Annotated in this window: 52 protein-coding genes, 1 riboswitch and 1 other annotated feature; of the genes, 43 read left to right on the forward strand and 9 right to left on the reverse strand. The window is 36.6% G+C overall.

The features are described from left to right. Window positions 1-39 precede the first annotated feature (39 nt). From FC45_RS01020 to holA, 3 genes are read left to right on the forward strand one after another with little or no spacing between them, the layout of a single operon-like run. Window positions 40-690 carry a helix-hairpin-helix domain-containing protein gene (locus FC45_RS01020; protein WP_021351249.1) on the forward strand — a complete coding sequence of 217 codons (651 nt, stop codon included), beginning with the start codon at window positions 40-42 and terminating at the stop codon, window positions 688-690. Continuing rightward, window positions 659-2,911 carry a DNA internalization-related competence protein ComEC/Rec2 gene (locus FC45_RS01025; protein WP_034538746.1) on the forward strand — a complete coding sequence of 751 codons (2,253 nt, stop codon included), beginning with the start codon at window positions 659-661 and terminating at the stop codon, window positions 2,909-2,911. Before FC45_RS01020 ends, FC45_RS01025 begins: the two co-directional genes overlap by 32 nt. A 13-nt stretch (window positions 2,912-2,924) precedes the next feature. Beyond that, window positions 2,925-3,911 (forward strand): DNA polymerase III subunit delta, encoded by a 987-nt coding sequence (gene holA / locus FC45_RS01030; protein ID WP_006584552.1) that lies wholly within the window; start codon window positions 2,925-2,927, stop codon window positions 3,909-3,911. A 53-nt stretch (window positions 3,912-3,964) separates the two neighbouring features. On the opposite strand, the gene rpsT is transcribed toward holA, so the two are convergent. After that, window positions 3,965-4,216, reverse strand: a complete 252-nt coding sequence (gene rpsT / locus FC45_RS01035; RefSeq protein ID WP_006584553.1) for a 30S ribosomal protein S20 — start codon at window positions 4,214-4,216, stop codon at window positions 3,965-3,967. A gap of 206 nt (window positions 4,217-4,422) precedes the next feature. Here rpsT and rpsO point away from each other — a divergent pair, with 206 nt between their 5' ends. The 7 genes from rpsO (at window position 4,423) to yihA (ending at window position 12,246) form a co-directional block, all read left to right on the forward strand. Next, window positions 4,423-4,692 carry a 30S ribosomal protein S15 gene (gene rpsO / locus FC45_RS01040; RefSeq protein ID WP_006586592.1) on the forward strand — a complete coding sequence of 90 codons (270 nt, stop codon included), beginning with the start codon at window positions 4,423-4,425 and terminating at the stop codon, window positions 4,690-4,692. 144 nt (window positions 4,693-4,836) lie between these two features. Continuing rightward, on the forward strand, window positions 4,837-6,576 hold the full coding sequence (locus FC45_RS01045) for a ribonuclease J (RefSeq protein ID WP_006588075.1): 1,740 nt from the start codon (window positions 4,837-4,839) through the stop codon (window positions 6,574-6,576). Then, window positions 6,569-7,402, forward strand: a complete 834-nt coding sequence (locus FC45_RS01050; RefSeq protein ID WP_057706309.1) for a hypothetical protein — start codon at window positions 6,569-6,571, stop codon at window positions 7,400-7,402. Before FC45_RS01045 ends, FC45_RS01050 begins: the two co-directional genes overlap by 8 nt. Window positions 7,403-7,576: 174 nt before the next feature. Then, entirely contained in the window at window positions 7,577-8,767 is a 1,191-nt protein-coding gene (gene tuf / locus FC45_RS01055; protein WP_006584557.1) for an elongation factor Tu, read from the forward strand. Window positions 8,768-8,963: 196 nt separating this feature from the next. Beyond that, window positions 8,964-10,277 carry a trigger factor gene (gene tig, locus FC45_RS01060; RefSeq protein ID WP_006584558.1) on the forward strand — a complete coding sequence of 438 codons (1,314 nt, stop codon included), beginning with the start codon at window positions 8,964-8,966 and terminating at the stop codon, window positions 10,275-10,277. 114 nt (window positions 10,278-10,391) lie between these two features. Next, window positions 10,392-11,675 carry an ATP-dependent Clp protease ATP-binding subunit ClpX gene (gene clpX, locus FC45_RS01065; RefSeq protein WP_006584559.1) on the forward strand — a complete coding sequence of 428 codons (1,284 nt, stop codon included), beginning with the start codon at window positions 10,392-10,394 and terminating at the stop codon, window positions 11,673-11,675. Further along, window positions 11,659-12,246 carry a ribosome biogenesis GTP-binding protein YihA/YsxC gene (yihA, locus tag FC45_RS01070; RefSeq protein WP_006584560.1) on the forward strand — a complete coding sequence of 196 codons (588 nt, stop codon included), beginning with the start codon at window positions 11,659-11,661 and terminating at the stop codon, window positions 12,244-12,246. Before clpX ends, yihA begins: the two co-directional genes overlap by 17 nt. 19 nt (window positions 12,247-12,265) lie before the next feature. On the opposite strand, the gene FC45_RS07825 is transcribed toward yihA, so the two are convergent. After that, window positions 12,266-12,406: an SPJ_0845 family protein gene (locus tag FC45_RS07825; protein ID WP_006588072.1), complete on the reverse strand. Its 141-nt coding sequence runs from the start codon at window positions 12,404-12,406 to the stop codon at window positions 12,266-12,268. Window positions 12,407-12,487: 81 nt separating this feature from the next. Here FC45_RS07825 and FC45_RS01075 point away from each other — a divergent pair, with 81 nt between their 5' ends. From FC45_RS01075 to FC45_RS01090, 4 genes are all read left to right on the forward strand, one after another. Then, complete coding sequence (locus FC45_RS01075) at window positions 12,488-13,141, forward strand: nitroreductase (RefSeq protein WP_081036989.1); 654 nt, start codon at window positions 12,488-12,490, stop codon at window positions 13,139-13,141. 403 nt (window positions 13,142-13,544) lie between these two features. Further along, complete coding sequence (locus tag FC45_RS01080) at window positions 13,545-13,733, forward strand: hypothetical protein (RefSeq protein WP_006584561.1); 189 nt, start codon at window positions 13,545-13,547, stop codon at window positions 13,731-13,733. A 140-nt stretch (window positions 13,734-13,873) separates the two neighbouring features. Next, window positions 13,874-14,107, forward strand: a binding site (T-box leader). Window positions 14,108-14,166: 59 nt separating this feature from the next. Then, window positions 14,167-15,174, forward strand: a complete 1,008-nt coding sequence (asnA, locus tag FC45_RS01085; protein ID WP_006584562.1) for an aspartate--ammonia ligase — start codon at window positions 14,167-14,169, stop codon at window positions 15,172-15,174. Between the two features lie 31 nt (window positions 15,175-15,205). Continuing rightward, window positions 15,206-17,632, forward strand: a complete 2,427-nt coding sequence (locus tag FC45_RS01090) for a cation-translocating P-type ATPase (RefSeq protein ID WP_006584563.1) — start codon at window positions 15,206-15,208, stop codon at window positions 17,630-17,632. Between the two features lie 109 nt (window positions 17,633-17,741). On the opposite strand, the gene FC45_RS01095 is transcribed toward FC45_RS01090, so the two are convergent. The 3 genes from FC45_RS01095 to FC45_RS07635 are packed head-to-tail and all read right to left on the reverse strand — an operon-like array spanning window position 17,742 to window position 20,222. Continuing rightward, entirely contained in the window at window positions 17,742-18,557 is an 816-nt protein-coding gene (locus tag FC45_RS01095; protein ID WP_186433327.1) for a PTS system mannose/fructose/sorbose family transporter subunit IID, read from the reverse strand. Next, window positions 18,532-19,314 (reverse strand): PTS mannose/fructose/sorbose/N-acetylgalactosamine transporter subunit IIC, encoded by a 783-nt coding sequence (locus FC45_RS01100; RefSeq protein ID WP_006584564.1) that lies wholly within the window; start codon window positions 19,312-19,314, stop codon window positions 18,532-18,534. Before FC45_RS01100 ends, FC45_RS01095 begins: the two co-directional genes overlap by 26 nt. Continuing rightward, on the reverse strand, window positions 19,314-20,222 hold the full coding sequence (locus FC45_RS07635) for a PTS sugar transporter subunit IIAB (protein ID WP_006584565.1): 909 nt from the start codon (window positions 20,220-20,222) through the stop codon (window positions 19,314-19,316). Before FC45_RS07635 ends, FC45_RS01100 begins: the two co-directional genes overlap by 1 nt. A 297-nt stretch (window positions 20,223-20,519) precedes the next feature. Between FC45_RS07635 and FC45_RS01110 the strand changes: the two genes are divergently transcribed. After that, the gene (locus FC45_RS01110) at window positions 20,520-21,329 is read left to right on the forward strand and encodes an AAC(3) family N-acetyltransferase (RefSeq protein WP_006584566.1); all 810 of its coding nucleotides are present in this window, start codon (window positions 20,520-20,522) and stop codon (window positions 21,327-21,329) included. Window positions 21,330-21,535: 206 nt separating this feature from the next. Here the strand turns inward: FC45_RS01110 and FC45_RS01115 are convergent, their stop codons facing one another. The 3 genes from FC45_RS01115 to FC45_RS01125 all read right to left on the reverse strand — a co-directional run bounded on the left by FC45_RS01115 (window position 21,536) and on the right by FC45_RS01125 (window position 24,664). Further along, the gene (locus tag FC45_RS01115) at window positions 21,536-22,474 is read right to left on the reverse strand and encodes a nucleoside hydrolase (RefSeq protein WP_006584567.1); all 939 of its coding nucleotides are present in this window, start codon (window positions 22,472-22,474) and stop codon (window positions 21,536-21,538) included. 69 nt (window positions 22,475-22,543) lie between these two features. After that, window positions 22,544-23,923 carry an APC family permease gene (locus FC45_RS01120; RefSeq protein WP_006584568.1) on the reverse strand — a complete coding sequence of 460 codons (1,380 nt, stop codon included), beginning with the start codon at window positions 23,921-23,923 and terminating at the stop codon, window positions 22,544-22,546. Between the two features lie 123 nt (window positions 23,924-24,046). Then, entirely contained in the window at window positions 24,047-24,664 is a 618-nt protein-coding gene (locus FC45_RS01125) for a DedA family protein (protein ID WP_006588067.1), read from the reverse strand. Window positions 24,665-24,783: 119 nt separating this feature from the next. Between FC45_RS01125 and uvrC the strand changes: the two genes are divergently transcribed. The 10 genes from uvrC (at window position 24,784) to FC45_RS01175 (ending at window position 34,567) form a co-directional block, all read left to right on the forward strand. After that, window positions 24,784-26,586 (forward strand): excinuclease ABC subunit UvrC, encoded by a 1,803-nt coding sequence (gene uvrC / locus FC45_RS01130; RefSeq protein WP_006588066.1) that lies wholly within the window; start codon window positions 24,784-24,786, stop codon window positions 26,584-26,586. A gap of 84 nt (window positions 26,587-26,670) precedes the next feature. Continuing rightward, window positions 26,671-27,969 (forward strand): GTPase ObgE, encoded by a 1,299-nt coding sequence (obgE, locus tag FC45_RS01135; RefSeq protein WP_006584570.1) that lies wholly within the window; start codon window positions 26,671-26,673, stop codon window positions 27,967-27,969. A gap of 18 nt (window positions 27,970-27,987) precedes the next feature. After that, window positions 27,988-29,904, forward strand: a complete 1,917-nt coding sequence (locus FC45_RS01140) for an acyltransferase family protein (protein WP_006584571.1) — start codon at window positions 27,988-27,990, stop codon at window positions 29,902-29,904. A gap of 15 nt (window positions 29,905-29,919) precedes the next feature. Next, complete coding sequence (rnz, locus tag FC45_RS01145; RefSeq protein ID WP_006584572.1) at window positions 29,920-30,849, forward strand: ribonuclease Z; 930 nt, start codon at window positions 29,920-29,922, stop codon at window positions 30,847-30,849. A gap of 3 nt (window positions 30,850-30,852) precedes the next feature. Then, complete coding sequence (locus FC45_RS01150; protein WP_006584573.1) at window positions 30,853-31,647, forward strand: SDR family NAD(P)-dependent oxidoreductase; 795 nt, start codon at window positions 30,853-30,855, stop codon at window positions 31,645-31,647. A 5-nt stretch (window positions 31,648-31,652) separates the two neighbouring features. After that, complete coding sequence (locus FC45_RS01155; RefSeq protein ID WP_006588065.1) at window positions 31,653-31,907, forward strand: LapA family protein; 255 nt, start codon at window positions 31,653-31,655, stop codon at window positions 31,905-31,907. A 108-nt stretch (window positions 31,908-32,015) separates the two neighbouring features. Beyond that, entirely contained in the window at window positions 32,016-32,201 is a 186-nt protein-coding gene (gene rpmF / locus FC45_RS01160; protein ID WP_006584575.1) for a 50S ribosomal protein L32, read from the forward strand. A 69-nt stretch (window positions 32,202-32,270) separates the two neighbouring features. After that, a complete protein-coding gene (locus tag FC45_RS01165; RefSeq protein ID WP_006584576.1) occupies window positions 32,271-33,836 on the forward strand; it encodes a bifunctional metallophosphatase/5'-nucleotidase in 1,566 nt (521 codons plus the stop codon). 102 nt (window positions 33,837-33,938) lie between these two features. After that, window positions 33,939-34,271 carry a hypothetical protein gene (locus tag FC45_RS01170; RefSeq protein ID WP_006584577.1) on the forward strand — a complete coding sequence of 111 codons (333 nt, stop codon included), beginning with the start codon at window positions 33,939-33,941 and terminating at the stop codon, window positions 34,269-34,271. 8 nt (window positions 34,272-34,279) lie between these two features. Beyond that, a complete protein-coding gene (locus FC45_RS01175; RefSeq protein WP_006584578.1) occupies window positions 34,280-34,567 on the forward strand; it encodes a hypothetical protein in 288 nt (95 codons plus the stop codon). Between the two features lie 148 nt (window positions 34,568-34,715). Here FC45_RS01175 and FC45_RS01180 read toward each other — a convergent pair whose 3' ends face one another. Then, the gene (locus FC45_RS01180) at window positions 34,716-34,919 is read right to left on the reverse strand and encodes a YjzD family protein (protein ID WP_006584579.1); all 204 of its coding nucleotides are present in this window, start codon (window positions 34,917-34,919) and stop codon (window positions 34,716-34,718) included. A gap of 111 nt (window positions 34,920-35,030) precedes the next feature. On the opposite strand from FC45_RS01180, the gene FC45_RS01185 reads away from it, so the two are divergent. From FC45_RS01185 to FC45_RS07850, 18 genes are all read left to right on the forward strand, one after another. After that, window positions 35,031-38,150, forward strand: coding sequence for a DNA polymerase III subunit alpha (locus FC45_RS01185; RefSeq protein WP_006588064.1), 3,120 nt, complete (start codon window positions 35,031-35,033; stop codon window positions 38,148-38,150). A gap of 168 nt (window positions 38,151-38,318) precedes the next feature. Further along, window positions 38,319-39,278 carry a 6-phosphofructokinase gene (gene pfkA, locus FC45_RS01190; protein ID WP_006584580.1) on the forward strand — a complete coding sequence of 320 codons (960 nt, stop codon included), beginning with the start codon at window positions 38,319-38,321 and terminating at the stop codon, window positions 39,276-39,278. 31 nt (window positions 39,279-39,309) lie between these two features. Next, entirely contained in the window at window positions 39,310-41,079 is a 1,770-nt protein-coding gene (pyk, locus tag FC45_RS01195; protein WP_006584581.1) for a pyruvate kinase, read from the forward strand. 126 nt (window positions 41,080-41,205) lie between these two features. Continuing rightward, window positions 41,206-42,084 (forward strand): CvfB family protein, encoded by an 879-nt coding sequence (locus FC45_RS01200; protein ID WP_006584582.1) that lies wholly within the window; start codon window positions 41,206-41,208, stop codon window positions 42,082-42,084. Then, window positions 42,071-42,973 (forward strand): site-specific tyrosine recombinase XerD, encoded by a 903-nt coding sequence (xerD, locus tag FC45_RS01205; protein ID WP_006584583.1) that lies wholly within the window; start codon window positions 42,071-42,073, stop codon window positions 42,971-42,973. Before FC45_RS01200 ends, xerD begins: the two co-directional genes overlap by 14 nt. A gap of 2 nt (window positions 42,974-42,975) precedes the next feature. After that, window positions 42,976-43,317: a hypothetical protein gene (locus FC45_RS01210; protein ID WP_006584584.1), complete on the forward strand. Its 342-nt coding sequence runs from the start codon at window positions 42,976-42,978 to the stop codon at window positions 43,315-43,317. A gap of 2 nt (window positions 43,318-43,319) precedes the next feature. After that, the gene (locus FC45_RS01215; protein ID WP_006584585.1) at window positions 43,320-44,048 is read left to right on the forward strand and encodes a segregation and condensation protein A; all 729 of its coding nucleotides are present in this window, start codon (window positions 43,320-43,322) and stop codon (window positions 44,046-44,048) included. Window positions 44,049-44,051: 3 nt separating this feature from the next. Next, window positions 44,052-44,642, forward strand: a complete 591-nt coding sequence (scpB, locus tag FC45_RS01220) for an SMC-Scp complex subunit ScpB (RefSeq protein WP_006584586.1) — start codon at window positions 44,052-44,054, stop codon at window positions 44,640-44,642. Window positions 44,643-44,652: 10 nt separating this feature from the next. Continuing rightward, complete coding sequence (locus FC45_RS01225; protein ID WP_006584587.1) at window positions 44,653-45,366, forward strand: pseudouridine synthase; 714 nt, start codon at window positions 44,653-44,655, stop codon at window positions 45,364-45,366. Window positions 45,367-45,391: 25 nt separating this feature from the next. Next, window positions 45,392-45,503: riboswitch (FMN riboswitch) on the forward strand. Window positions 45,504-45,576: 73 nt separating this feature from the next. Next, window positions 45,577-46,149 (forward strand): ECF transporter S component, encoded by a 573-nt coding sequence (locus FC45_RS01230; protein WP_006584588.1) that lies wholly within the window; start codon window positions 45,577-45,579, stop codon window positions 46,147-46,149. Window positions 46,150-46,241: 92 nt separating this feature from the next. Continuing rightward, window positions 46,242-46,760 (forward strand): LysM peptidoglycan-binding domain-containing protein, encoded by a 519-nt coding sequence (locus tag FC45_RS01235; protein WP_006588063.1) that lies wholly within the window; start codon window positions 46,242-46,244, stop codon window positions 46,758-46,760. 44 nt (window positions 46,761-46,804) lie between these two features. Further along, window positions 46,805-47,470: a (d)CMP kinase gene (gene cmk, locus FC45_RS01240; protein WP_057706311.1), complete on the forward strand. Its 666-nt coding sequence runs from the start codon at window positions 46,805-46,807 to the stop codon at window positions 47,468-47,470. Window positions 47,471-47,564: 94 nt separating this feature from the next. Beyond that, a complete protein-coding gene (gene rpsA, locus FC45_RS01245; protein WP_006584591.1) occupies window positions 47,565-48,773 on the forward strand; it encodes a 30S ribosomal protein S1 in 1,209 nt (402 codons plus the stop codon). Window positions 48,774-48,850: 77 nt separating this feature from the next. Then, window positions 48,851-50,161: a ribosome biogenesis GTPase Der gene (gene der / locus FC45_RS01250; protein WP_006584592.1), complete on the forward strand. Its 1,311-nt coding sequence runs from the start codon at window positions 48,851-48,853 to the stop codon at window positions 50,159-50,161. 219 nt (window positions 50,162-50,380) lie between these two features. Further along, window positions 50,381-50,656, forward strand: coding sequence for an HU family DNA-binding protein (locus tag FC45_RS01255; protein ID WP_006584593.1), 276 nt, complete (start codon window positions 50,381-50,383; stop codon window positions 50,654-50,656). 113 nt (window positions 50,657-50,769) lie between these two features. Then, the gene (locus FC45_RS01260) at window positions 50,770-52,020 is read left to right on the forward strand and encodes a tetratricopeptide repeat protein (RefSeq protein ID WP_006584594.1); all 1,251 of its coding nucleotides are present in this window, start codon (window positions 50,770-50,772) and stop codon (window positions 52,018-52,020) included. Between the two features lie 227 nt (window positions 52,021-52,247). Further along, window positions 52,248-58,028: a mucin-binding protein gene (locus FC45_RS07845; RefSeq protein ID WP_236694505.1), complete on the forward strand. Its 5,781-nt coding sequence runs from the start codon at window positions 52,248-52,250 to the stop codon at window positions 58,026-58,028. Between the two features lie 268 nt (window positions 58,029-58,296). Next, on the forward strand, window positions 58,297-82,235 hold a 23,939-nt coding region (locus FC45_RS07850; RefSeq protein WP_236694506.1), incomplete at its 3' end, for a mucin-binding protein.

An 82,235-nucleotide genomic window follows, 5' to 3' on the forward strand; every position in this document is an offset into this window, starting at 1 on the left:
ATTTTAGAAAAGAATTTTTAATAAGTTTGAGGTAAAATGATGAATTTTGAAAAAATAAAAGATTGGTTGATTCAGTATAAAGTATGTGTAATTGCGGCTCTTGTAGGAGTTATTGTATTATTTTGCTTAAAAGTTAATACAAATTCTCAAGATGAGTTAATTTCAATGAATACAGCTTCAAGTAGTTCCGCTAGTCAGAGTAGTTTGCAAGCTTCTTCAGTAGCTATAAGTGCTAGTAATTTAAAGACTAATAAAGTAACTTGTGACATTTCTGGAGCAGTCAAAAATGGTGGAATTTATACTTTGAAGGCGGGAGCTAGAGTTGCTGATCTGATTCGAGCAGCAGGTGGCGAAACTGCTGAAGCAGACTTAAGTTCCATTAATCGGGCTATTCTTTTGAAAGATCAAGATAAAGTTTATATACCTGTTAAAGGGGAAAGCATTTCTGCTAATACAGCCTCTAACCAAGGATCATCATCAGTAAGTAATAGTGGTGGAGAAAAGATTCATTTAAATTCCGCAACCGTAGCTGATTTACAAAAATTAAATGGAGTTGGTCAGAAAAAGGCAGAACAAATTGTAGCTTATCGTGAACAAAATGGACCATTTAAAAGTGTTGAAGACTTAACAAAAGTTTCTGGAATTGGAGAAAAGACACTTGCCGGCTTTAAAGATCAACTTGAATTATAGTAAAAAACCAGGATTTTATTTACTAGTTGCTTTTCTTTTAATTAGTATTAGTTTTTTATTTTTCGAAGCAAAGTCTTATTGGCATGTTGGTGTAATAGGTATTTTTTGTTTATTTTTCTCTTTTTTATTAATCAAAAAGTTTAAGCATACTAAGTTACTTTTATTAGTTTTTATAATTATTTTTAGTATACGTTTATTTCAAAGCATACCACTTTACTCATATCAAGGACAGGTCATTACAATTTATCCAGATCAAGTGAAATTAATCCCAGATTATGTTTCTGGAATTGGAAAATTTAAAAATGGAAAGATCACACTTGGGTTTAAACCTACTTCGGCGATAAGAAATGCACTAAGTCAAGGAGAAAAAGTTTTATTATTTAATATCAAGTATGAAGTTAGTGAAATTGAGCAAGCTCATAATTTTGGTGAGATAAATTATCGGCATTATTATGCTAGTAAAGGAATTAAAGAACTGGTTAATATTCAAAATTATCAGTTTATTAGTAGTAGCTATAGTCTAATTGATTTTTATCATTATTTGCGATTTAAATTGGAAAGATATTTTACTACTTTTCCAAGGCTACTTAGTTTCTTTGCGGGTGAATTGATTTTAGGAGAAAACATTAATGATGATACTCAACAAATATTAGATAATTATCGAAATTTAGGTGTAATTCACCTTTTGAGTATTTCAGGTCTTCATGTTGGGATATACACTTTTGTTATTTCTGTGATTTGTTATTTTTTCAAAATAACTGAAGATGAGAGTTTTGTTATTATTAGTTTTTGCTTGTTATTGGGAATATTGCTTTGCGCTGGACAAGCGGGATTTGTTAGAAGCTGTTTAACCTACTTTTTAGGTGGATTACTAAAAAAGAAGGCTTTTAATCTTAATAATTCGGACTTACTAGGTTTAACAGCAATTGTTCACCTATTAATCAATCCACGGTTATTTATGAATATTGGGGCCATTTTGAGTTATATATTGGTCTTAGGATTAAAGGTTATTAAGAGTGAGAGTAGTTTTAAGCAAGGGATGTTATTAAATTTACTATTAACACCACTTCTTTTATTTAATTTCTATCAAGTAAATATATTTACCGTCTTCTTTAATATTTTGATTGTTCCTTATTTTAATTTTGTTGTGATGCCTTTGACCTTCATTAATATCTTTTTATTTAATAAATTTTTATTTATCTCTGATATTTTTGAAAAAATTTTAGAATTTGGTGAAGCAACTATAAATAGTTTTGCAAGAACAAATATCGGAATGATAATATTTGGAAAAATAACATGGTGGCAGGTTTTATTTTTACTAATAGTAAGTTTTTGTTACTTAATTTTTAGATTAGAAAGTCGCAAATTAAAATTATCGATAGTTACTTTGATAAGTGCATATTCTTTAATTTTTATTAGCATTCATTTTCCATTGCAAGGTCAGGTAACTTTTATTGATGTTGGACAAGGCGATAGTATCTTGATTACTACTCCTCTTTTTAGAAAAAGTTATTTGATTGATACAGGAGGTAAAGTTTCATTTGCTAGCTCTAAACGGCCTAAAAGACCTCAAATAGAGCAAATAACGTTGCCTTTTTTAAAAGCACAAGGAATTGATCATTTAGATGGAATTTTTCTTTCTCATCAAGATGCCGACCATGTTGGAGATCTAGGACCATTGTTAGATAAAATTAAGGTAAATAAGTTATATATGGCTCGAGGTCTATTAAAGAATCAAGCTTTTTTGAAAAGAATTGCTGGAAAAGTTCATAAATCACAAATTAAGGAATTGCTGGCTGGGGATAGAGTGAATGAAGGAATAAAGTTTGATATTGTCTATCCATATCAAGCTGGATTAGGTAAAAATGAAGATTCACTATCGGTGACTTTTAAAGTTAATAACAAGCGCTGGCTTTTTACTGGAGACTTAGACCAGGCTGGTGAAGAAGTAATAGGTCAGAAAACTCCAATGAAAGTTAATTACTTTAAGTTAGGACATCATGGAAGTAAGACATCGTCATCTGAACATTTTTTACAAATTATTCAACCTGATTTGGTTTTTATTTCTGCAGGGCGAAATAATCGCTACCATCATCCTAATCAGGAGACGTTAGCAAAGTTAGATAAATTGGCAATACCATATCTTAGTACTCAAAGATATGGTAGTATTAGTTATCGATATGGTTTTGGAAGAGACCACTTTGAAACTTTTTTGAAATAAATTTGAGGTAAGAATGTTAATTTCATTGTTTAAAAATTCAAATGTTCAAAATAAAAATTTGCTAATATATGGTGAAGATGCTTTCTTAAATGATTATTTAATTAGAGATTATTTGAATAATTCAGAGTTTAAGGGATTAGATTTGCAAAGAATCGACTGTGAAAATGATGGGTTAGATGAGTTATTAGCTTCATTAACAGAAGCAAGTTTATTTTCACAACAAAAAATAATTTGGGTGAAAAATCCTATTTTCTTGACAGGAAAATCACCTAAAAAACTTCAAGCAAATATTGCAAAACTAGAAAAAGTCTTTGCCAATTTAACTTTGTCTGATGATATTGTGATTATGCAAGCTAATTATGCTAATTTAGACAAACGAAAAAAAATAACCAAATTAAGTTTGTCAGCTTTTAATTCGGTTGAAGTACAATTTAAACCATATGAAGTTAGTGGAGTGATAAAAGCAATTATTAAGGATGAAGGCTACTCTATTGCTCAAAACACTTTACACTTGCTTCTTGAGAGAAGCGATCAAGTAATGGATACAGCATTATCCAATTATTTAAAACTTAAACTGATAGCTGATGATAATAAAAAGATTACTTTAGAATCAGTTCAAAATAATGTAGATTTATCTCTTGCCCAAAATATTTTCGAAATATTGTCTTCCGCCTTCAAGAAAAATTATCAAGAATCATTAGAAAGACTAGAAGATCAGCTAAGAGAAGGCCAAAATCCAGTTCGTATTTTGTCAGTTTTTGAAAATCAACTAGAAGTGATCTTATCTGCCAAAATTTTATTAGCAAGAAAGCGTAGCGAAATGGATATTGGTAAAGAACTAGGAATTCATCCGTACCGTGTTAAGCTTGCTAAACAAACACAAGTATCTGTCTCTAAGTTAAAGAGATTGTTACTTGAAGCAATAAAATTAGATCAAGGCTATAAAAATGGGACCTATCAAGGCGATGAATTTATTAAGATGTTTTTATTGGCTATTTAAAAGTATAAAAAAAGACCAGGAAATTAATCCTGGTCTTTATTGTTTGCTAGAAATTACTTAGCAAGCTTAGCTAAACGACTCTTGTCACGGTTAGCCTTGTTCTTGTGGATTAAACCTTTAGATGCGGCCTTGTCCAAAGCACGAGCAGCTGCCTTGTGTAAGTCGGAGGCGTTTTCTGCACCAGCAGCTTGAGCAACCTTAAACTTCTTAACAGCAGTTCTCAATTCGCTCAATTGTGCAGCACGACGCTTGTTAGCGTTAGCTTGAGTCTTAACACGCTTGATAGCTGATTTGATTTGTGGCATGAAATTCACCTCCAATATTTATCTAAAATCACATAAATTGATTATACTTAAGAAAAACTATCCTTGCAAGGTAAATTATACTTGCTTTTTGAAAAAAATATCGTTATTATTAATTTTGTTGTGAACCATTAACGCTGTTTGCACGTTTCACCAGCGGCTTACGTTGTTAATGGCGATTATTTTATTTATAGAAAGGTGTTATTGAAATGTCAATTTCAAAAGCAAGAAAAAACGAATTAATTAAAGAATACGCAACTCATGAAGGTGATACTGGTTCTGTTGAAGTTCAAGTTGCAGTTTTAACTGAAGATATTAACAACTTGAATGCCCACTTAAAGGCCCACAAGCAAGACCACCACTCATACGTTGGTTTGCTTAAGAAGATTGGTCACCGTCGTAACTTACTTCGTTACTTAGCAGAAAACGATATTGAACGTTACCGTACTTTAATCAAGAAGTTAGGTTTACGTCGTTAATCTATTCTTTAATGAGAGTCAGCATTTGCTGACTCTTTTTTTCTGCTGTCAAAATTACCGTTCTATGCTAAAATTAAAAAAGACTAGCACGTTTTGATCAAATGATCCTAAATAAAAATTGTAATTATAGAGAAGGAAATATTAATGGCAGATTTTGATATAAAGATTATGGTTGTCAGCGGTGTCCGTGAACAAGGAAAGGACATGTTCGCTGTTCAAGTTAATGATGAAATTTTTGTTCTTGATGCAGGGTTAAAATATCCTGATAGTTCTTTATTTGGAATTGATGTTGTGATTCCAGATATGGAATTTTTTGACAAATATAGTGATAAAATTGCGGGAATCTTTTTGACTCATGGTCATGCAGATTCAATTGGTGCTTTGCCATATATCTTAAGAGGGCATGATATAGATATTTTTGGCTCTGAATTAACAATTGAATTAGCAAAGTTGGAAGTGCAACGTGAAAATCATCGTCGAAAGAATCATCTTTTCCACGTGATTGATGCGGAAACAGAAATTGATTTTAGAAATGCTAGCGTTTCATTCTTTCACACCACCCACTCAATTCCAGATTCATTAGGAATTGTTGTCCATACACCAGCAGGTGGAATTGTTTATACTGGTGATTTTAAATTTGATCCTTCTGCTAGTGAGCATTATCGGACAGATATGGATCGATTAGCCGAAATTGCTACTAAAGGTGTTTTGGCGCTTTTAAGTGATTCTTCTAATGCTGAAGCAGATTTTCCTAATGCTTCAGAAAAAGAAATTGGCGATTACGTTAGTGAAGTGTTTTCTAATGCTCCAGGTAGAATTATTGTTGCAGCTAAAGCTTCCAACTTTACAAGATTGCAACAAGTCTTTGATGCAGCAAAGAAGAATAATAGAAAAGTCTTGTTAACAGGTCGAGGAGTAAATAAGATTGTCCAAATTGCTTTAAAGCTTGGCTATTTACAAGCTGACTCTAGACTTTTTATTCATTCTAAAGAATTGAAGAATTATAAAGATGATCAGTTGGTAGTATTAGAGACTGGTAGAATGGGTGAACCATTGCAGTCACTTCAAAAAATGGCAACTAACCGTCATAGAATGGTTTCTATTCACCCAGGGGACTTAGTATTTATTGCTACTACGCCTTCACATGCGGTAGAAACAATGGTTGCTCAAACTAGTGATATGGTTTATCGCGCTGGTGGTACTGTAACGCAATTAGCTTATGCTAAGCACACTAGTGGTCACGCCACTGGTAGAGATTTACAACTACTTATTTCAACATTAAAGCCTAAGTTTTTAATTCCTGTAATTGGTGAATATCGCTTACTTGAAATTCATCGCAACTTGGCTATAGCGACAGGAATGAAAACTAAAGATATTTATATAACTAAAAATGGTGATTGCTTAAGCTTACAAAAAGGTCGCTTTTACTTAACTGATCCAGTTCCTGGTGAAGATACAATGATTGACGGTAGTGGTATTGGTGATGTAGGAAATATTGTTTTGCGTGATAGAGAAATTTTATCTGATGATGGAATTTTTATTGCAGTTGCTACTATTGACCGTAAAAAGAAAAAGATTATTGCTGAACCTAGGGTAAGTAGTCGTGGTTTCGTTTATATTAAGGCTAACAAAGAATTAATGAATGAATCGCGTGAAGTTATCAAAAAAGCAATACTAACTAATTTTGAACATAAAAAGTTTGACTGGTCTGAATTAAAAACGGACGTACGTAACAGTTTGGAGAAGTTTTTATACAAGCAAACTAACCGGCGGCCAGTTGTTTTGCCAGTGATTATGGAAGTAAATCAAAATAGACATCGGGCAATGGCTCGAAAGAAATCCGAACACGAACTTAGAAATAAAAAGGCAGAAAATAATGACTAATTTAAGTCAAAAAAATTTAATTAATTTAGCTAATGAAAGTATTGAGAATAAAGATTTAACTCAAGCTGAAGAATATTTGGAAGAGGCTTTGAATTTATCTTATGATGAAAATATTTCAAAAAGCTTAGTTAAGGTCTATTTATCGGATAACAAAGAAGATCAGGCGTATGATTTAGTGAAAGAAGAGCCTGATCTTTTTTCTGATTCTGAAATTTTTTCTTTATACTTGGAAACGTTAGCCAGGAATAATTACTTCATAGAATTTTTACAATTAAAAAAATTATTGGATAATCCCAAAATAAAAGAAGTTGTCCCTGAAAAGCTAGAAAAGCAGATGAAAATTATGCAAGCTTTTAAAAAGAAAAGCGTAATAAGGCAAAAGGATTATCAAAGTTTATTTAAATTAAATTTGACGAATTTTGTTAACTTTAGCAAAAGTATTTTAATAGATCCTAGCCAGTCATTTGCATTACGTTTAGCTATTTGTGAGGACTTGGTAAAGCTTAAAATGGATGAAAATATTCCAATAATAGTTTTAGATCAAATGACTGCTTTCAATCCATCATTAACACCATTATTAGCTAAGAATACAGTGTATCAAGAAATTATCAGTTCAATCGGTGATCGATTAAGTAAAAATCCATCGATTTTGCCAACTGTTTTAAGTGAAACTAATTTGCTATTAGGAACAATCTATCCAAAAATAGATGATTTTGTAAATGAACCTGATTCATTTAGTAAAGATCTTGTCAACTTTGTATTAGAAAGAAATGGGGGCGAACATCAAGAGATACTAACTAAAATCTATCAAAATATAAGTCGTTAAAGATTTTAAACAAAATGGTTTACATTTTCTTGTAATCAGGTATAATCATATAAGGATATTTTCATTGGCAAGAGACTAGTCGAATGCGAATGAAAGTAGTACAATATTCAACAGAGAATTATCCGTTAACTTATCTCAACGGACTTCTTGCAAATTTACAGGAGGGTCATTTTAATGGCAGAAAAAGAACATTACGAAAGAACCAAGCCGCACGTTAACATTGGTACTATCGGACACGTTGACCACGGTAAGACCACTTTAACTGCAGCTATTACTACTGTTTTGGCAAAGCAAGGCTTAGCACAAGCTTCTGATTACTCACAAATCGATGCTGCGCCAGAAGAAAAAGAACGTGGTATCACTATCAACACTGCCCACGTTGAATACGAAACTGAAAACCGTCACTACGCACACATGGATGCTCCAGGCCACGCCGACTACATCAAGAACATGATTACCGGTGCTGCTCAAATGGATGGTGCTATCTTAGTTGTTGCTGCAACTGATGGTCCTATGCCACAAACTCGTGAACACATCTTACTTGCTCGTCAGGTTGGTGTTGAATACATCGTTGTATTCTTGAACAAGTGTGACTTAGTTGACGATCCAGAATTGATCGACTTAGTTGAAATGGAAGTTCGTGACTTGTTATCAGAATACGATTACCCTGGTGACGATGTTCCAGTTATCCGTGGTTCAGCATTGAAGGCTTTACAAGGTGACCCAGAACAAGAAAAGGTTATCTTGGAACTTATGAAGACTGTTGACGAATACATCCCAACTCCAGAACGTCAAACTGACAAGCCATTCTTGATGCCAGTTGAAGACGTATTTACTATCACTGGTCGTGGTACTGTTGCTTCAGGCCGTATCGACCGTGGTCAAGTTAAGGTCGGCGATGAAGTTGAAATCGTTGGTTTAACTGATGACGTTAAGAAGTCAGTTGTTACTGGTTTGGAAATGTTCCACAAGACTTTGGACTTAGGTGAAGCCGGCGATAACGTTGGTGTATTGCTTCGTGGTGTTGACCGTGATGAAGTTGTTCGTGGTCAAGTTTTAGCACAACCAGGTTCAATCCAAACCCACAAGAAGTTTAAGGGTCAAGTTTATGTCTTGAAGAAGGACGAAGGTGGTCGTCACACTCCATTCTTCTCAGACTACCGTCCTCAATTCTACTTCCACACTACTGACGTAACTGGTGCTATTGAATTACCAGAAGGTACTGAAATGGTTATGCCTGGTGACAACACTGAATTTACTGTTGAATTAATCAAGCCAGTTGCCGTAGAAAAGGGTACTAAGTTCACTATTCGTGAAGGTGGACGTACTGTTGGTGCCGGCCAAGTTACTGAAATTCTTGACTAATCCAACTTTAAAAAAATGTACTTGCTCTTGCAAGTACATTTTTTTTATCTAAAATTTGATTTGTGTTTTAGGCTATGTAATACTCAATAAGTTTTTAAGAAAATTCCTCTTAAATTTGAGTTTTATCGTTATTTAGGGTAAGATAGTTGAGTGTGCAATAGCAAACCCAAATTTGACATCGGAGGTATTGAATTAAATGTCTGCAAAATGGGAAAAGACCGGTAAAACTACTGGTGAATTAACTTTTGAAATTTCACAAGAAGAAATTAAATTAGGTTTAGATCAAGCTTTCAACCGTATTAAGAAAAACTTGCGTGTACCTGGTTTTAGAAAGGGCCATGTAAGTCGTGTTATTTTCAACCAATACTATGGTGAAGAAGCACTTTATGAAGACGCTTTGAACTTAGTATTGCCTAACGCTTATACTGCTGCTGTTAAGGAAGCAAAAATTGACGCAGTAGGTCAACCAAAGATTGAACCAGTTTCAATGGACAAGGATAAGGCTTGGACTATGAAGGCTACAGTTTCTGTTAAGCCTGAAGTAGAACTTGGCGAATACAAGGGCATTGAAGTTCCAAAGCAAAACACTCGTGTTTACCAAAAGGACATTGACGCTGAATTAGATAAGAAGCGTGAACAAAACGCTGAACTTGTTTTAAAGGATGACAAGGCAGCTAAGGGTGACACTGTTACTATTGACTACAAGGGTACAATTGATGGCAAGGCCTTTGATGGTGGTAGCGCAGAAAACTACTCACTTGAACTTGGCTCAAATACTTTCATTCCTGGCTTTGAAGATCAACTTGAAGGTCATAAAGCAGGAGATGAAGTTGACGTTGTTGTAACCTTCCCAGAAGATTACGGTGCAAAGGACTTAGCTGGTAAGGAAGCACACTTTGCAACTAAGTTACACGAAGTTAAGTCAAAAGAACTTCCTAAGTTAGATGACGAGTTTGCTAAAGACGTTGATGATTCAGTTGAAACTCTTGATGAATTAAAAGAAAAGATCAAGAAGCAATTGAAAGAAGATAAGGAAGCTGCAGCACAAGACGCAATCCAAGAAGCAGCAATTACTACTGCAGTTAAGAATGCCAAGATTGACGAAATTCCTGATGCTATGATTCAAGAAGATGTTGATACTCAACTTAACCAATACTTGGGTAACATGCAACGTCAAGGTATTGACCCACAAACTTACTTCAAGTTAACTAATACTACTGAGCAACAATTACGTGCACAACTTTCTACTGATGCTGCTGAAAGAGTTAAGACTAACTTAGTTCTTGAAGCAATTGTTGCTAAGGAAGACTTGAAGGCTGACAAGAAAGAAATTGAACAAGAAATTAAAGATCTTGCAGCTGAATACAACATGGATGAAAAGACTGTTCGTAACACTTTGTCTGATGACATGCTTTCACATGATATTGCTGTACGTAAGGCAATGGATCTTATTACTGACAGTGCAAAACAAGTTGGTAAAGCACAACTTGAAAAGGACTCTGACAAGTAATTTTTATTTCTTAAAAAGAGCGGCTTTTAGCCGCTTTTTTTCTTGAGAGCAAATTTTAGCCTTTAATTGAACTTTTATGCTAATCTTAGTGTTAACTATAAGAGGAGGAAAAAGATGGCTACAAAGTATTCTGATGGAGTTGACGAAATCACCTGTTCTTTTTGTGGTAAGACTCAAGCTCAAGTAAAGAAGATGATAGCAGGTAATGGAGTTTATATTTGTAATGAATGTGTTGCTCTATCAAAAGAGATTATTGATGATGAATTGAAGGCCGATTCATTAAAAGAAACCAAAGATTTGCCAAAGCCTGTAGAAATTAAGAATCAGTTAGATGAATACGTCGTTGGACAAGATCGAGCAAAAAAAGTTCTGAGTGTTGCTGTTTATAACCACTATAAACGAATCAATCAAATGGACATTGATGATAGTACAGAACTACAAAAATCCAATATTGCCTTGATTGGACCAACTGGTTCTGGTAAAACTTATTTAGCCCAGACTTTAGCTAAAATTCTGAATGTTCCTTTTGCAATTGCTGATGCAACCACCTTGACTGAAGCAGGGTATGTTGGTGAAGACGTTGAAAATATTTTACTAAAATTAATTCAAAATGCTGATTATGATATTGAAAGAGCTCAGAGAGGGATTATTTACATTGACGAAATTGATAAAATCTCTAAAAAAGCTGAAAATGTTTCAATTACTCGTGATGTGTCTGGTGAAGGTGTTCAACAAGCCCTGTTAAAAATCCTTGAGGGAACAATTGCTTCGGTACCACCTCAGGGTGGCCGTAAGCATCCACAACAGGAATTAATTAAGATTGATACTAAGAATATCTTATTTATCGTTGGTGGGGCTTTTGACGGCATAGAAAGCATTGTAAAGTCCCGATTAGGGAAAAAGACAATTGGTTTTGGTGCAGAGAGTAAATTTGACGACGTTGACCAAGATGCTGATAGTTGGAATAAATATTTAACAACTGGTGATTTAGTTAAATTTGGTTTAATCCCTGAATTTATAGGACGTATTCCGGTTATATCAACTTTGGATAAATTACAAAAGGCTGATTTAATCAGAATTTTAACGGAACCAAAGAATGCTTTAGTAAAGCAATATCAGAAATTATTTAGTATTGATAAAGTTGACCTGCATTTTAGTGATGGCGCCTTGGAAGCAATTAGTGAACAGGCACTTGAACGTAATATGGGAGCGCGTGGTCTTAGAACTATCATTGAAAATGCAATGATGGACACGATGTATACTATTCCAAGTGAACAGGATGTTGCAAAAGTTGAAATAACTCGTGACGTAATTACTAAGCATGCTTCGCCAAGAATTACTCGCAAAGAAGTTAATAAAGATGTAGAAATGGACGATACAAATGAAGATAACAAGTAGCGAATATAGTGTAAGTGCTGTTCGTGAAGATCAGTATCCTCGTGACGTCCTTCCTGAAATAGCTCTTGCAGGCCGTTCTAATGTTGGAAAGTCTAGTTTGATAAACAGCTTTCTTAATCGAAAAAATCTAGCTAGAACGTCCTCTCAGCCTGGTAAGACGCAAACACTTAACTTCTATAAAGTAAATGATAGCTTTTATTTAGTTGATGTTCCTGGATATGGATATGCGAAAGTATCAAAAAAGCAACGGGAACAATTTGGTGAAATGATTCAAGATTATCTTGAAACAAGAGCAAATCTTGAAGGCTTAATTATTATCATTGATGCGCGTCATGAACCAACTACAGATGATATAGCAATGTATAATTACGCTTTATTATTAGATTTACCAATTTTAGTTGTTACAACTAAAATGGATAAGTTAAAAAAGTCTCAATATAATAAAGTTCAAAGTAATTTACGTAAGCATTTAGATTTAAATCATGATAATGTGACAGTATTGACTTATAGTTCAGAAACCAAGTTGCATCTTGCAGAATTAAATAAGTGGATAGAAGATAAAATTTCTTAGTAAAAAAAGAGTAGCTTAGCTACTCTTTTTCATTATCAGGTTTTTGTTTACTATTATTTTTACCTTTTTGTTTAGCTGTCTTTTTTGGATCATCTGGGAAAACAGCGAATTGATTAAGCATTTTTTCTAATTCATCTTCTCTTTTAAATGTTAAACCCATTAGTATCGCTCCTTTGTTTTAGCTGTCTTTATAGTATAAAATAAACCTAGAGTTTGTAAAGCAAAAAGAAAAGAGAGGATTATGGAAACAAAACAAGCAATTGAAGATAGACATAGTGTTCGAGTATTTACCAATAAAGATGTTGAAGTTAATAAGTTAAAGGGGTTAGTCAAACTAGCTCAAAAAGCTCCATCATGGGTTGATAGTCAGCCCTGGAAAATTTACCTTGTAAGAGGTAAAAGTTTGGCAAAGTTAAAAGAGTTGCACTTAAAAAATAGTAAGACTGATAGATCTGCTGCACCTGAATGGCCAACGATGCATCGAGTTAACTGGGATGAATTTCCAAGAGACAACATGGCAAAACTTAATTTACATCGAACAAACTATTTGACTAAAGATGAATTAGATTCAGGCTGGGCAGAGGCTCAACAGAATTTATATTATGCTCCAGCAGTATTTTATCTAACTATCCCCCAAAATAGCAGTAACTGGTCAATTTACGATTTAGGTGCTTTTGCACAAACATTGATGCTTGCAGCAACAGATATGGGACTTGGAAGTATGGTTGCTTATGAATTTGTAAAGTATCCTGATGAAATTAGACAAATATTACCTATTCCGGAAAAAGAGGCAATTGCAGTAGGAATAGCTGTAGGATATGAAGCAGAAGATCATATTAATAATTTTAGATCTGAGCGTCTTTCTTTAGATAATGTGCTACAAATTTTTGACTAAAAATTAATTTTTCTATTTTAAATAAAAAAAGGTAATTATAGTATATTAATACGTTTTTTATATTGAACTAAATTATATAAAAGAGTAGTATTATATACGGCCTTAAGGCCAGATTATATCAAATATTCCTATTGTTTTGATTATAATCACTCCTGAAACTTTTTTATTTTAAAAAGTTAAAACTCTTTTTTCATGTGTTTGTTCATAATAAATTGTAGAAAGATATATTCGCCTAGAATATATCTTTTTTATTATATATTTAAGATTTTATAAAACTTTAAATATCCAATGCTGAAAGCGCTTTTTGTTATATAATGAATATATAAATAGACAAATCTCTTTAGGATTTGCTGATAGTTTTGGGAAAAGTTACTATTCATTTCATTATTTTGGAGGATAAAAAATGGCAACATCTGAAGCACAGAAACGTGCCAACCAGAAGTGGCGCTCGCAACATAAAGATAAGCAACAAATTTATAATCACCGATCTACTGCTAAACGTTTTATCAAATTATATGCAAATTTACATGATTTAGATGTTTTAGCTGACATGATAAAAGAACGACGTAGTGAATTGAAGAAGTTAGGTTAGTCCCTAACTTCTTTTTTATGTAAGAAATTAGAAATTTAGAATAATTGATATCTTGCTAAAATCAAGAAAAAAAGTAAAATTTAATACTTGCATTTCAAATTAATACATGATTAAATATTTGATAAATAAATGAGTAATAACTAAAGGCAAAAAGACGAGTAGATTAATTCATTCTCACAGTGAGCTAACAATTAGTGGGAAGTTAGCAGACCCTGAATTTTTTGAAAAACACTTTTTAATGCTGCGAGGTCGAAATGAGTAGGCTGAGACGTAATCCCCAACGTTACCTCGGGACAGATGTGATTGCATCTGATTAGAGTGGTCAGTATTTGACAAGTTGGGTGGTACCGCGGAAAGAGCCTTTCGTCCCTTAAGAAAATTGGGGATGAAAGGCTCTTTTTCATTCTAAATTTATATTTTAGGAGAAAGAATTATGAAGGTATTTGTTCCAGCAGGTTATAAGACAAAGCGTAGTTTAAGAGAAACAGAAGAAGCAATTCGTGATATTCGAGATATCTTTCAGATTGAATTGGCAGAAAAGTTGAACCTACTTCGGGTTACTGCTCCTTTATTTGTTAAAAAATCATCTGGTTTCAACGATAATTTGAATGGAGTTGAAAGACCAGTTGCGTTTGAAACTAAAGAAGAACCTGATGAAGATTTGCAAATTGTTCATTCACTTGCTAAATGGAAAAGATTCGCCTTGAAGCGATATGGCTTTAAAATGGGCGAAGGTCTTTTCACTAACATGAATGCAATTCGTCGAGATGAGGATACAGATAATCTACATTCGATTTATGTTGATCAATGGGATTGGGAAAAAATTATTTCTAAAGAAGATCGGACAACTGAGTTCTTGAAGAAGACTGTTAAAGATATTTATTCGGCAATGAAAATAACTGGTAAGAGGGTTGCTAAAAAATATGGAGATATTTTTGAATTTCCGGAAGATATTTATTTTGTAACTAGTGAAGAATTAGAAGCTCGTTGGCCTGAACTTACTGCTAAAGAACGCGAAGATAGAATTTGTGAAGAACATAAAGCTGTGTTTGTTATGCATATTGGTGGTAAGTTACCGTTGACTGGTAAACCACATGACCTTCGAGCACCAGACTATGATGATTGGAAATTAAATGGTGATTTGTTATTTTGGAACCCGGTTCTAAAATGCGCATTTGAAGTTTCTTCAATGGGAATTAGAGTTGATGAAGAAGCTCTGAAACGTCAGCTTACTCTAACTGATACTTTAGACAGATTAGAATTACCATTCCATAAAATGTTAGTGAATGGTGAATTGCCTTACACAATTGGTGGAGGAATTGGTCAATCTAGATTTTGTATGCTTTTACTGAAAAAAGCTCATATTGGTGAGGTACAAGTTAGTGTGTGGCCTGAAGAAACTGTAAAAGAGTGTGAAGCAGGAGGCATTCAACTACTTTAATCTTTGGAACATGATATAATTATTTAAAATCATGTTTAAGGAGAACAAGATGGCAATAAAGCAAGATGTAGATTTGGATATTGGGTTAACTACTCCTGAAGTTAGTAAGAGAATAAAGCAAGGATTAGTTAATGAGGCAACTGATAATCAGTTTAAGTCTAATTGGCAAATTATTGCCGAAAACACTTTTACTTATTTTAATTTGATTTTTGCGATTTTGGCTGGATTGTTAATAGTAGTTGGCTCTTATCGTGATTTGTCTTTTTTACCTGTTATCATTGCTAATACGATTATTGGGATAGTTCAAGAAATACGTGCCAAGCATGTTCTGTCTAAATTGACAGTAATGAATGAAGCAGAAGTTCTTGTTATCCGTGATGGAAAAAAGATACAGCAACCAATTGAAAAATTAGTACAAGATGATGTTGTCATTTTAAAAACTGGAGACCAGGTTCCAGCTGATGGTCGCGTTTTAGCTGGTGAAGCGAGAGTAAATGAAGCTTTGCTTACAGGTGAGGCAGATGAAATTAAGAAAACTATCGGATCAGAGTTAATGTCTGGTAGCTTCTTAGTTTCAGGAGAGATTTATATGCAACTAGAAAAAGTTGGTAATGAATCTTATATCGCCAAGCTAATGCTTGAGGCTAAAGCCATGAAATCAGTTGAACAAAGCGAAATGGTTCGCTCCATTAACAAAATTATCAAATGGGTTGGTATCATCATTATTCCTTTGGGGATAGCATTGTTTTCTCAGAGCTATTTTATAAATCAAGCAGGTTTAGCAGATAGCATTACTTCTATGGAAGCTGCAATTATTGGGATGATTCCAGAGGGGTTATACTTATTAACTACTATTGCATTAGCAATGGCAGCGACAAGACTGGCTCGTAGACAGGTAATGCTTCATAATATGAAGAGTGTAGAAACCTTAGCACGGGTAAACGTTCTTTGTGTAGATAAAACTGGGACAATTACTGAACCGGTTATGTCAGTACAAAAAGCAATTACTAGTAGTAATGTAACAAGTAGTGATTTAAATAAATACTTAGCTGACTTTTCTGGTAATATGCCAGTTGATAATGAAACGATGAAGGCAGTAAGTGAAAAATTTAAGACGCGCTTATTTCAAAAAGCAAAGCAGATTATTCCATTTACTTCTGTGAATAAATATTCCGCAGCTGTTTTTGAAGGCTATAGTTTAGTATTGGGCGCTCCAGAAATGGTTCTAAGAACTGAATTTGAAAAATATCTTCCAGAATTTCAATCATATGTTGAATCAGGATATCGAGTAGTTGTTTTTGGCAAATATCCAAAAGAGCTTTCTGAAAGTACGCCTTTAACTGAAGCTGTAGCTGTACTAGGTTATATTTTGATAAACAACCCAATAAGAAAGGAAGCACCAGCAACCTTTAAATATTTTGCTAAGCAAGGTGTTGATATCAAGGTAATCTCAGGGGATAATCCAGTAACAGTATCAAGAGTTGCAAAAGAAGCAGGGATTAGCAATTCTGAGAAATATGTTGATTTATCAAAGTTTGATGGTGAATATAAAGATGCAGTAAAAGAATATACTGTGTTTGGAAGAGTGAAGCCAGACCAGAAGAAGAAGTTAATTTTAGCGCTTAAAGAAGTTGGTAAAACAGTCGCAATGACCGGTGATGGGGTTAATGATATTTTGGCAATGAAAGAAGCAGATTGTTCTATTGCTATGGCTTCTGGAAATTCAGCGGCGGTACAAGCTTCACAAGTAGTTCTACTTGACTCAAATTTTGCTAAAATGCCAGATGTAGTTAATGAAGGGCGTAGAGTTGTTAATAACATTGAACGAAGTGCCAGTCTTTTCTTGGTTAAGAATATCTTTTCATTTTTGATGTCAATAATTTCATTAATGTTGACTGTAAATTATCCTTTGCGTCCATCACAAATAACACTGATTAGTGCTTTTACGATTGGTTTACCATCATTTTTACTAGCATTGGAAAGTAACCATAATATTATTCGTGGTAATTTTATTGCAAATGTTTTATCTAAATCGATTCCTGGTGGGTTAACGGATATGCTAGCGGTTTGGGTATTGATTGCAGCTAATATGGCGTTAGATTTAGGTCATCGAGATTTATCTACTACAGCTACCATGGTATTGATTGCGGTAGGTATGATGGTTCTATACCATATTTCTGAACCGTTAAATCAGTTTAGGCTGGGAGTTATGGTAATATCCTTCCTTACAATTCTTGTATCAATTGCCTTTTTCCATCATTTCTTTGCGCTAACTATGATTTCGGGAAGATCAATTTTCTTATTAGTTGTTTTGTTCTTTGCAGAAGTGTCAATCTTTAGGTGGTTATCAGCAATCGCAGATGGGATGGCTGAAGTTGGTGCGACATTGGTACAAAATGGTCGTGATACTACTTTTGCTCAAGTAAAAGCGGCTTATAAGCGTGGGAAAAACGAATAGCAAAAGTACAGTAAGTATTAGAAAAAGCTACTGATAAATCGTATCGGTAATATCGGACGATATCAGTAGCTTTTTTATTTTGAAAATTATTTTATTAATCTTATTTTCATTAGGCCCCTAAAATATGGAAATAACTTAAAGCAATTCCTAAAAACAGTACAAATAAAATTACTTTAGTAGAGGTCATCTTTTTTCTACCTAATAGCCAGTAAACAAATGCTACAAGCAATACTGGTATTAGAGATGGCATAATTTGGTTTAAAACAGTCTGTAATTTTAGAGTTACTTTACCTGCAGAAAAGACGAATGGAACGTTTGCTTTAATTACGGTTGGGATTAAGGCACCAACCACAGTTACACCAAGCAAAATCGCTGAGTCAGTAACTGCATTTAGCTTTCCTTCAGCAGAATTGATTAACTTTTCTCCTTGATAATAACCCATTGGTAAAATTGCAAATCTGGCAAATAAAATAAAGATATTTACTAATAACCAAATAATGGCACCTAGGGCATTTCCTTTTAAGCCCATGTATGCTCCAATTGATCCACAAATAGTTGGAATAATTACTCCAAAAATGGTATCTCCAACACCTGCAAGTGGGCCCATTAAACCAGTTTTAATACCTGCAATAGTTTCTTTTGCTTTGTAGCCTTGATGTTCTTCAATTGCTAAGTCCATTCCAATGATGAATGGACCTGTAAATGCATTTGTATTGAAAAATTGCGAATGCATTTTCATCATATCTACAAGTTCATCATTTTTATAAAACTTTTTCAAAAATGGTAGAACGGTATAAAAGTATCCTGGTGCCATCATTTTTTCGTAGTTCCAAGATAGCTGACTAGCCCAAAGCCAGCGCCAGTTTGCTCTGAATAAATCTTTTTTAGTTAATTTGGTATTAGTCTTCATATTCACCCTCCGCATTTTCATAACTCTTGGTATTTACTTGCATTGTAGGTGTGTTTTCGCGTTTATAATTTAAAATAGCTAGTGCCGCACCAAGTAAAGCAACTCCTAACATTGGCATCTTTAAGTAAGCGGCGGCTAAGAAACCAATTATTAGATATGAAATAAACTTTTTAGTTGGCAAATAACGTAATAAAATTGCAATACCAACAACTGGTAAAATTCCACCTGCAACTTTAAGTCCATCAGTTAACCAGGTTGGAACAATCCGCAAAATGGTTTTAACGATATCATTACCGATTACCAATAAGATAAAAACTGGAATAGCTCTTGATAACCCCCAAGTAAGAAAACCTAAATATGCATTACGACTAGCAATTTTTGTATTGCCAGCTTTGATTGCTTGATCCATCTTATGTTGAAAAATAGTATTAAAGAATCTTGCTAAAACATCGAGTTGGACCATCAATAAACCAACGGGTACAGCTAGTCCAATTGCAAATTGAGTTCCTTTATTGGTTAGTACAGCATAGACTGTTCCTACAATAGCTCCTGTCATAAAGTCAGGCATGCTTGCACCACCGTATGTTGAAACACCCAAAACCATTAATTGTAGAGTAGAGCCGACAATTAGACCTGTTTTGATATCCCCCATAATAATTCCAGAAATCATTCCAATTAAGAGAGGGGAATTAATTGTTACTAAAGTAAGTTGATCTAGAATCATCCAAAAAGCTAAGGCTGTTAATAGAATAATTTGCCACCATGCAATCATTAATTTTGTCCTCCATTAGTCTTAAGTAAATTTATAAAGTCTTCACGTGCCTCACTAGGAATCATTTGATGATAAATTGTCAGGCCTTTTTTAGCTAAATATTTAAAGTCATTAATATCATCTTTAGTTACAGCGACACTTTTAGCAACTTGATGTGATCCCTCTTTAGTTGACATATTACCAACATTAATTTCAGGTAATTTAACTCCTAAATCAACTAATTGTTTCAGAATTGAAGGCTTCTTTACTAGAATTAAAACTGTTTGTCCAATATATTGATTATTATTAATTCTCTTAGCAGCTCCTGCAGCGGTTAAGATACTTAAATGAATTCCGTTGGGGCAGGCAGTTTTAAGAGCTGTTTTTTGGATAGAGCTTTTGACGATTTGGTCATCAATAACCATTAGTCTGGTTAGTTTTAAAGCGTTTGTCCACATAGTAGCAACTTGTCCATGAATTAGACGTTCATCAATTCGAACAAACATTGCAGTTTTTCGAGGAGAATTTTTAGTTGAAACATTCGTCTTTATTTTTTCTTCTGTTTTCTGTTCACCCAATAAACCACTTGTTTGCGCTACTTGTTTATAAGCTTCGGAAAAAGGAGTTCCGCTGGCAACAGCAAGAAGTAATGAGAATGATAACCCCGTATATATTTTTACTTCAGGATGCTTTGCTTGAAATCTTATTGCGGTATTTGCTGGAGTTCCACCTGTAAAATCAACAAGGATTGCATCTAATTTGGTGAATGTTTTCGCAATAGCTTCAATTTCTTCAAGTAAATCATCTTGATTCATGGTTTGCTTAAATTCAATTGCTTTTACATTATTTAACTTGCCAAGAATCATTTCACAACTATTTAAAGTTGCCTTGGCATAACTTCCATGACTAATTAGTAATAAATTAGGCATTTTTTCGCCTCCAAAATCAATCTGCTACTGATTATATACTAATAGTTAGAAAAAGCTAACCAATTTTGCAATTATTGTCTTAAACCTAGCATTAAATTAGTGAAAATTACATCTATACCAATTTTGAAAGCCTTGAAGTACAAAGGATGTAATCGCTTTATACTAAAAAACGGTTGAGCGAGAAAAATGATCTTTGGTACAAACCACTTTTTAGTCTTTTTATTGCTAGACTGGTAAAATGAAAATAGCTAATTTTTAAAATTTCAATAATAGACTTTTACAAGCAGAGGAATAGATATGGGAGAAGATAGAGACTTAGTTTATTCTGATAAAGATTTAGTCCAATTTTTAAGTGAAATGGGAATATGTTCGACAGACACTTTGCTAGTAAATTTAAAATTATCAGCTTTAGGAATTTTCCCAGGAAAAGAGCAGGCACTTTTTTCAGCATTAAAACTACTAGTTAAAGATGGTAATATTGTCTTACCAAGCTTTAGCTTGCATTTGAAAGAGCCACGATTTAAATCAGACCTAAAAGACAAAATTATGAAGAAGATGCCAGCATTTAATGAGGAAGCAACTCCTGTTTCAGGGTTAGATCCATTTTCAGAATATTTCCGAATGCAAAAAAATGTTTTACGTGATAATCACCCAATTTATTCTTTTGCTGCATGGGGAAAAGATAAGGAAGAAATTGTAAAGCCCCATACTTTTGATTTACCTTTTGGAAAGCAGGGAGTTTTGGGGAGGTTGGAAAAATTAAATGCGAAAGTGGTTTGTCTTGGTACTAATTTTGAAACTTGCTTAGCTCCGTATCTGGCAGAATCTGAAATATCGCGTCCACTAATTCAGGAAAAGGCACCAGTATTAATTGCGGGTGAAAAGATTTGGATTAGTTTTAATAATGTGGAGTTAAATAAATATCATGATTATGAAGATTTAGGAACTCAATTTTTGCAAAAATATCCAGTAAAAATTGCCAATTTACCTGCCGGGCAGATTTTAGTTTTTAATTTGCAAGAGTTTGTATGTTTTGCGCGTGATTGGTATCAAGAAAAGGATTGCGTCCATTTACTTAATGCTGGATGGGATGGACCAGAAGTTTGATAAAGTGAGCGTATCTTTGGACAGTGAAAACGAAAACATGATAGAATAATGATAGATATATAAAAGGGTGGGCTGCTTATGACAATTATTTTAACTTCTATTTTTGTTATTTTCGTTTTAGTTTGTGCATACATCTTTTCACATCACATTATTATTCAAGATAATGAATAAAAAAATATGATTGGTTAAAAACCAATCATATTTTTTTATTTAAAATTAGCACTTAGCGCTAATTCATCAAATTTTTTGAAAAAGGCATCTTTATCAGCTTTAGTAACTAATGTCATTGGGCGGCCTTTTTCTGATTCGACTAAACGTCCGGCTGCAGCACCTTCTGTTAGTACATATGATTTTGCCTTGCGAGTTTCAACTAAATCAGGATAAAGGGCTGATAAAGTAGTTAAAACATCCCATAAGTAATACTGATTGCCAGGCTGAGAAGAAATAATCAAGCTATAACCTAAGCCAATTAAGTCCATTGCTGGATAGCGTCGTAAACTAGCAAAGTGTTGCTTAAGTTCATCATTTAGTGGAATTTCTTCAGTGCTTTCAAGGCCTACCATTTGAATATCAATATCTGAATTCCAGACCCGTTCGACTGCTTCGGGATCCCAAAAAGCATTCCATTCTTGAGTCGTATCATAGTAGGGAACAAATACATTACCATGACCATCTAAAGAACCACCCATCCAATATAATTTGTCAATTTTATTTGCAAGCTTTGGTTCATAGTCAAGTGCTCGAGCTAAATCTGTAATAGGTCCGGTCATAATTACAGTTGTCCTTTCATCTTGAGCCATAATTTTTTTAGCCATATCAATATGGGCGGGATTTTTGGCAGCTGGAGTATTAATCTTGCCATGTTCATTCAAAATTGGAAAACTGTTAAAGGTAAAGGTGCTTTGTCGCCATTCTTCAGGAAATTGGTGGTGGGCCCGGGAATTAGACATAGCTACTTCAAGTTTGTGGTTGAATGTATTAAAACGGTCAATGATTTTTCGACTTGCTTCGCATGAGGCAACTACATCACCGTCACCATCAATCGCACTGACTCCAATTAAATTAATGTCAGGTGCTTGTAAAAGTAAAAGTAAAGAAACTAAATCATCTGTATTTCCATCATGGTTAAAGTAAATGTTCTTCATTTTGGTAACCTTTCATAAAAAAACTACTATCATTATACATGATAGTAGTTAAAATAAGAACGCTTTTTGCTATTTTTTATTTAATGAACTGTGTTTATAGCCGTATAAGAAATAGATTATTATTCCTAAACTAAACCAAATTATTGCCATAATATAAACATCTTCATTAAGTTGGGTTAATAAGTACAAACAAATTAGTCCAGAAAGAATTGGTAAAACAGGATATCCTGGCATTTTGTATCCGTTATTTGGTAAATCTTTTCTCTTTCTAAGCGGCAAAATACCAAATGAAACAAATGTAAATGCTAATAAAGTTCCAAAGTTTACTAGACTGGTTAATTGATCGACAGAAAATACACCAGCACCTAAACTAATAATTATTGCCACTACCCACAAACTAATTTGTGGGATTTTATTTTTAGATGATAGTTTAGCTAAAGATTGTGGTAAAAGGCCATCACGAGCCATTGCATAAACCAATCTTGAACTTGCATAAATCATAGTTAGCATCATAGTGGCCATTCCAACTAATGCTCCAAAAGAAAGAAGCTGTGCAATCCAGTCTTGATGAGCGAATTGCAATGCAAATGCTACTGGATTGGCTACATCTAGTGACTTGTAATGAACCATTCCTGTAAGAACAATTGAAACTCCCATGTAAAATAGAGTCGCAATTAATAATGTTCCAATAATCCCAAGTGGCATATTCTTTTGAGGATTTTTAACTTCAGCAGCTGAACTTGATACACAGTCGAAACCTAAAAAGGCAAAAAATACAGTAGTTGCGCCTTTTATTACCCCTGAGAAATGATATGGAAGAAAAGGTTGATAATTAGTTAGTTTAATAAAGTTTGCACCAACGATAATAAATAAAATAATAATAGCAATTTTTACAATAACTGCAAAATTATTAATCTTTGCGGAATCTTTCATACCATGAGAAAGTAAAAAAGTAATTAATAAAACAACTATAATTGCAATTATATCAATGTAGGTTCCTTTGCTAGGGTTAAAAGAACTAACAAAAGCAGCAGGAAGTTTAATATTAAATGGTGCTAAAAAGGACTGAAAATAGCTTGACCAACCGGCTGCAACTGCGGCAACAGCCAACATATATTCTAAAATTAAGGCCCAACCTAAGATCCAACCAATAATTTCACCATAAATAATATTTCCATATGAGTATGCACTCCCAGCAACCGGCATAGTAGAACTAAATTCTGCATATGACATTGCACTAAGAACACAGACTAATGCAGCAAGTAAGAATGACAGGGTCACACCTGGCCCAGCATAATTAGCAGCAACAGTTCCAGGCAGAATAAAAATTCCAGTCCCGATAACTGCACCAACACCTAAAGAAATTAAATCCTTAGCTGTTAATGTTTTACTAAATTTATGATCTTGGGCTAGGTATTTATTAATGCTTTCTTTTCTAAAAATATTCATTGATAAACCTCACCTCTGTTGAATTTATAAAAGTTATCTTCACATTATAACCTTTAATATTTTTTTAAGCAATATAATATGTAGATAAAAAAGGATAAACCAGACATTTATCCTTTTACTAATCTAATTTCTTGCTTTTATTCTTTTTTTATACCAATATATGCAAGCAATTCCAAATGCTATAACTAGTAATCCTGCACATAAAATTGCGTAGTCATCAATTATTTTAACAACTATATCCCATTTAGAACCAAAGTAAAAACCAAGAGAGGCTAAAACTGTATTCCATATTAATGAGCCCAAGAAAGTTAAACTAACAAATAAAGATAACTTAACTTGTGCAATTCCAGCAGGAATCGAAATTAAACTTCTGATGATTGGTACAAACCTACCATAAAAGATAGCTCCTTTTCCGTGCTTATTGAACCAAGCTATTGTTTTGCTAACGTCATCTTCTTTAAAACCAAGTATCTTGATAAATTTATTATTTACCAGTTTCTTTAATCTTGCTTCAGTAAAAAGTGAACCTACATAATATAATATTAACGCTCCTAGAACACTTCCGATTGTTGAAGCGAGAACAATTTCCCACAATGCAATTTTTGTATGCAATGTTAAAAATCCCCCAAAGGAAAGAATTACTTCAGAAGGGATTGGGGGAAAGATGTTTTCGAGTGCGATTAAAAATAAGATTGCCCAAAAACCAAACTGATTGATTAAGTTAATCATCCATTCAGTCATAAATTTTCTCCTTTTTCTATATCTTTCTTTTAATTATAGGGAAGTGAAACATAAAAAGCCAATTTAAAGCAGTTTCATGCTAGACTAGAAAAGGTAAAATGTATAAGGGAGTGAATTTTTTGGCGAATCAACTTATTGAGAATAAATTAAAATTATTACCTGAACAACCAGGTTGCTATTTAATGAAGAATATTAATGGCACTGTAATTTATGTTGGTAAGTCTAAAAATTTAAAAAATCGTGTTCGATCATATTTTAAAAGTAAGCAAGTTGGTCGAAGGGCTGAATTAGTTAAAGAGATTGCAGATTTTGATATAATTACGGTAACTTCTGACAAAGAATCCTTTTTACTGGAAATAACCCTAATAAAAAAATATCAACCATATTATAATGTTCAATTAAAACAAGGTACTGGTTATCCTTATATTGAAATAACTAATGAGAAAGATCCCCAAACACGGCTAACTTCAATTGTACATAAAGATAATGGCTATTATTTTGGTCCGTATCCAAATGTGTATGCGGCCCAAGCAACGCTACGTTTTATTCAAAAGGTTTGGCCACTTAGACGCTGCAGTGGTCATCAAGGCAGGCCTTGTTTGTATTATCATATGGGACAATGTTTGGGTGCATGTTTTCAGGAAGTTCCACGTAGTAAATATGAAGCTCAAATAGCTAAAATTAAACGTTTTTTAAATGGTGATATTGGTCAAGTAAAACAAGAGTTGACCGAAAAGATGCAACTTGCAAGTAGTAATTTGGAATTTGAAAGAGCTGCTGAAATAAGAGATCAGTTGAGATATATTGAGCAAACCGTTGAAAAGCAAAAAATCATTTCAAATGATCACACGCAACGTGATATTTTTAACTTTTATGTTGATAAGAGCTGGATTTCAGTACAAATTTTCTTCTTAAGACAAGCTAAGCTTTTGCGTAGAGAAACTAAAATGTTTCCTTTGATGGATTTATCAGAACCTAAAGATGAATTTATGTCATTTATTGTCCAATTCTATAATCAAAAAAATCGTATTTTACCTAAAGAAATTCTTGTTCCTAAAGGATTAGATAATGATAATTTGAGTGAAGTGCTTGGCGTAAAGGTTAGAACTCCTCAGCGTGGGACAAAACGCGATTTGCTTAAAATGGCTAAAGATAATGCTAAACTAAAATTAGATGAAAAGTTTCGACTACTTGAACTAGGGAATCGCAAGACCAAAGGAGCACAGGCAGAAATTTTTAAGGCGTTGGGATTACCATATGGCTCGATTATTGAAAGTTTTGACCATTCTCATATCCAAGGAACAGATCCAGTTTCAGCCTGTGTTGTTTTTAAAGATGGTGAACCATTCAAAACGGCTTATCGTAAATATAAGTTAAAAGGTGAAGTGGAGCATCAAAATGGTGCTGATGAAGTAGGAAATACTCGTGAAGTAGTTAGACGTCGTTATAGCAGAATGTTAAAAGAGCATACTCGCTTACCTGATCTAATTTTAATGGATGGTGGTCAAATACAAGTAGATGCGTGTTTGGATGTTTTACGTAATGAACTAAATTGTGATATTCCAGTAGCAGGGATGGTTAAAGATAATCATCACCATACTAATCATTTGATTTTCGGTGATCCAATTAATGGCAAGCCTTTAGAATTGATTCCGATGAATCCAAAATCAGAGGGCTTTTACTTAATGACAAGAATTCAGGACGAGGTTCACAGATTTGCAATTACTTTTCATAGACAAACCCATGCTAAAAATTCACTTTCAAGTAAGTTGGATGGAATTAAAGGTATTGGCCCTAAGAGTCGTAATAAGCTTCTTAAAAAATTTGGCTCCCTAAAAAAGATTAAAGATGCCTCTATCGAAGAGTTACAAGACGCAGGCCTAACCTTGCCACAAGCGCAATCTGTGAAATTAACTTTGTAGTTTTTTTAGAAGATTTTATTTAATTTATTTTGTCAATATGGTATGTTTAATTAGTTGAAATTGATTTTAGAAAGAAGGGAAATTATGCCAACTTTTGTTGATCAAACTAAAATTGAAGTTCAAGCTGGTAAAGGTGGCGATGGCATGGTTGCTTTTCGCCATGAAAAATATGTCCCCAATGGTGGACCCGCTGGTGGTGATGGTGGCCGAGGCGGAAGTATAATTTTCGTTGCAGACAGTGGACTTAGAACCTTAATGGATTTTCGTTATCGGAGAAAGTTTAAAGCTGATAATGGAGAAAATGGCCGTATTAAATCTCAATATGGTCGTGGAGCTAAAGATTTGTACTTAAAGGTTCCAGTTGGTACGGTTGTAAGTGACTTCTTTACTGGTGAAGTTATTGGTGATATGACCAAAAAAGGACAAGAATTAGTAGTTGCTAAAGGTGGTCGAGGAGGCCGTGGAAATATTCACTTCGCAACCAGTGTTAATACTGCTCCTGAAATTGCTGAAAATGGTGAACCTGGTGAATTTAGAACTCTAAAACTTGAGCTTAAAGTTTTAGCTGATGTTGGTTTAGTAGGCTTCCCATCTGTAGGTAAGTCAACCCTTCTTTCAGTTGTTACTAAGGCTAAACCTAAGATTGCTGCTTATGAATTTACAACTTTAACACCTAATTTGGGAATGGTTGTATTAAATGATGGTCGTGACTTTTCAATGGCTGACCTTCCTGGCTTAATTGAAGGGGCTAGTCAAGGTGTCGGTTTAGGGATTCAGTTCTTGCGTCATGTTGAAAGAACTAAAGTTATTTTACATTTAGTTTCAATGGATCCTAATAATGGTCGTGACGCAGTTGAAGATTATAAGATTATTCGCAAAGAGTTAAGCAATTATACAGCTGATTTAACTAAAAAGCGTGAAATCATTGTAGCTTCACAAATGGATATTCCTGGTAGTGAAGAAAAGTTTACTGAATTTAAACAAGGACTAGAAGATTTGCAAGTTGATGAACCAATTTTCAAAATTTCTAGTGTAACTCATCAAGGTCTTGAACCTTTAATGAATAAGGCAGCTGATTTAGTGGCTGAAGTTGAAGCTAGTCAAGAAGTAGAAGAAGTAACTACTGAAGAAAAGAACTACATGTTTAAGGCAGACACTAATGACAGCTTTAAGGTCGAACGTATCGGTGAGCATGAATTTGTTGTTACTGGTGCAAAGATTGAACGCTTAGTTCAAAGGACAAATATTGAGCATCAAGACGGTATCATGCTTTTAGCAAGAAAGCTTAAAAATATGGGTGTTGATGATGCACTTAGAGCTAAAGGTGCAGTCGATGGGGATGACGTAACAATCGGCGACATTTCCTTTGAATTTGTCCAATAAAAAAGGAGATTGGAAAGGATGCAGCGAAAAAATCGCTTTATTAAGGGGTATTCAGGCCTTCGGGCATTAGCAGTTATTGGGGTTATTTTGTATCATTTTGATCCTAATACCTTTATTGGTGGATATCTTGGTGTACCGATTTTTTTCGTATTATCCGGATATTTGGTAACTGACCATATTTTAGCTAGTTACGAGGAAACAGGTTATTACGATAATAAACGTTTTTACTTATCTAGATTAAAAAGACTATATCCGCAATTAGTTACCGTACTGTGGGCAAGTGGTGCTTATATGCTAATGTTTCAGCAACAAACTCTTGCCAAGTTCAATCAAATCGTCACTACAAATTTATTTAATGTCTATAATTTTTGGCAGATTGCCAATGGACAAAGTTACTTTGAACGATTTGCAGGGAACGTTTCTCCATTTACTCATCTTTGGACAATGTCAATTGAAGGGCAATTTTATATATTTTGGCCATTAATAATGATGGTGCTAATCAAGTTTTGTAAAACTAGATATCGTGCATTTTGGATTATTATTGGCTTTAGTATTTTATCTGCCTTGGAAATGGCAATCTTATATCAACCAAATGTTGATACAAGTAGAATTTACTATGGAACAGATACAAGATTTTTTGCCCTGGGATTAGGTGCTGCCTTAGCCTTTGTTTGGCCAATTAAGCATCTTAAGCGTGAAATTAATAAAACTGATTGGATAATTCTTGATATTACGGGTACAGTATCTTTAATTGGAATGCTTTGGCTTTTTTTATCAAGAATTATGGATCCACAAGCCGCTTTTGCCTATCGCGGTGGGATGTTTTTATTTAGTTTATTTACTACAATTTTTGTTGCGATTATCGCTCATCCAGCAAGTCACTGGAATCAGATTTTTACTAATCGAATTTTTGATTGGATAGGTAGTAGAAGCTATGCAATATACTTGTACCAATTTCCTGTTATGATCTTTTTTGAAGCAAAATTTACAGATATGGCTAATCATGCCTTTTTGTATCACTTAATTGAACTTATTTTGATTTTGGGCTTAGCAGAGTTGACTTATCACTTTATTGAGAAACCTTTTTCTAAGATTAGTTTTGAAAGTATTCGGGTCTTTATAGCTCACTTTAAAGATTCAGAAAAGAATGGTCATTTAAGAATCGCTAGTGGAGTTTCTGTTTTAATTTTAATATTAGGTACAATTGCAGTGATAAAAGCACCAGATGTTAAAGGGGTAAATGCAAATAAATCACAACTTGCCGAAAGAATTAAGAAGAACAGGGCAAGCCAGAAAAAATCTAATAAGCAACTGATTGATAAGTTCAAAAAGACAAAGAAAAAAGAAAACAAGTCAAAAGCATTTATTGAAGCGCAACAGTCGGCAAAAAATAAACCAGTCAATAAGGACTTTGAAAAATATGGGATCAGTCAAATTGACTTGCAACTGGCACAAAAGATTCACGTTACAGCAATTGGTGATTCAGTAATGGCAGGGGCAAGTGATATGTTAAAAAAGTTAATGCCTAACGCTTTAATTGATGCTGCCGTTTCTAGACAACTAGTCCCAACTATTGGCTTGTTCAATCAATATAAAAATCAAGGAGCTCTTGCTGAAAATGTCTTAATTGGACTCGGAACTAATGGTCCATTCTCAATGGATGATATTAATCATTTAATGGAGATAATTGGCCCTAATCGTCAAGTCTTTTGGATTAGTGTCCATGTTCCAAGTAGACAATGGCAGGGCCAAGTTAATGAACTAATTTTAAGAGCTAGTCAAAAATATAAAAATCTATCAGTAATTGATTGGTATAGTTATAGTGCAAATCATAATAACTGGTTTTATGGCGATCAAACGCACCCTAATGTTGAAGGATCGAAATACTATAGTACTTATATAACAAAAGAAATATTGAAAAAGGCGAAGTTTTAGATAGGGGAATGATTAATGGAAATTCAATTTTTAGGAACTGGAGCTGGGCAGCCTTCAAAGCAGCGAAATGTTTCTAGTTTAGCTTTGAAGTTACTTGATGAGCTGAATGAAATTTGGTTATTTGATGTTGGAGAAGCAACACAGCATCAAATTTTACGGACCAATATCCGGCCAAGAAAAATTACTAAAATTTTTATTTCCCATAATCATGGTGATCACATTTTTGGCTTACCTGGTTTACTATCAACAAGATCTTTTCAAGGGGAGGTGGGGCCTTTAACAATTTATGGCCCTGCAGGCCTTGAACAGTTTGTAACAACCGCTTTACGCATATCTAAAACTAAAGTTAGTTATCCAATTCATTTTGTAGAATTGAAAGATGACCAAAAGATTTTTGAAAATTCAGAGTTTTCCGTATATTGTAAAAAATTAGACCACCGCGTTGCTAGTTTTGGCTTTCGTGTGGTAGAAAAATCACATCCTGGTGTATTATTAATGGATAAATTGGCTCCTTATCATCTACCTAATGGTCCAATTTTGGGACAATTAAAAGCTGGAAAAGTGGTAGAGTTAGAAGATGGAAGGGTCTTAAATGGGAAAGACTTTTTGGGACCTGAAAAAAAGGGTAGAATTGTTACAATTATTTACGATACACGTATTACCCCTTCGATTGCTGAATTAGCGCAGGATGCTGATGTTTTAGTTCATGAATCGACTTTTGCCGGACCAGAAGGGAAAATGGCTAAAGCATATTATCATTCGACAGCTACGCAAGCTGCTGAAATAGCAAAAAAAGCCAATGTTAAGCGTTTGTTCTTGACGCATGTGTCAGCACGTTATTTGGGAGCTAAGGCGCACATTTTGGAAAAGCAAGCTCAGAAAGTATTCCCTAATACTGTGTTAGTAAATGATTTAGATGTTTTTGATATTCCAATGAGAGGATAAATCATGAGTAATTCATTACGCAATAAAGTTGTTGTTATTACTGGAGCATCAAGTGGATTGGGACGCTCAATTGCTTTGCAATCTGCTGAAAGAGGAGCTAATTTAATTTTAATTGCTCGTCGTGAAGAAAAATTATTAGAAGTAGCGGCTGAAGCTAAAGAATTATCAGGAGCTGAAGTTTGGGTTTATCCAACTGATATGGGAAAAGCCAATCAAATTGAAGATACTTTCAAAAAAATTATCGTCGCAGTTAAGCATATTGATTTTTTGGTAAATGCAGCTGGTTTTGGTGATTTTGATGATTTCTTTGACCAAAATCCGCAACTTATAACTAATATGTTCCAAGTGAATGTTTTAGGGTTAATTTACTTTACAAGATTAATCGCTCGAGTAATGATTGATCAAAAATCAGGTCAGGTAATTAATTTTGGTTCAATGGCTGGTAAAATTCCTACAACAAAATCTGCAGTTTATAGTTCTACTAAGGCTGCGGTTATTCAATTCTCAAACGTTTTAAGATTAGAACTTAAACCATTTGGCGTAAAAGTAATGACTGTAAATCCAGGTCCTGTTTATACTAATTTCTTTAATCGGGCAGATCATACTGGTGATTATGTTCATAATGTACAATCATTTATGTTAGATCCTGATGATGTTGCTTGGCAGGTTATTCACTATTTCGGTAGTGATAAACGAGAACTTAACCTTCCATTATCGTTAGCAGTAATGGCAAAGCTTTATAATTTATTCCCAGCTGCTGGCGATTATTTATCATTGATTTTGGGATCTAGAAAGTAGTAAGTATGAATAAACAAAAGAATTTAGTTATTGGATTAGCAGTAAGTTTATTATTAATTATTTTCGTTTTATTAAATACAGAACCAGTTACCATTAATTTCTTAGTTGTTAAGCCGAAACTGCCATTAATTGTGGTTTTAGTTATTATGGCTTTTCTAGGTGCTTTAGTATCTTGGTTAATGGGAGAAAAGAGCCATGAAGAACAAAAGCGTTCTTGGGGGCTTTTTAAGAAAAAAACCAACAAGAAGATTAATGAATAAACTTGATTTATACGTCATCTAATAGTATTATTGAAATACGTGAGTAACGAAGTCTGATTTTTAATTGGACTTTTTCAGTCTCAAACTACAAAAAAGGAGATTTAACGAATGGCAGTTCCTGCAAGAAAAACTTCAAAACAAAAGAAACGTTCACGTCGTGGTCATATTAAGTTAACTGTACCTGCAATGCACTATGATGCAACTACAGGTGAATACCGCTTAAGCCACCGTGTTTCACCAAACGGTTACTACAAGGGTCGTCAAGTTGTTAAAAAAGCTAACAACAACGACTAACTAATAGACACCTAATTTGCGGTGTCTTTTTTTTTTACAAAAAAACATAGAGGAAAGTATTTTTGAAAAATGAAACTAGTTTTTTTACATACTAGCGATACGCATGGATTTTTATTACCAACAGATTATCAAGATAAGCATGATTATGAAGCGCCAATTAGCTTAAGTAGAGTTTCAACAGCGATTAAAGCGCAACGAGAAAAATGGGGTGCTGATAAAGTAGTAGTTACCGATGCAGGTGATTGCTTGCAAGGTTCTCCATTGGCCAGTTTTTGTCATAAAGATGAAAGTTACGAGCGGCTTGATAATTTTACTGCAGCTTATAATGAAATTGGTTATGATGGACGCTGTTTGGGAAATCATGATTTCAACTTTGGTCAAGATTATTTGAAGCACTATATTAAGAAGAATACTGCTAGTTTTGTCAATGACAATATTCTTGATGAAAAGACAGATAATCCAGCTTTTGGTCAAGAATACAAAATTATTGAACGCCAAGATATCAAAATTGGCTTATTAGGAATAACAACGCAATATGTTCCTCACTGGGAACCAGAGGAACACATTCGTGGTCTAAAATTTGTTTCTGCTTTTGATCAAATAAAGAAGTTAGCGCCTAAATTGAAAAAAGATGTCGACATTTTAGCTGTAATGTATCATGGTGGTTTTGAAAGTGACCCAGTTACTGGAGTAGCTACTGAACCGCATAATGGCGAAAATGAAGGCTATAAAATCTTAAAGGAAATTCCAGAAGTTGATGTATTTTTGACTGGGCACCAACATCGTCGATTAAACTTAGTTGTTGATAATACTGCGATTGTTCAACCAGGTTATCGTGGTGAATGTGTTGCTCAGGTAGTAATCGACTTAGATAAAACTAGTGATGGTATTAAAATTAATAGTTTAGAAACTAGTTTGATTGAAACTAAGGATTACGAACCAGATCCAGCCATTGTAAAAGATATAACGGATGTTGATCGACAAGCACAAGCTTGGCTTGACCAGCCAATTGCCCATTTATCTGAACCTGCACCAATTAAAAGTGCTTTTGAGGGTAGAACTAAAGGAGCACCTTTTATAAATCTGCTTCAACAAATGCAAATTTACTTTACTGGAGCTGATATTTCAGCTACTGCAGTTATGAGTGAAAAGGCTCGTGGATTTACTAATCAAACAGTAACTTTGAGAGAAGTTATTTTGAATTATCCTTATGCTAATCAACTTTGCAAGGTAAGATTAACTGGTAAAGAGTTAAAAGAAATTTTAGAACATACTGCTACTTTCCTTGAAAAAGATAACGAAGGAAATATTAATTTTATTGATCGATATATTAAACCCAAGCCACAGTTGTATCACTTCGATGTCTTTTATCCATTACGTTATGAAGTTGACTTATCTAAGCCACATGGGCATAGAGTAGTAGAATTGACTTTACATGGAAAACCAATCGAAGATGAACATATTTATCATTTGGCAGTAAATAATTATCGGGCTATGGGTGGAGGCTTTTATCCAGCATATTCAATGGATAAAATTGAAATGATGCTTGATAAGGATTATGTCCAAATGTTTACTGAATACTTGACTAGTGGCGAAGTTAAGGTAGATACTAAGCAATACTACAAGTTTTATTAGAAAAAAGATCACTTTAAAGTGGTCTTTTTTGCTTTTTCGAAAATGCTTACATGATAATAATTAAGTTGACGTTATGAGCAGGATTTTATAAGGAGAAAGCTTATGAAGAGAGTAACATTATTTAATCATAAACATCCATTTATTACTCCTGCAATTATATTTTGGAGTATAGTTTTCTTAATGTTTTTCGGACCCAAGATTTTAACCTCGATTAAATCAGCATATTTTAACTATCAAATTACTCAAGTGGTTTCAGAAAAGAAACCACAAGCCAAAGCACTGGATATAGTGCAAGAAGATACTGAAACCAATGTTTATTATCAAACATATGAATATAATGATAGGAAATATATCCTTGCTTGCTTCAAGAAATCTGGGAAAAGACACTTTGACTGGTACAGTTTAAAAACTGGAAAGATTGAACATCTAAAGTAGGTATAACTATGAAAAACTTTGGACAAAAGCACCCTTTGATGGTGTGGATTTTAACACTTTTATTCAATTTGCTGATTTTAGTTGGTATTTATTTAAGTTATTTGTCTTTTCAAGAAGAGCATGATACGAAGGTTGCCTATGCAGAAATTGAATTAGCTTTGAAAAAACAAAATATTAATACTCATGAAATAAAAGTTGCCAAGCCATTTGTTAGGAATCAAAGGGCTTTTACCAATACTATCTGGTACACACTAGCCTTTACTTTCAAAGGTCAAAAATATGAAGCAACTTATTGAGAAGAACTTATTGATAAAATTATAACGAAAGATTGGGCAATTCGTTATAAACCAGAATATCGAGTAAAGATTGAAAAAGTTAAAGAGTTTCAATAAAAATAAAAGGAGGCGTAGTTATTCTACGTCTCCTATTTTTTATATTCAATAATTATAACATCTTGCTGTACTTGGTTTTACCCTTGTATGATTTAGCCGCGATGAAAGGAATAATAACAGCAAATAACAAACCAAATACAATTCCTACACGAATTGCTTGCATTGGGTTAAATTGCGTTTCAGTCAATGCTGCAGCAATAAAACCAATGATTGACATAAAAATAGTACTCCAAATTGCTGAAATAATGTAGCGCATAATCTCTCCTTCTTTCGCTTTGCATTTTATCAAATTTTGAAATTGTAAACAAGGAAATGATACATAATATGAGTTTTTGGTATACTTAAAATAAATGAAAGGGGCCTCGTGATGCAAGTTTCTGGTTTACAAACTTTAAGTTCTTTTTCACTACTTAAAAGTCCTATTTTAGTTGATGAATTAGTGAAAGACGCTGTAGATAAAGGGTATAGTAGTTTAGCTTTAACAGATATAAATGTTACGTATGGTTTGGTTGATTTTTACTTAGCTGCCAAAAAAGCCAACTTGAACCCGTTACTTGGTATGACTATCAGGCTTAATGGTATGATAGACCAAGCCCATCGCTATGACTTAATTTCAATTGCCAAAAATAATGAGGGTTATAAGAATTTGTTGCGCTTATCAAGTGCAATCAACTTAAAAACAGATAATGGTGATGAGCGAAAAGTTTTAACTTTAAAGCAAGTTGCCAAATATTTGAGTGATCAGATTTTTATCATTCCAGCTAATGTGACTAGCGAGTTGCGATACTTATCTGAAAATAATGAAAAGCTTGGTAGTGACTACCTTCGTGAATTGCAAAAAATCATTCCAAGTTCTAGCGATTTATATTTAGGAGTATATGCCAGCAAAAATCAGCCATATATCAACTATGTTAAGGCTTTAGCAGCGCAGTTCAATTTACCATTAGCAGCTGCTGAAGATGTCCAGTATTTGCAAGCTAGTGATCAGTTTTTGGTAAAAACATTGAGAGCTATTGAACAAGGTCAAAAACTAGTTGATACTTCTAGTTTAGCCTTACAAAAAGGGTCTCATTATTTACGCTCAAGTGGTGAATTAGTTGCTGCATATAATGAAAATGGGATTATTGAAGCCTTGCATAATGCTGCAAAGATAGCAGATGAATGTAAAGCAGAGGTTATTTTCACGCAGCCAGAATTACCTAGATACAGACAAAACTTTGCCCCTAGCTCAAAAATATATTTACGCCAGTTAGTTCAAAAAGGCCTTGAAAATCGTTTTAAGGGTCAAAATATCCCAGAGATTTATCAAAAACGTCTAGATTATGAATTAAAAATTATTAATCAGATGGGATTTGATGATTACTTTCTGATTGTTTGGGATGTAATTAATTATGCCCATTCTGTTGATATTACTACTGGTCCTGGGCGTGGTTCAGCGGCAGGTTCATTAGTTGCATATAGTTTAGCAATTACAGAAGTTGATCCAATTAAATATAATTTACTCTTTGAAAGATTTCTAAATCCCGCTCGGGCTCAGATGCCAGATATTGACCTTGATATTCCAGATAATCGTCGTGATGAAATTATTAAGTATATGTTTGAAAAGTATGGAATGGATCATGCTGCTCAGATATTGACCTTCGGAACATTGGCGGCTAAACAAGCTTTGCGTGATTGTGCTCGTGTATTTGGCTTAACAACAGTTCAAGCAAGTAAATTTACTCATGCAATTCCATTTTCAAAAGTAAAAATTACCTTATCTCAGGCTTATCAAGAATCAAAAGCTCTTCAGCTACTGGTAAATGCTTCAGAACTAAATAAATTGCTATTTAGAACTGCTATGCGTTTAGAAGGAATTCCACGTCATGCCTCAATTCATGCAGCTGGGCTAGTAATTAGTGATAAATCTATTGCTCAGATTGCTGGTTTACAAGCTGGGACTTTAGGGATTCCAGTTACACAACAAACTAAAGCCCATGTTGAAGAGTTAGGGTTACTGAAGATTGACTTTTTGGGCTTGAGAAATCTAACTATTTTAGGTGAGACAGTAGAGTTACTTGCTAAAGATGGCATAAAGCTTGATCCAAAACAGATTCCCCTTAATGATGCTAAAACTTTACAATTATTTCAAAAGGGACAAACCGACGCTGTATTCCAATTTGAATCACAAGGAATTAAAAATGTCCTAAAAAGATTGCATCCAGATAGCTTTGAAGATGTTGTTGCTGTTAATGCTTTATATCGTCCAGGCCCTATTCAAAATATCGATCATTTCATTAATCGGAAACAGGGTAAAGAAGCAATTACTTATCCAGATTCATCTTTGGCCCAACTTTTAAAACCAACTTATGGAATTTTGGTTTATCAAGAGCAAGTTATGCAAACTGCTCAGATTATGGCAGGTTTTAGCTTGGGTGAGGCGGATTTATTGCGTAGAGCTATGTCGAAGAAAAAGCAAGATTTAATTGACCAAGAACGTGAGAAATTTATTACTGGTGCAGTAAAGAACGGCCATCCGCAAGCTACAGCTAGCAAGGTATATGCCTATATTGAGCAGTTTGCTAATTATGGATTTAATCGTTCACATGCAGTAGCGTATTCAAAAATTGCTTTTTGGCTTGCTTACTTAAAAGTTCATTATCCAGCTGCCTTTTTTACAGCGCTACTAAATTCAGTTAGTGCTAATCGAATAAAGGCAGGAGAATATATTACCCAGGCCCAAGAAGTTGGTGTAAAAATCTTGCCACCAGATATTAATCAAAGTCAGACTGACTATAGTTTACTAAACGGCCAAATTCAGGTTGGACTTAAGGCAATCAAAGGAATAAGAGTTGATTTCTTAAAAAATATTGCAAATTTACCTAAAAATTTTAGTTCTTTAGCAGATTTTCTGAGAAAAATAGATGCCAAATTTCTTTCAGAACAAACAATTGCAGCAATGATTAAAGCGGGTTGCTTTGATAAAATTGATAAAAATCGGAAAATGTTGTTACTCAACTGCAAAGAGATTGTAGAAAATATAAAATTTACTGGTCAAAATGAAACCTTGTCTGAAGGTTTAGGTGGAATTCGTTTAGAACAAGCTCCAGCTCCTAACGCTAATGAAAAAGCAACAATGGAAGAAGAAGTGCTAGGCTTTTCTACAACTAAAACACCAATTTTAGTTGTTCAAAAATATGCTGAAAGATTCAATGCCCAAACTTTGAATTCATTTACGGTAAATGAAACAGGGATTGCTGTTGGAAAATTAATTAAATTGAAGCTTATTAGAACTAAAAAAGGCGATACTATGGCTTTTTCAACTTTTAGGGATGCAAGTAGTGAACAAGAAATCACAATTTTTCCGGGAATTTACAGTAAAATATCAGATATTTTGAAAGAAGGACAAATTTATCTTCTTGGTATTAAAACTCAAAGTGATCGATATGATGCTGGAAAAGTCCAATATATGTTGACCAATTTAAAACTTGTCAATTTTACTGAATAAATTCAAATTCAATAAATCACAATTTACCGGCAATGGTACCGCTAACAAATGTAAAAAAGAGAATAGAATACTAATTTAGCCCATTTTTTTAAAGACTTTGAGTGAAAAAAATGGTAGTATTTAATTGATGTGAGAAATTACACATAATAATCATGATGGGGTGAATTCATGAAACGGATTGGTATTTTAACAAGTGGTGGGGATGCCCCTGGTATGAACGCTGCTGTTCGTGCGGTTGCAAGAACTGCGATGGCTAATGGCATCGAAGTTTTTGGTATTCGTTACGGATTTGCTGGTTTAGTAGCTGGTGACATCTTCCCAATGACATCTGATTCAGTTGCCAATATCTTAACTCGTGGTGGTACCTTCCTTTACACAGCTCGTTATCCAGAGTTTGCGCAAGAAGAAGGCCAATTGCGTGGTATTGAACAATTGAAGAAGCATGGTATTGAAGCATTAGTAGTTATCGGTGGTGATGGTTCTTACCATGGTGCCTTGGCCTTGACTAAGAGAGGATTTAACTCTATTGGTCTTCCAGGTACCATTGACAATGACATTCCATTCACTGATTTAACTATCGGTTTTGATACTGCCTGCACTACAGCAGCTGATGCAATTGATAAAATCAGAGATACTGCAAGCAGTCACCAACGTGTATTCGTAATTAATGTTATGGGTCGTGATTGTGGTGATATTGCCATGCGTGTTGGTGTGGCAAGTGGTGCTGATGCTATCGTTGTTCCAGAAAAGCCATATAGCATTGAAGCTATTGCTAATAAGCTCAAGAAGAGTTTTGCTAATGGTAAAGATCATGGTATTGTCATTGTTGCAGAAGGCGTAATGTCTTCAGACGACTTCTTGAAGGAACTTCTTAAGTATGGTGACTTCGATGCTCGTACTGAAGTTTTGGGTCATATGCAACGTGGTGGTGAACCAACTGTTAGTGACCGTGTCTTGGCAAGTAAGATGGGTTCATATGCTGTTAAGCTTCTTATGGAAGGAAAAGGTGGCTTAGCTGTAGGTATCGAAGACAATCACTTGTGTACTCATGACATTGTTGATTTGTTTGATTCACACCATGTTGGTGATTACTCATTGCTTGCAATGAATGATGATTTGTCACGGTAAATTTTGTTTTTGTAATAGGAGAGTTTTTTAAATGAAGAAAACTAAGATTGTTAGTACTTTAGGTCCTGCATCAAACGATTTAGAAACTATTATTAAGTTAATTGAAGCAGGTGCAAATGTTTTCCGTTTCAACTTCTCACACGGTGATCACGAAGAACACCTTTCACGTATGAAGTTGGTTAGAGAAGCTGAAAAGAAGACCGGCAAGTTAGTTGGTATTATGCTTGACACCAAGGGTGCTGAAATCAGAACTACCGAACAAGAAGAAGGCAAGTTCACTATCCACACTGGTGAAACTATGCGTATTTCTATGGATGCTACCAAGAAGGGTAACAAGGACAAGATTTACGTAACTTACCCAGGTCTTTACGATGACACTCACGTTGGTGGTCACGTATTAATCGATGATGGTAAGGTTGACTTATTAATCACTGAAAAGGATGAAGCAAACAAGGAATTAGTAACCAAGGCTCAAAACACTGGTTTAATTGGTTCAAAGAAGGGTGTTAACGCACCAGGTGTTGAAATCCGCCTCCCAGGTATCACTGAAAAGGATACTGATGACATTAACTTCGGTTTACAACACGGTATTAACTTCATTTCTGCTTCATTTGTACGTAAGGCTCAAGATGTTTTAGACATTCGTCAATTATGTGAAAACGCTGGCCAAGACCACGTTAAGATCTTCCCTAAGATTGAATCACAAGAAGGTATCGACAACATTGATTCAATTCTTCAAGTTTCTGATGGTTTAATGGTTGCTCGTGGTGACATGGGTGTTGAAATCCCATTCATGAACGTACCATTCGTACAAAAGACTTTGATCAAGAAGGCAAATGCATTAGGTAAGCCAGTTATTACTGCAACTCAAATGCTTGACTCAATGCAAGAAAACCCACGTCCAACTCGTGCCGAAGTAACTGACGTTGCTAACGCTGTTTTAGACGGTACTGATGCAACTATGCTTTCAGGTGAATCTGCAAACGGTTTGTACCCAGTACAATCTGTACAAGCAATGCACGACATTGATGTACGTACTGAAAAGCAAATTGCTGAACGTAACACTTTAGCACTTCAAAGATTTGAAGAATACCAAGGCTCAAACGTAACTGAAGCTATCGGTGAATCAGTTGTAAGAACTGCTGAAGAATTAGGTGTTAAGACTATCATTACTGCAACCCAATCAGGTTACACTGCAAGAATGATTTCTAAGTACCGTCCAAACGCAGATATCGTTGCTTTAACTTTCGATGAAAAGATTCAACACTCACTTGGTATTGTTTGGGGTGTTCAACCACTTCTTACTGAAAAGCCAACTTCAACTGATGATATGTTTGAAAAGGCTGCTAAGCTTGCTAAGGAAAACGGCTTTGTTAAGGATGGCGACTTAGTAATCATCGTTGCTGGTGTTCCAGTTGGTGAATCTGGTACTACTAACTTAATGAAGCTTGAACTTATCGGTTCAAAGCTTGTTAAGGGTCTTGGTGTAGGTACTGGCTCAGTTATTGGTAAAGCTGTTGTAGCAAACAGTGCTGATGAAGCAAACAACAAAGTAGAAGACGGTGACATTTTAGTTGCTAAGACTACTGACAAGGATTACTTACCTGCAATTAAGAAGGCAAGTGGTTTAGTAGTTGAAGCTTCTGGCTTGACTTCACACGCTGCTGTTGTTGGTCTTTCATTAGGTATCCCAGTTGTTGTTGGTGCTACTGATGCAACTGACAAGATTGCTGACAACACTACTATTACTATTGATGCTCGTCGTGGTGCTGTATACCAAGGTGAAGCAGCTAACTTATAATAGCTAGTTAATATAAAAAATAAAAGTAGTCTGATTTTTTCAGGCTACTTTTATTTTTTGTCTAAATTCTTTATACTATAGAATTAGATTATGTAAAGTAATATTAATAAAGAGAGGAGGCCTCGTATGTTAGGGACAATTCAAAAAGGTAAAGTTATCGATAAAAATGACGAGGCATATTATGTTCAAGTAGATGGGGTGACTTATGAACTTAATAAATTAGAAGTTACTCAAGAACAAATGCCACAATTAGGTGATATTGTACAAGGCTTTATTTATGATAATAAAAATCATAAAAAGCAGATGACTCAGTTTTATCCTTTTGCGATGCCTGATCAATATGGTTGGAGTAAAGTTACCGAAATTAGACGTGACTTAGGGGTGTTTGTTGATATTGGTTTACCAGATAAAGATATGGTAATTTCTTTAGATGATTTACCTCTTGATAAAGCAAAATGGCCTAGAATTGGAGATCGACTCTTAGTTACTTTGGAAACGGATCATAAGGATCGTATTTGGGCTAAATTAGCTGATGAAAATGTTTTTGAACAGCTTTCAAGTAAGTTTCCTCAAAATATGAAAAATAAAAATTTGTTGGTTACTGTCTATGCAACTCGTCCTGTTGGCGCATTTGTTTTAACAAGTGATTTTTATTTAGGATTTATTCATGAAAGTCAAATGATGACTCCTCTACGATTAGGAGAACAGATTAAAGCTCGAGTAGTGGGAATTAGTAAATATGGTCGTTTAAACTTAAGTGTCTTACCGAGAGCTTTTGAAGAAATTGATGAAGACAGTCAAATGATTTTGATGTCACTTAGACGTGAGGCAACTAAGTCTTTACCTTTCTATGATAAAAGTGATGCACAAGACATTAAAACTCATTTCGGTATTTCGAAGTCAGCTTTTAAGAGAGCAATTGGTAGATTACTTAAGCAAGACTTGATTATTGAAGATAAAGACGCTGGTATGATAACTTTGGTAGATAAAAATGAAGAAGAATAATCTTGATCAAGTAGCTGATTTTCTAAGATTTTGTAGTTTAGAACGTGGCTTAAGTAAGAATACTGTTAATTCATATCAGTTAGATTTAAATCAATTTGTTGAATATTTGGATAAAGAGAAAATTTCTGATTGGCCAGAAGATCCACTGGTTATTGATTCTTACTTAGCTAAACAGCGTGATGAAGGTAAGAAAACTAGTACAATTAGTCGTGGTATTACCACGTTAAGACGTTTTTATCGCTATTTATTACGGCAGCATATTTTGGTGGTAGATCCATTAATTCAAATTGATACCCCAAAGCAAGAAAAAAGACTACCACTTGCCCTTTCTCAAAAAGAAGTAAGTGAATTACTTGCTCAACCTAATCTTAATACAGCAACTGGATTGCGAGATCGTGCAATTTTGGAATTGTTATATGCAACTGGGATGCGGGTTAGCGAGTTAATTAACTTAAAGGAAACAGACTTACATACAGACTTAAAGATAATTAGAGTTTTAGGTAAAGGTTCGAAAGAACGGCTTGTTCCAGTAACTGATTTTGCCTTAAATTGGGTTGATAAGTACTTAAAAGAAGTTAGAGATCCAGCCTTACTAAAAAAAGGAGTTGCGTGCGACTTTTTATTTTTGAATAATCGAGCTGGCCAATTAACGAGACAGGCTGTTTGGCAGTCAATAAAAAAATATAGTAAATTAGCAAGAATTGACAAAGATATTACTCCTCATACTTTAAGACATACCTTTGCTACCCATCTTCTTGAAAATGGGGCAGATTTGAGAGTGGTACAAGAAATATTAGGACACAGTGATATTAGTACAACGCAAATTTATACTAATTTATCACAAAAGCATATTTTTGATGTTTATCTGAAAACACATCCTAGAGCATAATTATGTTAGTAAAATATAAAAAAGACTATGAAAAAATTGCAATGGGGCTTTTGTCTTATTTGCCAGATTTAAGAAATTTAAAGAATTTACAGGAAGAGATGAGCTTGTATGATGATAACTCTGATGAATTCTTCTTGTATTTATTTAGGGATAAAGATTCCGATTTAATTGGAACTGTTGGAATTCAATTGTTAGAACATTTTGTTTTGATTAGATATTTATCACTAGCACCAGGATTTAGAGATCGTAAATATGAACAAGCTATAATGAACGACTTGCATGATGAATTTCCTAAAAAGAAACTAACAGCACTTCCAAATTATAGTTACTTATTTAAGGATTAACGATGACAGAAAATTTAAAAGTTGAATTACCCAATTTTGAAGGACCATTAGATTTATTATTACACTTAATTCGCTCACAAGAAATTGATATTTATGATATTCCAATTGCGGAAATAACAAGACAATATCTTAATTACTTAGAGAAAATGAAAGAACTTAATTTACAACTAGCTGGCGAATATTTCGTTATGGCTTCAACCTTGTTGAGGATCAAGTCACAGTACTTATTACCTAAAAATGACTTTGTTGAGTTAGAACAAGAGCCTGAAATTGACCCAAGGCAAGAGTTAGTTGAGCAATTGGTTCAATATTCAGTTTTCAAAAAAATATCTAAGTATTTGAAGCAGCGTAATGACAGTGTTCCTGTTACTGTATCTAAAGAACCAAGTGCTGGACAAGCCAAAACTATTTCCCCTTTACCATTAGGGCAGCTTAGTGAGAGTGAATTGGCTAATACCTTTTCTTTATTAATCCGTCGATATAAGCTAAGGAAGCCTGAGTCAGCAACAGTAAAGATTAAGTATTCTTCTGTAAGTGATATGACTAAGATGCTTGAAGAAAAGTTCTTGCAAGTTGCAGAGATTAGCTTTTTCTCATGTATTCAAAAAATCAAAACATTAGATGATGTTATTTCACTTTTTTTAGCTATTTTAGAAATGAGCAAAAATAAAAAAATAAGAGTAAGTCAAGGTCGTGAATATGGCGATTTGACAATAGAAAGAATTGATTAATAAATGGCAACTAAACTCGCTGAATTAGAAAGTTTATTATATCTAGCTGGTGATACAGGTGTTGAACAATCCAATTTGTGTCAATTATTGGAAGTTAAAGCACCTGCTCTACGTGAACTAGCAAAAAAATTAACTCAAAAATTATCTGAAGATAAAAATTCTGGCTTGCAAATTAGCTTAATTAAAGATACTTATAAAATGACTACAAGTTATGATGTTGCAGAGGTTGTCGAGAAGTATTATCAAAAAGATCTTTCAAAAACACTAAGTCAGTCAGCTTTAGAAATTTTAGCAATTGTTGCATATCGTCAGCCAATTACCAGAATTGAGATTGATGAAATTCGAGGAGTAAATTCTGCTGGTGCAATCCAGACATTGATTTGGCGGGGCTTAGTAAAAACAAGTGGTAAAAAAGATGTCCCAGGTCATCCTAACTTATATGTAACTACTGATTACTTCTTACAATATTTTGGTTATGAATCTTTAGCTGACTTGCCAGTAATTGAAGATTTTGAAAATGAGAGTATTGATGAAAAGGGACAAGTCGATCTTTTTAAGGCAAAAGATAGTAATAATCCTCAAAGTTTAGATTAGGAGAATAATAATGGCAGAACGTTTGCAAAAATTGATTGCCCAAGCAGGTATAGCTTCTCGCCGAAAGGCTGAAAAGCTAATTACTGAGGGTCGAGTTGCAGTTAATGGGAAAATTGTAACTGAGTTAGGAACTAAAGTTGAATCAAGCGCTAGTATTGAAGTTGATGGCTTGCCAATCCAAAAGGAAAGTAAGCATACTTATCTTTTATACAAGCCTAGAGGAGTTATTTCTTCTGTTAAAGATGACAAAGGTAGAAAAACAGTTTTAGACTTTTTTGAAGAAAGCCCATATCGTTTGTATCCAGTTGGTAGACTTGATTATGATACATCAGGCTTACTTTTGATTACTAACGATGGGGAACTAGCTAATAAGTTAATGCACCCACGTCATATGGTAGATAAGGTGTATGTAGCTAAAATTAAAGGCTTTCTGACTCCTGAAGAAATACATAGTTTAAAACATGGTGTCAGAATTGATGGTAAAAAGTCAGCTCCTGCAAAGGTAAAAATCATCAGTACTAATCGAGAGAAAGGAACTTCTATTGTTCAATTAACAATTCATGAGGGCCACTACCACCAAGTAAAAAGAATGTTTAAGGCAGTTGGTCACTTAGTTGATAAGTTATCTCGTGAACGTTATGCCTTTCTAACATTGAAATCACTTACTGCTGGTAAATATCGTGAATTGACACGCGAAGAAGTTGCCAAGCTAAAAAGCATGTAGTATACTGAAGCTGAAATTAATAGGAAAGCGTCTTCAAGGCAGGGTGAAAGTCCCGACCGGCTGTTTGAGTCAGCAACCCACTTATGTGGCTGAACCTTAAGGTACCGATAGTATAGTCTAGATGGAAGAAGACAGGCTGATAAAGAAAAATCATAATACTTTCTCAAAGGTCTGCCTCTTGGAGCGCAGACCTTTTTTGGAGGAAAGATTATGTCAGAATCAAGATCAAGTTTAGCTAAAACATTGGCAGCAGTGATGATTGGGGTAATTGCTTTTGTAGTAATGAAGTTCGAATTCCCAATTATCCCTCTTTTTCCATTTTTAAAGATGGATTTTTCAGATGTTATTATCTTAATTGGTAGTTTTTTGTTTGGACCAGTTTCAGGTATTGGCATGGCCTTTATTAAGTGCTTTTTGAGTTTAGCTTTATCAGGTTTCAATATTTTATCTTTGGTTGGACAATTAGCTGCTTTTATAGCAAGTGTTTGCTACATTGTACCTTTGTATATGATTAGCAAGAAAAATGAAAACAAGTTTGTAATGCAAGTAGCTGCAGTTGCAGTTGGTACAATTTGTTTAACAGTTGCAATGAGCTTAGCAAATATTTGGCTTTTGATGCCGATGTATGCAAAGTTTGCTAACTTTAATTTCCCAGCAACCTATATCCTTTATGGTGTTGTTCCATTTAATGTTGCAAAAGGTATAATTAATGGGATTTTAGCAATTTTGGTAATTAAGTTTGTCATTCCACAATTAGAAAACTTTGCGTCAAAGAGATTTTAGTTTAATTAATTTGAATGAGCCCTAAGAAGGGCTTTTTTCTTTGTTCCAAATTATGCTAAAATAACAATGATTATGTTGGGAGAGTGTTTAACGTGAATAACAATTCATCAAATAACGGCCCTTACAAACATTTTAAGCGGCCTGAACAAGGACGAGTTCAACAGACAAAACCTAATAAGGCGCATCATTTTATTAAATGGGTGATTGGGTTAGTAATTGTTGTATTGGTTGCTGTACCGGTTTACTTAATGGTTAATCATAAATCATCAAGTTCGCAAGTCGTTACACCGGCTAAAGTTAAAACTTCTGCTTTAAGTTCTACTAGTTCTAAAAGTAAAAAGATTAAGATGGTAAAGCAATCATCTAAGTCAAGTTCAAGTTCTAGTGCAAGTTCAGTTGAAAGTAAAGCATCATCAAGTTCGCAAGTTGCTGCTACAAGTTCGGTTGCTAGTTCATCAAGTTCAGAAGTGCGCACATACGTAATTCAAGAAGGCGATAGTTTGTCTTCTATTGCAGCTGCTCATGGTATGAGCGTTGATACGTTAGCTAGTTTAAATAACATAACTGATGCAACAAGCATTAGAGCTGGTGAAACACTCAGACTTAACTAAAAATAAGAGAAAGGGTAAGAGACCTCGGTCTCTTTTTTATTGGAATGCAAGTAGCTATTGATGGTCCAGCATCTGCTGGAAAAAGTACAGTTGCCAAGATTATTGCTAAGAAACTAGGCTTTATTTATATTGATACTGGTGCAATGTATCGAGCATGTACTCTTATTGCAAAAAAAGAACATATTGATTATGGTGATGAAGCTCGGATTTTAGAGGCAATTAACCAAAATAAAATTGAGTTTAAATCAGAAACTGGTGAACAAAAAGTTTATGTAGCTGGAGAAGATGTTTCTCTAGCTATCAGAACGCCTGAAATTACTGAAAATGTATCGCAAGTTAGTGCTTTAAAGGGCGTTCGTGAAAAGATGGTAGAATTGCAGCGCGAAATGGCAGGCTCTACCAATGTGATTATGGATGGTCGTGATATTGGTACGACTGTTTTGCCAGATGCTGAATTAAAGATCTTTTTAGTAGCAAGTGTTCATTCACGTGCTAAGAGAAGATTGCTTGATTATGCTGAAAAAGGAATTCATGAAGATTTGGCTAAAATCGAACATGATATTGCTGAGCGTGATTATAAAGATTCACATCGTGCAATTTCACCGTTAAAAAAGGCAGATGATGCGGTTGAAGTTGATACAACAAATATGTCAATTGATGAAGTAGTGGATGATATTTTGGCCAAAATTAATGCTAAAATGGCAAAATAATAAAAAATAAAGAGAAATTTTGAAAAAAAAGCTCGAAAAGGTGGAAAAATATCATGCTTTCATTTAAAATTAAACATGATATTGGGAGGTATTTATGTCAGATAACAGTAATCAATTTTTAGATGCTTTAAAAGAAATGCAAGGTGTTGAAGTTGGCAACATTGTAGACGTTGAAGTTTTAAGTGTTGAAGACGGACAAATTGCAGTTGGTGTTCAAAATGCAGGTGTTGAAGGTGTCATCACTCGTCGTGAATTCACACAAGATCGCAATGCAGATCTTCACGACTTAGTTAAGCCTGGTGATACTTTCAAGGCTTTGGTATTGAGAAGAGCAGGTGGCGATAAAGAAAACGGCGAATTCTTCTTCTCAGTAACTCGTTTGAAGGAAAGAGAAGCATTCGACAAGCTTGAAAAGGACTACGAAGCAGGTAACGCAATCGAGGGTACTGTAACTAGTTCAGTACGTGGTGGTTTGATTGTTAACGTTGGTACTAGAGGTTTCTTACCAGCATCATTAATTTCTAACCACTTTGTTTCAGACCTTAAGCCATACATTGGTAAGACTATTAAGGTTAAGATTACCGAAATCGATCCTAACAAGAATCGTTTAATCCTTTCACACAAGGAATTAATCGAAGAAGAACGTGAAGAAGCATTTGAAACTGTTGCTTCACAACTTGTTGCAGGTGATATCGTAGAAGGTAAGGTTTCACGTTTAACTAACTTTGGTGCCTTTGTAGATGTTGGTGGTGTTGACGGTTTAGTTCACATCTCTGAAATCTCATACAAGCATATTGACAAGCCTAGTGATGTTTTGAAGACTGGTCAAGATGTTAAGGTTAAAGTTATCGGTATCGATGACGACAGACACCGCATCTCCCTTTCAATTAAGCAAACTGAACCATCACCATTTGAACAAGCAACTTCAGAATTAAGTGAAGGCGAAGTAGTTGAAGGTGAAGTTAAGTCATTGACTTCATTTGGTGCCTTTGTTGAAGTAGCAGATGGTATCCAAGGTTTAGTACACGTTTCTGAAATTTCAAACAAGCGTGTTGAAAAGCCTAGCGATGTTTTGAAGGTTGGCGAAACTGTTAAGGTTAAAGTTTTGAACATTAACCCAGATGAAAAGAGAATTTCTCTTTCAATTAAACAAGCTCAACCAGCAGCTGAAGGCGAAGGAAACAACGCTCGTCGTAGCGCATCACGTAACGATTCTGTAGCTAAGAAGTACATGAGCGACAACAACGACAACGGCTTTGCACTTGGCGACATCATTGGTGACCAATTGAAAGACCGTCAATAATGATGACTAAAAAGCCGACGATAGTCGGCTTTTTTTGTTGGATTTTAAATTAAGAAAATATAGAAGGGATGATAATAATGGCTCTACCAACTGTCGCAATTGTTGGTCAACCTAATGTTGGAAAATCAACTTTATTTAATCGAATTATTAATGAACGTTTAGCTATTGTTGAAGACCGACCAGGAGTAACTCGTGACCGTAATTATGCCAAAGCCTCTTGGCTAGGCCATGAATTTAATATCATTGATACTGGTGGTATCACTTGGGAAGGTGGACGAATTGAAGATGAAATTCGGGCCCAAGCAGATATTGCGATGGAAGAAGCAGATGTAATTGTAATGATTACTAGCGTTGCTTTGCATTTGACTGATTTAGATGAGAGAATTGCACGAATTCTTTATCGCTCAAGCAAGCCAGTTTTATTGGCTGTAAATAAGGCTGATAACCCAGAACAACGGGCAGATATTTATGATTTTTATAGTTTGGGTTTAGGAGATCCGATTCCTATTTCATCAACGCATGGTACTGGAATTGGTGACTTACTTGATGCAATTGTTGAAAACTTTCCGCCTGAAGCTGATACAAAAGATGAAGACGAAATTGCTTTTAGTGTTATTGGTCGCCCAAACGTGGGTAAATCATCTATTATTAATGCTATGCTTGGTCAAAAGCGGGTTATTGTTGCTAATGAAGAAGGCACAACAAGAGATGCTGTTGATACGCCTTTTGTAGCTGAAGATGGTACTAAGTTTAGAATGATTGATACCGCTGGTATTAGAAGACGAGGAAAAGTTTACGAAAAGACAGAAAAATATTCTGTTTTACGTGCGCAAGCTGCAATTCAACGTTCAGATGTGGTGTGTCTTGTTTTAGATGCAAGTACTGGCATTCGTGAACAAGATAAACACGTTGCTGGATTTGCTCATGATGCTGGCCGTGGGATGCTTATTGTTGTCAATAAGTGGGATTTACCTAAAAAAGATTCTAACTCCGCTAAGGACTTTACAAGAGTTATTCGTGAAGAATTCCAATATCTGGACTATGCTCCAATTGTTTTTGTATCAGCAAAAACAGGAAAGAATTTAGAGCAACTTCCTGATTTAATTAAAGAAGTTGCTGAAAATCAAAGTCAAAGAATTCAATCTAGTGTCTTAAATGATATGTTGATTGAGGCATCTAAACTTGTTCCCTCTCCTTTAATTAAGGGCAAACGGTTAAGAGTTTACTATATGACCCAAGTAGCCGTTCAGCCACCAACTTTTGTGGTCTTTGTAAACGATCCTGAATTGATGCACTTTTCATATAAGCGCTTTTTGATTAATCAACTTCGGGATAATTTCGACTTTACTGGTACTCCGATAAAAATCTTGCCACGTAAGCGAAAATAAGGGGATTTAAAGCGCCTTTTTAATAATAAACTAAGAAAATTTAATATTTGTATCTAGCAAAGAAGGATTTATCATTTATTTTTCGAAAAAACCTTGTTATGACGGGCTTAATGTGCTATTTTTAAAAGCAGGAAACAATGATTGGTCATGATCATTCTTCCTTATTCTTTTTAAAGAATAAGTCTGAACTCGTAGGTTCAAACTCAGGAGGTGAATACAATGGCAAACAAAGCAGAATTAGTAGCAGAAGTAGCAGCTAAGACTAAGCTTACTAAGAAGGATGTTGCTGCAGCAGTTGACGCAATTTTTGCATCAATTCAAGAAGATCTTGCTAAGGGCGAAAAGGTTCAATTAATCGGCTTTGGTACTTTCGAAGTACGTAACCGTGCAGCTCGTAAGGGTCGTAACCCACAAACTGGTGTTGAAATCGAAATCCCTGCAAGCAAGGTTCCTGCATTCAAGCCTGGTAAGGCTCTTAAGGATGCTGTTAAGTAATTTTTACTTAACTTTTAAAAGGTCTAGGTTTTCCTAGGCTTTTTTAATTTCTTAAATTACTTGAAGCTGTTAAGATAGAAAGAGCGAATTTACTTAGAAAGAAGGATCAATTGATGTCATATTCTGAGCAACTGCTTGATGCAATTGAAAAACATGATTTTTCTCAAAATAATATCCTTTTAAAAAAGGCACTTGATTCTGACAGTAGTGAGCTTCTCGCAGCTTTGGCTGAGAACTTAACAGATATGGGTTTTAGTGATATGGCAAAAGATGTTTACCGTGCATTGATTGCTAAGAATCCTGAAGAGGACTTGTTTAAAGTTTATCTAGCCGAGATCTTATTGAATGATGGTCAAGATGATGATGCTTTAAGCTTACTTTATAGTATTGATGAAAATAGTGATAGCTATTTGGAAAGTTTATTAGTACAAGCGGATTATTATCAATCACTTGGTTTGCTTGAAACTGCTCAAGCTAAATTACAAGAAGCACATGAATTAGCTCCTAAAGAAGATGCAATTATTTTTGGACTAGCCGAATTAGCTTATTCAACTGGTAAAAATGAATTGGCATTGCACTACTATCAAGATTTAGCTACTAGACAGAAGCACTTTGGAGAAATTAATTTACGCGAGAGGATTTTTGCTAGTTTAGCTAAATTAGGTCGCTATGAAGAAGCCAGTGAAATAATCAAACAATATGGACAGGACTTTATTGATATTGATACGCGATATGAAGCTGGCTTAGTTCTGTTAAGTACAAAAGATTATAAAAAGGCGATTGAATACTTGACGGGTGTATTAGAGCAGGCAAATGATTATGTAAATGCCTATCCATTACTTGCACAAGCTTATGAAGCAAATGGTGATAATGAAAAGGCTCTAGAAACGGCTCAAACAGGTTTAACCTATAATGAATACGATGAGACTCTCTACGCCTTAATCGGGCGCGTAGCGGCTAATAGTACTAAATATGAACTTGCAGTTGATATGCTCAAAAAAGGTTTGACCTTTGCCCCTGAAAATATGGATTTACGAGTTCAATTATCAAACCTATATCTTTATTTGAAAAAAGACGAAGAAAACTTGCACTTGTTCCAAGAGATTGATGATGAAAATCTTGAGCCACAAGCTAGGTGGAATATTGCAGTTTCACTCTATCATTTGGAAAAATATCAAGAGTCACGCAAAGAATTCTTGCTTGCTTATCCAAACTTGCAAAATAACGCTGAATTTTTGAAAGATATGATTCGACTATTTAATATTGATGGAGAACGAGGGGTATTGAAAGACTTACTTCAAAAGTATTTGAAGTTAATTCCAGATGATGAGGAAATGCTAGACTTATATGATGAACTAGTATAACCAATAAAAAGAACCATATAGAAATATATGGTTCTTTTTATGTAGCTTTTCAAAGTGAAAATATTATTATTTTTTATGTATAAATGAGATATACATACCTCTAAAGTGGTAAAATAGTAACGTATGTTGTAAAAGTTATTATTGTATAAATTAATATTAATTAAATACAATCTACAACAAATATATCTATTGTAATAAAGGGAATATTCCCGTGGGAGGTTATTATAATGGGAGTTTCAAAAAATAATTTCCGAAATAAAATGGAGCAGTCGTCAAGACAAGTTCAACACTTCGGTTTTCGTAAGTTTTCTGCTGGCTTGACGAGTGTTTTGCTTTCTACTTCATTGTATTTTGGATTTATGGGATCTGGTGCACAAGCTACCACAACTCCGTTAAGTCAATCTAGTTCAGAAAGTACTGAGCAGACAAGTTCAGCAAGTTCGTCATCGGCACGAAGTGAGCTGAATAAAGAAATTGTATCTAGCTCAACTAGTTCTTCAGTTAAGAAGGCTGATAAGACAGATTTACAAAAGCTTTATGATGAAGTTATTAAGAGTGAAGTAAAGACTCAACTGGCTTCACAGTTAACTTCTGTAAAATCTATTCTTGATAATGACAACGCTTTACAAACTGAAGTTGATACTGCTTTAGCTAACTTAAAGCAAGCTTATATTAAGGCTTTAAGTGATAATGCGAAAAAGCAAGAACAAGCACAAGAAATTAAGACTAGTGAAGCAGGGGCTACTAAGCAAACACAGGAAACACAACCTGTTAATAATAGCTTGAATGTTGTGAAGGTGAAAACTCAAGATGCACTTTCAGTTGCTGATCTTACTACTAGCTTAATTGCAGAAACACCAACTAGTGCTAATACAGCTGATACTACTGGTGCTGATACTGAAACTATTTCTACTTCAGAATCAACTCCAAATGGTATCGAACAAGTAGCAAATCAATCAGCTACAACTGCAGTAACAAATGCAAATGAAGTTTCTACTAGTGGTGATCAAACTTTAAATCGTACTAAGCGTGAAGCTAATACTAACTTTGTAGTTACTGACAGTACTAATACTAACGCTATTCAAGGACGTAACATTAAGGTAACTTTCCTTGGTGGTAACCAATTCTATACTCGCGGCGGGGATGCAAATCACCCAATGGGTGCTGTTAACCCTGGGGTTGATGTGCAGCCAGGTTACTATGTAGCAGCTGTATCATTCCCAGGTAAAGCTGGAGATACTGTTAAGATCACCCTTCCTTATGTTAAGGGATTTACACCAAGTAAGTTAGGTGCTCAAGCTGACTTACCAGCTTCAGTTACTGCACAAAATGAAGCAACTATTACTGGCTCTGATGGCAGAAAGTACTTAGTTGAAACTTACAGCTTATCAAATAACATCGAAAGTTTGGTAACTGTTTACTTCGAATACCAAAATAATGGTTATTGGATTGTACAAGGTGACAATGCACCAGAAGTGTATAACGTTTCATCTTCTGATTTAGGAGATAAGACTTTCCAAATTAAAGCCGTTATTGGTGGTGGCGAAAATCCAGAACAAGATAAAGATAAACAAGAAGGTTCTGCAGACTTTACTACTCACTTAAGTGAAGAAATCAGTTTTGCTAGAGTTTCTGACGACTCCAGCTTAGTAGCTGGTCAAGGTGAAGATCCTTATGCTTCCGGTACTTCAAAAGCTGTTGCAGGGAAAGACTTCTCAGCATTCTTACATATTTGGGATAATTCATCATTACCACCTAACAATGGTCATGGTGTCTATTGGGGAATTTATGGTGGTACTAACTTAGGTACTACTATTACTATTCCAACTCCAGAAGGCTATCAATTGAATATTGACGAAACTATGAAAGCCAATGGTTGGGATAGTGCTGGTTATCACATTACTCAGGAAGCTCCAGGTAAAGATATCGTAATTAAGATTGATAAGGGTTACGGTATTATGTACCAAGATAAACCTCAACCATCTTATCGCTTGATTGGTAAATTTACCCAAGCAACACCAGCTTCTGATACTAGCCTTTGGGCCTCAGGTCCTGTTAAAATTGAAAAAATTAATAACTATGATTCTACTGGCAAGCCAATCGTTATTTCATATACTGGTGACTCAACATTTAATAAAACTCTGTTAGGTCAAAGCAGTATTGATAGCGCTAAGCAAGCTTCTAAGACTATTGATCCAACTACAGGTATGCCTACAGACGAATCCGCTATCAGCACAAACTATGGTAGTGTAAATTCATATAAGGCACCTAAGAGAAACAATGAAAAATTGTTCTTAGATGCTGAACCTGATGACAGTGAAGGATCATTTAGATTTGATAATGGTACTGCCCAAAACTTCACCACTAAAGATGGGGATGTCACATTAAACTTTACCTTTGACAAGAAGCTTAATGTTTATAAATTAAGTACTCCAAGTGCAGCATACATGGAAGGTACTAGTTTAATTAATGAATATCACTATACTTTAACTCGTGCAGATGGTTCTACTCAGACTGGTAAGATTGATGCAGGTGGTACAATTGAAAATGCCAATCCTGCTTCTGCAGTAGTAAGCATTGTGTTAACTCCAGATCAAGTATCTTCAGCTACAATTGTTAGACACTACTTTGATAAATATAATGAATTTACTTTCTATGGTCATGTAGTAAATAAGAATGCAGCTACTGGTGAAACTAAGTCAAATATTGGTGATCAATTAACTGCTACTTTCCAATTTAAGTCAACTAATGCCCAAGGCGTTGTAATTAACTCACCAATTGCAACTTTGACTCAAACAGTTGATGAAACTTCTGCCTCACTTAAATTTGAAGCTTTGCCTGATACTAGTGTTCAAGCTGGTGATAAATCCGGTTGGAATATTCGTGGGTTATATGACAATTCAAGTAAGACTGCTAGTGGATATAGTTCATATGAACCTATTATTTACTATGTATTACCAAAGGGTATTACTTACCGTAATACGCCAGGATTAGGTGCAGGCAACTTTACTGCTGGTGGTAACACTGCCATTCCTAAAGTTTCAACCTTTATTAACTCAGAAGGCGAACAAGTAATTAAAGTTGACTATAGTGGAACTAAGTCATACTACACTTGGCCAAAAGATGAAGATGGTATCAATGATCAATACGACATTGGTGCGGTTCCAGGACTTGATATGATTGCTGGCGATTATAAAGGGGCAGTTTATATCAAGTCAACTACACCAATGGATACAACTTTGAATCTTAAAGCAACTAGTGATGATGCGCAGAAATTGCTTGACTTGGCTGGGGATGCCACTAATCTTTACCACGTATCTGATTTAACCTTTAAAGTTAACAGTGGTGATATTGTTAACACGGTAACTTCTGCTAAGGTTGATAATGGTGCTTGGAAAGATATTGTAAAAACAGATGTCAATCCAAATCACTTCAAGGATCATACTGTTTCATTTGGTTGGACTTTGAACAACCAAGCTTCTGATGAAGTTAAGGGAATTGTTTCAGTGGCAGAAATTCCACAAATAAACAAACATGGAAACGAATTGGACTTCCAACTATCAGGTCCAATTACTTTGCCAAGCAATTTAAAGGGTGCCAAAGCCTACTACTACACTGGCGACTTCAATATGGATAATACTGAAGTTAGTGGTAAGCCTGATCTTTCTACTTGGCAAACTGCTGATCAAATCACAGATTGGTCCAAGGTTAAGTATGTTGCTGTATCAATTGATTCACTTCCAGCTAAGTCTTCATCTGGTAGAATTGAAATTTCTGGTCACATTACTAAAGCTCGTTATTCTAACGCAGGAACTGGTTTCTTACCAACAATTACCTATACTAAGAAGCCAGATAATTCAGATAATGGACCTTTATCAATCTTAACGATGACTGGTGCGGATGGTCGTCGTCGGGCTGCTGAAGTTGATGCTACTGTTGTGGACTCACTTGATGTTAAGGCTGTCTTTCCAACTGATTCTGGAATTTCGGATATTGACTTAGGTCGTGGCCCAGTATATACACCAAATGAAGGACAAATCTATAGTCAAAGTGATTATCCAGACTCAATGGCTGAGGGTAAGATTCCTGCAGGCTGGAAACTAGATAAGAAAGTCTTAGTTGATAATAACGGCCAAGAATATGCTTGGGGTAGATCAGTATTTTACTTAATTTCTGGTGAGCCTAACTTTACTGACTTACATGTTGAATTCCGTTACATTCACAATCAAAGAACTATCACTCCAGGTGACTTCCCAGATAAGGATAAATCTGCCCCAATTGATGGTGTAACTTACCGTGACGTAGTCAAGACTGTAACTCGTACTATTAGAGTTCACAAGACTGATGGTACTGTTGAAACAACAACGCAACCAATCGATTTTTACAGAACCATTACTTATGATGAAGTAGATAAGAAGATTATTTCAACTAGTGCTTACAAGCCTGACGACAGTTTATGGGCAGCATATTCAGTACCTTCAGTTCCAGATAAGGTTACTGTTTACACTAAGACTATTAACAGCAAGACTACTGACCCAACTATCCTCGCTGATGGTAATGTTCCTGAAGAAACTATTGACGCTACTACTAATGATGAATTTGTCGATGTTTACTACCAAGATCCAGGTACCAAGAAGCCAGATGTTCAAAAGACTGTAACTCGTACTGTTACTGTTAACTTCCCAACTGGCTACAATGTTGATGCTACTGCTTTGAAGGCACATGATGGTAATGGTGTAACTACTACTGTTAATGGTCAAACTGTTACTAGAACTTACACAACTACTATGACTAGAACTGTAAGTTTGAAGAGTGATGGTACTTGGCAAACTACTGACTGGCAATACACTAACCAAAACTGGCCTGGTGTAACTAGTGGTGATGATTTATTACCAGCAATTACTAAATACACCCCAACTGTAACTGATAACACTAAGCAACAAACTATTGCTTCAATTAACGCAGAAGTAGTTAACGAAAATACTCAAAACGAATCATTTACTATTAATTACAACGAAAATGGTGTAATCCAAATCGTTGCTGTTGATAAGTCTGATAACAATAAGCCAATTTCCTTAGGTGATTTAAGTACCACCATGGAAGGCCAAGATGGTACTACCATTGATCAAACTACTTTAAGTGGATACATTAATTCTATTAAGCAAAAGTTAGCTGGTCAAAACTACAAGTTTGATTCTCAAACTCCAACTGCAAACCCGACTACTTATGCTGATCAAACTGTTACTCTTTACTTCACTCACAACACTCAAAGCTTTACTCCAGAAAACAAGCCAACTGATGCTGAAGATCTAGAAAAGACTATTAGTAGAACTGTTACTGTTAACTTCCCAGACGAAGCCCATGCTCAAGCTTTTGCAGGTAAAGCTGGCTATACTGTCAACGGTAAGTCTGTAACTAGAACTGACACTGCAACCTTTACTAGAACTGCAACTAAGGACTTAGTAACTAATACTTACTCATACACTCCTTGGGTAGTTAAGGGTACTAGTCAAGCGAGCGCAACTTTACCAGGACTTAATTATGGTGAAGCATTCTTACCAGAAATTGCTCGTTATGCTCCTGATAGATCAAGTGTTAACGCAGTCACAATTGATGATGCTTACATTAAGGCTGGCACTACCCCAGAAAGTGTAACCATTAACTATGCACCATCTTCAACTACTTTCCAAGTGGTATTGGAAGACCAAGATGACGGCAATAAGGTTGTTAAGTCATTCACCTTTAATAACAAAGTAGGTGAAACTCACACTTACACTGACGCTGAAAAAGCTTTACCTTCAAACTATGAATGGGCTGATGAAAACAACAAGTTAGGTGACAGTATCACCCTTAGTGACACTACTCCTGCCTTGACTGTTTACTATGTAAAGCACATGCATAAGACTACAACTGGCACTAAGGATATCAACAGAACTATTGATGGTACTAAGCCAGATGGCAGCACAATTAATTATAGTGACAAGGTAACGTTTAACTTACACCACTGATACTGACTTAGTAAATGGCAAGACTACTACTAAGTACGATCATGACAGCCAAAGCTTTAATGCAGTACCAGACACTGTTGCACCGGCAAGTATTGATGGCTACAGTCGTGTATTAAACGGTGGTACTTTAGACAGTCAAGCAGTAACTCCAAATAGTAGCGACATTAATGTCCACGTAAGTTATATTGCAAATGATCAAAAGATTTTAATTAAGGCCTATGATGTTCACGACAATGGCAAGACCGAATTAGCTATTCCTCGTGGCATTATGACTTCAATTATTGGTAAGAGTAAGGCTGTTGTTGATACAACTGAAGTTCAAAGTGCAATCAACGCTATTAAGCAATACCTTGAATCTAATGGCTACACCATGATTACCAAGAATCCAGTAATTCCAACTAATTTTGATGCTGATTCTAAGGTTGATCAAATTGTTGAATTAGACTTCGATCACAAGACTGACGTAATTGATCATGGTCATATTCCTGATGGCAGCCCAATTAAAGCTTCAGATCTTGAAACTACCGTTAAGAGAACTGTCACTGTTCATAATACCGATGGTTCAACTCAAACTGTTAACCAAGACTTTACTGCAACTAGAACTGCTAACTACGATCCTGTTACTAAGAAAGTAATTAGCTACAACCCATGGTCTGGTTCAAGTAGTACTTTCACTATTTCTCCACAAAAGGGCTACAAGTCTCGCTGGACTACTAGATTTGGTGAAGGGACTCCAATTTCAGCTAAGAGTGGCGATACTGATTACCAATTAGTACCCGCATACGACGTTGATGCACAACACATTACGGCTGACACCGTTCCTGGTCAAAATGTTGACGTTTACTATGACGCACAAGATGCGACTAGAACTATCAAGTACCAAGATAAGGATACTGGTAAGATTGTCGGCTCATTTGACTCAGATCCAGGTAAAGTTGGTACCCAAGTAACAGTTGACATTAAGGGTAATGTTCCAGACGGTTACGAATTGACCCCAGGTATTGAAATTCCAACTCAAGTTGACGTAACTACTGACGACGTTCCAGTTGTTGTTTCTGTTCAACGTAAAGGTACTACTTACTCATACACTGATAAGAACTTGCCAACTGGTGTGACTGCAGATGACTTACAAAAGACTGTTAAGCGTCAAATTATTGAACACCTGACAACTGCAGGCCAAGATCAAGACAAGTACATTAATCAAACTGCTAACTTTGTCAGAACTGTCACTGTTTACCCAGCAACTAAGGACTTACCTCAAAAGGTTGTCTTTGGTGAATGGACTCCTAAGACTGACGCAGATGCAGTCTTCAGTGAAAAGGCAATTGACCAAGTAGATGGTTATATCAGCGTTGAAGTTGGTAGTGATACTGTAACTGGTCACCCAATTACTGTTGTTCCAAGCCAAGTGGTTCAAAAGTCTAACGGCGAACCAATTGATGCGGATACTTTCCACGTATACTACCGTAAGGTTTCTACAGTTCCAGAAGGAAATATTCCAGAAGGTACTACTAAGAAAGATGGTACTAAGTTAACTGATGCTGACTTAGGTACTGATATTATCCGTGATATCTATGAAACTGCACCCGGTACTAGTGAACCTAAGCTTGTTAAGGTACAAAAAGTTCGTTTGACTAGAGATGCTTTGGTCAACCAATATACTCATGAAGTTTTGGGTTATTCAGATTGGAGAATTAATAGCGAATACAACAAGAATCATGCAGCAGATGGGTATGCTGACACTTTGCCAGACTACACTCCAACTGCTTACACTGGCTACACTCCTTCAGTTGCAGAAGTAACTCCAATCATTCAAATTGATAACAACACTCCACACTTGATTCACGTATATATTTCATACAATAACCAAAAGCGGACACAGGTTATCAACTATGTTGACTCAGCAACTGGTAAGACTGTTCGTACCCAAACTATTACTGGTGTATCAAACCAAGATTCTTCAGAAAATCTTGAAGTCCCAGCAGGTTACGAACAAGACACCACTAAGAAGGCAGAAAACGTAACCTTTAGTGAAGATGGTCAAAGTATTATTGCTCACTTCCAAGACAAAGATTTACCTACTGGTACTATCTACGTTAAGGCTGGGCAAGATACTTACACTAAGGACAATGTTCCAGAAAACTTACGTGACCAAGTAGTTAAGGAAGTTACTAGAACTATTACCGTTAACCGTCCTGGTGAAAAGACACCTCAAGTAATTAAGCAAACTGTTATTTTCCATAGAACTATCAAGTTTGATAAGGTAACTGGTCAAGTTATTCCTGAAACTGCAACTGCTTGGGTAACTGATGATAACTCAGCAAACGGCACTTGGGCAGAATATGATGCACCAACAATTGCTGGTTACGTACCAACTACTGCTACAGTTGCTAGTCAATCAGTTACTGCAGACACAGCTGACGCTAACATTACTATCAACTACACTGACAACACCCAAAACATTAAGTTGAAGGCTGTTGACGATACAAATAACGCATCTGAAATTACTATTCCAAGTGGTTACACTACTGAAATTTCAGGTACCAGTAGCACTCCAGTAGACCAAGATAAGCTCCAAGGCGCAATTGATAAGATTGTTAAGGCTCTTGAAGATGAAGGCTATAAATTTGCAGGTAACAACACTATTGATACTTACGATAATGACAAGACTACTGATCAATGGATTACCATTCACTTCACTCACCAAACTGAAGAAGATAGTAAGGGGCAACTTCCTGAAGGTGTAACTCCAGAAGATTTGGAAAAGACCATTACTAGAACTGTTCACGTTAAGGGTGAACCAACTAAGGGTGACCATGATGAAACCCAAACTGTTACTGCAACTCGTAAGGCAATTTATGACAAGGTAGCTAAGAAGATTATTGGTTACACTGATTGGACTGGAGCAATTCCTGTGTTTAACATTGACCAATACACTGGTTACACTTCAAAGGTTGATGGCAATGCTGCTAAGGAAGTTTCAAGCGTAACTATTGATAACAATACTCCAGCTACTCTTGAAAACACTGTAACTTACGAAGCAGGAGATGCCACTCAAATTATTAACTACGTAACTGAAGATGGTACTAAAGTGGGTACAACTTCAATTAGTGGTCATGTTGGGGATGCTCTTGGTAGCGGTGTTGTTGACAAGATTAACGGTAATGTTCCAAGTGGCTACGAATTAGTTTCTGGCCAAAACTTTACTAATTATGAAAGCAACAAGTTTTCTACTGTTGATAATCCGATTAGTGTTTATGTCAAAGGCGAAAACGGTGCTCGAGCTCAAATTATTTTCAAGGATATTGAAACTAGTAGAGAAATTGGTTCTGCTCGAGATGTAACTGGTCCATCCGGTGAAACTAAGGAATTTGACTTAACTGCACCGAATGGTTATGACTTCGTTGACCCAACTGATGCTAAGAAGAACATTACCTTCTCAACAGATGGCAAGACTGTTATTATCCCAGTTTATGTAAAGCATCACACTGATACGATTGGTCCAAATGACAATCCAGATGACGCTACTAAGAAGTTAATCACTCAAAGCTTAACTGGTAATGCAACTAGAACAATTACTGTTCACAAGATCGATGGTTCAACTACTACTGAAACTCAAACAGTTCAAATGCATAGAAGTGCCATCATCGACCGTGCTACAGATACTGTAACTTACACTGCATGGGAAGCTGATGATCCAGCAAACGCAGCATTTAAGGAATACACTCCTGCTAAGCAAGCTGGCTATACCACTTTAGTTGACGGTGCTCCAAAAGACACTGTTGCTAGTGAAACTCCAACTAAGCCAGGTGACGAAACTGTTAACGTAACTTACAAGGCCAGCCAAAAGTCTGCTGAAATCCGCTACGTTGATAGCAAGACTAAGCAAGTTGTTAAGACTGATGCTGTTACTGGTGCTCCTGGTGAAAAGGTAACTAACTTCACTACTTCAGTACCTGATGGCTATGTCTTAGATGATGGTCAAAAGGTTCCTAGCGAAGTTGATATTGCTGCTGGTGACCAAGCAACTGATCCAATCACTGTTTACGTTCACCAAAAGATTGATACTTTAACTACTGATCAAGCTAAGACTCATGGCGTTCTTGATAGTGATTTAGCTAGAACTGTAGCTAGAACGGTTATTATCAATGAACCAGGTAAAGCAAGTCAAACTTACACTCAAGTTGCTCACTTTACTCGTCAAGCTCAATTGAATGAAGCAACTGGTGCAATTACTTACACTGCTTGGACTTCAAGTGATAGTCACTTTGACGCAATTAGTGTTCCAGAAGTAGCAGGTTACAAGTCAACTGTTGCTGCAACTGATCCAAGCGTTGGAGCAATCGACGTAACTGCAGAAGACAGAGACAAGTTCGTTGTTGTCAACTACACAGCAGGCGACCAAGACTTAACTATTCGTTTGCACGATGTTACTGATTCTTCTAAGTCTGTTGATATCGCTGTTCCATCAGATGTAACTAGCGTCTTCCACGGCAAGAGTGGAGCTGCAATTGATTCAACTGATTTACGCAGTGCTATTAGCAAGATCAAGGATGAATTAGCTAAGCAAGGTTACCAATACGTTGGCGAAGACATGCCAGTTGACTACGACACTGACGACAAGGTAATGCAATACCTTGACATGAACTTCAAGCGCGTAAGTCAAACTGTTGGTCCTCACGACACTATTCCTGAAGGTACTAAGAAGGATGACGGTACTGACTTAAGTGAAAAAGACTTAACTCAAACCGTAACTAGAACTATCTACACTACTGATCCGGAAGATAACCAAACTCGCTTCACTCAAACAGTTGTTGTAACTAGAACTGCAACTATTGACATGAACACTAAAAAAGTTACTGGCTTCTCAGCTTGGTCAAGTGCAAGCTTTGATCAATACACTGCTCCTTCATATAAGAACTACACCACTAACATTGATGTAGATGGAAGCGGAAATAATGTTGTTGGCCGTGCGGTAACTGCTGACGAAATTGCTAGTGGTCAAGCCAAGGATGTTCATATTACTTACACTAAGAACACCCAAGAAGCTACTCCAACTAACATTCCAGATGGCGCAAAGAAGAGTGATGGATCTAAGTTAACTAAGGATGACTTAGAAAAATCAGTAACTAGAACTATCCACTTCGTTGATGAAAACGGTAATAAGGTTGCTGATGATAGTGTAGAAAAAGTAACCTTTACTAGAACTGCCACCTTAGATAAGGATGGTAAGGTAATTAGTTACAGCGACTGGACTCAATCAGGTAGTTGGGATGATGTAACTAGTCCTGAAAAGGCTGGCTTTAAGGCAACTATTGCAACTATTCCTGCAGTAGCTTTGACTCCAGAAACTGCTAAGGATGTTGAAATCACTGTAACTTACAAGCCTGAACGTGTAATTGGTCACATCAAGTTCGTTGACGACAAGACTGGTGCTTTAGTTTCAGATAAGATTGTTGATGCTAAGGCTGGTCAAACTGGCGTTGCAACTAATGCAGCTGTTCCAGAAGGTTACGAAATTGCTGCTGATTCTGAAGTTAAGACAGTTCCAGCAAGCTTAGACTTTGGTGCAACTGACCACGATGATGTAATTATCAAGGTTAGCCAAAAGGTTGACGATGTTGACCCAGATCACATCCCTGATGGTGTAAAGAAGAGCGATGGTACTCCATTAACTGAGGACGACTTAGAAAAGACCATTACTCGTCACATCCACTTTGTTTACCCAACTAGCTACAAGGGCGCTAAGGATGACGACTTCGATCAAACTGTAACTATTAAGCGAACTGCTCAATACAATGAAGCAACTAAGACCGTAATCTTCGGCGACTGGCAACCAGCAACTCTTGAAGCTTACACTCCAGCTGACCGTGAAGGCTTAGTAACTCCAAGTGCTGTTCCAAGCTTGACAGTCGATGAAAACAGTCAAGACAGTTCTGTAACTCTTACTTACACTACTAAGACCGCAAGTATGAACTTCAAGGCCTACGATGATACTGAAGGCAAGGACATCACTTTACCAAGCACTTTGCAAACTTCAATCAGCCATGCAGGTGACCAAACTGTTACCCAAACTGAAATTGATGGTGTTGTTGAAGGTATTAAGTCTGCAGTTGGTGATAACTACAAGTTTGAAAAGACCGAAACTGATGAAAATGGCAATGTAGTTGTTCACTTCACTCACAAGACTAGCCCAGTAACTCCAACTGATAGTGATCAAGCAACCACTAAGGAAATTACGAGAATTATTCACGTAACTACTCCTGATGGCAAGACTTATAACTACAAGCAAACTGTTACTGCAACTAGAACCTTGACTCGCGACTTAGTCACTGGCAAGGTGACTGAAGGTGATTGGACTACTCCAAGCTTTGACCAATATGGTGCACCTCAATATGATGGTTACACTTCACAAGTTGATTCTACTAATTCAACTGAAGTTACAGCTCATCAAGTAACTGCTGATGAAATTACAGCAGGTAAGGCAAGTGACGTTAACGTAACTTACCAAGCTAATGACCAAAGCTTCAAGGTTCACTTCATTGATGCTAAGACTGGTCAAGAAGTTCTTAGTCCTGTAACTTACTCAGGCAAGACTGGCGAGAATGTAACAATTGATCAATCTAAGTGGAACTTAGCTAACTACAAGTTAGTTCCTGGTCAAAATATTCCAGCTAGCGTTAAATTGAGTGCTGAGCCAAGTGACCTTTACGTAACTGTTGATCACAACACTACTCAATATGACACTAAGAACCCAGGCAAGTTCAATTTATCTAAGACCATTACTAGAACAATCAAGGTCGTTGACCCTGTAACTGGTGCAACTTCAGTTGTTGATGCTGAGAGTGTAACCTTTACTAGAACTGCTACTGTTGATAATGTTGATGGCAGCGTAATTTACAGTGATTGGACTCCAACTGGTGATACTACTTGGGCAGACTTCATTGCTCCAGCTAAGACTGGCTATACTGCAAGTCCTGAAACAATTAATGGTAAGACTGTTTCTGCATATGATAATGATGAAACTGATATCATTACTTATACTGCCAACAACCACGATGTCATAGTTAAATATGTTGACTCAACTGGTAAAGAGGTAGGTAACAAGACTATTTCAGGTAAGACTGGTGCAACTATTCCTGTTGATGCTCAAAGCGGCCTCCCAGATGGCTATGAAATTGATCCAAACAAGCCAGCTCCAGCAACTTACACTGTTGGTGACGGCGATGGTCAAACAATCGAAGTTCATGTCATCACTGGCACTCACACTTACCATGAAGGTGACAGCAATGTTCCAAGCAACATCCAATTGGCTAAGACTGTAACTAGAACTATCAACACGATTAGTCCAGACGGTACAATCTCAACTCAAAAGCAAAGCATTACTTTCACAAGAACTGCCACTGTTAACGCAGCAAGCGGCAAGGTAACTTATAGCGATTGGATAGCTTCAGTAAGTTCAGCTTCAGGTAAAGACGTAACTGTAGGACCTGACGGCGTCAAGTTTAGTGCAGTAACTCCAGTAGAAAAGACTGGCTACAAGACTAACATTGATGGTAATTTAGCTGAAGAAACTATTACTGCTGATTCAAACGACAGCGTTGTTAACGTAACTTACACTCCAGAAGATCAAAGTGTAGTAGTTAAGGCTGTTGATGATGACAACCATGGTTCTGATATTACTGACTTGATTAAGCCAGCAATTGCAGCCCTTAGCGGTAAGACTGATGCTGCAATTGACCCAGCTCAAATCACTTCAGCAATTACTGCTGCTAAGACTGCTTTAGCTGACAAGTACGACTATGTAAGCTTTGACCCTGTAACTAAGTTTGGTGAAAGTGGTCAAGGTCAATTAGTAATCCACTTCAAGCACAAGACTGAAACTCTTGATAAAGATCACACTGGTGCTGGTACTGAAGACGACTTTGTCAAGGAAGTAACTAGAACGATTCATTTGACTGACACTACTAATGCCACTCACGATTACGTTCAACACGCTACTGTTTCAAGAACTGCTACTAAGGACCTTGTAACTGGTGCAGTAACTTACTCTGACTGGTCAGTTGCTAAGTTTGATGAATTTGACATCCCTCAAGTTGACGGCTACAAGTCATACGCCGGCAGTACCAAGGGTGATCAAACTACTGCAGCTACTCAAGTTGCAAGTGCAGATGTTACTGTTTCAAACAACATCCCACAAAATGGTACTGATGTTTACGTATCATACAAGGGTAATGAAAACACCAACCAAAGCATCGAATACGTTGATATCGCAACTGGTAAGACAGTTAAGACTGATACTGTATCTGGTATTGTTGGTCAAAACACTACTTACGCAGGAACATTGCCAAAGGGTTACGAATTAGCAAATAATTCATCAATCCCAACTAGCGTAACTATCACTGCTAACAACACTCCAGTTAAGATTTACGTAAGACAAATTACTTACACTGACGCTAACAAGCCAAGTGACTTGACTGATGCCTTGTCAGAAACTATCACTAGAACTATTCACTTCGAAGGCATCACTCATGATGATGTTGTTCAAAGTGTAAGCTTCACTAGAACTGCAACTTATAACCAAGACACTGGTAAGTACGACTTAAGTGCTTGGACTCCAGTTGATGGTAACAAGTGGGCCTTCTACAATGCACCACAAGTTGCTGGCTACACTGGCACTGCTGATCACCTTGAACAAGTAACTGTTGACCCAGATACTACTAAGAATGATGAAGAAACTATCAAGTACACTGCTAATGCTCAAACTGCTCGCGTTATCATGAAGGATTCTGATAACAACGATTCAGTAATTAGTATTGATACTGTCAACGGTACAACTGGTCAAAATGTTGCAATTAGCCCAGTAATTCCAAAGGGATATGAACTTGATACTGCAAGAACGGCTAACTTGCCAACTTCAGTTCAATTCACAACTGACGGCACTCCAACTGCTGACACAGTAATCTATTTGAAGCACAAGCTTAGTTCTACTCCAAGTGACTGGCCATTATCTGATGATGCTTACAAAGAAGCAACCTCAATGACTATCACTAGAACCATTACTATTTCTAAGCCAGGTCAAGCAGATCAAGTAATTAAGCAACCAGTCACCTTGACTCGTACCATTACCTTTGATGCAGTAACTGGTGCAATCAAGAGTACAGGTGCTTGGTCTACAGGTAGTTGGAACTTAGTTGGCTATGTACAAGCTCCAGATCCAATTGTTTATAACGGTATTACCTACAACCGAGTAGTAACTTCAAATAGTTCAAACCCAGCTGAACAAGGTAATAATGCTCTTCAAAAGGAAACTGTAACTAGTGCTTCTAAGAGCTACGATGTTCACGTAACTTATGTTGCTAATGCAACTACCTTAAACTTCAAGGCTGTTGATGATGATAACAAGGGTGTTGCAATTCCAATTGACGGAATTACCACTTCAATTACTCACCAATCAGGTCAAGCTCTTGATTCAACTCAAGTTCAAACTATTGAACAAGCTATTATCAATAAGGTTCAAGGTCTTGGATACACCTTTGTACCAGGAGTTGATGAATCTAACCCAAGTGAATATGTACTTCACTTCAAGCACACTACTTTGACTTTGAAGGATAATGATTCAACTCCTAAGGGCATTACTGTTGATCCTTTGAACAAGATTATCTACCGGACTATTAGCTACAAGTTTGGTGATAACAACAGTGCTGGACTTGACTACTCAACTAACGAAAGCTACATCTTAAAGAGAACTGCAACGATTGACTTAGTTACTAAGGCAGTCGAATACACTGACTGGGTAATGGTCAACTCAGATGGTACAACTTCAACAAGTTTGGCTATGCCATATGAAGCTATTCCAACTGCTCCAACTGGTTATACCTTCGATAGGATTGATGGTCATGATGGTACTGATGGTCAACCTGCTTGGACTGCAATTCCATCAATGAACATTGATTCTACATTAATTAATAGTACAAACCCAACTAAGATTAACTTGGTTATAAGATATAAGGTTGCTAGTCAAACTGTTCCTGTTTATATCTATGATGTAGATTCAAAGACTCCAAATACTGCAATTGGTAAGACTGAAACTGTGACTGTTGATGGTAAACCAGTAGTTCAACCAAAGGCTAAGGAAACTGTAACTACAGGTATCAGATTTAACTACAATTATGGCCGTGCATGGTTAGACGCTAACCTTAACAATGGTGATAATTATGAATTTGTCACTGGTGAGAGTTACACTGGTTACTTCACCATGTCATCAGATGGGATACCAAAGGCAATTAATGTTTATGTAAGACATAAGCATACAACTAATACCGAAACTACCACTTCAACTAGAACTATTTATGTTCAAGGACAAGATACTCCACAAACTCAAGTAGTTCATTTCACTCGTGATGTCTACAAGGACTTAGTAACTGGTGAAGTAACGGGTTATGGTAACTGGACAATCGCCACTGATAAAGACAATAGTCCTGAACAATGGGATGCAGTTGATGAAGGAAAGGCTAAGCCTGGTTACACTACTTATATTGATGGTGTTAAGGGTGATACTATTGCCAGTCAAACCCCACTTCCTAACCAAAATGTTGCAGTTCATGTAACCTTTGAAGCAAATCCTGCGTCAGTAAATGTTGTTTACCGTAATGATGCAACTAATGTTGTTGTTCAAACAGTTCCATTTACTGGCACGATTGATCAGACAATTCCTTTGACTTACACAATTCCTGCGGGCTATAAACTTGCTCCTGATCAGAATTTACAAAAGAGTTACACTCTTAAAGCTCAAAACGGTGACATCACTGTTTATGTTGAGACTGATCCAAAGACTTACACGCCAGAAACAGTTCCAAGTGATGTGCCAGAATCAATCAAGGATCAAATGACTAAGACCGTAACTCGTCACATCGAAATCGTTTACCCAGAAGGCTATACTGGTGACAAGCTTGCTACTCCAATTGACCAAAGCGTCACCTTTGAACGCTCTGTAACTGTTGACCTTACTAAATCTGGTGCTGATCGCTATGTTTTAGGTAACGATTGGCATGTCAAAGGTAGTGATAATACTCAAGGTTCATGGGCAAGTGTTGAATTAACCAAGATTAATGGTTACCACACTGACCAAGGAATTGATGCTGCAACTGTTGATGCTAATAGTTCTAATGTAAACTTGACTATTCACTACTTAGCAGATGATGCTCAATTAGGTATCAAGGCAGTCGATGACACTGATAATAGTGACATTACTTCTAAGATTGGTTCTGCAATTGCCAATATCACCGGTAAAACTAATGAAGCCGTTGATGCCGACAAGGTTAACGCAGCTGTTAAATCTGCTAAGGATCAACTTGCTAAGTTAGGTTACACGTACGTTGGTACTGATGTGGTAACTAAGTTTGATGATGTAGTTGATACTACAGCTAAGCCAAGTCAATACTTAGTAATTCACTTTGCTCATGCAACTTCAACTTACAACCGCGGTGACAAGGACTTACCTGATGGCGTAGATTCAAGTCAATTAACTAAGAGCGTAACTCGTAAGATTATTGTTCACACTCCAGATGGCAATACTTCAACTATTACGCAAACTACCACCTTCGGTAGAACTGTAACAGTTGATAACGTTACTGGCACTGTAACTTACGGCAAGTGGACTCCAACTGATGGTGAATTTGATCAATATGATATCCCTCAACTTGAAGGCTACACTTCTAGTGTTCAATACAGCGGTGATGCACAAGCAGCTGCAGCAACTAGCGTTAACAAGGCTAGCGCAGTTGATGGTCAAGGTAACCCAGTAGATGGCAGCCAAGTCGATGTTTACTACAACGCAAACTCTGGCAAGCAAGAAATCAAGTACCAAGATGAAGGTGGCAACGACAAGGGTAGTCAAACCTTAACTGGTAAAACTGGTGAAGTTGTCAAAGTTGATCAAACTAAGATTCCAGCAGGTTATGAAGTTGTTCCAGGTACTAACAACCCAACAACTATTACCATTCCAGGCAAACCTAGTGATCCAATCATCATTAAGATTCAACCTAAAGTTGATGTCATTACTTTAGACAATAACAACAAGCCTAAGGGTGTTACTGATAGTGACTTAACTAAGACAGTTACTAGAACTATCAATGTTCATAAGCCAGATGGCACTACATCAACTACTACTCAACAAGTAGTCTTCACTAGAACTGCTAACTACAATGAAGCAACTAAATCAGTTGATTCATACTCAGCATGGGTACCAGTAAGTGGCAACAAGTTCAGCGAATTCAACGCTCCAACTATTGCTGGTTACACTCCAGATAAGAATGCTCCAGAAGTTGATGTAAGTCCTGACACGGCAAACAGCACTGTTGAAATCAACTACAACGCTAACAAGAACTTAACTGCTCACATCATTTACGTTGATGATAACAATAATGAAACCCCAGTTAAGGTCGATAGCGTAACTGGTCTTGGTGCTGGCGACCACCATGACTACACTGCAGTCGCTCCAAGTGGCTACGACTTAGCAAGTGGTCAAGCTTCAACTGTCACAATTACAGTTCCTACTGATGGCACAGCTCCAAGCGACACTATCATTCACTTGACTCAACACTCTGACCCAATTAAGGGCGGAAGCGACGAAACTAGCGACAAGACTTACGACTTGAAGCGCACAGTAACTCGTCACGTTTATGTCAAGACTCCAGATGGTCAAACTAAGTTTGTTAAGGATCAAGTTGCTACATTTACTCGTGATGTCACTGTAAACCGTGCAACTGGTGCACTTACTTACACTCCATGGACTAGTGATGACAAGAACTTTGAAGCTGTATCAAGTGATGACATCGATGGCTACACTCAAAACCCAGTCAGCGCAATCACAGTTGATGAAAACTACGGTGAACAAACTGCTTACATTACTTACAGTCCAAAGGCAAGTCAAATTACCTACAAGGCTGTTGATGATGATGCAAGTGGTAAGGACATTACTCCAAGTGGCATTAACACAACTGTTGATAACGCTAAGGGCATTGACCAAGCTACAATCGATAAGAACAAGGCTAGTGCTGAAGCTGCAATCAAAGGTGCTGTTGGTAACAAGTACAAGTTCAAAGAAGCAACTACTGATGGTAACGTAATTACACTTCACTTCGTCCACACCACGACTACTTACGGCTCAGATACTAATAAGCCAGGCGTAGTCAAGGGCATGCTAGAAGCAGATGTAACTCGTCCAATTACCATTGTTAGTCCTGATGGCACTAAGCAAACCATCGTTCAAACCGTTCACTTAACTAGAACTGCTACTGTTGATGAAGAAACTGGCGACGTAATTTACGGCAACTGGACTACTGGTCAATTTAAGGCTTACCCAGTTAGTGACGTTGACGGTTACACTACTGAAGTTAAGTACGGCGATAGTGCTGAAGCAAAACGCGTTGACGGCGACGTTAAGGCAAGCGACATTACAATCACTGGCCAAGATGCAGATGCTAAGCCAGAAAATGGCGAACCAGTAATCGTAACTTACAAGCTTAACGACGCAAGTGGCAAGATTAGTTATCAAACTAGCGACGGGACTGAAGTAGGTAGTCAAACAATCAGCGGCAAGGCTGGTCAAACTTCTACTTACAAGACAACTGTTCCAACTGGTTATGAATTAACTGATCCTAACCAAACTGCCGTAACTGTAACTTATCCAACTGATGGTAGCCAAAAGACTGTTGTTGTAACTGTTCAAGCTAAGAATGACACTTACGATAATACTGGCGACAAGCCTGATTGGGTAAAGGAAGCTACTACTAAGGATGTAACTAGAACTATTCACTTTGCTTACCCAGATTCATACACTGGTACTAAGCATGATGATGTAGTTCAAACAGTTCACTTCACTAGAACTGCAACTAAGAATGAAGCTACTGGTGACGTAACTTACGGTGACTGGACTGCACAAGGCAGCGACCAATTCGATGCATTTAACGCTCCAGATATCCATGGTTACCACCCAACTTCAAGTGCTCTAGTTGTAACTGGTGTTAAGGCTGATGGAAGTTATGATGATGTCACAATCACTTATGCTCCAGATGATTTGGTCGGCCGTGTAATTTACAAGTACACCGATAAGAACGGCAACGTATCTGTTGTTGGTGCTCAAACTGTAAACGGCACAACTGATGAAAGTCGTCAATTAACTGATGGTGACCTTAACGTTCCTAAGGGCTACAAGTTAGTAGATGGTGAAGCTTTGCCAACTATCAACTTCAAGCCTGGTCAAACTAACGAAGTAACTGTTAACGTTGATCACGTAATTGAACACTTCAACTCAGGTGACGATATTGATAGCCACAAGGGCGATATGCCTAAGGGTGTTGACATTACTGCTATTAAGCAAGGTATGACTAAGACCGTAACTAGAACTGTTTATGTAACTCCGGTTAACGGTGAACGTCACCAAGTTGATCAACAAACTGCTCACTTCAAGCGCGGTGTCACAATCGACTTTGCAACTGGTGCAGTAATTTACGATCCTTCTTGGACTAGTGATGACGCAACCTTCAAGGATGCTTCAAGTGAAGTTGCCCCAGCTCCAACAGGTTACTCAATTGTTTCTACCCATACTTATGGTCAAGAAACTGTCACTGCTAACGACAATGACATCGATGTTGAAGTAACTTATGCAGCAGCTAAGTCACACATCACTATCGTGGCTAAAGACAAGAGTAATAACAACGAAACTATTACTATTCCAAGTTCAATTTCAACTACTCTTGACGGTCAAACTGCTGCAACTGTTGATCCTAAGAACGTTCAAACTTATGTAGACGCTATTAGCAAGGCTCTTGAAAGTGAAGGCTACCAATTCGATAGCACTGACACCTTCCCAACTGCCTTTAATGGCGACACTACTTTGAACATCTACTTCACTCACAGAATTGATGACAAGACTACTAACTTGCCAAGTGGTTCTGAAGATGTAACTAAGGATGTAACTAGAAGAATCCATGTAATTGCTCCAGATGGTCAAGACTACTACATCGATCAAACAGTTACTGCAACTAGACAAGCTAAGGTTGACGCTGTAACTCATAAGGTAACTGGCTACACTGACTGGACGATTCCAGAATTGACTAGCGTAACTGCTCCTCAATATGCTGGCTACACTCCAAGCATTGCTAGTGTTGAAAGTCATACGCCAACTGCCGATGAAATTAACGCAGGTCACACTGATGAAGTAACAATTACTTACACTGGTCTTGCAACTACTCAAAGTTACGAATACATTGACGCTGATACTGGTAGTCAAGTTGGTCAAACTTACCAAGGTGCTAACGGCAAGGTAGGCGATAAGGTCAACTTCGACACTGAAATCACCACTAATATCCCTAACGGTTATGAATTACTTCCTGGCCAAACTCTTCCAGGTGAACACGAACTTGGTCAAACTAACCAAACCATCAAGGTTTACGTAAGAAAGACTGTAGTTGATGATAAGAACAAGACCACAACTACTCCTAAGGGTAGCGACAAGAGCACTCTTAAAGACTTATCTAAGACCATTACTAGAACTGTCATTGCTCATGTTCCAGGTAAGGATGCTCAACCTATTGCAAGTCAAGAAGTTCACTTCACTAGAACTGCAACTTGGAATGACGCAACTAAGAGTTGGGACTACAGCGACTGGAAGGTAGATGGCAGTCAAGTTTGGGATGCAATTAATGATAAGGATATCCCAGAAGTAGCTGGCTACACTCATACTCCAGTTCACGTTGATAGCTACAATGTTTTACCATCAACTCAAAACCAAACTGTTGATATCACCTACACTGCACTTGATCACACGACTCACGTCATCTACAAGTACGGCGACTTGACAATCAACACTAAGGAATTGACAGGTAAGACTGGTGATACCGTTCAAACTAACATTAATGACGGTATCCCTGAAAACTATGAATTAGTTCCAGATCAAAACTTACCTGAAAACATTACCTTTGCCGCTGATGGTCATGCAGATATTGTTGTTAACTTAGAGCATGCTCAAGACCACTACGATGGCAAGACTGGTGAAAAGCCTGCTTGGGCAACTGAAGATACTACTAGAACTGTAACTAGAACTATCCACCTTGTTTACCCAGAAGGTAAGAAGCCTGAAGGTGCTGAAGATACTCACACTGACAGCGCAACCTTCACTAGAACTGCTACTCGCGACAAGGTAACTGGTCAAGTAACTTACAGCGCATGGACTTTAGCTAGCGGCGATGCTAACTTCAAGAAGTTCACTGCTCCAGAAGTTGCAAACTACACTCCTTCAACTAGTGAAATCGCAGCTGAAACTGTAACTGCTGACAGTCCTGACACTAACTACACCATTACCTACAACGCAAACGGTACTAACTTTACCATTAAGGCTAGTGATGTAACTGGTGACACTCCAGTTGATATTCCAATTCCAACTGGCATTAACCCAGTAATCACTCACAAGTCTGATGGCAGTGACAATGATGAATTCAGCGCTAAGAAGGCTGGCGTAATTGCTGAAATTAAGCAAGCCTTAGCTGAAAAGGGTTATGACTTTGTTGGTGAAGATGGTAATGACACTGGTTTAACTCTTAAGTTCAAGCATCACGAAAACACTTACCACCAAGGCGACGATATCCCAGAAGGTGATAAGGACTTAATTAAGGAAGACTTAACTAAGAACGTAACTCGCAAGGTTATTACTACTAAGCCAGATGGCACTAAGAGTGAAATTACTCAAACAGTTACTGCAACTAGAACTGTAACTATTGATGAAGCTACTAAGACCGTAACTTACGGCGACTGGAGCCTTCCATCATTTGAAGGTAGCGGCGTTGAACAAATCAAGGGTTACACTTCACAAGTTGATGGCGTAAACGCAACTACAGTTGCAAGTCACCAAGTAACTACTGATGAAATTACTAAGGGCACAGCTAGTGACGTCAACGTAACTTATGTAGCAAATGATCACACTATGCACATCATTTACCGTGACGTTGACGATGGCTACAAGCTTGTTGGTGATCCAATTACTGTAACTGGTAAGACCAACACTACTGTTGACACAAACGCTAATGTTCCGGCAGGCTACGAATTAGTTGATGGTCAAACTAACCCGGCTACTGTAAGCTTCCCAGCTGATGGCAGTGAAGTTCAAGACATAACCGTTCTTGTAAAGCACCATGTAGAAGGCGTTGACCCTAACAAGCCAACTAACATTCCTGCAGGCGGCGACAAGGATGCTATCATCAAGGCTGGTAACAAGGATGTTGTTAGAACTATTCATTACCAGAAGGCCGATGGCACTAAGGCATTTGATGACACCACTCAAACAGTTCACTTCACTAGAATTGTTAAGGTTGATGCAGTAACTGGTAAGATTGTTGGTTACGGCGACTGGACTAAGGCAAATCCACAACCAGCTGGCGACAGTGACCACTGGTCAAGTGTCACTGTTCAAACTCTTGCTGGCTACACTCCAAGTCAAGATAGTGTTCAAGATCAAAGTGTTGATGCAGATACTAACGACAAAGAAATTACTGTTGTTTACACTGCTAACACTCACATGGCCCACATCATCTACCAAGATGCTGATAACAACAATAAGTCTATTTACAGTCAAAATGTTTACGGCCAAACTGATAAGACTTACACAATCAGTCAAGACACTACTAACCAAGATCCTAGCGTGATCGTAACTAGCGTTCCAACTGGCTACAAGTTGGCTGATGGTCAATCAATTCCAGGTTCAATTAGCTTTAATGCTGATGGTGCTAAGGATATCGTAATTAGCTTGAAGCACGAATTAGTTGACGCTAAGACCCCAACTGATGTTGATACTCACAAGGGTGACATTCCAAGCGGCACTGACCTTGATGCTATTAAGCAAGGCATGGCTAAGGATGTAACTAGATCTATCTACGAAACTAAGCCTGGCGAAAGCAGAAAGCTTCTTACTAAGCAAACAGTTCACTTCACTAGAACTGCTTCAATTGACCGCGTAACTGGTAAGGTAACTTATGGTGCTTGGACTCCTGAATCAGGTAGTTGGGATGCATACCCAGTTCAAGGTGTTGAAGGATATGAACAAGTTGTAACTGGTGGCACTTTAAGTGAAACTCCTGTTACTGGTGATATGAGTGACCAAGATGTTGAAGTAACTTACACTTCACAAGCTGCTCAAGACATCACTGTTGTTGCACGCGACGTAACTGACAAGACTAACCCAGTTGACCTTGGTCAAACTCAAAGTTTGCATGGTAACGTTGATAGCCCAGTAAGCGGCAAGGACTTATCTGATGCAATTGAAAAGATTAGAAAGGCACTTGTTGCTAAGGGTTACAACTACCAAGGTGTTGACGGTGAAATCCCAGTTAAGTTTGACAATTCCAAACACACTATAGTCTTAGACTTCACTCGTGCTACTGATGAAGTACCTGGTGGGACTACTATTCCTGACAAGTACAAGGGCATTATCGCTGATAGCGATGTAACTAAGACTTACACCAGAACTATCAATTTGCATTACAATGTCAACGGTCATGAAGTTGTTGAACATGTAACTCAACCAGTAACTCTTACTAGAACTGCTACTGTTGACTTAGCTAAGTTTGCAGCTGACCCAACTGACAAGACTGCTGTCACATACGGCGCTTGGACTACAGCTGATTACCCAGAATACAGCATCCCTGACAAGGCTGGTTACACTCCTTATGTAAATGACAACGAAACTCATTCACTTGCAGCAACTCCTGCAACTGATGATGTCAATGTTGATGTTTACTACAAGGGTCATGAAGGTACTCAAATCTTCAAGTACATTGATGCTGCTAGTGGCAATCAAGTTGGTGTAGATGTTAAATTCACTGGTAATGTAGGCGATTCTGAACAAACTTACACTTACGCAGTTCCAGCTGGCTACAAGTTAGCTAAGGGTCAAGGAACAAGTTCAACTTACAGTTTCACTGATGGTATTAACACTACTAACATCTACTTAGATCACGATGTTCAAGAAGTTACCCCAACTACTATCCCTGAAGGAAGCACAGACGTAACTAAGGCTGACTTAACTAAGACTGTAACTAGAACGATTAGCTACAAGTATGAAGACGGCACTGTTGCTCATGACGCAGATGTTCAAACTATCACTTTGACTAGAACTGCTTATGTAGATCCAATTACTCATCAAGTAACTTACAGCAACTGGACTAGTGATAAGAGCTTCACTGATGTAACTGCACCAATAATTGACGGTTACACTCCATCTAAGACTGAAGTTCTTGGTCACTCAGTTGACGGCGATAGTGATAATGAAAACATCACAGTTACCTACACTAAGAAGACTCAATCAACTGAAATTCAATATGTTGATGGTGACCACAAGGTAATTAAGACTGTTACTGTAACTGGTAAGACTGGCGACCCAGCTCAAACTGTTAACGTTGATGACGATAACAACAAGCCAAGTGGCTGGAAGCTTAGTGGAGATGCTCCAAAGACTATTACCATTACCTTTGATAATAATCACAAGCCGGTAGAGCAAATCACGGTTGAACACGACACTAGAACTTACAAGTCAGGTGATGTTAACGCTCCTGAAGGCCTTGACAAGACCGTAACTAGAACTATCAACTTCCACAAGCCAGCAGGCAATGAGCAAGTTGTTCAAACAGTTCACTACACTAGAACTGCTACTGTTGACTTAGTAAGTGGAGACATCAAGTACAATGCTTGGACTATTGCTGATGTTTCTGGCGCAACTAAGGGTGAAGGCACTGACGCAAGCTTTGATGCAATTAGTGTTCCAACAGTTGACGGCTATACTGCTGATCACACTCAAGTTGAAGCTCAAAAGGTAACTCCAGATACAGCTGACTCAGTTGTTGACGTTTACTACAACGCAAACAAGACTGAGATTCACTTCAAGGCAGTTGATGAAAAGACTGGTAAGGACATTGACTTACTTGGTAGCTTAACTAGTCCAATCAATGTTGACGTAACTACTAAGGATGCTGATAGCCAAGTTGCTAGCCGTGAAGCTGACATTAAGCAATACTTAGCTGATAAGTACACATTTGATAAGGTTGAAACTAGTCAAGATGGCAACATCACAACTTACACTTTGAAGTTCAACCACGCTACAGACACTATCTCTAAGGGTGGCAACTTACCTGAAGGTGTCAGTGAAAGTGACTTCACTAAGACCGTAACTAGAACAATCAATGTTCACACTCCAGGTCAAACTGATCCAGAAGTAATTACGCAAACTGCTACTGCTCATAGACAATTAGTTGTTGATAAGGCAGATGGTTCATACACTTGGACTCCTTGGGTAGTTGATTCACAATTTGGCACTTACAACGTTCCTCAAGTTGCTGGTTACACTAGTCAAGTTGATGGTCAAGACGCAACTAGCGTTGACGCTGTAGCAGTTGTTCAAGCTGATGACAACGACAAGACTCCACAAAATGGCAAGACTGTTGAAGTAACTTACACAGCTCAAGCTGCAAGTCAAAAGGTAATCTACATTGATGCTGCAAGTGGTGAGGAAGTTTCAAGCTTCACTGCAAAGGGTGAGGGCTATGTAACTGATGCTTCAGTCGACTTTGATGATCAAATCAGAACTAATAAGCCTGAAAACTACGACTTCGTCGACGAAAGTGAATTCCCAGGCAGCCACAAGTTAACTGCTGGTGAAAACACTCCTGTCAGAATCTTAGTCAAGACCCACAAGGATACTTATCATGATGGTGACAAGAACATCCCAACTGGTGTAGCTGCTCTTAGCCGTGAAATTACCAGAACAATCAATGTTTACGGCAAAGATGGCAAGACTCTTAACCACATTGAAGTTCAAACAGTTAAGTTCACTAGAACTGCTACTGTTGATGCTAAATCTGGTGCAATCACCTACAGCGATTGGACAGTAAGTGGAGATAGCTACTGGAACAGCTTTGACGCTTCAAGTTATGTTGATTCTGGTTACACTGCTCAAAGAGATACTCATATTGCTTCAGCAAGCGTAACTAGCGCAAGCCACGATGTTGTAATTGATATCTACGAAAAGGCAAATGATCATGCAGCAACCGTAACTTACATCGATCAAACTGATGCTAAGAATCCTGTAACTGTGATGAGTTACACCGTTCACGGCCAAACTGATCAAGATGTAACTGTTCCAAACCAAGTACCACACGGCTACAAGTTAGTTGACGAAGATGCATTGCCTGCAATCATTCACTTCACTGCTGATGGTGCAAAGGATGTAACTGTTTACTTAGTTCACGACACTGCAGATGATCTTAACAGTCCTAAGATCGATGACAAGACTAAGAAGGAAATTGAAGCAAACCTCACCAAGACAGTAACTCGTACAATTACTGTTCATGAACCAGGTAAGGACGCTAAGAACCTTCCAGCTCAAACAGTTTCATTCCACAGAACATTTAGCTATGATGTTTTGACTGGACAAGTAACTTACGGTGACTGGACTCCTGATGGCTCAACTACTTGGGTAGCAATCACAGACAAGAGCTTAATCCCAGATGTTGCTGGTTACACTCACAACACTGTTGATGAAGTTCGAAACATAACTGCAGATACTCCTGACGCTCATGTTGATGTTGTTTACACACCAGAAGATGCACAACCTGTAACCTTCAAGGCAGTTAACGACACCAAGAGTGGCGAAGAAATCGCAATTCCAGCTGATGTCATTAAGTCAATCACTGGTAAGACTGATGCAGTTGTTCCAGCTGACAAGGTTAGCGATGTCATCTCTGGCATTACTACTGCTTTAACTAAGCAAGGTTACACTTACGTCAGCGTTGAAGGTATTCCTACTAAGTACTCAGCAAGTGGCTCAACGGTAACACTTCACTTCAAGCAAGTTCCTGGTACTTACTCAACTGGTAACATTCCAGACGAATTCAGACAATATGTAAGTGATAAGGATCTTAACCGTGATGTAACTAGAACTATCATTGAACACTTGCCAAGTGGTGATAAGACTCTTGTTCAAAGAGTTCACTTAACTCGTACAGTTACTGTTGATACTGTTGCCTTTAGAAGTGCAACTAATGATGATGCTAAGACTAAGGCAATCAGCTTTGGTGCATGGACTCCAGCTGACAGTTCATTTGATGAATATGACTTTGATCAAGTTGCTGGTTATGAATCTCAAGTTGATGGCAAGGCTCAAACTAAGGCAGACACTCTTGCTGCTTTAAGTGATGGTCAACCAATTACGGATGTCACTGTTAACGTTGACTACGTTGCACAAGACGCAAGTCAACCAATTGTCTACGTTGATGTCGTAACTGGCAAGACAGTAGGCAACACTTCAGTAGGTGGTAAGACTGGAGAAAGCGTTGATATCAACACTCCAATTACCCAGAACATTCCAACTGGCTACAAGTTAGTTGATAACCAAAGCTTCTCAACGACAACTCTTGGTGCAACTAACAAGCCAATCAAGGTTCTTGTAACTGCTGATACTAAGCCTGCGACTGAAGAACAAATTAAGGCTGATCACGGTGTAGTTGAAAAGACTATCAAGAGAACCATCCACTATGTTGTTGAAGGTAGCGGTGTTGCAGCTCCTGAAGATGTAACTCAAGAAGTTCACTTCACTAGAAGCGCAACTTACAACCCAACAACTGGTAAGGTAACTTACGGTGAATGGACTCCTAAGGATGGCGAAAGCAACACTTGGGCTAGCGTAACTACTCCAACTATTGCTGGCTACATTCCAACAGTTAGTGGCTTTGATGCAGTAACTGTCACTGACAGGGATGTTGATGAAGATCTTACTGTTACCTACAAGCCTGAAGTACGTAACTACAAGGTTAACTATGTTGATCAAAATGGTAACGTAATTAAGACTGATACCGTAACAGGTAAGACTGGTGACACCGTTCAAATTAATAGTTCGACTCCATTTGGCTGGAACTTAGACGATGGTCAAACTATTCCAACTACTGCAACTCTTGATGCTGACGATACTAAGAATGTTGCTACTGTTCATGTTCACCAAGTAACTAAGACCATTAAGGGTAGCGATGATACTCATAATGATGCTTTGAACAAGACCGTAACTAGAACAGTTATCATCACTGATACTAGGGGTGAGCAAACTAAGCAAGTTCAAAGTGTTCACTTCACTAGAAACCAAGAAATTAACTTGGCAACTGGCGAAACTCACTACACTGATTGGACTGCTGATGGTGATGACAAGTTTGACGCAGTTACTGCTCCAACAGTTGACGGCTACACAATTGTCGGTCAAGCTCCTGAAGTAGATGGCGTTAAGGCAACTGATCCAGATACTACAGTTAACATCAGTTATGTTGCTAATAAACAAACTGATACCTTCAAGGCTGTTGACGATGATCAAAATGGTGAACCAATCTCATTACCAGGTTCATTTACTACTACTCTTAAGGGTGATAGTGATACCCCAATCACTCAAGACCAGGTAGACAGCGTAATTAAGGACATCAATGATTACTTAACTGAAAAAGGTTATGTATCAAAGGCAGCTCCAACAATTACTACTGATGAACAAGGTAACAAGACCATCACACTTCACTTTGGTCACGGAACTGAAGATACTTCAGCAACTGATCCAGCAGCTAAGAAGACCGTAACTAGAACTATCCAATTTATCGGTGCTGGCAAGCAAAGTCCAGTAGTTCAAACAATTACTGCTACTAGAACTGCTACTAAGGACACGGTAACTGGAGAAACTAAGTACGGCGACTGGACTGGTAGCTTCGATAAATACAACGCTCCTGTTCTTGATGGCTACACAATGACCATTGACGGACAAGATAGTACTGATGGTGTTGTACCAAGCGTAAATGTTGATAAGAAGGCTCCACAAAACGTAACTGTCACAGTTGTTTACACTGGTAAGCAAGGTCAACAAACTGTTCACTACATTGATGCTGATACTGGTAAAGAAGTTCAAGTTGATAACCCACAAGTAATTAGAGCTACTGTTGGTTCAACTCAAGAAGTTAACTTCACAGCTCCAAAGGGATATGACTTAATTCCAGGTCAAAAGACTTCAGAAGAAATTACTATCCCAGCAACTGATACTGGTATTGATGTCTTTGTAAAACAACATGTTGATAACTACGACTCAAAGAACAACCCAGATAACCTTGAACTTACTAAGGATGTAACTAGAACTAT

Origin of the sequence: Lactobacillus jensenii DSM 20557, from assembly GCF_001436455.1 — a bacterium.
GTDB classification, from domain to species: Bacteria; Bacillota; Bacilli; order Lactobacillales; family Lactobacillaceae; genus Lactobacillus; species Lactobacillus jensenii.

Coding starts and splice junctions, on each gene's coding strand:
- FC45_RS01095 (WP_186433327.1), bottom strand. CDS start 18,557: ATGCGGAGGGTGAATATGAAGACTAATACCAAATTAACTAAAAAAGAT.
- rnz (WP_006584572.1), top strand. CDS start 29,920: ATGGAAATTCAATTTTTAGGAACTGGAGCTGGGCAGCCTTCAAAGCAG.
- rpsO (WP_006586592.1), top strand. CDS start 4,423: ATGTCAATTTCAAAAGCAAGAAAAAACGAATTAATTAAAGAATACGCA.
- rpsA (WP_006584591.1), top strand. CDS start 47,565: ATGTCAGATAACAGTAATCAATTTTTAGATGCTTTAAAAGAAATGCAA.
- rpmF (WP_006584575.1), top strand. CDS start 32,016: ATGGCAGTTCCTGCAAGAAAAACTTCAAAACAAAAGAAACGTTCACGT.
- FC45_RS07635 (WP_006584565.1), bottom strand. CDS start 20,222: ATGCCTAATTTATTACTAATTAGTCATGGAAGTTATGCCAAGGCAACT.
- FC45_RS01050 (WP_057706309.1), top strand. CDS start 6,569: ATGACTAATTTAAGTCAAAAAAATTTAATTAATTTAGCTAATGAAAGT.
- yihA (WP_006584560.1), top strand. CDS start 11,659: ATGAAGATAACAAGTAGCGAATATAGTGTAAGTGCTGTTCGTGAAGAT.
- FC45_RS01255 (WP_006584593.1), top strand. CDS start 50,381: ATGGCAAACAAAGCAGAATTAGTAGCAGAAGTAGCAGCTAAGACTAAG.
- FC45_RS01075 (WP_081036989.1), top strand. CDS start 12,488: ATGGAAACAAAACAAGCAATTGAAGATAGACATAGTGTTCGAGTATTT.
- FC45_RS01170 (WP_006584577.1), top strand. CDS start 33,939: ATGAAGAGAGTAACATTATTTAATCATAAACATCCATTTATTACTCCT.
- holA (WP_006584552.1), top strand. CDS start 2,925: ATGTTAATTTCATTGTTTAAAAATTCAAATGTTCAAAATAAAAATTTG.
- FC45_RS01180 (WP_006584579.1), bottom strand. CDS start 34,919: ATGCGCTACATTATTTCAGCAATTTGGAGTACTATTTTTATGTCAATC.
- FC45_RS01150 (WP_006584573.1), top strand. CDS start 30,853: ATGAGTAATTCATTACGCAATAAAGTTGTTGTTATTACTGGAGCATCA.
- FC45_RS01175 (WP_006584578.1), top strand. CDS start 34,280: ATGAAAAACTTTGGACAAAAGCACCCTTTGATGGTGTGGATTTTAACA.
- FC45_RS01165 (WP_006584576.1), top strand. CDS start 32,271: ATGAAACTAGTTTTTTTACATACTAGCGATACGCATGGATTTTTATTA.
- pfkA (WP_006584580.1), top strand. CDS start 38,319: ATGAAACGGATTGGTATTTTAACAAGTGGTGGGGATGCCCCTGGTATG.
- FC45_RS07845 (WP_236694505.1), top strand. CDS start 52,248: ATGGGAGTTTCAAAAAATAATTTCCGAAATAAAATGGAGCAGTCGTCA.
- FC45_RS01020 (WP_021351249.1), top strand. CDS start 40: ATGAATTTTGAAAAAATAAAAGATTGGTTGATTCAGTATAAAGTATGT.
- FC45_RS01045 (WP_006588075.1), top strand. CDS start 4,837: ATGGCAGATTTTGATATAAAGATTATGGTTGTCAGCGGTGTCCGTGAA.
- obgE (WP_006584570.1), top strand. CDS start 26,671: ATGCCAACTTTTGTTGATCAAACTAAAATTGAAGTTCAAGCTGGTAAA.
- FC45_RS01225 (WP_006584587.1), top strand. CDS start 44,653: ATGGCAGAACGTTTGCAAAAATTGATTGCCCAAGCAGGTATAGCTTCT.
- FC45_RS01215 (WP_006584585.1), top strand. CDS start 43,320: ATGACAGAAAATTTAAAAGTTGAATTACCCAATTTTGAAGGACCATTA.
- FC45_RS01115 (WP_006584567.1), bottom strand. CDS start 22,474: ATGAAGAACATTTACTTTAACCATGATGGAAATACAGATGATTTAGTT.
- FC45_RS01110 (WP_006584566.1), top strand. CDS start 20,520: ATGGGAGAAGATAGAGACTTAGTTTATTCTGATAAAGATTTAGTCCAA.
- FC45_RS01090 (WP_006584563.1), top strand. CDS start 15,206: ATGTTTAAGGAGAACAAGATGGCAATAAAGCAAGATGTAGATTTGGAT.
- scpB (WP_006584586.1), top strand. CDS start 44,052: ATGGCAACTAAACTCGCTGAATTAGAAAGTTTATTATATCTAGCTGGT.
- FC45_RS01230 (WP_006584588.1), top strand. CDS start 45,577: ATGTCAGAATCAAGATCAAGTTTAGCTAAAACATTGGCAGCAGTGATG.
- clpX (WP_006584559.1), top strand. CDS start 10,392: ATGGCTACAAAGTATTCTGATGGAGTTGACGAAATCACCTGTTCTTTT.
- rpsT (WP_006584553.1), bottom strand. CDS start 4,216: ATGCCACAAATCAAATCAGCTATCAAGCGTGTTAAGACTCAAGCTAAC.
- xerD (WP_006584583.1), top strand. CDS start 42,071: ATGAAGAAGAATAATCTTGATCAAGTAGCTGATTTTCTAAGATTTTGT.
- FC45_RS01100 (WP_006584564.1), bottom strand. CDS start 19,314: ATGATTGCATGGTGGCAAATTATTCTATTAACAGCCTTAGCTTTTTGG.
- FC45_RS01140 (WP_006584571.1), top strand. CDS start 27,988: ATGCAGCGAAAAAATCGCTTTATTAAGGGGTATTCAGGCCTTCGGGCA.
- der (WP_006584592.1), top strand. CDS start 48,851: ATGGCTCTACCAACTGTCGCAATTGTTGGTCAACCTAATGTTGGAAAA.
- cmk (WP_057706311.1), top strand. CDS start 46,805: ATGCAAGTAGCTATTGATGGTCCAGCATCTGCTGGAAAAAGTACAGTT.
- pyk (WP_006584581.1), top strand. CDS start 39,310: ATGAAGAAAACTAAGATTGTTAGTACTTTAGGTCCTGCATCAAACGAT.
- FC45_RS01080 (WP_006584561.1), top strand. CDS start 13,545: ATGGCAACATCTGAAGCACAGAAACGTGCCAACCAGAAGTGGCGCTCG.
- FC45_RS07825 (WP_006588072.1), bottom strand. CDS start 12,406: ATGGGTTTAACATTTAAAAGAGAAGATGAATTAGAAAAAATGCTTAAT.
- FC45_RS01125 (WP_006588067.1), bottom strand. CDS start 24,664: ATGACTGAATGGATGATTAACTTAATCAATCAGTTTGGTTTTTGGGCA.
- FC45_RS01210 (WP_006584584.1), top strand. CDS start 42,976: ATGTTAGTAAAATATAAAAAAGACTATGAAAAAATTGCAATGGGGCTT.
- FC45_RS01200 (WP_006584582.1), top strand. CDS start 41,206: ATGTTAGGGACAATTCAAAAAGGTAAAGTTATCGATAAAAATGACGAG.
- tig (WP_006584558.1), top strand. CDS start 8,964: ATGTCTGCAAAATGGGAAAAGACCGGTAAAACTACTGGTGAATTAACT.
- asnA (WP_006584562.1), top strand. CDS start 14,167: ATGAAGGTATTTGTTCCAGCAGGTTATAAGACAAAGCGTAGTTTAAGA.
- FC45_RS01185 (WP_006588064.1), top strand. CDS start 35,031: ATGCAAGTTTCTGGTTTACAAACTTTAAGTTCTTTTTCACTACTTAAA.
- FC45_RS01120 (WP_006584568.1), bottom strand. CDS start 23,923: ATGAATATTTTTAGAAAAGAAAGCATTAATAAATACCTAGCCCAAGAT.
- FC45_RS01155 (WP_006588065.1), top strand. CDS start 31,653: ATGAATAAACAAAAGAATTTAGTTATTGGATTAGCAGTAAGTTTATTA.
- tuf (WP_006584557.1), top strand. CDS start 7,577: ATGGCAGAAAAAGAACATTACGAAAGAACCAAGCCGCACGTTAACATT.
- FC45_RS01260 (WP_006584594.1), top strand. CDS start 50,770: ATGTCATATTCTGAGCAACTGCTTGATGCAATTGAAAAACATGATTTT.